Source organism: Xanthomonas sp. NCPPB 3583, from assembly GCF_041475715.2.
Classification (GTDB): Bacteria; Pseudomonadota; Gammaproteobacteria; order Xanthomonadales; family Xanthomonadaceae; genus Xanthomonas; species Xanthomonas euvesicatoria.
On sequence record NZ_CM191263.1, the window covers coordinates 2049226 to 2164568 of the forward strand.

Below are 115343 nucleotides of genomic sequence, written 5' to 3' on the forward strand. Positions count from 1 at the left end.
GAAGATGCCGCCGGCCAAAAACGGCAGGCGCCAGGCGTACTCGGCGATTTCCTCCGGAGAAAACGCACGATTCAGTGCGCCGGCACTCAGCGAACCAAGCAGCACGCCGGCAGCCAGGCCAGCGGTCAAGGTGCCGCAGGCCAGCCCTGTGCGCCGCGCGGGGACGTGTTCTGCCACGAACACCCACGCACTGGGCACTTCGCCACCGATGGCTGCGCCCTGCAGCAGGCGCATCGTCAACAGCAGCAGCGGCGCGGCCAGGCCGATCTGCGCGTAGGTCGGCAGCACGCCGATGGCCAGTGTGGGCAGCGCCATCAATCCGATGCTCAGCGCGAACATGCGCTTGCGACCAAGCAGATCGCCAAAATGCGCCATCACAATGCCGCCCAACGGCCGGATCAGGTAGCCGGCCGCAAAGATGCCGAATGTCTGCAGTTGCCGCGTCCACTCCGGAATACCGGGCGGAAAGAACAGCTCGCCCAGCACCTTCGCGAAAAAAATGAAGATGATGAAATCGTAGAACTCCAGCGCGCCGCCCAGCGCGGACAAGCCCAGGGTTTTGTAATCGCTGCGGGTGAGCTGCGTCGGTGGGGCATGGGTGGTCATGCAGTCGCATCCTGTCGCGGGTGGCGCGCATTGCCATTGAAGCCTGCTGATGCGCCGAGCAGGCAATGCTAGCTGCCGGGCGGGGCCGTCGCTACGCCGTTTCGCCAATCAATTGCCGATGGCACCCATCAGGCCTGGCGCAAACACGCCTGCGGGCTTCGGTTACCGCGCGCGTTCGGGCGTTCGCTGCGCATCAGCCGGATACGCTCACCAGCGCCGCTGCCTCGGCGTGCAGTGCGGTGGTGTCGAACAACGGCAACTGCGCATCGGTGCTGTCCACCAGCAGCGAAATCTCGGTGCAGCCCAGGATGATCGCTTGCGCACCGTGCTGGCCGAGCTCCCCCATGACCTTGCAGAAGTATTCGCGCGATTCGGGCTTGATCACGCCCTGGCAGAGTTCGTCGTAGATCACGCGATGCAGTTGTGCGCGTGCCTCCGCCGGCGGCACCAGCACGTCCAGGCCGCGTGCCTGCAGGCGCTGGCGATAGAACGGCTGCTCCATGGTGAAGCGCGTGCCCAGCAATCCGACCCGGCTGATGCCCGCTGCGACCAGCGCGTCGGCGGTGGCATCGGCGATATGCAGCAGCGGCAGTGGCGTCGCGGCGGTAATCGCGTCGGCAACGCAGTGCATGGTGTTGGTGCACAGCACGATGAAGTCGGCGCCTGCTGCCTGCAACGCACGCGCGGCTGCTGCCATCGCCTGGCCAGCGCCATCCCAATCGCCGGTGTGCTGCAGTCGCTCGATCTCGTGGAAATTGACGCTATACAGCAGCAGCTTCGCCGAATGCAGGCCGCCGCATGCATGGCGGACGCGCTGATTGATGATGCGGTAGTAGGGCAGCGTGGATTCCCAGCTCATTCCACCGATCAAACCGATTGTCTTGCTTGGAACCGGCATGCGAACTCCATGACACGACAGCGGATGAGGTTGCCAGAGCTACGCCACGCAGCGTGCGCTGCGCATGGGACTGGAGTGTATGTCGGCGTCCGGACCAGATGTATTCGCGATTATGCCCAGGCAGGTCGGGATGCCGGTTCACTCGCCAGGCTTGGCGCCTTCCACTGGTGCATGCGTAGCGGCGCGACGCGCCAGCACCGTTTCGCGATGGGCGATATAGACGTTGGCGCCGATGATGATGACCGCACCGACCACGGTATGGCGTTCGATCGCCTCGCCGAACAGCCACCAACCCAGCAACGCCACCAAAGGCAGTTGCATGAAACTGATCGGCTGCAACGCAGAGACTTCGCCCAGCTTGAGTGCGCGCGTCCAGAACAACTGTCCGGCGGTGCCGAAGATGCCGGTGGCCACCAGCCATACCCAGCCGATGCCCTGCGGCCAGTTCCATTGGAACAGCGCCGGAATCAGCGACATCGGCACCCAGAACACGTAGGTGTAGAAGACCACCGTGTCGGAGTCGTCGCTGCGCGAGAGCTGTTTGATCTGGATCGCGACGATGGCGCTGATGACCGCAGCCAACAGCGCAATCAGCAAGCCGGGCGTGAACGTGGACGAGCCTGGTCGCAGGATCACCAGGACGCCGATAAAACCCGCCGCCACCGCCAGCCAGCGCCGCAGCCGGACCTGCTCATGCAGCCACACCACGGCCAACACGGTGACGAATAAGGGCGTGGAGTAGGAGAGCGAGATGGCCTGCGACAGGGGCAGATGGCCGATCGCCCAAAACCCGCACAGCATCGAGGCCAGGCCGATCAAGGTGCGGGCGAAATACTGCGGCAATTGTCGCGTGCGCGGCAGCGGCTTGCCCGGCCGCACGATCAACGGCAACAACGCCAGCAACCCGAACGCATTGCGGAAAAATGCGATCTCGGTCGTCGCAATCGTGCTCGAGGCCAGGCGGATGGTGATTGCCATCAACCCGAAGGCGAAGGTACTGGTGAGCATCCACAGCGCGGCTCGCCGCGATACCTGTGCTGGGGTCACCAATGCGCCCCGATGATGCGCGGTTCCGGTTCCAGGATCACCGAATAGCGCTCGCGCACCGACTCGGCAATGCGCCGCGCGAAATCCAGCAACTGCGCGCCCGTGGCGGTGCCGTAATTGACCAGCACCAGCGCATGCTCGGGCGACACGCCGGCATCGCCCTCGCGCCTGCCCTTCCAGCCGCATTGCTCGATCAGCCAGGCGGCCGACAATTTGCCCTGGCCGGCATGCTCGCCCGGATACACCGGCATGTCGGCAAAGCTGGCCTGCAAGGCGGCAATCTGTTCGCTCGGCAGCAATGGGTTCTTGAAGAAGCTGCCCGCATTGCCCAGCACATCCGGGTCCGGCAACTTGCGGCGCCGGATGTTGATCACCGCCTGCGCCACATCGGCCGCGCCCGCCAGTTCGGCGCCCATGCGCGCCAGTTCCTCGCGAATGCCGGCGTAGTCCAGTCGCAGTTCGTGCAGCAGCGGTAGATTGAATTCCACCGCCACGATCAGATAACGCTCGGGCTGCTGCTTGAACACGCTGTCGCGGTAGCCGAACGCGCAATCGGCCGCATCCAGCCGCACGAACTGCTGGCTATGCCGGTCGAAGGCTTCCACCACGTGGATGAAGTCGCCCACCTGCGCGCCGTACGCGCCGATGTTCTGGATCGGGCAGGCGCCCACGGTGCCCGGAATCAGTGCCAGATTTTCCAGCCCCGACAAGCCCTGCTGCAGCGAGTACAGCACCAGCGCATGCCAGTTCACGCCGGCGCCGGCCCGCACGATGGCGTGGTCGGCACGGTGCGCGATGATGGACGTCTGGCGGTTGTCGAAGCACAGCACGCAGCCGGGCGGATCGCCGGCCAGCAAGACATTGCTGCCGCTGCCCAGCACCAGCAACGGTTGTCCGGCGATCTCGGGCGCGGCCAATGCCTGCGGCAATGCCTCGGGCGCGTGGACGTTGAGCAACCAGCGCGCGGTGGCCTCCACATGGAAGGTGTTGAGCGCGCGCAGCGGCGCCTGTTCACTCAGCTGCCAGCCTGTGTGCACTGCATCGCTCATAACGGCGACACCGCACCGCCGCTGGGTGCTTCGCGACGGCGTCGGATGGCGTTGACGCATTCGCCGATGAGCTGCGGGCCGCGGTACACCAACCCGCTGTAGCACTGCACCAGGCTCGCACCGGCTGCCATCTTGGCCACCGCATCGGCGCCGGAGTTGATGCCGCCCACGCCAATCAACGGAATCGATTCGGGCAGGCGCGCGCGCAGGCGCCGCAGCACCAACGTGGATTGCCCCAGCAGCGGCGCGCCGGACAGACCGCCGGCTTCGGCAGCCAGCGGGTGATTGGCCACCAGTGTGCGTGTCACCGTGGTGTTGGTTGCGATCACGCCATCCACTGCCAGGTCGGCCAGCACGCGTGCGGCGGCATCGATGTCGCGGTCGTTGAGGTCCGGCGCCACCTTGACCAGCATCGGCACCCGTTTGCCGTGTTGCGCGCTTAGCGCTTCCTGGGTTTCGCGCAAGTCGGAAATCAGGCGGCGCAGCGATTGTTCTTCCTGCAACTCGCGCAAGCCTGCAGTATTGGGCGAGGAGATGTTGACCGTGATGTAGTCGGCCAGCGGATACACGCGCTCCATGCAGTAACGGTAGTCACTGGTGGCCTCCTCGTTGGGCGTGTCCTTGTTCTTGCCGATGTTGATGCCGAGCAGGCCTCCCGTGCGGCGTGCGCGCTGCACGTTGGCCACCAGCGCATCCACGCCCAGATTGTTGAAGCCCATGCGGTTGATCACCGCCTGGTATTCCGGCAATCGGAACATGCGTGGCTTCGGGTTGCCCTCCTGCGCGCGCGGCGTCACCGTGCCGATCTCGACAAAGCCGAAGCCCAGCGCAAACAACGCATCGATGTGCTCGCCGTTCTTGTCCAGCCCGGCACCCAGCCCGACCGGGTTGGGGAACATCAGGCCGAAGGCCGGAGTGGGCAGCGGCACCGGGCGCCTGGCCAGCAATGCCGTGGTGCCGGTGCGGTAGGCGGTGTCGATGGAGCGCAACGCCAGCGCGTGGGCGCGCTCGGCATCCAGGGAAAACAGGAAGGGGCGGGCAAGCGAATACATGCGGGTCAGTTCAATCTCCCGGCGAACACGCGGGTTTGGTATTGGAAGTCGATCAGCCCATCGTGGGCATACGCATCGAACAACGTGCGGAGTGCGGCGAGCATCGGGGCATGCCGTGGGTCGTGCGCAAGCGGGGCGTACGAGGACGACAGCAGGCGGCCGCGCAAGCTCTCGAAGTCCAGCCGCTGCACATTCGGAAAGCGCGCCATCGCGCAGAAGCCATCGCCGAACCACGCTTGCATGGTGGCATCGTCCTGATACCGCTCGGCCACTGCGGAATAGTCGGTGCCGTAATCCAGCAGCAACTGCTCGTAGCCGCGCAGGAACGCGGTGCTGTCCAGTTCGCGCGAATTCCAGTACACCACCGCCAGCCCGCCGGGCTGCAGGGTGCGCGCCCATTCGGCGTGCACGGCCTGCATGTCGAACCAGTGGAAGGCCTGCGCCGCAGACACCAGGCCCACGCTGGCATCGGCCAGCCCGGTGGCTTCGGCGGTGCCGTCGATCGCCTGAAACTTGGGAAATTCCGCCAACCACTGCAGCGCCGCGTCACGCATGGCCTGGTTGGGCTCCACCGCCGTCACCGCATGCCCGGCTTCCAGAAACAGGCGGCTGGAAATGCCGGTGCCGGCGCCGATGTCGGCCACTGCCGTTGCGGGCGTCACGCCCAGTTCGTCATGCAGCCAACGCAGCAGCTGCGGCGGGTAACTGGGCCGGTAGCGCACATAGGCGGCCACGCGGTCGTTGAAGCGCTGGGCGGAGGAGGGCGTGGCCATGCTCAACTGTTGGCGGCCGCAAGCCAGGCCATGCCGCCAAAGAACAGCAGGAAAAACGCGATTCCCACCACCCAGAGCGCCACCGCCAGCCAGCCCATGATGAGGCCGCCGATGGCCAGGCCGTCGCCGTCCAGACCCTGGGGATTGCGGCGGATTTCCGCGCGGGCCAGATGCCCGGTAATGATGGCGCAGATGCTGCCCAGGAACGGGATCAGCGTCCAGCCGAGAATGCCCGCAACCAGGCTGACGATCGCCATGGCGCTGGTCTGTCGAACGACAACGTTCATCATGAACTCCTTGAAAGGCGGGCAGCCGAAGGCTGGCGTCGCATGATTATCCCAGAGCCGCCGGGCAAAAGGCGTGCCGTTTGCGGCCAAACGTCGTTGCGGGGCTGGTTTTGCGGGCGGGAGCGGCTGAAATGGCTGCTCGTGCGGGTAGGGCGTGGTCATGCCCGTCGAGACGCGTCCTGCCGGACGCTGGCTGTCGGTGGTGCCGAACGGGCGCCATGTGGCCCGGCGGGTTCAAGCCGGGCCGGTGCCACGGGGCGCCTGCGTTGTATCGCCGGCGGACGCTGCGCCCCGTGCAGAGGTGGCGTACGTTGCACAGAGCCGGATCGGCGAACGTCGCCTGCCGCCGCCGGCGCTTCCTGGCTGCCACTGCCGCTGCGATGGCGAGAACCACCGGATTGTGTGCGTCGGCTACGCAGCGCGGGCCGCTGCAACAGGCTCGTTGCGACCATGCGGCGCGCCGAGCATATGCCCGGCGCGCCATGCAATCTCGATCAAAGATCGAACTTGATGCCCTGCGCCAGGGGCAGCGAATCGGAGTAGTTGATGGTGTTGGTCTGACGACGCATATACACCTTCCACGCATCCGAGCCAGACTCGCGCCCGCCGCCGGTTTCCTTCTCGCCGCCGAACGCGCCACCGATCTCCGCACCCGAGGTGCCGATGTTGACGTTGGCGATACCGCAGTCGCTGCCTGCCGCCGACAGGAACTTCTCGGCGGCCTTGAGGTTCTGGGTGAAGATCGACGACGACAGGCCCTGCGGCACGCCGTTCTGCAGCTCGATCGCCTCATCCAGCGTGCTGTACTTCATCACGTACAGGATCGGCGCGAAGGTCTCGTGCTGCACCACTGCGTCGCTGTTCTGCAGCCCCGTGACAATGGCCGGCAGCACGAAGTTGCCCGGGCGATCGATCGCCGTGCCGCCCACTTCGACGGTGCCGCCGGCCGCCTTGGCCTTGGCGATCGAGTCCAGGAACTGCGCAACGGCGCCCTGGCTGTTGAGCGGGCCCATCAGGTTTGCCGGGTCGGTGGGGTCGCCGATCTTGCTGTCGAGCTGCTTGTACGCCTTGACCAGCGTCGCCAGCACGGTGTCATAGATGGAAGTGTGCACGATCAGGCGGCGCGTGGTGGTGCAGCGCTGCCCGGCAGTGCCGACGGCACCGAATACGATGCCCGGGATGGCCAGCTTCAGATCGGCGGTTTCGTCCAGGATGATGGCGTTGTTGCCGCCCAATTCCAGCAGGCAGCGGCCCAGGCGACGGGCGACTTTCTCTGCCACCACGCGGCCAATCTGGGTCGAACCGGTGAAGCTGATCAGCGGCACGCGGGTGTCTTCGACCAGCTTTTCCGACAGCGCCGTGCCGGCATCGTTGATCAGGAAGAAGATGTCCGGGAAGCCGGCGTCCTTCAGTGCCGCGTTGCAGATCTTCATCGTCGCGATCGCGGTCAGCGGCGTCTTGTTGGACGGCTTCCAGATGCAGATATCGCCGCAAATCGCCGCCAAAAACGCATTCCAGGCCCACACCGCCACCGGGAAGTTGAACGCGCTGATGATGCCCACCAGCCCCAGCGGCTGGTACTGCTCGTACATGCGGTGGCCGGGGCGCTCCGAATGCATGGTGTAGCCGTAGAGCATGCGGCTCTGGCCCACGGCAAAGTCAGCGATGTCGATCATCTCCTGCACTTCGCCGTCGCCTTCTGGCTTGCTCTTGCCCATTTCCAGCGCCACCAGCGAACCGAGCGCATCCTTGTGCGCACGCAACGCCTCGCCGCACAGGCGCACGGCCTCACCGCGACGCGGCGCCGGCGTGGTACGCCACACCTTGAAGGCTGCCTGCGCGCGCTGGACGATCAGCTCGTAGTCTTCCGGCGTGGTGGCCTGCACCTCGGCGATCACCGCATTGGTGGTTGGATTGAGCGGCTGCAGCACCCCGGCGCCGGCGGCCTGCGACCAGGTCGCCTCGCCAAGATAGGTGCCGGAATTGGACGCAGCGAGGTCGAGCGCCTTGAGCAGGTCAGCGGACATGGGATCTCCTGGAAACAGTGGCGGTCACGGTGGCCGAGCCATCCGCAACACGGTAGCCGGCGATTTTAGCAGGCTCCGCCGGCCACCTACCGGCTTGGCAATCGCAACGATCGTGCGACAATGCCGCCCTTGGCCCCGTAGCTCAGCTGGATAGAGCGTCCCCCTCCTAAGGGGAAGGTCGCCCGTTCGAATCGGGCCGGGGTCACCAGCAATCGATGGCTGATGCGCAAGATGGCAGCACATTCGTAGGAGCGGTCGGCTGGCATCGAGCAAGTCAACTCTCGCCTCGCCCAGACGGGCCACGGTATCCGGCAAGGTGCTGCTCTGGTCGAGGGCGCGCCGCTGCCGCGCTTGCTCGCTCGAAGTTGATAAGGCCATGCCGCCATGCACGAATGGCAATACCGAGCCCGACGTCGCAGCCGTTGGACATGATCGAACGGTCCAGTGCCGCAGCCTGATTTACCGCGCGGGCATTAACGCATGGGGCAGTCAATACCACCCAAGATAGAGCGTCGTCACGCCCCAGGTATCGACGAGCCCGTGCGCCAGGATGAGCGCCAACAGATTGCGGTTTGAGCGCAGATACGCATAGCCGAATGCTGCGCCGACGATACCCGTCAGCGCGATTCCCGAGATGCCTTGGCTCGCATGCATGGCGCCAAACACGACACCTCCGACAATGGCTGCGGTGAGGCGACCTAGACTGCTGCGCTTGAACAAGGCTTCCAGTTGATGCATCAAAAATGCCCGAAACACCAACTCCTCACCGATGGCTGCGCTGATCCATGCAGAGCCGATTAGCTGCAGTGCAGCCGGTGCGTTATGACGAAGCGCGCCATAGGCGCTGTAGTCGGTCTTCGTGCCTGTCAGGTAGTCGATGAGCGGCTGAAAGATTGGCGTGATGAGAGCGGTGACCAGCAGCACCAGGATAGCTGTCCACCCAATTGTTGGACCAAACCGTTGCCAGCTCAGGCCGCAGGCCCAACGGCTGCGGGTCTCTTGCCAAACAAGTGCGGCCCCCATCAGGCCAACTGCTGGCATGCGCCAAGGAAAGGGCAGCCAAGGGAAGTAGGCGAGCGCCATCACCACGAAGATCATCGCCAGCCTAGCGAGTGGATGGCTTAGAACGGACGGGGCATTGCGATTAGCAAGAGCAGACCGCTTTGATTGAGACATGTCGACCGGATACGCCACGGGCGTTTGATAGTAGCGAGCTGTCGATCGGCAAGACCGTGCCAAACGACACGATGACTTTTCAGCATTTGTCTCAGCGCGGACTTGGTATATGCAGGATCGATGCGCAACTCCGATTTTTTTCAGTGATCTCGCCAGCTCTCAAATCGCTTGCCACAATTCCGCTTTATTGCCGTCCGAGTCGATGACCCAGGCAAACAGGCCGAATTCTGACTTCACAATCTTCTCTGACACGCGGCAGCCCGCAGCTTTGAGCTTGGCAATCAGCGACTCCAGGTCGTTGACCCGGTAATTCACGATGAACGGGGCGGTGGTGTTCTCGAATTGGGCGCTTGTTTCGTCCTGAACAGCCCAGGCCAATGCGTTTTCAGCGCCTTCCACACCCGCGCTGGTGTCGAACACTGTGCCTCCCCACGTTTGCACCTCGATCCCCAGCTGCGCCGCGTACCACCGTTGCAATCCAGGCGCGTCCTTGGATTTGATGATGATTCCGCCGATCCCTGTCACTCCGTGCATGTCTGATCCCTTGCCAGCCTTCGTCAGTGGATTGAATGGCAGGCAACGCTGCCAACCCTGATGGAAAATGCATTGCCCACGGGATCAAGATATAGCATCGTCACTGCCGCCACTTGTCGGATCTTGCGCACATGCCGATCAGCGAAACGGTGCCCCTTACCGTGGTCCAGAGCGTGAACCGTGCGCTGGACTACATCGAGGTCAACCTTGCCGGGCAGCTGTCGCTGTCTCTGATCGCAGGTGCGGCTTGTGTTTCGCCGTTCCATTTTCAGCGCATGTTTCGCGCCGTGATGGGCGAAACCCCGCATGCATTCGTGCTGCGCCGACGGCTGGAAAATGCGCTGGGCGATATTTCCCAAGGCAATCGTCAACCTTTGACAGACATCGCGTTGGGTCGGGGATTTTCGTCGTTATCGGATTTTTCCAGGAACTTCCGAAGACACTTTGGATGCTCTCCAAGAAAACTGGATCTGGAGACGTGCCTGGCCGGCCGTCGGCGTGCGCTGGACGACACCTTGGCAGGTGTATCGGGCCTCGGTGGTAGTGCTGCAGACGATGCACAGGAATTTTCGGTCACGCTGCGCGATCTCCCGGAGCGCACGGTCCAGTACCTTCGCGTGCACCGCCCCTTTGAGGAAGGCTCCGTCCAAGCAGCAGCCATGCGCTTGGTGGCATGGGCACGAGACGCCGGCGTCGAGCATCATCAGTGGTTGGGCTACCTCTGGGATCAACCTCGTCTGGCATCTGCAGGGGATTGCCGGTACGACGTCGCGGTGGAGGTCACGCATGGGCGTCATTGCGGTGAGATCGGCGTTTTCCGATTTCCACCCATGAAGGTGGCCGAGGTCGTGATACGGGGAGGACTGGCGCTGGAAATGCGCGCGTTTGGTTGGTTACGCGATACATGGCTGCCTGCCAGCGGATATCTGCCGAAAGACCTGCCAGCGTTCGAGGCATGGTTGGGTCTTCCTTACGCGCACGGTGCCGAGCATTTCGAATTGGCATGTCAAATTCCCATCCGTGTCCCAACTGCGCCGGGCGGATGGGATCAATGACAACGGACTGGGACACCCAGCTCTAGTGAGTCAGATTCAGAAGTGAATTCTTGAAGTTCACAGCGGTCCCAGCGGCCGCATCCTCACCACTTTTCAAGCCCGGCCAGCGGTTTTTGCCGCCGCTTGATCTGCAGCAAGCGGCGCGACGCCCAGCTCGCTGGGCATGAGGCTGTGCATTGTGCTGGCCCCTTGGTCGCGCGGGTTGGCAAGCAAGACTTGTTCGTAGATGGCTGGGGCGTCCGTGTAGATCTGCTGGCCGCGTCGTTGCTCGGTCTAGGCGAATGGGGTAAGCGGTGTGAAGGCACGATTCAGTGCAGGCCCAACTTCAGCGCGATGCGCCTGGGCCACGCATGCGGCGAACGAAGCGAACTAAAGTAGGCCGGCTGATCCCTCAGATCCAATGCGGCATTGCCCACTTCATCAAAATTCAACCAAGTGGCGACGCGCGTAGTCCTTCATATGCCTCACAGGACATCCGAGAGCGCATCCAATTGGCGGCACGATAGAAGACGTTGAGGCCAAAAGTGCTGGCTTTTTACGACATAACTCGGAGCCTTCACAATCAATGGATCCGTTTTTTTAGTGATTTTCATCACAAAACACTGACGCTCGGGTTTTTCTTACAGGGTTTCCCCGACACTACGCATTGACCGTTTTTTAACATTCCGTCACAGTCGCACCGCACTCAGCGTGCTCAAGGGTGGCGCCGCCGTTTTGGTGGCCAGGCACGCTGATGCGGGTGACGGCGTGCAGTAGCGCGACCGCCGCACAGGGGGCATGACAGATGTGGATGCGATCGGCGCCCTTGGCGCTGGCGGTTTGCCTGTGGGCGGTCGCCGGGCTGGCGGCTGCACAACAGTCGGCACCGACAACGCTGGATCGGCAGGAGCAATTGCGCCAGGCCGAGGAGATTCAGCGTCGCCAGGAACAGGAGCGCCAAGCGCCCTTTGCCGGCCCGCGCGAGGACGCCGACCGCGTGGACGCGCGCAGCACCGTGCTGCCCAAGGAAGACCTGTGTTTTTCGGTCACCCGCTTGCGCCTGTCGGGCGCAGGCGCTGATGCAACGCGCTTTGCGTGGTTATGGAAGTCTCTGCGCCGTTACCAAGGTCGCTGCATCGGGCGTGCCGGCATCGACATCATCCGGCGCCGCGCCTTGGATCAGTTGGTCGCACGCGGATTGGTCACCACGCGCATCGGCGTTCCGGAACAGGATCTGTCGCGTGGCGAACTCCGTTTGGAACTGCTGCCCGGCCGCTTGCGCGAGGTGCGCGTGGTGTCCGACACCGAAGGCGCGCACTGGAAAACGGCATTGCCGCTCCGCAGGGGGGACTTGCTGGATCTGCGTGCCATCGAGCAGGCGGTGGAGCAGTTCAAGCGTCTGCCGTCGCAGGACGCAAAGATCGATATCGCGCCGGGCGAAGCACCAGGCGAATCGGATCTGGTGATCACCCTGCAGCATGGGCGACGCTGGCGCGGTGTGGCTAACGCCGACGATTCCGGTGTGGAGGCTACCGGCCGTGTGCAAGGTGGGTTGGACGTTTCGCTGGATAACCCACTGGGGCTCAACGATCTGCTCAGCATTGGCTACAGCCATGACCTGGCCACGCGCGACGAAGAACGCGGCACACGCGGCAACAGCCTGAGTTACAACCTGCCTTGGGGATGGTGGACGTTCGCGCTGTCGGCATCGTCGTACCGCTATCACCAGCGCGTAGACGGTTTTTTACAGACCTTCCAGTCCAGTGGCGAGTCCAGCAATGCGCAGCTGGATATTCAGCGCGTGCTGCATCGCGACGGCACCAGCAAGACTTCGGCCGGTGTGGTGATTGGCCGGCGGCGTGCGCGCAGCTATCTGGATGGCGTGGAGATCGGCATCCAGCGCCGTGATACCAGCAGCGCGGAGTTCTACTTCACGCATCGGCGCTATCTGGGCGCGATGCAGCTGGACATGCGTCTGGCGCATCGGCGCGGCACCCCGTGGTTCAACAGCCAGTGGACCGGCTACGACCCGCAGATCGGCTTCCCGACGTTTCGCTATGCCGTGACCACGCTGGACGTGAGCACGGCGCTGCCGTTCAAGCTGGGCCCCGTGCCGATGGCGTGGGAAAGCAGCCTGCGTGCACAGACCGCCGGCGAACTGCTACTAGGTTCCGAGTTCGTCACCATTGGTGGCCGTTACAGCGTGCGTGGTTTCGACGGTGAAGCGACGCTTGGCGCCGAAAAAGGCGCGTACTGGCGCAATACCTTGAGTTTCCCAGTGCAGCAGATTGGGTTGACCCCGTATCTGGGCCTAGACGCCGGCCGCATCGATGGCACCAGCGCCAGCGGGCTGCGCGGTCGCAGTTTGGTGGGCGGCGCGGTGGGCCTGCGTGGCGGTTGGTTCGGTGCCAGCGTCGATGCGTTTGCCGGTTGGGCGATCCACCGCCCCGACGGATTTGCAAGTGCGCAGCCGGCCTATGGCGTGCGTGTGATCTACCAGTTCTGACATGGATCGCGTCGCCAGCTGGCTACGCGTTTGTTGATTGATGACGCCAACAGGCGGCGAGAGAGAAACGATGGATAACGAAGCGATGCGCGTGCGTGGTTACCTGGCCGAGCAGGGCAAGCGGGCGCTTGCACTGTTGCTGTGCTGCACGATCACCTGGACATCGTTTCCGGCATGGGCGCAGGTTGCGCCAACCGCCAACCCTGGAGGGCAAACGCCAGGCCAGCAGGTCGCTGCCAATGGCGTGCCGGTGGTGGACATCGTCGCGCCCAATGCGCGCGGCATTTCGCACAACCGCTACAGCAACTTCAATGTCGGCCCGAATGGGTTGATCCTCAACAACAGTGCGCAGATCTCCAAGACCGAGCTGGGCGGTTACGTTGCCGGCAACAACAACCTGCAGCGTAGCGGTGCCGCCTCGCTGATCCTCAACGAAGTCACCTCGGCCAGCAGCCGACTGCAGGGCTATACCGAAATCGCCGGTGCGAAAGCGCAGTTGGTGATCGCCAACCCCAACGGCATTTCCTGCGATGGCTGCGGCTTTCTCAATACCTCGCGCGTCACCCTGACCACCGGCACACCGAACCTGGGTAGCGATGGTGCGTTGAACGGTTTCAGCATCACCGGCGGTGCGCTGAGCATCGGTCGCAACGGTCTGGACGCATTCAATGTGGATCGCCTGGATCTGTTGTCGCGTCAGCTCAGTGTAGACGGCTCGATCTGGACCAAGGAGCTGGTCGCCGCCGCTGGTGCCGGACGGGTGAGCTACGACGGCATGCTGCTGGACGTCCTGCCAGGTGCCGACGGCGGCCTTCCTGCGATCGGTATCGATGTGGCGCAATTGGGCGGCATGTATGCCGAACGCATTCGCCTGATCGCCACCGAAGCCGGCGTCGGCGTGGTGAGCCGCGGCACATTGGCTGCGCAAAGTGGCGATCTGCAGATCGACAGCGCAGGGCAAGTGAGCCTGGGAGGCACCACCGTCGCGCGGGATGCTGTGAATGTGCGTGCCACCGGCGCGCTCGATCAGCGTGGAGTGCTTGGCTCGCAACAAGGCAACGTGTCCCTGCGTGCTGCAAGCATGACGCTTGCAGGCGACCTGGTGGCCGCCGGTGCACTGGATGCGCAAGCCGGTGGTGGGGTGACCCATGTTGGCCGCAGTAGCGCGGGGTCGATCCGTCTGTTCGGCTCGGAATTGAATGCCGATGGCAGCCTGCACGCCGCCGGCGCCCTGGATCTGGGCGCCGATGGGCTCTTGCGCAGTGGTGGCGTGGCCTATGGCGGCGCGAGCGCGAATCTGCGCGCAGCGCAGATCGCGTTGTCCGGTACCTTTCAGAGCGGCGCGACGATTGCACTGAACGCCAATACCGTCGACGCACTAGGAACGCTGGATGCGGCAAGTGCGCTGCAGATCAACGGCAATGGCAACGTGCGTGTGGCTGGATTGGCGCAAGCCGGGCAGGGGGCTGATGTGCGCGCGGGTGGGCGCCTGGAACTGCAGGGAAAGCTGATCGCAGCCGATGCGCTTGCGTTGAACGCAGCGTCGATCGACATCGCACAGCGCGCTGCGGTGTCTGCAGGCAACGATCTGGACCTGCGTAGCGCCGGTGCAGTCAACAACGCAGGCAGTGCGTATGCCGGCCGCGATCTGCGGCTACAGGCTGCCAACCTCACCACTGCGGGTAGCCTGTCTGCGACACGCGATGCGCAAGTGGTAGCTACCGGCCAGCTGCTCAACAGCGGCACCGTTGTCGCAGGCGACGCATTGACTGTGGACGCTGCGCAACTGGCAAGCAGCGGCGATATCGGCAGCCAGCGTGGCGATGCCACGCTGCGCAGTCGCGGCAATCTGCGCCTGAGCGGCAATACCGTCGCAGGCGGCGCATTAGCAATGGATGCCGCAAGCGGCGCCCAGGTGTCTGGTACCGTGAACGCGGCCAGCGTCGACTTACGTAGCGGCGGTGATGCCAGCTTCTCCGGCACGCTGCAAAGCACGCGTGGCGCGCTGACGGTTGCCGTGGCAGGTGAGCTTGCAAGCGATGCCGTCGTACGTTCGGCAGTCGCGCTCGATCTGCAGGCCGATGGCGCGCTGCATCAGCGCGGCCAACTGCACAGCGATGGCGCGTTGCAACTGCGTGGCGGCAGTGTCGCCCACGACGGCGTCATCGATGCTGGCGGCGACCTGCGCATCGCCAGCGCTGGGGCGTTGGCATTGGACGGCACCGTGCAGAGCGCAGGCAGTACTACCTTGCAAGCGGTCGGCGCGCTGGATAACAGCGCAAAGGTGATCGCTGCTGGTCCACTGGAGGTGGATGCGGCCAGCCTGCGCAACGCGCAAGGCGCGGCATTCTCGTCTGGCGCCGATGCGCAGCTGCGTACTGGCGGCGTGCTTGAGAATGCCGGCAGCCTGTACGCTGCCAACGCATTGCAAATCAATGCCGATTCCTTCACCCAGGGTGGAAGCGTCAGCTCCGGCAACACGCTTTCCGCAACGGTTGTCGACACGTTCGACAATACCGGCAATGTGGTGGCCCGCAATGCGCTGCAGATCGATGCTAGTCACTTGCGCAGCAGTGGCCAGCTGGGCAGCGAAGCTGCAGGCGTCGTATTGGGCAGCCAGGGCGATATCGCATTGCAAGGTGTGGTGGCTGCCGCAACCAACTTGCAGGCCACCGCCGCGGGCGATCTTCAGCAAGCCGGCTCGCTGAAGGCGCAATCGCTGGCGTTGCGTGCCGGTCACGACCTCACCGCGAGCGGCACGCTGCAATCTGCCTCGACTTTTGACCTACAGGCGCAACGAGCATTGACCTTCGCTGCGCAAGGCCAGGCTGGTGGCGACATCGGCATGCGCGCTGCCACGCTGACGACAAGCCAGGATGCGGTGTTGCAGGGCGCCGGTGCGATTGCATTGGATAGTGGCACGATTTATAGCCGCGGCAAGCTCGATGCAGGCAGCGGTCTGCGTGTGCGTAGCCTGGGCGACCTGACGCTGGCGGGCGTTGCGCAGGGCAGCGGCGATGTTGAGCTGACGGCTACCGGGGCGCTGACCAATGCAGCGCAGGTCTTCGCCGGGCGCACCTTGACCGCGCAGGCACATAGCCTGGAGAACACCGCTGCCGGCGTATTGGCGGGCGATGGGGATGTGGCACTCACCGCGGCAGCACAGTTGAACAACGCCGGCCGCGTGCAGGCAGCCGGCGACCTGCAGATGACGGCGGCAAGTCTCGATCAGAGTGGCAGTGCATCTGCCGGCAGGATCTTGCACGGCACAGTCGCCGGCACGCTGGATAACCGCGGCAACCTGATCGCCAGGGACGCGCTGCAGATCGATGCAGGCACGTTGCGCAGCAGCGGCCAATTGGGCAGCGAGCTGGCCAGTGTTGCGTTAAGCAGCCAGGGCGCGATGCAGCTGGACGGTGTGGTCGCCGCCGCGACTGCCTTGCAGGCATCGGCTGGCGGCGACCTGCAGCAAGCTGGCTCGCTCAAGGCGCAGTCGATTGCCTTGCAGGCCGGGCAAGACCTCACTGCCAATGGCAGCCTGCAGTCTGCATCCACGCTGGATCTGCAGGCACGACGCACGCTTGCATTGAACGGCCAGGCATCCAGTGCTGCCAATGCCACGCTCAATGGTGCAAGCATCACGACCAGCGCTGCGGCGATGCTGCAGGGCGGTGCGTCGATCAGCTTGGCAGGCGACAGCATCGATAGCCGTGGCGCGCTCGATGCAGCGAATGATCTGACTCTACGCAGTGGCGGCGACTTGATGCTGGGCGGCGTAGCGCAGGCCGGCCGCGACATTGCGCTGACCGCAGCAGGTAACTTGAACAACGGTGCCCAAGTGATCGCCGCGCGCGATCTGAGCGTGCAGGCTGCCAGTGCCATGAATGCGTCAGACGCAACCCTGGGCGCCAAGCGCGATCTTCGTGTCGATGTTGCCGGGGTATTGGATAATCATGGCAGCCTGCATGGAGAGCAAGGCCTTTCGCTCAATAGCGGGTCGCTGCTGCAGCGCGGTCGTGTCTATAGCGGCGACGCGCTGTCGATCGCCACTACCGGCGCATTCGAGAATGCAGGCCAGTTGGTCTCCGGCAAGGATCTGAGCATCACCGCGGGCAGCATTGTCAGTAATGGCCAGCTGGGCTCGGTGACCGGCGCGCTGACACTGGCCAGCCAGAACGACATCGCGTTGCAGGGCGTGGCATCTGCCGCGACCACGTTGCAAGCCGCTGCAGGGGGCGACCTTTCACAGGCAGGGACGCTCAGCGCACAGATCGTCGCGCTGCAGGCCGGCCGTGATCTCGTTGCCGGTGGCACCCTGCAATCGGCTTCCACGCTGGCCTTGCAGGCACAGCGCACGCTAAGCTTGAGCGGCCAGGCGCAGGCTGGCGCCGACGCCAGCTTGCGTGGCAACAGCATCGCGACCGCTCGCGATGCGGTGCTAAAAAGTGCTGGCGCCATCGCCCTGGACGGTGCGGCAATCGATAGCCGAGGCACGCTGGATGCTGGCACTGACCTTGCGGTACGCAGCGCCGGTGATCTTTCCCTGGCGGGTGTTGCGCAAGCCAATCGCGATGTCGTGCTAAGCGCCAGCGGTGCCTTCGGCAACGCCAGCCAGGTCTTCGCAGGCCGCGACCTTTCGCTACAGGCAGGTTCGATCAACAATGCAGCAGCTGGTGCACTTGCCGCAGCGGGGGCCATCACGCTGGCGACAGGTGCACTGCAGAATGCAGGCAGCCTGCAGAGCGGCGACGATTTGCGTATCACCGCAGCCAGCATGGACCAGAGCGGCACTGCCGTCGCCGGCAAGGCCTTGACCGCCACGGTCACCGGCACATTGGATAACCGCGGCAGTCTCATCGCCAAGGATGCAGTGCTGGTGGAAGCGGACACGTTGCGTAGCAGCGGCCAGCTCGGCAGTGAAGCGGCGGACGTGACGTTGACCAGCCAGGGCGATATGACCTTGCAGGGCGTGGTCGCTGCAGCCAGCACGCTGCGAGCCACCGCTGGCGGCGATCTGCAACAGGCCGGTTCGCTCAATGCGCGGTCCGTCGCGCTGCAGGCCGGGCGCGATCTCGCTGCTGCAGGCACGCTGCAATCGGCATCGCAGCTGGATCTGCAGGCGCAACGCGGACTCACGTTGAACGGCCAGGCGGTATCCGCAGCGAACGCAACCCTGCGTGGCGCGCGGATCGCGACCGGGCAAGCGGCAGTGCTGCAAAGCGGCGCCGCGATCAGCCTTGACGGCGCAGCGATCGACAGCCGTGGTGCACTCGCTGCCGCTACCGACATCAATCTACGCAGCACCGGCGATCTGGCGGTTGCCGGTGTGGTGCAGTCAGACCGCAACGTGGTGCTGAGCGCAACCGGTGCGTTGACCAACGCCGCGCAGGTCGCGGCCGGTGGTGGCCTGACTGCGACTGCTGCCAGTGCCAGTAACACCGCGACGGGCGTGCTGCTTGCGCAAGGCGATGCCACGCTGTCCATTGCTGGCCTGCTCGACAACGCCGGTGCCGTGCGCGCCGGCGACCAACTTTCGCTTGGTGTCGGATCGCTACGCCAGACCGGTCAGGCCTATGGCCTGCAGCGGCTTGGCGTTACCGCCAACGGTGCAGTGGATAACCGCGGCGATCTGATCGGCGGCAATGGTTTGCGTGTGGAAGCAGGGCAGCTGAGCAGCAGTGGCCAGTTAGGTAGCGAGCGTGGCGATGTGGCATTGATCAGTCGTGGCAACCTGCAGCTCGATGGCCGCTTGGCCTCAGCAGGGGCGCTCACGGCACAGGCCGATGGTGCGCTGACGCAAAGCGGCAATCTGAGCGCGGCCAGCACACTCGACCTGCGCTCCAAAGGCGACCTGACGGTTGCCGGGCAGGTCGCGGGCCAACAACTCACGCTGGTCAGTGATGCGCTCGTACGCCAGCAGGGCACTGTCAGCGGGACGACCGTCGCTGTGCAAGGTGCGCGCATCGACAACGCCGGGCAAACCACCGCAGCGGGCAATCTAAGCCTTCGCGCAGGCGAGATCGGCATCACCGGTGCGGTGGGTGCCGGCATTAACGCAGACGGCAGCCTGGGTAGCGGAAGCACGCTCAGCCTGGTTGCCGATCGTCAGCTCGCTGCCTCCGGCACACTGCTGGCAGGCGGTAATCTCACCGCGCAGGGCAGTCAGCTGCAGTTGGCTGGCACCACCACGCGTGCCACCGGCAATGTGGCACTCACCACCGGCGGTAGCCTCGATCATCGTGGCGGCAATCTGCTCGCGGGCGGAACGCTCACCGTGCAGGCCGCCGGCGCTATCGACAATGGCCGCCTCAACACTGTCGGCGGGCAACTTCAGGCTAACCAGCTGAATATGGACGGCGGCAGCCTCAGCAATGTCGGCGGTGGTCTGGTGCAGAGCGGCGCGGGTGCGACGCGCGTGGTGATTGGGGGTGCCATCGACAACACCACCGGCACGCTGGCCAGTAACGGTCAGGATCTGACCATCACCGCTGCCAGCATTGAAAATGCGCAGGGCCGTATCGAGCATGCCGGCGCAGGCACGCTGTCGGTGACCAGCCGCGGTGCACTCGGCAACGGCGGCGGACGCATCCTGACGCAGGGCCAGTTGACACTCGGCGCCAGCGGCGCCCTGAACAACCAGAATGGCGCCATCGCTGCAGCAGGCGACGCAGGCGTGAGCGCAGCCAGTCTCAATAATCTGGCCGGCTCGGTGTCGGCCCGGGCATTGAACGTGCAAACCAGCGGCACGGTCGATAACCGTAACGGTCTGCTTCAGGCCAGCGGCGGTGCATTGACCTTGCGTGCCGACAGCCTCAGCAATGCTGGCGGTACCGTGCAGGCGATTGCCAATGCGGGCGTGGGCGGGGGGCTACGCGTTGAATTGAACCGCGGTCTGGACAATGGCAATGGCACGATCGGTGCCAGTACCGATGCCGTGATCACTGCAGAAAACATCAGTAGTGCCGGCGGCAATCTGCAGGCCGGCCGCGACCTCGGCATCACTGCACGGGGCCAGTTGGACAATCATCAAGCCGGCAAGCTCAGCGCCGGCCGTGATCTGAATGTGGCGGTCACCGGTGCCTTGCTCAACAGCGGTGGCCAGCTCGATGCGGGCAACACCTTGACTGCATCCGCTGGACGGATCGACAACACCCAAGGCAGCATCGTCAACAATGGCGGTGGCCTGACCCGCATCACCACCGGCGGCGCATTGACCAACACCAGCGGCAATCTGGGTGGGCGCGGCAGTGTGGTGATCGATGCGGCCAGCATCGCCAACACGAGCGGCCAGTTGGTGGCAGGCGGCGACCTGATCGCCAATACCAATGCCTTGAACAACCAGGGCGGCAGCGTTTATGCCGGCGCCAACTTCCTGTTGCAGCGCGCAGGTGCCACGCTCGATAACCAGAACGGCAAGATCAAGGCCGAGCAATCGGTTCGCCTGAATCTGCAAAACCTGAGCAATGCCGGTGGCCAGATTGGCGCAGGCAGCGTCACCGGCGGTGCCGGCGATGTGGTCATCGACACGGTCGGTTTCGACGGTGGCGGCAGTATTCTCGCGCAAAACCTACTGGATCTGACCCTGCGCAGCGATTACACGCACCGCGCCGGCGCCGACCTGGTCAGCAACGGCAATTTCAACCTGCGTGTGGGTGGCAACCTGGTCAACGAGTCCACGCTCAAGGCGGCGCGCACACTCGATATCATCGCCAGCAGCATCACCAACCGCGGCGGCGCCAACATCGTCTCCAACGATACCCGCCTCAACGGCGGCAACGTCATCGACAACGCCGGCAGCATTTCCGGCAACGGGGCGTTGTCGCTTGTTGCCAACAGCGTCTACAACACCGGCAGCATCGTCGGCGGCAATGTCTCGGTGAATACCGGTACGTTGGTCAATGGCGCAGATTTTGGCGGTGCGACGGACAACGCTGCCTACGGTTCGGCATTGCTCGGCTCCACCGGCAATATGAACCTGATCGTGCGCGATCAGTTGCTCAATCGCGATGCGCGCATTTTCAGCCTGGGCAATATCGCCATCGGTGGTGCGCAGGATGGTGGTGGCACCTTGGTTTCGCGGACCGGGGTGGTGAATAACCTCTCGGGCAGTATTGAGGCCGATGGCAGTATTTTGATTGCGGCCCAGCAGCTCAATAATCGGCGTCGCGTGATTAACACCACCAGCGTCTCTACCGATCCCGGCAACGACGGCGTGTATTCGGGTGGTGAACTCATCCAAGGCAAAGCGATTAGGAACCTCCAGGGAGCCCGGGCACCTTATCCTTACAAGGGGCTTGCGCCGGGAATTTATCGCAACTATCGGGTCATTCAACAGGAGCAATTGTCTTCGGCAAGCGCTGAGGGACGCATCGCGGCGGGCGGGAACATCCTGTTGTCGGGAAGCGTCACGAATAATGCCTCGACAATCGCTGCAGCAGGCCTGTTCGCTGCCAACCAGCGAGGTCTTGGCGGACTCTCGGATGGGATGCTCTTGGGAAGCGAGCAGCTGCTCAACCAAGCGCTGGCCTTGAATCAAACGGTTCGCCAAAGCGATGTGGAACATATCGTCACCGCGATCACCAATGACTGTATGCAGCCTGTTGGGCAGAAGGTCGTTTGTTATTACGAAGAAGAAGACCAGAGGCTGAGCTCCTCAACGACCAATAGCAGCTATATCGCCCTAGGCGCCAGCATGACCGGCAACCAAGGCGTCAGCATCAATGGCGCCAATATCAGCAACGGCGCTGTCGGAAGCGATGGTCGCGTTATCAGTGGCGCTGCACTGCGTGGTGTAGGCGCACAAGGTGGCTTGAATGGTCGCACCGCGCAAAGCGCCGGTGGAGTGGGCGGCCAGGCAGTGGGCGGCCGTGCCAACGGCGGCGCGAGCAGTATCCAAGTTGCCACCGGCACCAGCGGCAGCGCAGGCACGCACGTCGGCGCCAACACGCAGGACGCCACGCTGGCCACATCGGGCGGCATCGTCAAGATGTCGGTCGCACCCGTGATGTCCAACGACAGTGGCCTGGTGCGCGGCAGCGTCGATCAGGCGACTGTGCAGACCACCGCCGCCGGTACCGGTGTCACGACGGGCGCGAACGCAACCCGTACGCGCGTCGACCCCGCCACCATTCCAGTCGCCAACATCGTTGGCGGCGGTCAGACCTCGCTGACGCAGATCGATCTGCCCATCGGCGGCCTGTATCGCCTGTCCAACGGCGCGGCCACCGACCGCACCGCGATGGGCCGCGCAGCAATCGGCTTGGGCGGCATCAACGCCTGGCGCAGCAACGGCCCGGGCCGTCGCTACCTGATCGAGACCGACCCGCGCTTCGTCAATTACGACAACTTCATCAGCAGCGATTTCCTGCTGGACAAGCTGGGCGTGGACCCGGAGTGGACCCAGACCCGCCTGGGCGACGGCTTCTATGAGCAGCGGCTGGTGCTGGACCAGATCACCCAGCTCACCGGTCGTCGCTATCTGGGCAATTACGCCGATGGCGTGGCGCAATACCGCGCCTTGCTGGAATCCGGCGTGGCCGCTGCAGGCCAGCTGCAATTGAGCATGGGTGTGGGCTTGACGGCCGCGCAGGCCGCTGCACTCACGCAGGACATCGTGTGGATGGTGGAGCAGGAGTACCAGGGCCAGACCGTGCTGGTGCCGGTGGTGTACCTGGCTTCGAACTCGCTGCAGCTACGTGGCAGCGGCGCATTGATTGCCGGCGGCAACGTCGAGCTCAATGCCACCAACACCATGAGCAACCAGGGCGTCATTGCTGGCGCCGACGTCAGCGTCACCGCCGGCAACCTGCTCAACCAGGGCCGCATCAGCGGCACTGGCGGCTTGTCGCTGGAAGCGCGTAACGACCTGCTCAATCAAGGCCAAATCGAGGGCCGCGATGTCGCGCTGGTGGCCGGCAACAACTTGGTCAGCGAAGCAACCAAGGCCATCAACGGCGTCGGCATCCTGTCGGGCATCACGGCCAGCAACACGCTGCAACTGATGGCCGGCAACGACATGACATTGACCGGCACCCGCGTGCAGGCCGGTGGCAGCGCCGCGGTGATCGCCGGCAACACCCTCAGCCTGACGCCAAGCGCCTTGCGTGACGACAACGGCCTGCTGCGTGGCGGCGACGCCGTGTCACTCGTCACGGGTAAAGACTTGATCGTGTCCGCGGGCAACGACCTGCAACTGCACGGCGTGACAATCGCCGCTGGCGGCAGCGCGGCACTTCAGGCAGGCAACAACCTGTCGCTGACGCCGACCGCCAGTCTGGATGGCAAGGTTGCCACCCGCACCAACATCAGCACCGGCGACAGCCTGCAACTCACCGCGGGCAACGACCTGACCATCCGGCAGGCCGAGGTGAAGGCAGGCGGCGATCTGATCGCCGCAGCGGGCAACAACCTCAACGTCGAGTCCGTGCTCAACGAGACCGAGACCAACAGCTACAACGCGCGCAACGGCAAAACCCGCGTCACCACCACCACAGCCACGCAAACCATCGACCAGCAGGCGCTCACTGCCGGCGGCAACCTGATCCTCAGCGCCGGCAATGACGTCAATCTGGTCGCTGCCAAGCTTGATGCAGGCAAGGGCTTGGGCATCAGCGCCGGCAACGACATCAACGCCAGCACGCTGACCACGGTGGACACCAGCGATGTCCTGGAAACGCGCAAGCGCTTCAAGCAAACCACCGCGACCCGCGACGAAACCGTCCACGGCACCGAATTCAGCGCCGGCGGCAACCTCGCCATGCAGGCGGGCAACGACATCACCCTCACCGCCGCATCGGCTGCCACTAAGGAAGGCGGCATCACCCTGGCCGCCGGCAACGACGTCAACCTGCTCGCCGCCAGCGAGCAGCACGATGCCGTGCAGGACATGACCAAGAAGAAGAAGGGCACGTTCAGTAGCAAGACGACGACAACGCATGACGAGTGGCACGACAACGTCGCGGTCACCACCACGCTCAGTGGCGACACGGTGCAGATCGCGGCGAGTAATGACTTGCTGTCGCAGGGTGCGCAAGTCGCCAGCACCGGCGATGTGGTGTTGGCCGCCGGCAACAACCTCACGCTGGACACGGTGCAGAACACGCACAGCGAGGAGCACGAAAAGACCGTCAAGAAGTCCGGCCTGTATGGCGGTGGTGGATTTAGCGTCGCATTGGGCGTCACCAAGAAGACCGATGGTCTGGACGTCACCGAGGTCAGCAATACCGGCAGCCTGGTCGGCAGTACGGATGGATCAGTGACGATGACCGCCGGCAACAAGGTCGCCATCACCGGTAGCGATGTGCTGAGTGCCACCAGCACCACGATCGTCGGTAAGGAAGTCACGATTGCCGCGGCGGAAAACACCGTGGACACGGTGCAGACGTCCAAGCAGCAGAGTGCAGGCATTACCTTGGGGTTGACTGGTGGGGCTGTAGATGCCGCGCAGGCGATCTACGGCGCTGTCAAGCGTGGCTCGGAGGTCGAAGACGATCGCCTGAAGGCGCTCTACGCCGCCAAGGCAGGTTACGCGGTCAGCGACACAGTGGGCTTGGTCGGCAATGGCCTGAAGGGCTACGACGGCCAGGCGGTTGCCGGCAACATGACCAAGACCGGCGCCGCCGCTGCGGATGGCGCACAAGGTGCAGCCAATGCGGCGGGCGTGAGCTTGCGCCTTGGCATCGGCGCCAGCAGCTCGTCGAGCAAGACGACCACGCACGAGGAAACCACCGGCGGTAGCCGCATCCTCAGCAACGGCGATATCACCATCGCCGCGACCGGGGGCGACCTCAACGTCATCGGCAGCAAGATTGCTGGTGAAAACGTGGCCCTGGCCGCTGCAAACAATCTCAACCTGCTGAGCAACAAGGAAACCAATACCACCAAATCGGAGAACAAGAACGCTGGCGGCGAGATCGGTGTCAGCGTCGGTGCGACGACTGGCTACTATCTGACAGTGTCTGCAGGCAAGGGCAGCGCCAAGGGCAATAGCGATTTGCGCGCGGAAAGCGTGATCACGGCCAACGACAGCTTGACCCTGGTCAGCGGCAACGACACCACCATCCAGGGCGCACAAGCCGTTGGTAACAAGGTGCTGGCCAATGTTGGCGGCGACCTGCTGATCAAGAGCGAGCAGGACACCAACGAGTACAAGAGCAAGCAGCAGCAGGCCAGCCTGACCCTGGCGACCGGCTCGGGCAGCGGCGGCAGCTACAGCCAGCAGAAGGTCAACAGCAGCTATACCAGCGTGACCGAGCAGAGCGGCATCCAGGCTGGCAATGGTGGCTTCGACATCACGGTGGGCGGGAACACGGCCTTGGTTGGCGGTGTCATCGCGAGTGCAGCCGATGCCAGCCTCAATCGGCTGTCCACCGGCAGCCTGACGGTCGAGGATTTGCAGAACAAGGCCGAGTACAAGACCAGCGGCGTCTCGGTGGCTGGCGGCACGGGCAGCAGCATGGCCAGCATGGCCATCGGTACCGGGCTGAGCATGCTGGGCAACGCCAGCGACAGCTCGAGCAGCACGACCAAGAGCGACATCGCGGCCGGCACGATCCAGATCCGCAATGGCGACGAGTCCGCGCTGGCAGGATTGGATCGCAATGCAACCGAGTTGCAACAGTCCGGGCTGAAGGAGATCTTCGATCAGAAGAAGATCGAAGATCAGAAAGAGCTGATGGGGCTGGCTGGGGAGATTGGATTCCGTGCAGCGGGTGATATCGCCAGCAGTATGCAAGAGCGTGCGGCATTGGACCTTGCCTCAGCAAGAGCCACCGGGGACAAAGCTGCGGAAGCAGATGCATTAGCTCGTAAAAATAGCTGGAGTGACGGAGGAGTAAACAAAGTTTTGTTGCATGGCCTGACAGGTGCAGCCGTCGCTGCACTTGGAGGAGAGAGTACACTTAGTGGTGCCATCTCGGCTGCAGGCTCTGAGAGAGCCAAACAGGTCATGGCTGATTATTTGGTCAGTCAATATATTGACCCCGATAGCGAGACGTTTAATAGCCTGATGGAGGCCGGTAGTGCAGCCATAGGCGGTGTTTTAGGTGGTGCATCAGGCGCAGCCATCGCAGTTGCGGGTGATCGGTTTAATCGTCAGCTGCACCCATCTGAGGTGAAGTTTTTAAAGAGTGATGAGGTTGTCCAGGAATACATTGAATACATGGCAAAAAATGGCCTCGTCCTCACGGAAGATGACGCGCGTGTCAGGTTAAACACATATGCCGCTTCAAAAGAAGATGAGAACTGGGCTGCATTGAATGGCACGGATACCCTTACTGAAAGTTTCCTTTCTAGTGAGTCGCAAGGTCGCTATTACACGGATTCGATGGGGAATCGCCACGCCTTCTTTCAAAGTACTGACCAGGAGTGGAAGGATCCAACGGTCAATCTGAATGCGCTTTATGGATCAAGATTTGATTCGTCGATAAAGAACTATATCGATGATATTCGTAGTCCTAACCATGCACCCACTCAAGCAAATAAGGAACTGCTATTCCGAGGGACGACCCTTGGGTACGACGCTGCTGATAAGCAAGCGAGCTTTGGGGGTGACCTCATTTCCATTGGGAAAGGGATGCTTCTGGGGATAGGCTCTATTGCCTTCAGCGGATATAGCGATCAGATCGGACCCTATGATGAGCTTGCGCTGAAGAACAACTATCAACTCCTGTTGAAAGATCAGGGACGTTGGGCGGAAGCCGGCTATGTAGAAGGCATTGATTGGGCGACGACTCAACGCCAGATGTGGGCAGGCATCGTCGTTGGAGAAGCGGGAGGCTTGGTTGGGAGCCAATTCACAAATATCATCCGCAATTCAATAAAGAATGCAGGTTTAGAAAGTAAGGCGCTATCGACGAGGGCGTCGGCTGCCTCTGCAGATGCTGATAGTGAGGCTGGACTGGGGCAAGCAAGGGGAGGAGCGTTGCTGGGTGAGCCTGAGGTGCCACCACCCAATGCGCCACCAGATCATGTACGTTCAGTCAATCGTCAGAATGAGGCAGCTCGAGGGCTTGCTGAAGCTGGCTATAATATTGAGCAGCTTCCAAACATTAAGAAAAATCAGGCCAATCCTGATCTAATGATAAATGGAGAGCTTGCAGATGTTTATTCTCCTAGGACTAACAGTCCTATATCTGTCATAAAAACTTTGGCAAATAAGGTTGAAGATCAGGCAAGTATTATCGTTGTAAATCTTGCCGACTCCCCTTTGACTCTCGATCAAGTAGGGAATGCATTAAAAGCAAATCCCGTGAAAGGGTTGAATAAAATTTATATTATGAAAGATAGGAAGTTCAAAATATTGGAGTTTCGAAATGACTATAACCATGATTCTTGAAATTGAAAATGGCATTAGTTTGGATGATATAATTATGCTCCTGAATAAACTGGAAAATAGCTATCAGTGCAAAGAAGGGGCTATATTTGGAAATTTCAATAAATCAAATTCTCGATTTGTTTTTCGCTGTAATGATAAACCTGAGCCTTTAGTTGCTGAGGGGGTCAATTTTCAGTGGCTAGTGGGAATCACTGGCAGCTTCCATTCAAGGGCAGATTCGCTAGGCAAGAGTCGCGAAGATGTTGAAAATTTTCTTAAATTGCTTGACGCCACCAGTCTGTATAATTTTGTACTTTCTTTCCAATACGAAGATGTTTATGTCATCCGCAATGGAGCACATATGCAAATTTTAAAGGAATGGTGACCTGTTTTTACATTCCAAACATCAGAAGACATCAGGGACGGAGGTAATTAAACGGCGGCCTTGGTCGACAGCAGGACCTGCAGCAAGGCGCAGCATCAGCGGCAGCGCGCTCGACGGCATCCGCGCCCAAGTTGGCTTGAATGGTCGCACCGCGCAAAGCGCCGGTGGAGTGGGCGGCCAGGCAGTGGGCGGCCGTGCCAACGGCGGCGCGAGCAGTATCCAAGTTGCCACCGGCACCAGCGGCAGCGCAGGCACGCACGTCGGCGCCAACACGCAGGACGCCACGCTGGCCACATCGGGCGGCATCGTCAAGATGTCGGTCGCACCCGTGATGTCCAACGACAGTGGCCTGGTGCGCGGCAGCGTCGATCAGGCGACTGTGCAGACCACCGCCGCCGGTACCGGTGTCACGACGGGCGCGAACGCAACCCGTACGCGCGTCGACCCCGCCACCATTCCAGTCGCCAACATCGTTGGCGGCGGTCAGACCTCGCTGACGCAGATCGATCTGCCCATCGGCGGCCTGTATCGCCTGTCCAACGGCGCGGCCACCGACCGCACCGCGATGGGCCGCGCAGCAATCGGCTTGGGCGGCATCAACGCCTGGCGCAGCAACGGCCCGGGCCGTCGCTACCTGATCGAGACCGACCCGCGCTTCGTCAATTACGACAACTTCATCAGCAGCGATTTCCTGCTGGACAAGCTGGGCGTGGACCCGGAGTGGACCCAGACCCGCCTGGGCGACGGCTTCTATGAGCAGCGGCTGGTGCTGGACCAGATCACCCAGCTCACCGGTCGTCGCTATCTGGGCAATTACGCCGATGGCGTGGCGCAATACCGCGCCTTGCTGGAATCCGGCGTGGCCGCTGCAGGCCAGCTGCAATTGAGCATGGGTGTGGGCTTGACGGCCGCGCAGGCCGCTGCACTCACGCAGGACATCGTGTGGATGGTGGAGCAGGAGTACCAGGGCCAGACCGTGCTGGTGCCGGTGGTGTACCTGGCTTCGAACTCGCTGCAGCTACGTGGCAGCGGCGCATTGATTGCCGGCGGCAACGTCGAGCTCAATGCCACCAACACCATGAGCAACCAGGGCGTCATTGCTGGCGCCGACGTCAGCGTCACCGCCGGCAACCTGCTCAACCAGGGCCGCATCAGCGGCACTGGCGGCTTGTCGCTGGAAGCGCGTAACGACCTGCTCAATCAAGGCCAAATCGAGGGCCGCGATGTCGCGCTGGTGGCCGGCAACAACTTGGTCAGCGAAGCAACCAAGGCCATCAACGGCGTCGGCATCCTGTCGGGCATCACGGCCAGCAACACGCTGCAACTGATGGCCGGCAACGACATGACATTGACCGGCACCCGCGTGCAGGCCGGTGGCAGCGCCGCGGTGATCGCCGGCAACACCCTCAGCCTGACGCCAAGCGCCTTGCGTGACGACAACGGCCTGCTGCGTGGCGGCGACGCCGTGTCACTCGTCACGGGTAAAGACTTGATCGTGTCCGCGGGCAACGACCTGCAACTGCACGGCGTGACAATCGCCGCTGGCGGCAGCGCGGCACTTCAGGCAGGCAACAACCTGTCGCTGACGCCGACCGCCAGTCTGGATGGCAAGGTTGCCACCCGCACCAACATCAGCACCGGCGACAGCCTGCAACTCACCGCGGGCAACGACCTGACCATCCGGCAGGCCGAGGTGAAGGCAGGCGGCGATCTGATCGCCGCAGCGGGCAACAACCTCAACGTCGAGTCCGTGCTCAACGAGACCGAGACCAACAGCTACAACGCGCGCAACGGCAAAACCCGCGTCACCACCACCACAGCCACGCAAACCATCGACCAGCAGGCGCTCACTGCCGGCGGCAACCTGATCCTCAGCGCCGGCAATGACGTCAATCTGGTCGCTGCCAAGCTTGATGCAGGCAAGGGCTTGGGCATCAGCGCCGGCAACGACATCAACGCCAGCACGCTGACCACGGTGGACACCAGCGATGTCCTGGAAACGCGCAAGCGCTTCAAGCAAACCACCGCGACCCGCGACGAAACCGTCCACGGCACCGAATTCAGCGCCGGCGGCAACCTCGCCATGCAGGCGGGCAACGACATCACCCTCACCGCCGCATCGGCTGCCACTAAGGAAGGCGGCATCACCCTGGCCGCCGGCAACGACGTCAACCTGCTCGCCGCCAGCGAGCAGCACGATGCCGTGCAGGACATGACCAAGAAGAAGAAGGGCACGTTCAGTAGCAAGACGACGACAACGCATGACGAGTGGCACGACAACGTCGCGGTCACCACCACGCTCAGTGGCGACACGGTGCAGATCGCGGCGAGTAATGACTTGCTGTCGCAGGGTGCGCAAGTCGCCAGCACCGGCGATGTGGTGTTGGCCGCCGGCAACAACCTCACGCTGGACACGGTGCAGAACACGCACAGCGAGGAGCACGAAAAGACCGTCAAGAAGTCCGGCCTGTATGGCGGTGGTGGATTTAGCGTCGCATTGGGCGTCACCAAGAAGACCGATGGTCTGGACGTCACCGAGGTCAGCAATACCGGCAGCCTGGTCGGCAGTACGGATGGATCAGTGACGATGACCGCCGGCAACAAGGTCGCCATCACCGGTAGCGATGTGCTGAGTGCCACCAGCACCACGATCGTCGGTAAGGAAGTCACGATTGCCGCGGCGGAAAACACCGTGGACACGGTGCAGACGTCCAAGCAGCAGAGTGCAGGCATTACCTTGGGGTTGACTGGTGGGGCTGTAGATGCCGCGCAGGCGATCTACGGCGCTGTCAAGCGTGGCTCGGAGGTCGAAGACGATCGCCTGAAGGCGCTCTACGCCGCCAAGGCAGGTTACGCGGTCAGCGACACAGTGGGCTTGGTCGGCAATGGCCTGAAGGGCTACGACGGCCAGGCGGTTGCCGGCAACATGACCAAGACCGGCGCCGCCGCTGCGGATGGCGCACAAGGTGCAGCCAATGCGGCGGGCGTGAGCTTGCGCCTTGGCATCGGCGCCAGCAGCTCGTCGAGCAAGACGACCACGCACGAGGAAACCACCGGCGGTAGCCGCATCCTCAGCAACGGCGATATCACCATCGCCGCGACCGGGGGCGACCTCAACGTCATCGGCAGCAAGATTGCTGGTGAAAACGTGGCCCTGGCCGCTGCAAACAATCTCAACCTGCTGAGCAACAAGGAAACCAATACCACCAAATCGGAGAACAAGAACGCTGGCGGCGAGATCGGTGTCAGCGTCGGTGCGACGACTGGCTACTATCTGACAGTGTCTGCAGGCAAGGGCAGCGCCAAGGGCAATAGCGATTTGCGCGCGGAAAGCGTGATCACGGCCAACGACAGCTTGACCCTGGTCAGCGGCAACGACACCACCATCCAGGGCGCACAAGCCGTTGGTAACAAGGTGCTGGCCAATGTTGGCGGCGACCTGCTGATCAAGAGCGAGCAGGACACCAACGAGTACAAGAGCAAGCAGCAGCAGGCCAGCCTGACCCTGGCGACCGGCTCGGGCAGCGGCGGCAGCTACAGCCAGCAGAAGGTCAACAGCAGCTATACCAGCGTGACCGAGCAGAGCGGCATCCAGGCTGGCAATGGTGGCTTCGACATCACGGTGGGCGGGAACACGGCCTTGGTTGGCGGTGTCATCGCGAGTGCAGCCGATGCCAGCCTCAATCGGCTGTCCACCGGCAGCCTGACGGTCGAGGATTTGCAGAACAAGGCCGAGTACAAGACCAGCGGCGTCTCGGTGGCTGGCGGCACGGGCAGCAGCATGGCCAGCATGGCCATCGGTACCGGGCTGAGCATGCTGGGCAACGCCAGCGACAGCTCGAGCAGCACGACCAAGAGCGACATCGCTGCCGGCTCGATCCAGATCCGCAATGGCGACGCATCCGCGCTTGCAGGATTGGATCGTAGTGCGACCGAGTTGCAGCAGTCCGGGCTGAAGGAGATCTTCGATCAGAAGAAGATCGAAGATCAGAAGGAGCTGATGGGGCTGGCTGGGGAGATTGGGTTTCGGGTAGCGGGTGATATCGCCAGCAGCATGCAAGAGCGTGCGGCATTGGACCTTGCTTCGGCAAGAGCCACCGGGGACAAAGCTGCGGAAGCAGATGCATTAGCTCGTAAAAATAGCTGGAGTGACGGAGGAGTAAACAAAGTTTTGTTGCATGGCCTGACAGGTGCAGCCGTCGCTGCACTGGGAGGAGAGAGCGCACTTGGCGGTGCCATCTCGGCTGCAGGCTCTGAGAGAGCCAAACAGGTCATGGCTGATTATTTGGTCAGTCAATATATTGACCCCGATAGCGAGACGTTTAATAGCCTGATGGAGGCCGGTAGTGCAGCCATAGGCGGTGTTTTAGGTGGTGCATCAGGCGCAGGCATCGCAGTTGCGGGTGATCGGTTCAATCGTCAGCTGCACCCGTCTGAAGTGAATTTTTTAAAGAGCGATGAGGTCGTCCAGGAATACATTGAATACATGGCAAGAAATGGTCTCGTCCTCACGGAAGATGACGCGCACGTCAGATTAAATACATATGCCGCTTCAAAAGAAGACGAGAACTGGGCTGCATTGAATGGCACGGATACCCTTACTGAAAGTTTCCTTTCTAGTGAGTCGCAAGGTCGCTATTACACGGATTCGATGGGGAATCGCCACGCCTTCTTTCAAAGTACTGACCAGGAGTGGAAGGATCCAACGGTCAATCTGAATGCGCTTTATGGATCAAGATTTGATTCGTCGATAAAGAGCTATATCGATGATATTCGTAGTCCTAACCATGCACCCACTCAAGCAAATAAGGAACTGCTATTCCGAGGGACGACCCTTGGGTACGACGCTGCTGATAAGCAAGCGAGCTTTGGGGGTGACCTCATTTCCATTGGGAAAGGGATGCTTCTGGGGATAGGCTCTATTGCCTTTAGCGGATATAGCGATCAGATCGGACCCTATGATGAGCTTGCGCTGAAGAACAACTATCAACTCCTGTTGAAAGATCAGGGACGTTGGGCGGAAGCCGGCTATGTAGAAGGCATTGATTGGGCGACGACTCAACGCCAGATGTGGGCAGGCATCGTCGTTGGGGAAGCGGGTGGCTTGGTCGGTAGCCAGTTCACAAGTATCATCCGGAATTCCATAAAGAATGCGGATCTAGAAAGTAAGGCGCTATCGACGAGGGTGTCAGCTGCTTCTGCAGATGCTGATAGTGAAGCAGGGGCGCCGCCCGCGGTGCGTTCTAATGGTGAAGCAAATATTGCGAATGGTGCAAAGCTACGCTCTGACCTCGCGAATAAAGAGCTTAGCTCGATTGCTGATCAAGATATTCGGTTGAAGGAGGCGATGATTGGAAGTGGGACCAGTAACCCGAATTTTGGTATCGGAACCGCAAATGCCCAGGAAGCAAATCGGTTAGGTATGACTTGGGTTGGCGATGGTGCGAGGCCCTTGTCCGACGGATCGGGATGGATTAGTGCTGATGGTACGAGAGTTTATAGGCCGCCCGCAGCTAAGCCTAAATCAAAAGAAGCTGTGACAGGGATTCAAGCAAATTTTGAACGATATGAAATAGATTCATACGGAAAAAAGAGTAGGATATCCAATGGGCATCTGGATATATATAAGGAATAAATAAATTATGAAGGCTAGATTGTTTGGGCTCCATTCAGACAACTGGGATCTTAAAAATGAGCAACCTGATGACCCAGGGTGCTTTAGTGAGGAGCTGAGGGCAGTAATTGGTCCAGAAGATTTTGAGGGTGGGGATAATTTCTTTATTGAGGTGTGCACGCCCTGCTGGATAAAGAAGAGGCATTATGGACCTACGTGGGGGAGATTTATGCTGATTGTTGAGAATTACGACTATGATGAAATACGTGAATTTATCTCCGAATATGTAGGAAGTTTTGAGGGCGCGGAATGGAATGAAATTGCAATAAAATTGTCTCGCGTAATGTCATGGGAATTCGAGGATTACGTTCATTCTGAAAAAAATAATAATTCGTGAGATTCCTTCAAGTCCCGAGTTTTATGGGGGGCGCTTAGCGTAAGCTCCCCCGATCCGCAGACACCGCATAAGTAGATCTTTCTGGCTTGGTTCCCAAGTCAGGAGGTTCCATGCGCACATCGAAGTTCACCGCGACACAGATCATCGCCACGCTGAAGCAGGCCGACGCAGGCGGCCCAGTCAAAGACATCTGTCGCCAAGCCGGCATCAGCACGACGGCCTATTACCAGTGGAAGAGCAAGTACAGCGGCTTGGAGGCGTCCGAGCTGCGGCGGGTCAAGGAGCTCGAGTCCGAGAACGCCAAGCTCAAACGGATGTACGCCGAGTTGCCGCTCGACAACGCGGCCATGAAGGACCTGATCGCAAAAAATTCTAGGGCCGGCGCGTAAACGCGAGGCGGTGCGGTTCCTTATCGAGGTCCACGCGCGGCCGTTGCGCCGGTCCTGTGCATGCGTCGGGCTGTCGCGTGCCGCCTGGTACGCACCGCCGCTGGACTGGACGGTGCGCGATGCCGAGCTGATTGCCGAGATCGCGCGTTACGTCGAAGCGCACCCCAGTCGTGGCTTCTGGAAGCGCAGCGACTACCTTCGCAAGCAGCAACCAGGCTGGAATCCCAAACGCATCTATCGCGTTTACAAGGCCATGAAGCTCAACCTGCGCCGCCCTGCAAAGCGTCGCCTTCCCAAGCGTGAGCGGGTGCCGCTCTACGTGCCGAGGCTGCCAGACACGGTCTGGTCGGTCGACTTCATGAGCGATGCGCTGGCATGCGGACGACGCTTTCGCACATTCAACGTGGTGGATGACTTCAATCGCGAGGCGCTACACATCGAGGTTGACACCTCGATCAACTCGCAACGGCTTGTGCGTGTCTTCGACCAGATCAAACGCGATCATGGCTTGCCGCAGGTGGTGCGCTCGGACAACGGCCCCGAGTTCCTGGGCGAAGCGTTCAGCGGCTGGCTCAAGACCAATGGCGTCGCACTGCAGTACATCCAGCCGGGAAAGCCAAATCAGAATGCCTTCATCGAGCGCTTCAATCGTACGTTCCGCGAGGAAGTGCTCGACCTGAATCTCTTCGCCTGCCTCGACGAGGTGCGCGAAGCCGCCCACTGGTGGATGATCGACTATAACGAAGCAAGATCCCATGATTCCCTTGGCGGAATGACCCCGGTCGAGTACCGCAACAAGTACGCCGAAAGCTCTACTTTTGAAGTGCCTGCTTGACGGGGGAGCTTACGGATCGATATACCAAAGTCGGCATCTGGCACTACTTACAGCCCAGAAATTAAATTTATAATTAATAAACCGTGAAGGAGGATTGATGAAAATAAGAAAACTAGACGAAATGGTAAAGGACTCTTTTGGACTATCGCTCTCGGCACTTTTTAGTTCCGTGGGAGGTAACTATCCTGAGCTTAATTTTTACCAGCACAAAGAGATATTCTTCGCGGCAGTAGAAAAGCTTCTTGAGGAAGGGAGAATACTTTTCGTTGCCCCGGGGGGCGATTGCTATGTTTCCCCGGATAATCCAAATCCTAATTTTTCAATCGAAAACGCTGAGGCCCATTGGAATGATAGCCCGGGAAAAATAGTAAGTTATCTTAGGGAGAGATGGCCGAAAGAGGCTGTAAATGAAAATGATGCCGATTTGAACATGTACTTCTATGAAATCCCATCTGTCATTTGGGTTGATGAATCCGGAAACTACTTCGCCTCGTAATAAAGCTTTTTGTATGGATTCAGTTGCCACCTCACAATCTCAGGGACAGGGGCAAGGGACGGGGGCATCAGGGACGGAGGTGATTAAGCGGCGGCCCTGACCGCCTGCATGACCTGTGGCCTGCTCGTAAACCTGGTCCAGGCATTATTAGACCAGGGCCGCATCAGCGGCACTGGCGCTGTGTCGCTGGAAGCGCGTAACGACCTGCTCAATCAAGGCCGGATCCAGGGTCGCGATGTCGCGTTGGTGGCCGGCAACAACCTGGTCAGCGAAGCATCCACGGCCATCAACGGCGTCGGCATCTTGTCGGGCATCACGGCCAGCAACACCCTGCAACTGATGGCCGGCAACGACATGACGTTGACCGGCACGCGCGTGCAGGCCGACGGTAGCGCGGCACTGCAGGCCGGCAACAACCTGTCGCTGATGCCGACCACCGGCCTGGACGGCAAGGTTGCCACCCGCACCAACATCAGCACCGGCGACAGCCTGCAACTCACCGCGGGCAACGACCTGACCATCCGCCAGGCCGAGGTGAAGGCAGGCGGCGATCTGATCGCCGCAGCGGGCAACAACCTCAACGTCGAGTCCGTGCTCAACGAGACCGAGACCAACAGCTATAACAGCCGCAACGGCAAGACCCGCGTTACCACCACCACGACCACGCAGAGCATCGATCAGCAGGCGCTCACCGCTGGCGGCAAACTGATCCTCAGCGCCGGCAACGACGTCAATCTGGTCGCCGCCAAGCTCGATGCAGGCAAGGGTCTGGGCATCAGCGCCGGCAACGGCATCAACGCCAGCACGCTGACCACGGTGGACACCAGCGATGTCCTGGAAACGCGCAAGCGCTTCAAGCAAACCACCAGCACGAGCGACGAAACCGTCCACAGCACCGAGTTCAGTGCCGGCGGCAACCTCGCTATGCAGGCGGGCAACGACTTAGCAGTCTTCAACAAGGCGCAAAGTATGGGGCAAGATGCCTGGGCCAGATGCAGGCTAATCGTAGCGTTCGTCTTACAGGGTGGTAAGGAAATTCCACTGCCCTGGCAGTGTTAAGGTTGTTGGCGTCGACGGAAATTGGCAATGAACACAGATTGGTTTAAAGAGAACTTCTTATCTTTTATGAAAGGTTGCGAATTTATCTACAGTGAATTCAAGAATGGTGATTTCGGAGATCTTCAGAGAGTGGAGGTTGAAAGTTTTAACAAAATGGGGGCAGTTGAATTTTGGTCCTCAGGCTGGGTAGGAATTGATCTTGTCGATTGCGTTTCTGGAACCCAAGAAATCAGTGTGCTGCTTTCTCCGGAACAGCGAGATCTCGTTGATGGTGAGTTAAGAAGATTTTCCGACCTGATGGCGCGACGCTGACCAACGCTGATGCGAGGCTACAGCAGTCATGACCCAAGATCGTTTCAAAAAATCGCAATGGTTCGGCCTTCTCGGCTGGTTGGTGCTTTGCTATGCCGCAGCCGCGCTGGGCGCAACTGCATCGATCCAGGCCGCCAGCTTTTATGCGCAGCTGCAGCGGCCGGCATGGGCGCCGCCGGGGTGGTTGTTCGGGCCGGTGTGGATGGCGCTGTACGGGATGATGGCGCTGTCGGCGTGGTTGGTGTGGCTCCGTGGGCGATGGGCTGGCGCGCGTGTGGCGCTGACACTTTTCCTGGTGCAGCTGGCGCTCAACGGGCTGTGGAGTTGGTTGTTCTTTGCATTGCACTTGGGAGCGTGGGCGTTTGCGGACATCGTGGCGCTGTGGCTGGTGCTGGCGGCGACCATCGGTGTGTTTGGGAAGAGGCAAGCTTCGGCGGCGTGGTTGTTGGTGCCATATCTGGCGTGGGTGAGCTTTGCGGCGGCGCTCAATTTTTCGGTCTGGCAACTCAACCCTCGGGTGCTTGGCTGATCTGCGCTGCTGACCTTGGTTCGCACCGATTCGGGGTTGCGATAGCGACGATCTGTTGCTTGATGCGAAGTTGTCTGTTGCTTGATGCGACGTGCTGCCTGCAGCGATGTGATGCATCGAGTGCTGGCCATCCAGTCAGCCTATCGCGTCGGCCGAGCACACGACTCGAGCAATGAAGGTTAGAAAGCTGCGCAGCATGGCTCTGCAAGGCCGATCCAAAAGTTTCCATAGCAATCAATTGCTTGCACGCACAGTGCTTAAATCCCTGAGCAAAAAGGATTTCTGTTCCGTGCGCCCAACGCATGCGCCTGCCCATTCACGCAATGCTTGACAGGCCTCGGCCCGGTGATGTCTTTTGCATGCATGGGTAACGCCTCCGCCACCGCTTCGCTTCTCTGCCAGCCGCTACTGCGGGCAGGTGCGGGCGTGGCCGGCATTACCACCATCATTACCACCGCCACCATTCGCCCGGTGCGGTCCGTCGTCTTCGCGTAACTTCCGAAAACAACGGCCCCGCACCCGGATCAGGATGCGGGGGCTTCCCTCTCTCATCCGATGCGGACGGGGCCTCCCCCCAACGAGGTCTGTCGATGTCATCGCCCGCTGTTTCGTTCGAACCCGCTGCTGTTCTTGCGTCCTCTGCGCGCACTGTCGTGCACAAATTTGGCGGCACCTCGGTGGCCGATGCCGAGCGCTATCGGCATGTGGCGCAGCTGCTGCTTGCACGCGACGAGACGGTGCAGGTCACCGTGGTCTCGGCAATGAAGGGCGTCACCGATGCCTTGATCGAACTGGCCGAACTGGCGGCGAAAAATCGCCCCGAATGGCGCGAGCGGTGGCACGAAACACGCGCACGCCATCGCGGTGCGGCAGTGGCGTTGCTCGGCGAGCATTCCGGGCCAACGGTGGAGTGGCTGGACGAGCGCTTCGAACATCTGTCGCAGATCCTCAGCGCGCTTGCGGTCATCGGCGAATTGCCGCGCGAAGTGCTCGACCGCGTGCAGGGCCTGGGCGAGGTGTATTCGGCGCAGCTGCTGGGCGATCACTTCCGCGCGATCGGCGAGGACTGCGCGGTGCTGGACGCGCGCGACGTGCTGGTGGTCAATCGCGGCGAACTGGGTGTGGATGTGGACTGGGAGGCGAGTGCGCAACGTCTGGCAACCTGGCGGCAGGCGCATCCGCAAACGCGCGTGGTGGTCACCGGATTCGTGGCGCGCGACCGCGCCGACCGCATCACCACGCTGGGCCGCAACGGCAGCGATTATTCGGGTGCCATCTTTGCCGCGTTGTTCGATGCCGACGAACTGCATATCTGGACCGACGTGGACGGCGTGCTGTCGGCCGACCCGCGCGTCGTGCCTGAAGCGGTGCAACTGGAAACGCTGAGCTACGACGAGGCCTGCGAGCTGGCGTACTTCGGCGCGAAGGTAGTGCATCCGCAAACGATGTCGCCGGCGATCGAACGCGGCCTGCCGATCATCATCCGCAACACCTTCCAGCCCGAGCATCCCGGCACGCGCATCACTGCCAGCAGTGCGGTGAGCGGGCCGATCAAGGGGCTGACGTTGAGCCCGGATCTGGCGGTGCTGAATCTGGAAGGCACCGGTCTGATCGGGGTGCCGGGCACGGCCGAACGCGTGTTTGCAGCGCTGCGCACGGCGCAGGTGTCGGTGGTGATGATCTCGCAAGGTTCCTCGGAACATTCGATCTGCTGCGTGGTCAAGCAGCACGAGTCCGAGCGTGCACGCAACGCATTGCTGCAGGCGTTCGCGCATGAACTCACGGTCGGCCAGGTGCAGCGCGTGCAGCTGACCACCGGCATCAGCGTGCTGGCAGCGGTGGGCGATGGTATGGCCGGCCAGCCGGGCGTGGCGGCACGGCTGTTCGAATCGTTGGGGCGCGCGCAAGTCAATATCCTGGCGATTGCGCAGGGCTCGTCCGAACGCAACATCTCGGTGGCCATCGATGCGGCGCACGCCACCAAGGCCTTGCGCGCGGCGCATGCAGGTTTCTGGTTGTCGCCGCAGACGTTCTCTGTGGGCGTGATCGGGCCGGGCAATGTGGGCGCAGCGCTGTTGGATCAATTGCGCACTGCGCAGCCACAGTTGCTGGGCAAGGCCAATCTGGATCTGCGCCTGCGTGCGGTGGTCTCACGCGGTCGCATGCTGCTGGACGAACGCGGCCTGGTCGGCGACTGGCGCGATGCGTTTGCATCGGCCGCCACGCCCACCGATCTGGAACGCTTCACCACGCATCTGCTGTCTGCGCATCTGCCGCATGCGGTGATCATCGATTGCAGCGGCAGCGCCGAAGTGGCCGACCGTTATGCGGGCTGGCTGGCCGCCGGCATCCATGTGGTCACGCCGAACAAGCAGGCCGGTTCCGGCCCGCTGGCGCGTTATGAGGCGATCCGCGCAGCGGCCGATGCCAGTGGGGCGCGCTTCCGTTATGAAGCCACCGTGGGCGCCGGGTTGCCGGTGATCACCACGCTGCGCGACCTGGTCGATACCGGCGATGCAGTCACCTCCATCGAAGGCATCTTCTCCGGCACATTGGCGTGGTTGTTCAATAAATACGACGGCAGCGTGCCGTTTGCCGAACTGGTGACGCAGGCGCGTGGCATGGGCTACACCGAACCGGATCCGCGCGACGATCTGTCCGGCGTGGACGTGGCGCGCAAGTTGGTGATCCTGGCGCGCGAAGCAGGGCGCTCCATCAGCCTGGAAGACGTGCAGGTTGAAAGCCTGGTGCCGGAAGGGCTGCGTCAGGCCAGCGTGGACGATTTCATGGCGCGGCTCTCCGAAGTGGATGCGGTGTTCGCGCAGCGCCTGCGCGATGCGCGTGCGCGCGGCAACGTGCTGCGCTATGTGGCGCAGCTGCCGCCTGACCGCGCGCCCAGCGTGGGCCTGGTGGAATTGCCCGCCGATCACGCCTTCGCCAATCTGCGCCTCACCGACAATGTGGTGCAGTTCACCACGCGTCGCTACTGCGAGAATCCGCTGGTGGTGCAAGGCCCGGGCGCGGGGCCGGAAGTGACCGCGGCAGGCGTGTTCGCCGATCTGCTGCGCGTGGCGGCAGGCGAGGGCGCGCGGCTATGACGCAGACTGTTGTCAGCCATGCCGGCGTGAGCCAGGCAGCGGTGGCGCAGGCGCATCGCTGCGATCGCGCATCTTTGGACAAACACGGCCTGCACGAAGCGCGCGCCTTCGCACCAGCATCGGTTGCCAATGTCGCGGTGGGATTCGATCTGCTCGGCTATCCGATCGATGGCATCGGCGACACCGTGACCGTGCGCCGTATCGAAGCGCCGGTGGTGCGCATAGCTGCGATTCGCGGCACGACGGTGGCGCTGCCCCTGGATGCCGAGCGCAACACTGCAGGCGCTGCACTCATTTCGCTACGTGCCGCCTTGCAGCTGCCTTATGGGTTCGAAGTCGAGATCGACAAAGGCATCGCGCTGAGCTCGGGCATGGGCGGGTCTGCCGCGTCATGCGTCGCGGCCCTGGTTGCGGCAAACGCGCTACTGGCCTCGCCATTGGATCACCACCAGCTCTACCAATACGCGCTCGATGGCGAAGCGGTAGCCAGCGGCAGCCGCCACGGCGACAATCTGGGGCCGCTGTTTGTAGGTGGTTTGGTGTTGTGCACGCTGGAACGCCTGGTGCCAATCGCGGTGCCACCCGCTTGGCATAGCCTGCTGGTGCATCCGGATGCAGTGCTGGAAACGCGGCGCGCGCGCGAAGCCTTGGCGGGCAATTATCAATTGCGCGAGTTCGTCGCGCAGAGCACCAATCTGGCGTTGGTGTTGGCCGGTTGCCATGCCGGCGATCCAGACCTGGTACGCGCAGGCCTGCGTGATGTCCTGATCGAACCGCGTCGCGCCCCATTGATCGCCGGCTTCGCAGACGCCAAACAGGCAGCGCTGGACCACAACGCCCTCGGCGCCAGCATTTCCGGCGCCGGGCCAAGTGTGTTTGCCTGGTTTGAATCGCGTGCCGCTGCAGAGGCTGCGGCAACCGCAGTGCAGGCCGGGTTTGCGGCTGCAGGGTTCGATAGCCAGGCCTGGGTCTCGCCGATCGCAAGTCCTGCGGCGCGGTTGCTCGGGTGAATCGGGACGCATGCACTGAAAACGCGCCGCAGGCAGCAGGCAGCAGGTCTGGCCTGCAGCTCGCCAGGCGCTGTTTAGTCGACGACGACTTCGCTGATCTGCATCACCGGGGTCAGGTCGGTGTAGTTGGCGATGTCGCCCAGGATCTCCGCCGCATGCGGCCCGAAGCTGGCATTGAAGGCTTCCTGCGACGCGCAAAAGATGTGGCACATCCCGATGAACGCCGGCGGGCTGCCGGCCTCGCCGCCGCTGATGCCTTTGTCCACCGTATATTTCAAACAGGCCGGCCCCATGCGCGCGCTCACCAGCGGCATGTGCTGGTCGCGGTAGTAGGCGTGATCGAAGCGGGCGCCTTCGCGGTACGGATACATCACACTGACCTTGATCATCTGCCGACTCCACGGAAGGGTGCGCGCAGCATAGCCCCGCGCCATCGACCGTGCGCACCCCTTCGGCCAGATGCCGGCGCAACCCGACGCCCGGCTCCGTCACACGCGGCACCGCTTGTCATGGGTACCGCCCAGCCTTCGCTTTATCTGGAGTCATGCTGATGTTTATCTCCACCCGTGGCGGTGCCCCCGCCGCAAGCCTGAGCCAGGCCATCGCCGCCGGGCTGGCGCCCGATGGCGGCCTCTACGTGCCGCAGACCCTGCCGCCTGCGCGTACGCTGGTTGCGGGCGCCGGCCTGGCCGACACCGCCACTGTGCTATTGCAGCCATTTTTCGAGGGCGACGCACTGGCCGCCGAACTGCCTGCCATCTGTGCTGAAGCCTTCGATTTCCCGGCGCCGTTGGTGGCGCTGGGTACGCCGGGCGATTACGCACTGGAGCTGTTTCATGGCCCCACCGCCGCGTTCAAGGATTTCGGTGCGCGCTTTCTGGCCGCCTGCCTGACCCGCCTGCGTCGTGCCGAAGACCGTCCGCTCACCATCCTGGTCGCCACCTCCGGCGATACCGGTGCCGCCGTGGCCGCCGCCTTCCATCGCCAGCCCGGCCTGCGTGTGGTGGTGCTGTATCCGGACGGCCGCGTGTCGCCGCGGCAGGCGCATCAATTGGGGTGTTTCGGCGACAACATCCAGGCCCTGCGCGTGGCCGGCTCGTTCGACGACTGCCAGGCAATGGTCAAGCAGGCCTTGAACGATGCCGCATTGCAGGCGCAGGTGCCGCTGAGTTCGGCCAACAGCATCAGTCTGGGCCGGTTGCTGCCGCAGATGAGTTACTACGCACATGCCGCGCTGGAACACCATGCAGCCTCGGGCAGCGCGCTCAACCTGGTCGTGCCTACCGGTAACCTGGGCAACGCGCTGGCGGCGATCATCGCGCGCGCGCTAGGGGTGCCATTGGGCCGCATCGCGCTGGCGTCCAACGCCAATCACGTGTTGCCGGACTATTTCGCGGGAGATGCCTACGCACCGCAGCCCAGCGTGGCCACGCTGGCCAATGCGATGGACGTGGGCGCGCCGAGCAATTTCGAGCGGCTGCGTTGGCTCTACAACGGCGACGATGCCGCCTTGCGCGAGGAATTCCGGGCCTTGTCGGTGGACGATGCGGCGATTCGCAACACCGTGCAGCAGCGCTTCGCCCGCTACGGCGAGGTGCATTGCCCGCATACCGCCACCGCGGTGCATGTGCTCGAACAACTGCGTGCCGAAGGCGCGGAGGGCGGCACTGGCGACTGGGCGGTAGCGGCCACCGCGCATCCGGCCAAGTTCGAGGGGGTGGTGGAGCCATTGATCGGCCGCGCGGTGGAGGTTCCGCCGGCGCTGGCCGCGCTGCTGCAGCGCCCGGCGCATGCCGAAGCACTGGCGCCGGAGTACGCAGCCCTTCGGCAGCGCTTGCTTGCCGATGCCGCCTGACCCAACGCGTTCAGCCACCGGGGTTGGAAAGTGGCCCGCATGCGGCTATTTCTAGCCGGGTGCGGCCCCGTCGTGGCGCCGCGTCCGCTGTGGGTTGTTGCATGTCTTATCGAATGATCGCCGTTGCCGGCTTCTTGTGCGGATGGGCAGCGGCTGGTGCGGTCAGTGCGGCCGATGCATTGGCTGGATCACCGGTCGCGCCACTGGGCGCCCCGCGTGTGGGTCTGGTCGAGGCGCTGGCGCGCCAGGCGCCGTCGCTGGACCGTCAGGTGCTGGCTCTGGCCACCGAGGCGCTGCAATGCGCCCGCCAGCGCCAGCAGGTGGGTGCCGAACGGGTGCTCAGCGTCATCGACTACAGCCGCCCCTCGACCGAGCGCCGGCTCTGGGTGTTCGATCTGGACAAGCAGCGCCTGTTGTTTCGTGAATGGGTCGCGCACGGACGCAATACCGGCGAGAACCTGGCGGCGAAGTTCTCCAATGACGATGGCAGCTTCCAGTCCAGCCTGGGCGCGTTCACCGCGCAGGAGTCGTACACCGGGCACAACGGTTACTCGTTGCGGCTCAAGGGTCTGGAGCCGGGTTTCAACGACCACGCACGCGATCGCGCCATCGTGATCCACGGCGCGCCCTATGTCAGCGAAGCCGTCATCCGCAGCCAGGGCCGGCTCGGCCGCAGCCTGGGCTGCCCGGCCGTGCGGCCAGCGGTGGTCAAGCAGTTGATCGATACCTTGCGCGACGGTGCGTTCGTGTTCGCCTACTACCCAGACCGCGCCTGGCTGCGCCATTCGCAGTTGCTGAGCAGCGGCTGTGGCGGTGCGGCAGCGCGTGCAGTGGCCGGGCGCTGAGTGATCGCGCGTCACCGACCCGGCCGACTGCGTCGACAGGCACGCACCGACGCATCAATGAAATCCATCAATCAGCCGCCAACCCTTACACCGTATCGCCGGCCAGGCGGCGCAGTGCGGCGTAATCCAGGATCTGCACCAGCTGCAGTTGCGGTAGCGCGATCAACTGCTGCTGCCGCAGCTTGGTGAAGGTGCGGCTCACCGTTTCCACGGTCAGCCCCAGATGGTCGGCAATATCGCCGCGGCTCATCGGCAGCGCCACGGTGTCGCCGCTGGCGCCGGGCTGGGTGGAGCGAGCGGCCAGCCGCAGCAGGAAATGCGCCAGCCGTTCGCTCGGTTGCAGGCGTGCCAGCAGCAGGCCGGTGTCCTGCGCTGCAGCCAGCTCCATGCTGGCACGTTGCAGCAGCTTGCGTTCCAGCTGCGGGTAGCGCTCGCGTAGCTGGCGCATTTGCGCCATCGGCGTGCGGCACACCCGGCTGTCGACGATGGCTTCGATATCGTGGCGGTGCTGCGCGGTTTCGGTGAGCCCGACGTAGTCGCCGGGCAGCACGAAGCCGGTGATCTGGCGGCGCCCGTCGGCCAGCGTGCGCACCATGCGCAACGCACCGGAGGTCACGGTATAGACGTTGTGCCGGGTCTCGCCCGCACGCACCAGGGTGCTGCCGGGCGCGTAGGCCGCCGCGTGGGTGACCTGGTCCAGCGCGTCCATCTCCTGCGCCGACAGCGCCGCACAAATGGCCCGGCCGCGCACGGCGCAAAGGGCGCAATCTGAGTTGGGCGTGCCACTGGCGGATGCCGTGCTGGGCGCCGGGCAGGTCGCGCTGGGGTCGGAAAGCTGCCGGTACATGGGCCATGCACTGCTGGGACGCATTGAATGATACGCCATGCGGTCAGCGCGGCCGCCCAGCCGGTAGAATTGTGCGTTCGCCACATTGTCCTGCAGGAGTTTCGCTCGTGATCAAGCCCCGTACGCCGCCCGGCATCATGGAATTGCTGCCGCGCGAGCAGATCGCGTTCCAGCGCATGCTGGACGTCATCCGCCGCAACTACGAGCGGTTCGGGTTCCTGCCGGTCGAGACCCCGGTGTTCGAGCTGTCGGATGTGCTGCTGACCAAATCCGGCGGCGAAACCGAGCGCCAGGTGTATTTCGTGCAGTCCACCGGCGCGCTGGCCAATGCTGCTGCGGCAGCCGATGCGGGCGCCGAGAACGGTGGCCTGCCCGAGCTCGCGCTGCGCTTCGACCTGACCGTGCCGCTGGCGCGCTACGTCGCCGAGCATGAGCACGAGCTGAGCTTCCCGTTCCGGCGCTACCAGATGCAGCGCGTGTATCGCGGCGAACGTGCGCAACGCGGGCGCTTCCGTGAGTTCTACCAGTGCGATATCGACGTCATTGGCAAGGATGCGCTGAGCATCCGCTACGACGCCGAAGTGCTGGCGGTGATCCATGCGGTGTTCGCCGAGCTGGGCATCGGCGATTTCAAGGTGCAGTTGAATAACCGCAAGCTGCTGCGCGGCTTCTTCGAAAGCCTGGGCGTGGCTGAGGGCGAGTTGCAGCTTGCCGTGCTGCGCGAAGTCGACAAGATCGACAAGCGTGGCGCCGATTACGTGCGCGACACGCTGGTGGGCGAGGGCTTCGGCATCGCCGCCGAGCAGGTGGCCAAGATCCTCGCCTTCGTGGCGGTGCGCTCTGACGGGCATGCCGATGCGCTGACGCAGTTGCAGGCGCTGGAAGCCTCGGTCGGGGCCAGCGCGACGCTGGGCGAGGGCATCGCCGAGTTGCGCGAAGTACTGGAGCTGGTCAAGGCGCTAGGCGTGCCGGAGAGCGCGTACTGCCTGAATTTCTCCATCGCGCGCGGGCTGGACTATTACACCGGCACCGTCTACGAAACCACGCTGATCGACCACCCGCAGATCGGCTCAATCTGTTCGGGCGGCCGTTACGAGAGCCTGGCCAGCCACTACACCAAGTCCAAGCTGCCGGGCGTGGGCATTTCGATCGGCCTGACCCGCCTGTTCTGGCAGCTGCGCGAGGCCGGCCTGATCCAGGGCATCGCCGAAAGCAGCGTGCAGGCGATGGTGGCGCTGATGGACGAGACCCGCCTGGACGACGCGCTGGATATCGCGCGCCGGCTGCGCATCGGTGGCATCAACACCGAGGTGCAGATGGAGCCGAAGAAGGTCGGCAAGCAGTTCCAGTATGCGGCTCGCGCCGGCATCCGCTTCGTGGTGCTGGCCGGCGACGACGAACTGGCACGCGGCGTGGTGGCGGTGAAAGACCTGGTGCGAGAGCAGCAGTTCGACGTCGCCCGCGACGAGCTGGCCAGCACCTTGCAGGTGGAACTGGAACAGGCCAGGGCAATGCTGGTGGCTGGCGGCGTCCAGGGCGACTGATATCGTCAGTTTGAAGACGTCACAGGCTTGGTGACCATTTCGCCGGCGACCCACGTGCCGTAGCGCAGAACGAGCCCACTGACATCAGATGTCAGTGGGCGTTTTCGTAACAGGCAGGTGGGCGAGCAGTTTCTCCATGAATGCTTCGATGCGGTCGACTTGTCCCGAGGCAGGGCTTGCGTTAATGTACTAACACGCTATTACATTAACGCAATGAAACAACGACCTGCCCCCCGCGAGAACAACGACATTGCGGCATCTCTGACGATGCTGGCCGACGCGCTGGCATGCCTGCGCGCGCCCGAGGCGGTCGAAGCGTTTCTGCGTGACCTCTGCACGCCTGCCGAGCTGGAAGCCATGGCCGACCGCTGGCGGGTGGTGCCGCTGCTGGTCAAGGGCGTGCCGTATCGCGAAATCCATGAGCTGACCCAGGTCAGCGTCACCACCATCGGGCGCGTTGCGCGCACCCTGGACCACGGTGCCGGCGGCTATGCCGCGGCCTTGCGCGAGCAGTCTTCGCGCCCTGACGCCTCCCACTGAGAGAACGAGATGAGTGCTTCCACGGCAGCGCCGGCACGTGACCGGCTGCGTATCGCCATCCAGAAGAGCGGCCGCCTGGCCGAGCCGGCGCGCAGCCTGCTGGCTGCCTGCGGGCTGAGCTGGCGGCAGAGCCGCGACAAGCTGTTCTGCTACGGCGAATCGTTGCCGGTGGACCTGCTGCTGGTGCGCGACGACGACATCCCCGGCCTGATCGCCGATGGCGTCTGCGATCTGGGCATCGTCGGCCAGAACGAACTGGAAGAGCAGGCCGCCGAGCGTCGCCGCAACGGCTTGCCGGCCGCCTATCACGCGGTGCGTGGGGTTGGCTTCGGCCAGTGCCGCCTGATGCTCGCCGTGCCGGAAGAATGGGACTGGCACGGCGTGGCGCAACTGGCGGGCAAGCGTATCGCCACCAGCTACCCGGCGATCCTGGCCGATTGGCTGGAGCGGCAGGGCATCGACGCGACGGTGGTGGAGTTGTCCGGTTCGGTGGAAATCGCACCGCGCCTGGGCACTGCCGATCTGATCTGCGATCTGGTCTCCAGCGGCGCCACCCTGGCCGCCAACCAGCTCAAGCCGGTCGAGCTGGTGATGGAAAGCGAAGCGGTGCTGGCCGGCGCAGTGCGCGAGCCGGCCGATGCGCGCGCCGGCCTGCTGGCAATGCTGCTGCGGCGCATGGACGGCGTACTCAAATTGCGCGACAGCAAGCTGCTGATGTTCCGCGCCGAGCAGACCAATGTCGATGCGCTGCGCCGCCTGCTGCCTGACGCCGACCCGCTGGTGCAGTTGCCCGACGATGGCAACGGCGCGCTGCGCTTGCAGACCATGTGCCATGGCGCGGTGACCTGGCAGCGCCTGGAAGAACTCGAACGCGCAGGTGCGCAAGGCTTGATGGTGTTGACGGTGGAGCGCTCGCTGGCATGAAGATTCTCGATTGGTCCCAACTCGACGGTGCCGCGCGAACCGATGCACTGACTCGCCCGGTACAGACCGTGGCCACGCAGACGCGCGACGCAGTGGCTGCATTGATTGCCGATGTGCGTGCACGCGGCGATGCCGCCTTGCGCGAGATCACCGCGCGTTTCGATGGCGTATCGCTGGAGAGCTTCGCCGTGAGCGAAGCCGACTTCGCTGCCGCCGAAGCGGCCGTGGCGCCGGAGCTGCGCCAGGCCATGCAAGATGCGGTCGCACGCATCGACGCCTTCCACCGCGCCGGCATGAGCGAGGGCTATGCGGTGGAAACCGCGCCCGGCGTGGTGTGCGAAAAGATCGTGCGGCCGATCGGACGTGTGGGTCTGTACGTGCCGGCAGGCAGCGCGCCGTTGCCATCGACCGCCTTGATGCTGGGTGTGCCGGCGCGTCTGGCCGGATGCCGCGAGGTGGTGTTGTGCACGCCGCCGCGCAAGGACGGCAGCGTGGACCCGGCGGTGCTGGTGGCCGCGCAACTCACCGGCGTGCGCCGCGTGTTCAAGCTCGGTGGCGCGCAGGCGATCGCGGCGATGGCGTATGGCACCGAGTCGGTACCCAGTTGCGACAAGCTGTTCGGCCCGGGCAATAGCTATGTCACCGAAGCCAAGCAGCAGGTGGCCCAGTCCGGGGCGGCGGCGATCGACATGCCGGCCGGCCCCTCGGAGGTCTTGGTGATCGCCGATGCGGGCGCGCAGCCGGCCTTCGTGGCTGCTGATCTGTTGTCGCAGGCCGAACACGGGCCCGATTCGCAGGTGCTGTTGCTGTCCGACAGCGACGGGTTGATCGATGCGGTGCAAGTACAGCTGGAAGTTCAGCTTGCGCAACTGTCGCGTGCCGACATCGCGCGCCAGGCGCTGGCGCAATCGCGGATGATCAAGGTGCAGGCGCTGGATGAGGCGTTTGCGATCAGTAATCGCTATGCGCCGGAGCACCTGATTCTTGCGCTGCGCGAACCGCGCGCGTGGCTGGCGCAAGTCGAAGCGGCCGGTTCGGTGTTTCTTGGCGATTACACGCCCGAAGCGCTTGGCGACTACTGCAGCGGCACCAATCATGTGCTGCCGACCAGCGGTGCGGCGCGCGCCTACAGCGGCGTGAGTGTGGCCAGCTTCCAGAATATGGTCAGCGTGCAGGCAGCCAGCAAGGCCGGCATCGACGGCATCGGTCAATGCGCATTGATCCTCGCCCGCGCCGAGGGGCTGGATGCGCATGCCAACGCGGTGGCGCTGCGCATGGGAGTGGCGGCATGAGCGCGTCGTCGATTCTGGATCTGGTACGCGAAGATCTGCGTGCATTTGCGGGCTATTCGTCGGCGCGCACCAGTGCGTTGCAGGGCGATGTGTGGCTCAACGCCAACGAGTCCGCGTGGGCGAATCCCGCCGATGCCGACGCCAGCACGCGGCGCTATCCCGACCCGCAACCCCAGGGCCTGCGCAGCGCGCTTGCGGCGCTGTACGGTTGCGCGCCGGAGCAGCTGTTGATCGGCCGCGGCAGCGACGAGGCGATCGATCTGCTGGTACGCGGCCTGTGCGTGCCAGGGCGCGATGCAGTGCTGGTGACGCCGCCGGTATTCGGCATGTACGCGGTGTGCGCGCGGTTGCAGAACGCACCGTTGGTGGACGTGCCGCTGGTCGATGGGCCAGATGGTTTCCGTGCAGATATCCCTGCAATAGTGGCGAGGGCATTGGCCTCGAACGCCAAGCTGGTGTTTCTGTGTTCGCCATCCAATCCCGCTGGTTCGGCCATTGCGCTAGACCAGATCGAACAAGCGCTGCAGGCCTTGCAAGGCAAGGCGCTGGTGGTGGTGGACGAGGCCTATGGCGAATTTTCCGATGTGCCTTCGGCGGTCGGTCTGCTCGGGCGTTACGACAATCTCGCGGTGTTGCGTACGCTTTCCAAGGCGCATGCGCTGGCGGCGGCGCGTATCGGCACACTGATCGCCAATGCCGAGTTGATTGCCCTGCTGCGCCGCTGCCAAGCGCCGTACCCGGTGCCCACACCATGTGCAGCCATGGCCGAGCAGGCCTTGTCTGCGCCGGCGCTGGAGGTGACCCGCCGGCGTATCGCCGAGGTGCGCAGTGAGCGCGAGCGCGTGCACGAGGCGCTCGCGCAGCTGGCCGGTGTGCGGCAGGTCTATCCCTCGCAAGGCAACTTCCTGTTGGTGCGTTTCGATGATGCCGAGGCGGCGTTCCAGGCGTTGCTCGATGCCGGTGTGGTGGTGCGCGATCAACGCGCAGTGCCGCGCCTGGCCGACGCGCTGCGCATCACGCTGGGCACGCACGAACAGAACCAACGCGTGCTGAGCGCGCTGCAACGCACGCAGGAGGCCGCCGCATGACCCCGATTCTTTTTGTCGACCGCGACGGCACGCTGATCACCGAGCCGGCCGACTACCAGATCGACGCGTACGAGAAACTGCGCTTTGTCGATCACGTGATTCCGGCGATGCTCAAGCTGCGCGATGCCGGCTATCAGTTCGTCATTGTCAGCAACCAGGATGGGCTGGGCAGCGAGAGCTACCCACGCGCGTCCTTCGACGGCCCGAACAACCTGATGCTGCAGATCTTCGCCAGCCAGGGCATCGAATTCCGCGACGTGCTGATCGATTGCAGCTGGCCTGCCGACAATGCGCCCACGCGCAAGCCCGGTATCGGCCTGATGGTGCCGTATCTGCAGGACCGCAGCATCGATTGGGCACGCTCGGCGATGGTGGGCGACCGCATCACCGACATCCAGTTCGCGCACAACCTCAACATTCGCGGGTTTCAGCTGCGCACCGACGAGTTCGGCGGCGAGTGGGACTGGCCCGGCATCGCCCATGAACTGGCCGACGCACCGCGTCGCGCGACGGTTCAGCGCAACACCAAGGAAACCAGGATTCGCGTCGAACTGGATCTGGATCGCGTGGCCGAACCGAAGACCGCCACCGGTCTGCCGTTCTTCGACCACATGCTGGAACAAATCGGCAAGCACGGCGGTTTTGCGCTGGAGATCCGCGCCGAAGGCGATCTGCATATCGATGAGCACCACACCATCGAAGACACCGGCCTTGCGCTGGGTCAGGCGCTACGTGAAGCGCTGGGCGACAAGCGTGGCATCGGCCGCTATGGCTTCGATCAGGAAAGCAGCCCCTGGCGCGTCGCCGGCGACAAGGCGCAGCATGGCTTCACGTTGCCGATGGACGAAACCATCGCAAGCGCGGCGCTGGATTTCAGCGGCCGGCCGTATTTCGTTTTCGACGGCGAGTTCAAGCGCGAGCGCGTCGGCGACATGCCGACCGAGCTGGTGCCGCATTTTTTCCGCTCGATCTGCGATGCGTCCGGCTTGAATCTGCATCTGACCGTACGCGGTGAGAACGATCACCACAAGGTGGAAGCCTGCTTCAAGGCCCTGGCGCGTGCATTACGCCAGGCGATCCGCCGCGAAGGCACCGCGTTGCCGACCACCAAGGGTGCGCTATGACCGATGTTGCGTTGATCGATGCCGGTGGCGCCAACCTGGGCTCGGTACGCTATGCATTGGAGCGCTTGGGCGTGGACGCACGCGTGGTGCGCGATGCGGCAGGTCTGCACGGCGCACAGCGCGTGATCCTGCCCGGCGTCGGTGCTGCGCCAGAAGCGATGTCGCGTCTGCGCACGCAGGGCTTGGTCGAGCCGTTGCGCGCGCTGCAGGTGCCGTTGATCGGTATCTGCCTGGGGATGCAACTGCTGTTCGAACATTCCGAAGAAGGCGATGTCGAGTGCCTGGGCCTGCTGCCGGGCATCGTACGGCATATGACGCCGGCACTCGGTATCCGTGTGCCGCACATGGGCTGGAACCAGCTGGTGCCGATGCGCGAATCCGCGTTGCTGGCCGGTCTGCCCGAGCGCGCCAGTGCGTATTTCGTGCATGGTTACGCTGCGCCGGTGACCGCCGACACCGTGGCCGCCTGCGATCACGGCGGGTTGTTCACCGCCGTCGTGCAGAACGGGCTGCGCTGTGGCGCGCAATTTCACCCTGAGCGTTCGGCCGACACCGGTGCACGCATCCTGCGCAATTTTCTTGAGATGAGCTTCCCATGAGTTTCACCGTTTACCCGGCGCTGGATATCCGCAACGGCCGCGTGGTGCGCCTGCTGCAAGGCGATTACGCGCGCGAGACGCAGTACGGCGACGACGTGCTGCCGCGTGCGCAGGCGTTCGCCGATGCCGGTGCGCAGTGGATGCATCTGGTCGATCTGGATGCGGCCAAGGCGGGCGGCTACACCTTGGCCGGCACGCTCGGCGAGATCGCGCATGCCACCGGCTTGCGCGTGCAGACCGGCGGCGGTGTGCGCTCGCGCGAGGATGTGGCGCGCATCCTCGATGCCGGCGCCGCACGCGTGGTGATCGGCTCGTTGGCAGTGCGCAATAGCCAGATGGTGGTTGGCTGGCTGCAGGAATTCGGTGCCGACCGCCTGACCATTGCACTGGACACGCGCCAGGATGCCAATGGCATCTGGCAGTTGCCGGTGCACGGCTGGACCGAAACTGCAGACGCTACGCTGGATCAATTGGCCGTGCGCTACGCGCAGGCCGGGCTGCAGCATCTACTGTGCACCGACATCGCGCGCGACGGCATGCTGTCCGGTCCCAACATGGCGCTGTATGCGCATCTGCGCGCGCTGACGCCGCAGTTGCAGGTGCAGGTCTCCGGTGGCGCGCGCAATCTTGCCGATGTCGCCGCGGCCAAGGCCGCAGGCTGCGCCGGCATCGTGCTCGGCAAGGCGCTGCTCGAAGGGCATCTGGATCTCGAAGAGGCACTGGCATGCTGAGCCGTCGCATCATTCCGTGCCTGGACGTGCGCGATGGCCGCGTGGTCAAGGGCGTCAAGTTCCGCGACCACATCGACATGGGCGACATTGTCGAGCTGGCCTTGCGCTACCGTGCGCAGGGCGCCGACGAACTGGTGTTCTACGACATCGGTGCCAGCCCGGAAGGGCGTTCGGTCGACTACACCTGGGTCGAGCGAGTGGCACGGCTGATCGATATTCCGTTCTGCGTGGCCGGAGGTATCGGCGATGTGGAAACGGCCCGAGCGGTATTGCATGCCGGCGCCGACAAGATTTCCATCAACTCGCCCGCGTTAGGCCGCCCGCAATTGATTTCCGAACTGGCCGATGCCTTTGGCGTGCAATGTGTCGTGGTCGGCATCGATTCGATTCGTGAGGAAGATGGTCAATGGCGCGTGCGCCGCTACACCGGCGACCCGAGCAAGACCCAGGCGTTGCCGATGCGTACGCTGGACTGGGTGGCCGAAGCGCAGCGGCTCGGCGCGGGCGAGATCGTGCTCAATTGCATGGATAACGACGGCGTGCGCCGCGGATACGATATCGCCCAACTGCGCCAGGTGCGTGCGTTGTGCCGGGTGCCTCTGATCGCTTCCGGCGGTGCAGGCGAGATGCAGCACTTTGCCGACGTCTTCGACCAGGCCGATGTGGATGGCGCACTGGCCGCCAGCGTGTTTCACAGCGGCGCGATTCCGATCCCGGAACTCAAGCGATTCTTGCGCGCGCAACAGATCGAGGTACGCGATGGGCAGTGACGAAGTGGCGACGGGCGACGCGCTCGCAAGCCTGGATTGGAGCAAGGGCGATGGCCTGTTGCCGGTAATCGTGCAGGACGCCGACACCCTGCGCGTGCTGATGCTGGGCTACATGAATGCCGAAGCGTTGGCCGTCACCCGGCAGCGCGGTGACGTCACGTTCTTCAGCCGCAGCAAGCAGCGCTTGTGGACCAAGGGCGAAAGTTCGGGAAACGTGTTGCGCGTGGTGTCGATCCAGACCGACTGCGACGCCGACACATTGCTGGTGCAGGCGCGCCCGCATGGCCCGACCTGTCACCTGGGCCGCACCAGCTGTTTCCCGTCTGCGCCCGGGCAGTTCCTGGGTAGCCTGGATGCCCTGGTGGCCGAGCGCGAGCGCGAGCGGCCGCACGGTAGCTACACCACCAAGCTGTTCGAACAAGGCATCCGCCGCATCGCGCAGAAGGTGGGCGAGGAGGGCGTGGAAACCGCGCTGGCCGGCGTGGTGCAGGACGATGACGCGTTGCTCGGCGAATCGGCCGATCTGCTCTACCACCTGATCGTGCTGCTGCGCGCACGTGGGCTGGGCCTTGGCGATGCAGTGGCGTTGCTGGAGTCGCGGCATCAATAACGTAGCCGCGTAGCAGCGCACCCGGGCGCGATTGGCGTCCTTGGTAACGCCCCGACGCGCCCCGGTGCGCTCCTACGGATATGCGGTCATGCCTTCCAACCCGCGTACTCGCGCTGTGCGCCTCGCGATGGCATGTACAATTTCCGCGGATCTTCGCGCGGGAAAACGCATGCATCGTCGTTTCGCTTTGTTGGCACTGGGCTTGCTCGCGGGAAGCGCATACGCGCGCGACACCGCGGTCGATGGCATCGTCTACGAAGAACGCGACGGGCGCGCCGGCCGCAGCGCCGATGAGCCGGGGGTGGCCGATGTGGCGGTTTCCAATGGCGAGCAGATCGTGCGTACCGATGCGCGGGGCCGCTACCGCCTGCCGGTACGCGACGGGCAGACGGTATTCGTGATCAAGCCCGGCGACCGCCGCTTTTTGCCCGCCGCCGATGGCCTGCCTGCATTCTGGCGCCACTACGCACCGCGTGGCTCGGCCAAGCATCAATACGGCGGTGTCGCCGCGACCGGCCGCAACACGCACAACTGGGATTTCGCGCTGACGCCACGCGCAGACACCGCGGCCGATGGCTTCCAGATGCTGGTGTTTGCCGACAGCCAGACCGCCAGCCTTGCCGACGTTGGCTACTACCAGCGCGACATCGTGGAACCGATCATCGGCAAGACCACCGCCAGGCTGGGCACCACACTGGGGGACATCGTCAGCGACGATCTGAGCTTGTATCCGGCCTTGAACAAGGTCACCACGCAGCTGGGCGTGCCGTGGTTCCATGTGCCGGGCAACCACGATCTCAACCTGGACGCGCACGACGATGCGCAGTCGCTCGACAGCTGGCACGCAGTCTACGGCCCGGACACCTATGCGGTGGAAGAAGCCAATGCCAGCTTCGTGTTCCTGGACGATGTGATCTATACGCCCGGCGGCAGGCAGGCCTACATCGGTGGCCTGCGCGACGATCAATTCGCGTTCCTGCAGAATTACCTGGCGCAGCTGCCACGCGACCGACTATTGGTGCTGGGCATGCATATCCACCTGTTCGATGCAGTGCCGGGGCAGGAAACCTTCCGGCATGCCGATCGCCGCCGCCTGTTCGCATTGCTGAAAGAGTTTCCGCATGTGTTGGTGCTCAGTGGTCATAGCCACACCCAGCGCCAGGTGGATCACGGTGCCGACGAGGGCTGGCAGGGTGCACGACCGCTGCACGAATACAACGTGGGTGCGGCCTGCGGTGCGTTCTGGTCGGGTGCCAAGGATGCCGACGGCATTCCCGATGCGACGATGAGCGATGGCACTCCCAATGGCTATGCGGTGCTGCAGGTTGCGCCCAGCGGCAGCTACACGCTGGCTTATCACGCTGCGCGCGCGGCCGACGATGCGCAATTGCTGCTGCACGCGCCCAAGGTACTGCGCAAGGGCGCGTATGCGGCGTGGGGCGTCTACGCCAATGTTTTCATGGGCCAGGACGACACCGTGGTCGAGATGCGCATCGATAACGGCCCATGGCAGCCGATGAAGCGGGTAGAGCGTGGCGATCCGCGTGTGCTGGCAGAGAATGTGCGTGATGATGCGGCCGACGCGTTGCGCGGTTACGACCGCTCGCCGGAGGCCACGCCGTCTACGCATCTCTGGCGCGGTGCATTGCCGACCACCCTGGCGGTGGGCGAACACACCGTCCAGGTGCGCGCAAACCTACCCACCGGGCAGTACAACGCCAGCACCGTGTACCGCCTGCAAACTGCTGAGCCCTGAGGCGGTTAACGATGTCGGTCGTCCAACGCCGCCCTTCTCGCACCGGGAGAGGGGGCCCCAAAGGGATGGCTGAGTGTGCACACAGTGCCTGACATCGCCCAATACTGGGGTTGGGGTATCTCGCGCCAAGAAAATCTAGATCGCACCAAGCGATTGCGCGTGACGTTGTGTAGCGGCTCTTGAGCAACGATACGGAACCATGTCGTCGTGATCCCGGCACGGGCAAAAGCGCGGCTGCGATAGCGCGACGTTGAAGCATGTGTCAGCTGCGCCGCAGTCTCCTGATCGCCACAAACACAAACGCCTCCACAAGGGAGGCGTTTTGGGATCCGGGCTGGCAGGCGTTGGCGCGCTGGCGAAGATCGGTGCTGGCTGACGGTGGCTGGCTGGCTGGCCGGGCGAGTGTAGCGAGGCCCGGTTGGTGCTGACGAAATGAGAATTAGTCTCAGCACCCGCTCTGGGTTATCGATTGGATGCTGCAGGTGCAGCTGGGAGCGTGCTTGAGGGCTTTGCGGTTGCCGGGGTATTCGAACGCGGCACGTCGCTCACCGGCGCAGCGTCCGCTGAGTCGGTTGAATCCACGCCCTGGTCCGACGCGGCATCCATCTCCACCGGCGGATACGGATACGCCACCGCCGGCCCCAGATGCACGCCCGCACGCCAACGCGCCAGCACCGGCGCGATGCGCTTGCCCAGCGATTGCTGCGGCAACGAGGGGAGCTCGCCTTCCTGCTTCTCGCGTGCGGTGAGGGCGGCCTTGGCAATGTCGAATGCGGCCAAAGGGTCGTCGCTCTGGTTCATCGCATCGATCAACCATGCCTGCCCGAAATAGGTGGCGTTGGAGGTATTGCCGCAGCCGAACGAGGGCCGGTCGGCACGTGCAGCGGTGAGGATCAGCGTTTGCGGCGAACGCAGTGCGGGAATGAAACCTCCCGAATAGCAGGCCGACAGCACGATGATGCGATTGTCGATGCCGGCATCGTCCAGCGCCTGGCGCAGATCCTGCGGGCTGATGAAATCCTCTTCCTTGTCGTCGACCTGCACGTACAGGCTGTGGTCTTCGGTACCGTGGGTGGTGACGAACAGCAACAGCGCGTCTTCCTTGCGATCCATGCGCTTGCCGATCGCGGCCAGCGTGTCGTAGAGATTGTCGTAGGTTGCCAGCGGAGCGTATGGATGCTCGCCCAGATTGTCCGGGTTGTTGACCAGCGTGACCACGCGCCCGCGCGCATCGAAGCGTTGCTCGAACAGCTGTTTGAGGTAGAGCGTCTCGTTGCGGAAGACATCGTCGCTGGCATCGCCGGCAAAACCGACCACGTACAGATCGGTGACGCCGGGGCGCTGCGGTTGCAACGCTTTCAATGCGTGCGCCAGAGCGGCCTGATCGACCGGATCGCCTGCATCGTGGCTCTCGGCAGGCTGGGCCTGCAGCGCAGCACCAGCGTCCGGATGGCAGCCGGCCATCAACGCCACCACGACGATCAGCGTGGAAAGTCGTCGCCATACTGCATGTGGTGCGAAAGGGGAAGGCAGCGACATGGCGCGCGCAGAAGTCCAGGAAAGACGGGTGGGGTGGCCGAGCGCGGTGCCCGCAGTGCAGGCCATTATCCCGTCAGATAGCTGCATGCGGCGCGTCGCAGCCGGAGCATATCAGCGGCCTGCGCGGCGCCAACCACCGATTGCGCTCAAACGGCAACGAGCGCAATCGGCTTGCAGATCGTGCTTACAGCACCAACTGGCTAAAACTCTCCACGCGCTGGTGACTGCCGACATCGTCGGCCGAACGCGGCGTGGGATAGTCCTCCCGGCGGTCCAGTAGCGCGGTGCGCATGCCGGCACGCTTGGCGGCATCGAGCTCTTCGATCACATCCGACAGGAACAGGATCTCCGGTCCCGGCACGCCAATGCGCTCGGCGATGCGGCGATAGCTGGCGCTTTCGCGCTTGGGGCCGACTTCGGTGTCGAACCAGTCGGTGATCAGTCCGCTCAGGTCGCCCGCGTCGCTGTGCGCGAAGAACAGTTTCTGCGCCGGCACCGAGCCGGACGAATACACATACAGCGGAATGCCCGCTGCGTGCCAGGCTTTCAACTGGATCGCCGCATCGGCGTAGATATGTGCAGTGAAGTCGGCCGTCTTGTAGCCGTCGCCCCAGATCAGGCCCTGCAAGGCCTTGAGCGCGGTGTGCTTGCGGTCCTCGTCGATCCAGGTCTGCAGCGTGGTGATCAACACCTCGTCCGGCACGTCCTCGCCGATTTCATCGGCCACCTGGTTGAGCCAATGGCGCACCTGCGGATGATTGCCGTGTTCGCGCACGTAGGCCGGCATGGCGCGGCGCGCATACGGGAACAAGACGTCCTTGACGAACGAAATGCTGCTGGTCGTACCTTCGATATCGGTGAGGATCGCTTGCGGTCGTGTCATCGTCAGCTGGCCTTGTGAGGTTTCTCGGGGGCGTAGCGGGGGAATTGTTTGGCGATTTCGGTGCCGGTGAAATGTCCGACCCAGCCGTCCGGCTCGGTGAAGAAGCGGATCGCCACAAAGTGCGGCTCCGGCCCCATGTCGAACCAGTGCAGGGTGCCGTCAGGCACGGCAATCAGGTCGTCCTTGACGCATTCGATCTCATAAACCTTGGCATCGACGTGCAGCGTGAACAGGCCTGAGCCGGCGACGAAGAACCGTACCTCGTCTTCCTTGTGGAAGTGCTCGTCCAGAAACTTGGCGCGCATTTCTTCGCGCTTGGGGTTGTCCGGCGCGATGCTGACCACGTCCACGGTCTTGAAGCCGCGCTCGGCGCTGATGCGATCGATATCGGCACGGTAGGCGTCCATCACCTGCTCGGGCGTGGCGCCCGGTTCGACCGGCGCGCTGGCATGCCAGCGTTCGAAGGTCACGCCAATCTTCTGCAACTGAGCGGCGATCGCATCGCCGTCGCGGCTATCGAACTCGGGAGTGGCGGGATTGGTGTCGGCAAAGATACGCAGTCGGCTCATGGCGGTCTGGCTCACGAATGGGGGACGGACAATACTCAGCGCGTGCCGCGCAGTTTCAGCAGTTCGAGTTCGCAATGCAGCAGGAATTCGAACGCTTCCAGGTGACGACGTGCCTCGGCCATGTTGCGGCCCCAGGCATACAGGCCGTGTCCTTCGATGAGATACCCCCACATGCCCTGTTTGTCCAGCAAGGCATCGACCTGCGCGGCCAGCACCTGCATGTCCTGGGTATTGGCGAACACCGGCACTTCCACTGCGGTTTCGTGGGTGGTGTTGCCATCGAAGGCCTTGAGCAATTCGTAGCCTTCGAGCCGAATCACACCGCTGCCTGCATACAGGCGGGAGGCAATCGTCTGCACCGGCGAGTGCGTATGCAGCACGCAACCGATCTCCGGGAACCGGCGATACAGCTGGGTGTGCAGCAGGGTTTCGGCAGACGGGCGCAACGGGCGGCCGACGGCCAGGCCATCGAAGTCCACCACCATGATGTCTTCTTCGACCAGGCGACCCTTGTCGCGGCCGGAGACGGTGATGGCCGCGTGCTGTTCGTCCAGACGGTGGGAGAAATTGCTGCTGGTCGCAGGCGTCCAGCCGGCATGGGCCAGCTCGCGAATATTGGCGATCAGCAGGTGCGCCAGCTCGTGCAGACGCGTGGTGCTGTAGGGCAGAGGGGCAGTGGTCGCATTCATGGACCTATTCTACTGCGCCCCCGGTGCATGGGCAGGTGCAGCGCAGCAGGCATCGTCCTGCCGCGCCAGACGCCCGATCATGCGCGGGCTCAGCGGCCGTCGCGCAGACGGCTGTGGCGATACCCGTAGCCGAAGTAGATCACCAGCCCAACCAGCGTCCACAGGCCCATCAGCATCCAGTTGTGCAGCGTCATCGCCGACAGCAGCGCAAGGCAGCTCAACACGCCGGCGCTGCAGATCAGCCAGGCGGCCGGCATGCGGAACGGACGCGGCAGTTCCGGGTGCGTGCGACGCAGGATCAGCACGCCGGCGCAGACCGCCGCGAAAGCGATCAGCGTGCCCATCGACGTCAATTCGCCCAGCACATCCAGCGGGAACACCGCTGCCAGCAGCGCGATGCCGACACCAGTGATGACGGTATTGACATGCGGGGTGCGGTACTTGGGGTGGATACGGGTGAAGATCGAGGGCAGCAGGCCATCGCGCGCAATGATCATGAAGATGCGCGGCTGCCCGATGATCATCACCAGCACCACCGATGACAGCCCGATCAACGCGCCCACTTCCACGACCACGCGCAACCAGGCCAGCTGCGGATGCGCCGCCACCGCGGTCACCACCGGCTCGTCGGTGCCGAGCAGGGTGTACGGCACCAAGCCGGTCATGACCGCCGCCATCGCGATGTAGAGCACGGTGCAGATCACCAGCGACAGGATCATGCCGATCGGCAGGTCGCGTTGCGGGCGATGCGATTCCTGCGCCGCCACCGACACCGCTTCGAAGCCGATATAGGCGAAGAACACCATCGCTGCGCCGCGCAGCACGCCTTCCATGCCGTACTTGCCCGGGCCTTCGTTGGCCGGGATGAACGGCTGCCAGTTGGAGGTGTCCACGTATTTCCAGCCCACCGCGATCACCAGCAGGATCAAGCCCGTCTTGAGGATCACCATGGCCATGTTCATTGCCGACGACTTGCGGATGCCGACATAGCACAGCCAGGTCAGCAGCAGCACGATCCCGGCCGCCGGCAGGTTGGCGATCGCCCCGGTGGGTTGCAATTTGCCATCCAGCGGCGCGCTGACGAATGCGGCCGGCAGGTGGATGTCGAAATGCTCGAGCAGGCTCAAGAAGTAGCCGGTCCAGCTGACCGCCACTGCCGAGGCGGACACGCCGTATTCCAGCACCAGCATCCAGCCGATGAACCACGCGGCCAGCTCGCCGAAGGTGGCGTAGGTGTAGGTGTAGGCGCTGCCGGAGACCGGCACCATCGCAGCGAATTCGGCGTAGGCCATCGCACAGAACGCACAGCACACCGCTGCGAGCACGAACGAGAGCATGATCGCCGGGCCGGCATGGTCGGCCGCCGCCTGGCCGGTGATGACGAAGATGCCGCCGCCGATCACCGCGCCGATTCCCAGGGCGGTCAGCCCCCAGGGGCCAAGCGCGCGTTGCAGGCCCAGCCCGTCGGCCGCCTCATGGCTGGCGTGCGGGTGTTTGGTGGCCCAAAGTTGTTTGAACATGAAGCGGTTCCGGCTTGGCGCTACGCGCGGTCATTGAACAAGAAGACCGGCGTCGCGCGCCGGTCTTGAGAGAAGCTTAGGCCCGTTTCGCGAGGCGACTGTGGTGGATGCCGTAGCCGAAGTAGATCGCCAGGCCAATCACGGTCCAGCCCACGAACACCTTCCAGTGTTCCTGGAAGGCCTGGAAGAACAGGAACAGACAGGCCAACGCGCCCAGGGGGCAGATCACCATCGCCAGCGGCACCCGGAACGGGCGCGGCAGGTCGGGCTTGGTGAAGCGCAGCACCAGCACGCCGGCGCAGACCGTGGCGAAGGCGAGCAGGGTACCCATCGAGACGAGTTCGCCCAGCACGTTCAACGGGATCACCCCGGCCAGCAGCGCGGCGACCACGCCCACGAACAGCGTGCCGACGTAAGGCGTGCGGAATTTCGGGTGCACCTTGCCGAACAGCTTGGGCATCAGCCCATCCTTGGCCATGGTGTAGAAGATGCGCGGCTGCGCCATCAGCATCACCAGCACCACCGACGACAAGCCGGCAATGGCACCGATTTCCACCGCGGTCTTGAGCCAGGTCAGTTGCGGGTGGGCTTCCAGCGCGGTGGCCACCGGCTTGGCGGTGCCGAGCTGGGTATAGGGCAGCAGGCCGGTCAGCACCGCGCAGACGATGATGTAGATGACGGTGCAGATGGCCAACGACACCAGGATGCCGATCGGCATGTTCTTCTGCGGATCCTTGGTTTCGCCGGCCGAGGTGGAAACCGCGTCGAAGCCGATGTAGGAGAAGAACACGATGGACGCGGCGCGAAATACCCCGTCCCAGCCGAACTGGCCAGGGCCGGTGTTTTCCGGGATGAAGGGGTGCCAGTTCGCCGGGTCGATATAGGAAATGCCAAAGCCCACGAACAGGCAGATCACCACGACCTTGATCGCCACCACGATTGCGTTGGCGAACGCCGACTGGGTGACGCCGACGTAGCACAGGATGCTCACCGCCGCGACGATCAGCACGGCCGGCAGGTTGACCAGATTCCCGGAGCTGACAAAGCCGTGGCCGTTCCAGGCCAGCGGCGCACCCGCCAACTCTGCGGGGAACGGCAACCCCAGGGTGCCGGTGATGAAGCTGATCAGGTAGGCAGACCAGCCGACGGCAACGCTGGACCCGGCGAACAGGTATTCCAGCACCAGACACCAGCCGATGAACCAGGCGATGCCTTCGCCGAGCGTGGCGTATGAATACGAATAGGCGCTGCCGGAGACCGGCATCATCGCGGCGAATTCGGCGTAGCACAGGCCGGCGAAGGCGCAGGCGATACCGGCGAACACGAACGACAGCATCACCGCCGGGCCGGCGTGATTGGCCGCGGCCTGGCCGGTCAGCACGAAGATGCCGGCGCCGATCACCGCGCCGATACCGAGCATGATCAGGTGCTTGGCTGTGAGGGTCCGCTGCAGCGTCGCTTCGCCTTGCAGGCTGCCTTCGACCGGTTCGCCTGCATCGACGTGGCCAGCGGGCTCGATCGGTTTGACCCTCAACAGAGACTTCAGCATTCGGTACATCCCTAAGTGGCAAAGCTTGAAGGCGCGGGCGCCCGGACGAATTGGTGCGCCGCATCCCGGTGGGACAGGCAAGCGGCCTACCTTGCCAAAGCTACACGCTCACGACAAGCGCGTACGCAGCATGAATGGCGATAATGGCCGCCTGGCCCGCACCGGGCGACCGAGAACGACAGATGGTGGTTGCAACCCTGCAGCAGCAATTGGCGGCGTACCGCCTGCGTTGGCCGGAGGAGGCCGCGCTGGCCGAGCAGTTCGTGCAATTGCTGGACGATGCCACCGATCCGTTCGTGCGCGAGCGTGTCGAAGGTCATTTCACTGGCTCGGCGTGGGTGGTTAGCGCCGACGGCACACGCACCTTGCTGACCCATCACCGCAAGCTGCAGCGTTGGCTGCAGCTGGGCGGGCACGCCGATGGCGACCGCGATCTGGCGCAGGTGGCATTACGTGAAGCGGAGGAGGAATCCGGACTCGTCGGCTTGCGGCTGGCCGACGGAGAGTTGTTCGACCTGGACCGTCACTGGATTCCGGCGCGCGGCGACGTGGCCGGGCATTGGCACTTCGATGCGCGCTACGTGGTGCTGGCCGGTGCGGACGAGGCGTTCAAGGTCAGCGAAGAATCGCTGGCGCTGGCCTGGCGCCCGATCGCCGAGCTGCTTGCCGAGCCCGAGCTCGATCCATCGCTGCGGCGGATGGCGGAAAAGTGGCTGGAGAGCCGGGAGTGGTGATTCGGGATTCGGGATTGGCAGAAGCGGTGGGCCGGCGCCGATCCATTTAGCGGGCCATGTCTGCTTCCCACAGCGTGGTTGGACCGATGAACCCACCGGTTGCGGCGAACCGCTGTTACCAATCCCGAATCCCGATTCCCAAATCCCGCTCAATACAGGACCCGCGTCCGCAAGGTGCCGGTGATCTGTCCCAGCTCGTCCTTCAGCACGCCGGCAAGCTCCTCGCTGGCGCTGACATCGATGACCACATAGCCCACCTTGGGGTCGGTGCGCAGGAACTGGCCGTCGATGTTGACGTTATGGCGCGAGAACAATTCGTTGATCTGCGACAGCACGCCCGGCACGTTGCGATGGATATGCAGCAACCGTAGGCTTTCGGCGTGCTCGGGCAGGGTGACCTCCGGGAAGTTCACCGCCGACAAGGTGCTGCCGTTGTCGCTATAGCGCACCAGCTTGGCGGCGACCTCGATCCCGATGTTGTCCTGCGCCTCCAGCGTGCTGCCGCCCACGTGCGGGGTCAGGATCACATTGTCGTGCGCAGTGAGCGGCGATTCGAACGCGTCGCCATTGCCCTTGGGCTCGATCGGAAAGACATCCACCGCCGCGCCGCCGATCTGGCCGGAGGTGAGCGCCGCATCCAGCGCGTCGATGTCGATGACGGTGCCGCGCGAGGCGTTGATCAGGTGCGCGCCAGGCTTCATGCGGGCGATTTCGGCTGCGCCGATCATGTCCTTGGTCGACGGGGTTTCCGGCACGTGCAAGGTGACCACGTCCGAGCGCGCCAGCAGCTCGTCCAGGTCGATGGCCGCGCGTGCGTTGCCCAACGACAGCTTGGTTTCGATATCGTGGAAGATCACCTGCATGCCCAACGCTTCGGCCAGCACGCCGACCTGGGTGCCGATATGCCCGTAGCCGACGATGCCCAGCACCTTGCCGCGCGTTTCGTGGCTGCCGGCGGCCGACTTGGACCAGCCGCCGCGATGGCATTGCGCGTTCTTCTGCGGAATGCCACGCAGCAACAGGATCGCTTCGGCGATGACCAGTTCGGCCACGCTGCGGGTATTGGAGTAGGGCGCGTTGAACACCGGGATGCCGGCCAGCTCGGCCGCGTCCAGGTCCACCTGGTTGGTACCGATGCAGAAGCAGCCGACTGCGATCAGGCGCTTGGCATGCGCCAGCACCTCGGCGCTCAGCTGCGTGCGCGAGCGGATACCGACGATATGCGCGTCGGCGATGCGGGCGATCAACTCGTCTTCCGGCAGCGATTTGGCGTGCAGTTCGATCTGCGAGTAGCCGGCGGCGCGGAACACGTCCACGGCGGTCGGGCTGATGCCTTCCAGCAACAGCACGCGGATGTCCTGCTTGGGAAACGAGGTTTTCTTCGGCGACATGGGGGAACGCAATGCAGCAATCGGGCCGGCAACTATGCCAGATGGGGTGCGCGATTGGGTGGCCGCGATGCGCTGTTCGCACCGGCGAAGCCCTTGCGGCGCAACGGTTTCAGCTGAATCCAACGCTGCGTCGGCCGTGAGTGCGCCGGCTGGACGAGGCAGGCCGGCGCTGGCACGCTGTGCGGTTCCTACCGCAGCGCCGCGTGCCATGACCGATCCCCACATCCTTTCGTTGCAACAGGCCGTGCCTACGTTGCGTGTGAAGACCGACCCGGCCGACCTGGAGCATTACGGGCGCGACTGGACACGCCGCTGGACGCCGAACCCACTCGCGATCGCCTTGCCGGGCTCGGTGGAGGAAGTGCAGGCGGTCGTGCGTTGGGCAAATGCGCAAGGCGTGGCGGTGGTGCCGTCGGGCGGGCGCACGGGCTTGTCCGGCGGCGCAGTGGCGGCCAACGGCGAATTGGTGTTGAGCCTGGAGCGTTTGAACAAACCGCTGGATTTCAACGCAGTGGATCGCACGCTCACCGTGCAGGCCGGCATGCCGCTGGAAGCGGTGCACAACGCCGCGCGCGAGCATGGGCTGGTGTACCCCGTAGATTTTGCGGCGCGCGGTTCGTGTTCGATCGGCGGCAATATCGCCACCAATGCCGGCGGCATCCGGGTGATCCGCTACGGCAATACGCGCGAATGGGTGGCCGGGTTGAAGGTGGTCACCGGTGGCGGCGAGTTGCTGGAACTCAACAACGCGCTGGTCAAAAATTCCAGCGGCTACGACTTCCGCCATCTGATGATCGGCTCCGAAGGCACGCTCGGCATCGTGGTCGAAGCCACGCTGCGGCTGACCGACCCGCCGCCGCCCAGCAACGTGATGTTGCTTGCGTTGCCCTCGTTCGAAGTGCTGATGCAGGTGTTTGCCGCGTTTCGCGCGCAGTTGCGCCTGGAGGCGTTCGAATTTTTCACCGATCGCGCGCTGGAACATGTGCTTGCGCATGGCGCGCAGGCGCCGTTTGCGCAGGTTTACCCGTACTACGTGGTCACCGAATTCGCCGCAGGCGATGAGGCGCAGGAGGCGGCTGCGATGGCGGCCTTCGAGACCTGCATGGAGCAGGGCTGGGTCAGCGACGGCGTGATCAGCCAGAGCGATGCGCAGGCGGCGCAACTGTGGCGCCTGCGCGAAGGCATCACCGAAGCGCTGGCGCGCTACACGCCGTACAAGAACGACGTGTCGGTGCGCATCTCGGCGATGCCGGCGTTCCTGGCCGAAACCCAGGCGTTGCTGCACGATGCGTATCCGCATTTCGATGTGGTGTGGTTCGGCCATATCGGCGATGGCAACCTGCACATCAACGTGCTCAAGCCCGATGGCACCAGCCAGGTCGATTTCGTTGCGGCCTGCGATCAGGTCACCAAGTTGCTGGCGCAGGCCCTGCAGCGTTTCGACGGCAGCATTTCCGCCGAACACGGCATCGGCCTGGTCAAGAAGGCCTATCTGTGGAGCACGCGCTCTGCCGAGGAAATCGCCCTCATGCGCGGCATCAAACATGTGCTCGATCCTCATCTTTTGCTGAATCCCGGCAAGCTGTTCGAGATGCATGACGCACCTGCCAACACGCCCGCCGGTTAGTCTTCCCGCACCTTCACACGGAATCGATCAGCCCATGATGCGCTCCCTCGTGTTCTGCGCTTTGACGCTGCTGCCGCTGGCAGCGTTCGCATCCAGCCTGGCCGGGACGTCGGCAGGTGCCTCGTCGGCTGGCTCGTCCAATTCGTCCGGCAGCAGCTCCGGCGACGACAAGGTGGTGGCCGACGCCCGCGAAGATGCGGCCGGTTTTGTTGCCAGCGATGGCGTCATCCGTGGTGCGCGTCTGGAAGCGGCGTTGCTGCAGTTGCGTAGCCGTAGCGACGCTGCGCGGCTGGCCAGCGACCTGGAGCTGGCGCAGTCCATTCTGGCCCGGTGAGTCTGCGCCGGCGGTGCGGCTGGCTGCTGCTGGCCGCCTTGGTCGCACCGCAGGCGCAGGCCGAATTGTTGGTCGAGGTGGTTCGCTCGGACTTGCCTGCGGCGGAGATCGAAGCAAGCAACGCGCTGGTGCAGTTGGTCGCACGGCGATTGCCGCAGGGCTGGACGCAGCGGATGGCCGCCCCGATCCAGCTGCAATGGCGCACCGATCTGCCGGCGCAGGTACACGGCCGTGCAATCGGCAATCGCATCCTGCTCGATCGCGCGCTGCTGCAGGCGTGGAGCGCGCAATCCGACGACGCACGTTCCGATCAAAACGCAGCTGCCACGCGCGCGGCGATGGCAGCGCTCATACACGAACTTGCGCATGTGTTCGATCGCGGCGCACGCAGCGCGTGGTCGCGCGATCGGCGCCTGCGCGACCTTGCCGGCTGGCAGGTGCGGCCGTGGCGGGTGGGGCGCAGCGAAAATCGGTTCAGCGACCGCAGCCCGGACGAATACGAACGCCGCAGCCCGGCCGAGTTCGTTGCGGTCAATTTCGAGCATTACGTGCTGGACGCCGACTACGCCTGCCGGCGCCCTGCGCTGGCGGCCTGGTTTGCGCAACGCATCGGTCCGCCGCAGGGTGTTACGCCCTGCGAGACCGCGCTGCCGTACCTGCAGGCCGACAACGACGCCGGTGCGATGTCGTTGCTGACGCTGGATCCGGCTCGCGTGTACGCGGTGGACTATCTGCTTGCCGAGGGTAACGAGCAGCCGATGAGCCGCTGGGGCCATAGCATGTTGCGCCTGGTGATCTGCGCACCCGGCCGTGCGCCGGGCCCCGCATGCCGGTTGGATCTGCAATACCACCGCGTGCTGTCGTTCCGCGCGTTCGTGGGCGATGTGCAGATTTCCAGCTGGCGCGGGCTCACGGGTTCGTACCCGTCGCGGCTGTTCGTGCTGCCGTTGAACCAGGTCGTGGACGAATACACCAAGGTGGAATTGCGCGCCCTGTCGTCGGTGCCGCTGGCCCTGACGCCCGACGAGGTCGCGGCCCTGCTCGAGCGCGCCGCGCAGGTGCATTGGAGTTACGACGGGCGCTATTACTTCATCGGCAACAACTGCGCGGTGGAAACCTACAAGTTGCTGCATGACGGGGTGCCGCGTCTGGCTGCAGCGAACTTGTCCTCGATCACGCCGCGCGGTCTGCGGCAACGATTGCAGCGTGCCGGCATCGCCGATCTGCAGGTGCTGGACGACCCTGCACAAGCCATCCGCCAGGGCTATTACTTCGAATCGGCGGCAGCGCATTACCAGGCCATGTTCGACGTCCTTCGGCATGGCATCGCAGTGCCGCAAACAACCGTCGCGCAGTGGCTGGAGGCCGCGCCCGAGGTGCGGGCGCAATGGTTCGATCGCGGCGGTCTGCGCGAAACTGCAGCGGCATTGTTGCTGGAGCAGGCGGCCCTGCGTCGAGAGGAATTGCTGGCGCGCGATGCGCTCAAGCGCCTGTTGCAACCGGGCGTGGCCGCGCGCGAGGCGGTGCAGGGACAGCTGCAAGCGCTGTTCGCGCGCCAGGCGCAACTCAGTCATCCGGCGGTGCTGTTGGGCAGCGCGGGGTATGGCTTGCCACAAGCGGACGAGCAGCAACAGCTGAGCGCGCGCGTGGCGCAGGAAAGCGCGGTGTTGGTCGATGGCTGGAAACAGCTGCAGCTGGCTGGACGCCAGCAATTGCCAGCCAACGTGCGCAATGGACTGCAGCAGGGCGAAGCGAATGTGGAGCGTTTGCGCGCGCGCCTGCGCGTGCTTGCGCGCGGTGATGCCGCCGCCGACAAAGCGCACTCGGAGGTGCGCATCCCTATGCAGGTGCAATAGCAGGCGTGCCGGCCCCTCTCCCGCTGGGAGAGGGTTGGGGTGAGGGCAGGGGCAGCCCGGATTCTCCGAATTGCCTCGCCCTCATCGAGCGGGCGGCGCGCCACCCTCTCTTGGCGAGAACGGAACGGCTGCAGTCTTCAGCCGTGAGTTGTGGCGACGCTGCCACTAGCAGGAGTAATCCACCTCACTGGCACGCAGCTGTCAGATCAGCCGATGCATCTCAGCCGGCCGGTTGCAGATCCGCTTGCTTGGAATACTGGCGCAGCCATTGGCTGACATGCGCATCCTTGCGGTACTGCCGCATCAACTTGGCCAGGCGTTCCGGTGCCGGCGTGCAGAACTGTGCCACGGCCACTTCGATTTCGTGCCGGCGGTCGGCGTCATACGGCTCTTCGCCGGCGAAGTGCTCGCAGGTGTCGTAGTCGTCGACCAGTTTGCGCACATCCTCCGGCATGCCGCACAGGCCTGCCGGATGCTGCAGCCATTCGTCTTCCACCTTGGGATCGGTGCAGGCCACCGGCGCAGGCGTTGCGGTCTGCGTCGGTGTTTGTTGCACGCTGCAGGCCGCCAGCACACCCACGGCCACGACAACAGCAACGCGACGCATCAGTCGGCGCGACCGGCAAATTCGCCCGTGGTGGTGTTGACCAGCACGCGTTCGCCATTGGTGATGTACTCGGGCACCATGATTTCCATGCCGGTGTTGAGCTTGGCCGGCTTGGGCCGCTTGGTGGCGGTGCCGCCCTTCAATTCCGGCGGAGTCTCCACCACTTCCAGCGTCACCGTCTGCGGCAGTTGTACGGCCACCGGCTGGTCGTCGATCACTTGCACGTAGATGCCGGTCAGACCATCGGTGATGTAGCCGGCGTCGGTGCCGATCACGTCCGCATCCAGCGTGTACGGGGTGAAGTCTTCGTCGTCCATGAACACGAACGCTTCGCCATCCTTGTACGAGAACGTGGACTGCCGGCGCAGCAGCTCCACTTCCGGCAGGTTGTCGTCGGCATCGAAGCTGGCGTCGGTTTTCACCCCGCCCGGCACGCTGTACATGATGAAACGAAAGCGCACATTGCCGCCGCGGCCCTGCGGCGAGCTGCGTTCGATGTCGCGGATCTGGTAAATGCCGCCGTTGTATTCGACGACGTTGCCTTTCTTGATGTCGTTGGCTTTCATGGGAATCGGGAGTAGGGAATGGGAAATCGAAAAAGCCGGGGCCGGGGTGCTGAGAGCAGGGCGCCGTTACGATTCCCCATTCCCGATTCCCCAATCCCCGCTACTTGGGTACCAACCGCACGCCGCCGTCCAGGCGAATCACTTCGCCGTTGAGGTAGCGGTTGCGCAGGATGAAGGCGACGGTGTCGGCGTATTCGTCGGGCTGGCCCAGACGCGAGGGGAACGGGACGGAGGCGGCCAGCGATTGCTGCACGGCCTCGGGCATGCCGTCGACCATCGGGGTCCAGAACACGCCCGGCGCGATCGTCATCACGCGGATACCGAAGCGCGCCAGTTCGCGTGCCATCGGCAAGGTCATGCCGACCACGCCGCCTTTGCTTGCCGCATACGCTGCCTGGCCGATCTGGCCCTCGAATGCCGCCACCGAGGCGGTATTGACGATCACGCCGCGCTCGCCGTCATCGCCGGCGGTGTTGTGTTGCATGACATCGGCAGCGGCCTTGGCCACGTTGAAGCTGCCGACCAGATTCACCAGCACGGTGTTGCGGAAGGTGGCCAACGGCATCGGCGCTTCCTTGCCCAGCACGCGACCGGCGCCCAGGATGCCGGCGCAATTCACCACCAGGTTGAGCCCGCCCAGCGCCTGTGCAGCCTGCGCCACATTGGCGGCCACCTGCGCTTCGTCGGTGACATCGGTGGCGAAGTAATGCGCGTTGCCGGCACCGAGCAGCGCCAGCGCCGACTCGGCCCTGTCGGCGTTGACATCGAACAACGCGACCTTGCCGCCGTCGACCACCAGACGCTGTGCGACCGCCAGGCCGAGGCCGGAAACGCCGCCGGTGACGATGGCAAGAACAGAAGAGGGCTGCATGCGGTGGTTCCCTAAAATAGCGTTGGTGGCCGGTGTTGGCGGCAAACGAACGATCGGCGGAGCGGTCGGCAATTCTAGCCCAAGCCCCTGCGTGATCGCGGTGGTCGGTGATGCACGATTGCGCGGGCAGGAAAACCTCAGCCGGCGGCAGCCAACGCCTTGCCGACCTTGCTGCCGGTGTCGCGACCGAGCAGCTGCGCCAGCCAGCGGCCGGTGCGGGCCAGGGCAGGCAGGTCGATGCCGGTGGGCATGCCCAGCCCCTGCAAAAGGTACACCACGTCTTCGCTGGCGACGTTGCCGCTGGCGCCCCTGGCATACGGGCAGCCGCCCGCACCGGACACGGCCGCATCGATCACGCGTACGCCTTGCTCCAGGCATGCGGCGATATTGGCCAGCGCCTGCCCATAGGTATCGTGGAAATGCACCGCCAACGCCTGCATCGGCACCGCCTGCGCCACCGCGGCCAGCATCTGACGCGCCTTGACCGGCGTGCCTACGCCAATGGTGTCGCCCAGCGAGATTTCATAGCAGCCGAGTGCGTGCAGACGTTGCGCCACATCGACCACATCGGCCACCGGCACTTCGCCCTGGTACGGGCAGCCCAGCACGGTGGAGACGTAGCCGCGCACGCGCACACCATCGAGCGCGGCCTGCTGCAGGATCGGCCGAAAGCGTTCGATCGATTCGTCGATGCCGGCGTTGGTATTGGTGCGATTGAACGCCTCCGACGCCGCGGTGAAGACCGCCACTTCCTGCGCCCCGGCCGCGCGTGCGCGTTCGTAGCCCTGCAGGTTGGGCACCAGCACCGGATATGCGATGCCCGGCACCTGCACGATGCCGGCAAACACCTCGGCGGCGTCGGCCAGCTGCGGTACCCAGCGCGGGCTGACGAAGCTGGTTGCTTCAATCGTGCGCAGCCCGGTGGCCGAGAGTTGATCGATCAACGCGATCTTGTCGGCAGTGGCGATCGGCTGCGCTTCGTTTTGCAGGCCATCGCGTGGGCCAACTTCGACAATGCGGACGAAGTCGCTCATGCGCTCACATCGCAGCGCGCATGACGTCGTGCAGGCATCGCCGCAACTGCGTGCGTGGTGGCGGCCGAATGCGTGGACAAGGAAACCAGGGACATCGGAAAGAGACTCATGCGGGGAGGTGGCAGACCGCTTCGCAATTGTGGCCATCGGGATCGAGCACGAAGGCGCTGTAATAGTGTGGGTGGTAATGCGGGCGCAGCCCGGGCGCGCCGTGATCGCGGCCACCGGCGGCCAGCGCAGCACGATGAAACGCATCCACGCTGTGGCGGTCGCTCGCCGTCAGCGCGACATGGGTGGTGCCCGGCGCCTGCGCGTGGGAGCCCAGCCAGAGAAACGGGCGCTCGGTGCCGAAGCCGGCATGCGCGCGGCCGCCGGTTTGCGCGGCCGTCAGTTCCACCAGCAGCGTGATGCCCAGGGGCGCCAGCGCGGCCCGGTAGAACGCGGTGCTGGTTTGCAGGTCGCTGCAGGCCAGGCCGATATGGTCGATCGCGCTCACGCCATGCTCTCCGGCATCCACGCGGCGCTGCGCTTGTCCAGAAACGCACCCAGGCCTTCCTGGCCTTCGGGCGACACGCGCAGACGGGCAATCAAGGCCGCATTGGCGGCATCGATGGCATCGCGGTCGGCAGTTGGCAGCACCGAGCGCACCAGCGCCTTGGCGCTGCTGGTGGCCAGCGGCGCCGCTGCCAGCAACAGGCGAACCTGGCGTTCCACTGCGATATCCAGCTGGTCGGCGGCCACCACCTGGTGCAGCAGACCCAGCAACTGCGCGGTGCCGGCATCGAAGATCTCGGCGGTTGCGAACCAGCGCCGCGCCTGGCGCGCGCCGATCGCTGCAACCACATAGGGCGAAATGACCGCCGGCAGCAGGCCGAGCTTGCTTTCGGTCAGGCCGAAGCGCGCCTCGGTACAACCGATGGCGATATCGCAACACGCCACCAGGCCGACACCGCCGCCGAAAGCAGCGCCGTTGACGCGCGCGATGGTGGGCTTGGGCAGTTCATCCAGGGTGCGCATCAGCTGCGCCAGCGCCAGTGCGTCGGCGGCGTTCTCGGCTTCGCTGGCGCTGGCCATGCCGCGCATCCAGTTCAGGTCTGCGCCGGCCGAAAAGGCCGCGCCATCACCGGTCAGCACGACGACGCGGACCTGCGACGCCCGGCCCGCCTCGCGTAATGCATCGGTCAACGCCGCGATCAGCGTCGCATCGAAGGCGTTATGTACTGCGGGCCGATGCAATCGCAAGGTGCGGACCGCTCCGTGGTCTTCGACGATCAAGCCGGTGTCCTGCATTGCGTACGTCCATGAATGGGATGCGAACCATGATAGCGGGCCGGGTTGCCGGAGCCATGACGCGGTGCGTCGATGCTAGAATTGAGAACCATTCCTAACAATCAGGCCGTCTTTGTGACGCTGTCCGACATGCCTTTGCATCGCGCCGCCATCGTGGACTCCGTGGAGGATCGTCTCCCCAACGACACGATCGCCCGGCGCTTGCGGGAGTTGGGGTTTGTCGCAGGCGAGGAAGTCACGGTGCTGGCCACCGGGCCGGTCGGCCGCGAACCGTTGTTGGTGCAGGTGGGCTATACGCGTTTTGCCCTGCGGCGCAGCGAGGCTGCGCGCGTGCAGGTGCGCCATGCGGGAGGATCGGCATGAGCGCGGCCACCGTTCCGCTGCGTCTGGCGCTGGTTGGCAACCCCAACAGCGGCAAGACCGCACTGTTCAACCAGCTGACCGGCAGCCGGCAGAAAGTGGCCAATTACACCGGCGTCACCGTCGAGCGTAAGGAAGGCCACTTCCGCGCACCGTCCGGGCGCGACTTTGCGGTGCTGGATCTGCCCGGCGCCTACAGCCTGCAACCGGCGAGCCTGGACGAGGCGATCACCCGCGACCTGTGCCGTGGCTTTTATCCGGGCGAGCCGGCGCCGGACGTGCTGGTCTATGTGATGGATGCGACCAATCTGCGCCTGCATCTGCGCTTTGCGTTGGAACTGCGCGAGCTCGGCCGGCCGATGATCGTGGCGCTGAACATGATGGATGCCGCACAGCGACGCGGCATTGTCATCGACCTGCCGGCGCTGGAGCAGGCGCTCGGCGTGCCGGTGGTCGAAACGGTAGCGGTGCGGCGCGGTGGTGCCAAGGTGCTGGTCGAGCGGCTCGACGCGCAGGCGGCACGCCTGGCGGCGCCCGCCGCCAATCCGCCGGCCGACGGTAATTATCACGCGCTGGTGCGGCAGATCCTGAGTGCAGCGGTGACCATGCCCACCCGCACCTCGCGCGTGGACGATGCGCTGGACCGCTGGCTGCTGCATCCGATCTGGGGCCTGGTCACGCTGGCGGTGGTGATGTTCCTGATCTTCCAGGCGGTCTATGCCTGGGCTGCGCCGGTCATGGACCTGATCGACGGCGGCACCGCCGCCTTGGGCGAATGGGTCGGCGCGACGTTGCCGGAAGGTCCGCTCAACAGCTTGCTCAAGGATGGCGTCATCGCCGGGCTGGGCGGGGTGATCGTGTTCCTGCCGCAGATCCTGATCCTGTTCGCCTTCATCCTGGCCTTGGAAGAATCCGGCTACCTGCCGCGTGCGGCGTTTCTGCTCGATCGCATGATGTCGGTGGCCGGTTTGTCGGGGCGCTCGTTCATTCCGCTGTTGTCGAGTTTTGCCTGTGCGGTGCCGGGCATCATGTCCACACGCAGCATCCAGGACCCGCGCGACCGGCTCGCCACCATCATGGTCGCGCCGCTGATGACGTGTTCGGCGCGGTTGCCGGTGTATGCGTTGTTGATTGGCGCCTTCATTCCGCAGAAGACCGTGTGGGGCATCTTCAACCAGCAGGGACTGGTGCTGTTCGGGCTGTATGCTGCGGCCATCGTCAGTGCGCTGCTGGTCTCGTGGACGATGAAGAAATGGCGGCGCGACAAGAGCGAGCACCCGTTGATGCTGGAGCTGCCGTCCTACCGCGTGCCGCAGGTACGCGACTTGGCGCTGGGGCTGTGGGAGCGCGCCTGGATCTTCCTCAAGCGCGTGGGCGGCATCATCCTGGCGCTGACCATCCTGCTGTGGTTCCTGCTGTCGTTTCCCGAGGCGCCGGCCAATGCCACCTTGCCGGCAATCGACTACAGCTTCGCCGGTCGTATCGGCCACGCAATGGCAGTGTTCTTCGCACCGCTGGGCTTCAACTGGCAGATCTGCATCGCATTGATTCCCGGCCTGGCCGCACGCGAAGTGGCGGTGGCCTCGCTGGCCACGGTGTACGCGTTGTCTGCTGCCGACGACGACGCGGCAGCGCAGGCGTTGTCGCCGTTGATCAGCGACGGGTGGTCGCTGGCCACCGCGCTGTCGCTGCTGGTCTGGTACATCTACGCACCGATGTGCATCTCCACGCTGGCCACGATCAAGCGCGAAACCAACTCGTGGAAGCAGATGACCATCAGCGCGGTGTACCTGTTCGCGCTGGCCTACCTGGCGTCGCTGGTGACCTACCAGCTGGCCGTGCTGCTGGGGGCCGGCTGAGATGACGCTTTCGTTTACGCTGCAATACCTGGTGATCGCCATCGCAGTGCTGGTCAGCCTGTGGGTGGTGATGAAGAAACAGTTTCCCGGTGTGCTGCGTCGCCTGCGTGGCGCGCTCGCGCTTGGGCTGCTGCGCAGCGGGCGGCCGGCATGGGTGCAGGCACTGGGGCGTCGCGTAGCACCGCCTGCCGCCCAAAACGTCTCCGCCTGCGGTGGTTGCGACAGCTGCGGCCCGACACCGCCCCGCAGCCATTGACCCCCGTCGTCTGGTCTACACTTGCGCGGCCGCAGGACGCGGCCAGACAAGGGGGCGGTGATGCGTTTGCTGGTGTTGTTGGCGGTGCTGGCCGCCGTTGCGGGTCTCTATAACTATGGCGGCAACGCGCTCGACGAGAAGCAGGTGCGCGATTTCTATGCCGCGCACGACAAGGCGATGTTGAGCCAGGACGGCGAGGCGCTCTGCGCAATGACCGCGCCGGAATTCGAAATGGTGGTGCTGTACCGCATGGATTCCCATCAGCAGCGGCAGACCGCCAACCGCGAGAAATATTGCAAATCCAACGGCGAATGGGCGCAGGTGCTGCGGCAGATGAGTCACGTGGCCGATCCGGAAGAGCTGATCGACTACAAACAGTCCATCACCAAGATCGATATCGCCGCAGACGAACATTCGGCGATGGTCGAAACGCGTGCCACGCTCGGTCTGCCGGGCGTGCGCATGACCTTTCGCACACGCGACAAGGTGATCCGCAAGCGCTGGAAGACGCTCATCGCCCACAGCGAAGGCACCGCCTGGGTCGGCCCGGCGTATCAATAAGCGCAGCTGACCAAGTGACTGCGCTTGCCCCAGCGGCGCGGTCGTCGCTGGATGCGGCCTGTGCGATGCAGACAGGGCAGTTGCAATGCGCGCTCCACGGTTGGCTGGCGATTGCCGGCGACGTGCTGCCGGTCTCCCGGCTCCGTGCCGGGTCAGGCGAGCGGCCAGCGCTCCGTCGCTGCACTGCACAGCGCCGCAACCACTGGCGTTCGCTATGCTTGCGCCATGACGACTTCCTTCCAGATCTCCCGACGTGCGCAGGCGCTGACCAGTTCGGCGATTCGCGAAATCCTCAAGGTGACCGAACGGCCGGAGGTCATTTCCTTCGCTGGCGGCCTGCCGTCGCCGGCCACCTTTCCGGTGGAGCGCATGCGCGCTGCCAGCGACCAGGTGCTGCGCGACGCCCCGCAGGCAGCCTTGCAATACGGCCCAACCGAAGGTTATGCGCCGCTGCGCGAATGGGTGGCCGCGCGGCTGAGTCGCGATGGCGCCAGCATCCGGCCCAGCCAAGTGCTGATCACCACCGGCTCGCAACAAGGCCTGGACCTGCTCGGCAAGGTCTTCATCGACGAAGGCAGCAAGGTGTTGGTGGAAACGCCGAGCTACCTGGGCGCGCTGCAGGCGTTTTCGTTGTTCCAGCCCGCCTTCGTTGGCATGCCCTCGGACGAGGACGGTGTGGTGGTGGATGCGCTGGATCCGGCGCTGCTGGCCGATGCGCGCTTTCTGTACTGCCTGCCGAATTTTCAGAATCCCACCGGCCGGCGCTTGCCGCTGGCGCGTCGCCAGGCCTTGGTGGCGCGTGCTGCCGAGACAGGCGTGCCGATTGTCGAAGACGACCCGTACGGCGAGCTGTACTACAGCGGGCAGCCGTTGCCGAGTCTGTTGTCGATGAACCCCGAAGGCGTCATCTACATGGGCTCCTTTTCCAAGGTGCTCGCGCCCGGCCTGCGGCTGGGCTACGTGGTGGCGCCCGAAGCGGTGTTGGGCAAGCTGATCCAGGCCAAGCAGGCGGCCGATCTGCATACCCCATCGTTTACCCAGCGCGTGGTGTACCAGACACTGCAGGACGATTTTCTCCAGACCCATATTCCGCAGATCCGTGCGCTGTACGCGCGCCAGTGCAGCCTGATGCTTGAGGCACTGGACCGGCACTTCCCGTCGCAGGTGCAATGGAATCGCCCGGAAGGCGGCATGTTCTTGTGGGTGACCTTGCCGCCGGGGTTGGATGGGACCGCGTTGCTGGCGCGGGCCATCGCACGCAATGTCGCGTTCGTACCCGGCGCGCCGTTCTTCGCCACCTTGCCGCAGACCAATACGCTGCGTCTGTCGTTCGTCACCGTGCCCGGCGAGAAGATCGATGCCGGCATCCAGGTGCTGGGCGAGTTGCTGCGCGAGGCGCTGGCCGAATTGCCAGGGCTGGGTGCGTGACGATGGCGACCGCAGAGCAGGGTGCGCAGATCGCGATCAGGATCGACCACGTCGCCATCGGCAGCGCGCGCGACTTCACTCGACCTGGCAGCCGCAGTGCGATCGACAAACGTCCGCTGCAGGGAGCGGTGCAGGTCGGCCTCGAAGGCCTGGAGGGCGACGAGCAGGGCGACCGGCGCGTGCATGGCGGGCCGGACAAGGCCATCCATCATTACCCGCGCGATCACTACGCCGCCTGGCGCGACGAACTTGGTCCGCACGTGCTGCTGGAGGCGGCAGGTGCCTTCGGCGAAAACCTCAGCAGTGTGGGCGTGACCGAAGCCGATGTCTGTCTTGGCGATCGCTTCACCTTGGGCACGGCGGTGGTGGAGGTGTCGCAGTTGCGACAGCCGTGCTGGAAGCTGTCGGACCGTTTTGGTGTGCGCGAGCTGGCGCGCCGTGTACAGGAGACCGGCCGAACCGGCTGGTATTACCGCGTGCTGCAGCCGGGCAGCGTCGCGGCCGGCGACCTGCTGACCCTGCAGGCGCGGCCGCATCCGGATTGGCCGCTGTCGCGTCTTCAGCAGGTGCTGTACGCCCGTCAGGTCGATGTTGCAGCTGTCACCGCGGTATTGCAGCTGCCGCTCGTGCCGTCCTGGCGCACGCTTTTCGAACGCCGCCTGCAGCGTAGCGAAGTGGAAAGCTGGAGCAAGCGGCTGGAAGGTGTCGGCGATTAGAGCGCGTTATGCACGTTGGGATGGGGTGCGTCGGCCGCCAGCGGCACGGAGCAAATGCGGAGCGGCGCCGGCTTGGCTGGCGCCAACGCAAGCCGCGCGGCGCGCGCTCCGTGCCGCTGGCGGCCAACCCTCCGGGAAGCGCCCTGTGACGCGCCGATGCCGCGTTGCGCGCCTTGCCCAGGAGGCCAGCCTTGGTAAGGCGCACGCCTTCTTAACGCGCCACAGGACGCTTCGCGCTCACCGTAAGGCGCATAAAACGCTCTAAGCGCGGCTGACAAAGCTGCTGCGCAGTGCCAGGCGGATGTGGTCGCTGCGTCCTTGGCTAGTAGAGCACCGTTATGCGCTTGCGCCGCGCATTCCAGGCCTGGGTGACGATGGCGCGCTACGTTGCGATAGCCACGCGTAGAGCGGCCGACATCACCGCCTACATGGTTGGGTGCATGCCGGGTGCGGAGTGGGCAAAGTCCGGTTGCATTCCCGCGGTTCTCTACTTCTCAGCACCCATCCAGGAGCCGTTCGCCAGGCCTCGTCGCCCACCCCGAAGGCGACCGGTCGCCTCACCACGCAATGCCGCATCGTGCGCAATGCGGCGCCGCGGTGACGACTCGCTAATCGCAAATCCCCAATCCCGGCTATCGTGTACCACCCACATCGCCAAGCCAGCCGCCGCCATGACAACCTCTGCTGTGAAAGTTCTGATCCACGGGGCCTCCGGGCGGATGGGCAAGGCGTTGCTGCGATTGGCTGCCGAAGACCAGAGCTTGCAGGTGGTTGGCGCCGTGGTGGGCCGCTCGCCCTCCCAGCGCGTGGTCGATGGGGTGCCGTTCTTCGCTGCCAGCGAACTCGGCGGCGCGCCTGCGTTCGATGTGGCCATCGATTTCAGTCTGCCGCAGGGCTTCGCACCGATCCTGGCGTTGTGCGCACAGCGCGGCAAGCCGTTGGTGTCCGGTACTACCGGGCTCGACGAGGCGCAGCGTGCGGCCTTGCGCGATGCCGCCCAGCAGATCGCGCTGGTGTGGGCCTCCAACTTCAGTCTCGGCGTTGCGGTGCTGACAGAGCTGGTGGAGCGCGCGGCCGGCACCTTGCCGGGTTGGGACTGCGACATCCTCGAAGCGCATCACGTGCACAAGCAGGACGCGCCCTCCGGCACCGCGTTGACGCTGGGCGAAGCGGCGACCGGCAGCGGCGCCCAGCCGCGCTATGTCAGCTTGCGTGCCGGCGACATCGTCGGCGAACACACCGTGCAGTTCACCGGGCTGGGCGAGCGGGTCGAGCTGGTACATCGCGCAACCAACCGCGACATCTTCGCGCGCGGTGCCTTGCATGCGGCCAAGCGGCTGATCGGCAAGCCGGCAGGCAGCTACCGCGTGCGCGATCTGGTGCTGTAAGCACGCCTGCAGCCATGCATGAACGGTAGCCGCACGCCGCGGCCTATTCATGCCTCGGCATTGCTGCCGCGACTGCATCCGGTGCTCTTCAGACTGGCATGGCGGGGCAGTTGCCTTTACAATTCTCGCTTGCCCGAACCAGCGTCGGACCGGTCCCCAGCACCGCGTCCGCGCTTTGCTGCAACCGGAATTTGGCCGGGAGCGCATCGGAGTCCCAGGCAGCCAGAGCGAGACCCCCACGTGACCCAACCCGCAATCCTTGTCCTCGAAGACGGCACCGTGTTCGAGGGCGAATCCGTAGGCGCCAACGGGCTTTCCGTCGGTGAAGTGGTGTTCAACACCGCCATGACCGGCTACCAGGAAGTCCTGACCGATCCCTCCTACGCCCGCCAGATGGTCACGCTGACCTATCCGCATATCGGCAACACGGGCTTCACCGATCAGGACGACGAAGCCCGCAAGATCTGGGCCGCCGGCCTGATCGTGCGCGATGTGCCGCGCCGCCCCAGCAACTGGCGCAGCCAGGTGGCCTTGCCGGAATGGCTGCAGGCCCGCGGTGTAGTCGCCATCTCCGGCATCGACACCCGCAAGCTCACCCGCCTGCTGCGGCAAAAGGGCGCCCAGAACGGTGCGCTGATGGCGGGCGAGATCGACGTCAAAAAAGCACTGGAAGCCGCGCGCAAGTTCCCCGGCCTGAAAGGCATGGATCTGGCCAAGGTGGTCTCGACCGAGAAGACCTACCTGTGGACCGAGGGCCAGCTGGATCTGGATGCCAACGCCTTCGTCAGCGTGCCGGCCAAATACAAGGTCGTGGCCTACGACTACGGCGTGAAGCTCAACATCCTGCGCATGCTGGCCGAGCGCGGCTGCGACGTCACGGTGGTGCCGGCGCGCACGCCGGTGGCAGAGGTACTGGCGCTGCAACCCGATGGCGTGTTCCTGTCCAATGGCCCGGGCGACCCGGAGCCGTGCGACTACGCGATCGATGCGATCAAGGAATTGATCGCGCAGAAGGTGCCGACCTTCGGCATCTGCCTGGGCCATCAGTTGCTGGCGCTGGCCGCCGGCGCCAAGACGCTGAAGATGACCACCGGCCATCACGGCGCCAACCACCCGGTGCAGGATCTGGACGGCGGCCGGGTGATGATCACCTCGCAGAACCACGGTTTTGCGGTGGATGAAAGCACCTTGCCGGCCAATGTGCGGGTGACCCATCGGTCGTTGTTCGATGGCACCAACCAGGGCATCGCGCTCACCGACGCACCGGCTTTCTCGTTCCAGGGCCATCCGGAAGCCTCGCCGGGACCGCGCGATGTGGGGCCGTTGTTCGATCGGTTCGTGGATCTGATGGCGGCACGCGCCTGATGAAAACGGGGCTGGCCTCGCTGCCGCGCACACGCCATTGGCGGGTGTTTGCGTTGGCGATGCTGGCGCTGTCCGCGTATCCGGCCTTCGTGTTGGTTGCGGTGTATTCGCAGTGGCTGGGTTCAGGCCTCCCCGGCGGGCGCAACGGCCCGGCCGATGCCTACCGACACAGTCTTGCGAGCGCCATCGTCGCCTACAGCTTGTCCCCGCGTTGCGTGGATTGGGTGACTGCCGTGATGGAACGCGGTGGCGTTGGCACGCCGAGCCGCGCGATGGATGCGCATAACAACGGGATTGGCGCGCGCATCGGCGCCGCCGCTCCCAGCTGGGCCGCGATGCAGCGAGAGGTTCGCGCCGCGGTCGACCATGGCGCGATCAATGCCCGATCGCCCGACCAAATTACCTGGCTCGCCGCTACGGCGTGGCAGGACCGACTTTACTGAGGACCCCCATGCCAAAGCGCACCGACCTAAAAACCATCCTGATCATCGGCGCCGGCCCGATCGTCATCGGCCAGGCCTGCGAGTTCGATTACTCCGGCGCGCAGGCGTGCAAGGCGCTGCGCGACGAGGGTTACCGCGTGGTGCTGGTCAACAGCAATCCGGCCACCATCATGACCGACCCGAACATGGCAGACGCCGTGTATATCGAGCCGATCAACTGGCAGACGGTCGAAAAGATCATCGCCAAGGAAAAGCCCGATGCCCTGCTGCCGACCATGGGCGGGCAGACCGCGCTGAACTGCGCGCTGGACCTGGCCGACCACGGTGTGCTGGAGAAGTACAACGTCGAGCTGATCGGTGCCAAGCGCGAAGCGATCCGCATGGCCGAAGACCGCGAGCTGTTCCGCGTGGCGATGGGCGAGATCGGGCTGGATTGCCCGACGGCGGCGGTTGCCCACACGCTGGAAGAAGCGCTGGAGATCCAGACCCGCGTCGGTTACCCGACCATCATCCGCCCCAGCTTCACCCTGGGCGGTAGCGGCGGCGGCATCGCCTACAACCGCGAAGAGCTGATCGAGATCGTTGGCCGCGGCCTGGAACTGTCGCCGACCACCGAAGTGCTGGTGGAAGAATCGGTGCTGGGTTGGAAAGAATTCGAGATGGAAGTGGTGCGCGACACCGCCGACAACTGCATCATCGTGTGCGCCATCGAAAACCTCGACCCGATGGGCGTGCACACCGGCGACTCGATCACCGTGGCGCCGGCGCAGACGCTCACCGACAAGGAATACCAGCGCCTGCGCGATGCCTCGATCGCGGTGCTGCGCAAGATCGGCGTGGATACCGGCGGCTCGAACGTGCAGTTCGGCATCAGCCCGACCACCGGCCGCGTGGTCGTCATCGAAATGAACCCGCGCGTATCGCGTTCCTCGGCGCTGGCCTCCAAGGCCACTGGCTTCCCGATCGCCAAGGTCGCCGCCAAGCTGGCCGTGGGCTACACGCTGGACGAATTGAAGAACGAGATCACCGGCGGTCTGACCCCGGCCTCGTTCGAGCCGTCGATCGACTACGTGGTCACCAAGATTCCGCGCTTTGCTTTCGAAAAATTCCCGCAGGCCGATGCGCGCCTGACCACGCAGATGAAGTCGGTGGGCGAGGTGATGGCGATGGGCCGCACCTTCCAGGAATCGCTGCAGAAAGCGCTGCGTGGCCTGGAAACAGGCAAGATCGGCCTGGATCCGACCGGCCTGGACCTGAGCAGCGAAGACGACATCGCCACGCTCAAGCGCGAGCTCAAGGCACCGGGCCCGGAGCGTTTGTTCTACGTGGCCGATGCCTTCCGTGCCGGCATGACGGTGGCCGATGTGTATGCGCTGTCGTTCATCGACCCCTGGTTCCTGGACCAGATCGAAGAAATCATCAGCCACGAACAGCAGCTGGCCGACGACGGCATGGCGGCGCTGGACGCACCGCGCCTGCGCATGCTCAAGCGTGCCGGGTTCTCCGATGCGCGCATGGCGCAGCTGATCGGCAGCAACGAAGAATCGGTGCGCACGTTGCGCCGCGCGCTGAAGGTGCGCCCGGTCTACAAGCGCGTGGACTCATGCGCTGCCGAATTCGCCACCAGTACGGCCTATCTGTACTCGACCTACGAGGACGAATGCGAGGCGCTGCCGACCGATCGCGACAAGATCATGATCCTGGGCGGTGGCCCCAACCGCATCGGCCAGGGCATCGAGTTCGATTACTGCTGCGTGCACGCGGCACTGGCGCTGCGCGATGATGGTTTCGAAACCATCATGGTCAACTGCAATCCGGAAACCGTCTCCACCGATTACGACACCTCCGACCGCCTGTACTTCGAGCCGCTGACGCTGGAAGACGTGCTGGAAATCGTCGAGCTGGAAAAACCCAAGGGCGTGATCGTGCAGTACGGCGGCCAGACTCCGCTGAAGCTGGCGCGTGCGCTGGAAGCCAACGGCGTGCCGGTGATCGGTACTTCGCCGGACTCGATCGACCTGGCCGAAGACCGCGAGCGTTTCCAGCAGTTGGTCGACAAGCTCGGCCTGAAGCAGCCGCCAAACCGCATCGCCCGCAATGCCGAAGAAGCCTTGGTGCTGGCACGCGAAATCGGCTACCCGCTGGTGGTGCGCCCGAGTTACGTGCTGGGCGGCCGTGCAATGGAAATCGTCTATGGCGAGTCCGACCTGGCGCGCTACGTGCGCGATGCGGTCAAGGTCTCCAACGATTCGCCGGTGCTGCTGGACCGCTTCCTGGACAACGCGGTGGAAGTGGACGTGGACATCATTGCCGACAAGGACGGCAACGTGCTGATCGGCGGGGTGATGGAACACATCGAAGAAGCCGGCGTGCACTCGGGCGATTCGTCGTGCTCGCTGCCGCCATATTCGCTCTCGCCGCAGACCCAGGCCGAGCTGCGTCGCCAGGTGGTGATGCTGGCCGAAGGCTTGAACGTGGTCGGCCTGATGAACACCCAGTTCGCGGTGCAGGTCAACGAAGCGGGCGACGACATCGTGTACCTGCTGGAAGTGAACCCGCGTGCCTCGCGCACGGTGCCGTTCGTGTCCAAGGCGATCGGCATGCCGCTGGCCAAGATCGCTGCACGTTGCATGGCCGGCAAGACGCTGGCCGAGCAGGGCGCCACCAAGGAAATCGTGCCGGACTATTACTCGGTGAAGGAAGCGATCTTCCCGTTCGCCAAGTTCCAGGGTGTGGACCCGATCCTCGGGCCGGAGATGCGCTCCACCGGCGAGGTGATGGGCGTGGGCCGCAGCTTCAGCGCCGCGTTCGCACGCGCGCAGGAAGCCGGTGGCATCAAGGCGCCGCCGGTCGGCAAGGCCTTCGTCTCGGTGCGCGACCCGGACAAGCAGCGCGTGCTGCCGGTGGCGCAGGCGCTGGTGGAGCGTGGCTTCACGCTGGTGGCCACGCGCGGTACCGGTGCGTGGCTGCAGCAGAACGGGCTGAGCTGCGAAATCGTCAACAAGGTGGCCGAAGGCCGCCCGCACATCGTCGATTCGATCAAGAACGGCGAGATCGTCTACATCGTCAACACCACCGAAGGTCGCGCCGCCATTTCGGATTCGTTCTCGATCCGCCGCGAAGCGCTGCAGCATCGCGTGACCTATTCGACCACTGTCGCCGGCGCCAAGGCGCTGGTGCAATCGCTGGAATTCCGCGGCACCGGCCCTGTGTGGTCGCTGCAGGAACTGCACAAGGAGCTGGAAGCATGAGAGCACCCATGACATCGAAGGGCGCGCAGCGCCTGCGCGAAGAGCTGGAGCATTTGAAGTCGGTCAAGCGCCCCGAGGTGATCAATGCGATCGCCGAAGCGCGTGCGCACGGCGACCTGAAGGAAAATGCCGAATACCACGCCGCGCGCGAGCAGCAGAGCTTCATCGAAGGCCGCATCAAGCAGCTAGAAAGCGAGCTTTCGCATGCCGAAATCATCGATATCACCAAGTTGTCGGCCGGCACCAAAATCGTGTTTGGCGCCACGGTGACGCTGGCCGATACCGAAACCGACGAAGAGAAGCGCTACCAGATCGTTGGTGATCTGGAGGCGGACATCAAGATGGGCCTGATCGCGATCTCCTCGCCGCTGGCGCGCGCGCTGATCGGCAAGCTGGAAGGCGATTCGGTGACCATCGATGCGCCGGCCGGCCAGCGCGAGTACGAAGTCGTCAGCGTCGCCTACCTGGACTGACCGGCATCACTGCGCGATGACCACCGCCACGCTGCTGCTGCCGGAAAAACGCCGTCTGCCCGGAACCCTGGGCGACACGGCAGTGGCGCGTGCGCTTGCGCGCGCCGACGGACACAGCGCCGATGCCGGCGAAGTGGCGCAATTGCAGCGCCATTTCAGCCTGACCCCGGCGCACTGGCCAGTGGCGGCGTTGACGCGCCAGCTGGATGCCGGCGATGCCGCCGGCGCCACCTGGGTGCGCGCGGATCCGGCCTATGTGGTGCCGGACATGCAGGGTGCGCGGCTGATGGGCTACGGCGAGGCGCTCGGCCCCACCGCCGACGATCTGGCGGTGCTCTTGCCCATCCTCAAGCCGATGTTCGGCGATGCTGGCTTTCTGCTGGATGCGCCCACGCCCTCGCGTTGGTATCTGCGCCTGTCGCCGGATGCGAAGTTGCCGGACTTCGCACCGCCGGATGTCGCCATTGGCGACGACTTGTTCGAGCACCTGCCGGCCGGCGACAGCGGGCGCCGCTGGCGGGCCCTGCTGACCGAAGCGCAGGTGCTGCTGCATCAACATCCCTGGAATGAAGGTCGCGTCGCCAGCGGCAAGCCGGCCATCAATTCGCTGTGGTTCTGGGGTGGCGGCGTCCTGCCGCACGCGGTGAGTTCGCCGCATCGCCAGGTGCGCAGTCGCGAATCGCTGCTGCGCGCGCTGGCGCTGGCGGCAGGTGCCGATGCGCAGGGCGAACAACGCGTCGATGCGCTGGTGGATCTGCGTCATCTGCGTTCGCTGCAGCAGTTCAGCGACGATGCGGTGGCGCCGCTGCTGGCGGCGATGGCGCGCGGCGAACTGGATCGGCTGGTGCTGGACTTCCAGGACGGCGAAAGCGTAGCGCTCACGCATGCGCAGCGCTGGCGTTTCTGGCGCAAGCCGCGGGTGCAGCTGGCGCAATGACGTCGCCTCCGCGGATCGTCCGGCGCCCCTCCGGGCAGGCCGGCAGCTGGCCCGATACCATGTTGCCGCTGCTGCGTCGCATCTATGCAGCGCGTGGCGTCACCGATGCGCAAGGCGCGCAGCCGCGACTGGGCCAGTTGTTGTCGCCGGAATTGCTGCACAACAGCGGCGTGGCCGCCGAGCTACTGGCCGATGCGATCGCGCAGCAACGGCGCATTCTGGTGGTGGGCGATTTCGACTGCGATGGCGCCACCGCCTGCGCCGTCGGTGTGCGCGGCCTGCGCATGCTCGGTGCGCTGGATGTGCACCACGCCGTGCCCAATCGCATGGTGCACGGCTATGGCCTGTCGCCTGCGTTGGTCGACGAACTGGCGGCGTTGCAGCCGGATGTGCTGGTCACCGTCGATCACGGCATCGCCTGTCACGCCGGCGTGGCCGCAGCCAAGGCGCGCGGCTGGACGGTGCTGGTCACCGACCACCACCTGCCGGGCGAGATGCTGCCGCCGGCCGATGCGATCGTCGACCCGAACCTGGCCGAAGACACCTTCCCCAGCAAGACCCTGGCCGGGGTCGGGGTGATCTTCTATGTGTTGCTCGCATTGCGCAGCGTGTTGCGCAAACGCGGCGCCTTCGCCGGGCGCCCCGAGCCGGATTTGTCGGTGCTGCTGGATCTGGTCGCAGTCGGTACCGTTGCCGATCTGGTACCGCTGGACACCAATAACCGTGCGCTGGTGTCGGCCGGATTGCGTCGCCTGCGTGAGGGCAAGGGCTGCATCGGGTTGCGGGCCTTGATCGATGCCAGCGGCCGCGATGTGGCGCGGCTGAGCGCCAGCGATATCGGGTTTGCGCTCGGGCCGCGCCTCAATGCCGCCGGTCGGCTCGAGGACATGGCGCTGGGCATCGAACTGTTGCTCAGTGAAGACTGGAGCCAGGCCCGCGAGATCGCCGGCACGCTGGAAGAGATCAACGCCGAGCGCCGCGCGGTGCAGCAGTTGATGACCGACGATGCCGAGCACGCCGTCACCAAGGTGGTGCTGGATGGCGATGGTGCATTGCCGATCGCCGCATGCCTGTTCGATGCCGAATGGCACCCGGGCGTGATCGGTCTGGTGGCCTCCAAACTCAAGGACCGCCTGCACCGCCCGGTGATCGCCCTGGCACCGGCCGAGCCGGGCAGCAGCCAGTTGCGTGGCTCGGCGCGTTCGATTCCCGGCCTGCATATCCGCGATGTGCTGGCGGCGGTGGACGCGCGGCATCCCGGGCTGATCCAGAAGTTCGGTGGCCATGCGATGGCGGCCGGGTTGAGTATCGACCATGCGGTATTGGCCACGTTCGAGCAGGCCTTCCTGGCGCAGGTGACGGCGATGGTGGATGCCTCGCTGCTGCATGCCCAATTGCACAGCGACGGCGAACTGGCCGCGCACGAACTCGATCACCTGCATGCCGAAGCGCTGCGCGTGGCCGGTCCGTGGGGGCAGGGCTTTCCAGAACCGCTGTTCGATGGTCAGTTCGAGGTGCTGCAGCACCGCGTACTCAAGGACCGCCACCTCAAGTTGACCCTGCGGTGCCCCGGACGCGCCGAGCCGCTCAATGCCATCCACTTCAACGGCTGGCGCGGCAGCGACCCCGCGCGCTTGGTGCGGCTGGCGTATCGGTTGGTCGCCGACGACTACCGCGGCGGCACGGCGGTGCAGTTGATCGTGGAGCATTGCGAGCCGGTGACCGTCACTGGCTGATCTGCGATCTGATCGCCGCCCAGGTTTGTGACAGTCGCTTGGCGTCGTCTCGAACGTGCGATTGGCGAGATTGTTACGACGCGACTGCCGTAACACCGAGCCGGCGCGGCGCAGCCTGCGTGCGCCCACGCAAGCCGAACAACGGCCGCAACCAACGCACCCGCCGGATCACGTACTCATGCAGCGCCAGACAGCCGGTCACCGTGGCGGCGATCACCAGCGCCGGTTCCAGCCAGGCGTTCAACTGCAACGGCATCAACCAGTACAGCGCCACGATGATCAGGCTCTGATGCAGGATGTACCAGGGAAACACCGCTTCGGTGCAATAAGGCAGCCAGCGGAACGGCCGGTTCAAACGCTGCTTGGCCCAGCCCAGCAGGGTCAGCAGCGCCAGCCAGGTATAGGCCGCGCGTGCGGCGTGTTCCAGGCCTTCCCATGGCAGCGCGGCCAATGCCGGCGGCAGCTGCGCGGGCTGCACGTGCATGCCCAGATAACGAATGCCCAACTCTGTGGTAATGGCCAGCACCGCAGTGACCAGGGTGAGCCAGCGCAGTTGCACGGCCAGCTGCCAGAAGCGTTCGCTGCGTGCCAACAGATAGCCCAAGAGGAACAGTGGGAACGATTCGGCATGCACGAACCAGTCGCCCACCAACGCATGGGTCGGCGGATGGCGCGGCATCACCCACATCACGCAGAACGCTTCCCACAGGATCGGCAACACCAGCAGGGCGGGCACCACCACTGCGGCGGGAAGCGGCGGTAAGGCCGGCAGCCGCACCAGCCTGGCCAGCGACACCAGCGCCATCAGGGCCACCGTGTAGGGCAGCAGGTAGGCCAGGTACCACAGGTGATTCCAGCTGATGCCGTGTTCCCAGCCATCGAAGCTGCCGGCCGGCCATGGGCGCACCTGCCAGTAGCGCAGCAGGAAGCTGCCGAAGCCGGTGGCGACCTTGCCGTTGCTCACGCCCTGGCAGTAGGCCTGCACCGCCACCACCACGAACATGCCGAACAGCAAGGGCGGCAGCAACCGCCCGCAACGACGCAACGCGAAGCGCCACGGCGCGGCTTGCGGCTGCGACAACCCGATCGCAATGCCGGAGATCATGAACAACAACGGCATGCGCCACCGGTTGAGCACGATCATCGGCCACTGCAGCCACTCGGCCGTGTGCACGCTCTTGAGGTGGAACCCCCAGTCGGACACATAGGCCATGCCCACGTGGTAGAGGATCAGCAGGGCGAAGGCGAAAACGCGCAAGGCGTCGATATCGTGGCGGCGCTCGGTCATGGTCGGTAGCTGGTGAAGAAGTGGATGCATCCTGCCCGCGGCCCCGCTCCAGCAGTGGTGTCAGGGGTGGAAAGCCCGGCCCGCAGTGACCAGTCGTGCCCACCCGGGGACGAATCGGGATGGCAGGGATGGCGGTTTCGCCTTGCCGCGCAGGCCTCTATGATCGGCAGCTGCCAACAGCGGACGTGTGCAATGCAATCGACCGGGACGCGCCCGCCAATCCTCCACGACAGCGCCAGCCGCGCTGCCACACGCTGGGCGGTGGTGATCTGGTCGCTGGTGTTCTATCTGAGCGCGCTGGGCAACGTCTGGACCGCCTGGCTTGCCGCGCGCCGCGATGGCCAGCCCATCGTGGTGTGGCAGGTGCTGAGCTGGGAGCTGAGCAGCGCCACCGCAGCGCTGCTGCTGTTGCCGGCGGTGGTGTGGCTGTGCGCACGCTGGCCGTTGCATGCCGATGTCTGGGTGCGACGCCTGCCGGCGTATGTGATGGCTGCATTGGGCTGGTGGCTGCTGCATGTCGCCGGCATGGTGGTGCTGCGCATGCTGGTCTATGCCCTGGCCGGCGCACACTACGATTTCGGCGGCTGGCTGCAGTGGGTCTACGAGCTGTCCAAGGACCTGCGCACCTTTGCGCTGCTGGTGGCGGTGCAGCACACACTGGCCTGGTACGCACGGCGGCGTCAGGGCGAGGCGCACCTGCTCGCCGCACCTGACGAAGGCCCGCCAGTGGAGCCGCTGGATCGCCCGGAGCGTTTTCTGGTGCGCAAGCTGGGACGCGATTTCCTGGTCGCGACCGCCGATATCGAGTGGATCCAGGCCTCGGGCAACTACGTCAACCTGCATGTGCGCGGTCACGATTACCCGTTGCGCAGCACCATGGCGGCAATCGAGGCGAAGCTGGACCCGGCCGTGTTCGTGCGCATCCACCGCAGCTATCTGGTCAATCTGGGGCAGGTGCAGGCGATCGAGCCGTCCGATTCCGGCGACGCGCGCGTCCATCTGCGCGATGCCAGCGTGCTGCCGTGCAGTCGCAGTCACCTGGCAGGTCTGCGGACCCATGCCGGGCAGGGCGCTGCTGCTCCGAGACCTGACGCACTGGTGGTCTAACCCCTGCTGCGCGCCCGGGGTGACCAGCGTCTGGTCCCAACTTCGTCCCTGGCCCAGGCGCCGCCAGGTCGCAGCTGCTGCGACACCGACGCGCGACGGTGGCCATCGACGGAACCTGCGTTCGCGCGTGGCAGCCAGGCGCCTGGGGTGTGGCGGGTGTTGCAGCGCGCGCGGCCACGGTTCCACCGCGTTCCGCCGTCGCCGCCCGCTTGCTAAACTATCCCGCTTGTTTGCCGGAAGTCCGTCATGATCGAAACCAATCCGATCCGCCAGCGCATCACCGATCTCAACGATCGCGTGCTCTCGCTCAGGGGGTATCTTTGACTACGACGCCAAGAAAGAGCGTCTAGAGGAAGTCAGCCGGGAGCTCGAAAGCCCGGATGTGTGGAACGACGCCGAACGCGCGCAGGCCCTGGGCCGCGAGCGGTCGATGCTGGAAAAGACCGTGATCGGCATTGCCGATGTGCTGTCGGGCCTGGCCGATGCAGGCGACCTGCTGGAGCTGGCCGAGAGCGAACAGGACGAAGACACTGCGTTGGCGGTGATCGCCGATCTGGACAACTACCAGGCGCATGTCGAAAAGCTGGAATTCCAGCGCATGTTCTCCGGCCAGATGGACAGCGCCAACGCGTTCGTCGACATCCAGGCTGGCGCCGGCGGCACCGAGGCGCAGGACTGGGCCGAAATCCTGCTGCGCATGTATCTGCGCTGGGCCGAATCGCGCGGCTGGAAAACCGAGCTGATGGAAGTCTCCGGTGGCGAAGTGGCGGGCATCAAGTCGGCCACCGTGCGCATCGAGGGCGAATACGCCTATGGCTGGTTGAAGACCGAGATCGGCGTGCACCGGCTGGTGCGCAAGTCGCCGTTCGACTCGGACAACCGCCGGCACACCAGCTTCACCTCGGTGTTCGTGTCGCCGGAAGTGGACGACAACATCGAGATCGACATCAACCCGGCCGACCTGCGTACCGACGTGTATCGCTCCTCCGGTGCCGGTGGTCAGCACGTCAACAAGACCGAATCGGCGGTGCGTATCACGCACATCCCGACCAATACCGTGGTCGCTTGCCAGACCGGTCGCAGCCAGCACCAGAATCGCGACAACGCGATGAAGATGCTGGCCGCCAAGTTGTACGAACTGGAAGTGCAGAAGCGCAACGCCGAGAAGGACGCCTTGGAAGCGACCAAGTCCGACATCGGCTGGGGCAGCCAGATCCGCAATTACGTGCTCGACCAGAGCCGCATCAAGGACCTGCGCACCGGCATCGAACGCAGCGATACGCAGAAGGTGCTCGACGGCGACCTGGACGAATTCGTCGAGGCCAGCCTGAAGGCCGGTCTGGCAGCAGGGTCCAAACGCCTGGACGCCTGACCGCCGCGCCAGGTCGCCGTTGCGACGGCATCCTGGCGCATCGCTGCAGTGCCTGTGACGCAGCGTTGCCAATGCGATGCGGCTTTCGGGTAACCCGGTGACCGCGTGCCTTCGTCACGTCATCGTTGTAAATAAGCGTGCCGGCACCGCCGGTTCCTCATTCCCCCGGGCACCCGCCCGACCCAAGCAGACCGATCCCCGCCATGACCGAGCAGACCCCCGCGCCGCAGATCCCCGCCGACGAGAACAGCCTCATCGCCGAGCGTCGCGCGAAACTGGGCGCGTTGCGCGGGCAGGGCATCGCCTACCCGAACGACTTCGTGCGCGAACACTTCGCCGGCGACCTGCAGGCAGAATTCGCCGACGCCGACACCTGGACCCCTGAAGCGCTGGAAGCCAGCGGGCGCACGGTCAGGATGGCTGGCCGCCTGATGGCCAAGCGGGTGATGGGCAAGGCCAGCTTTGCGCAGATCCAGGACGAATCCGGGCGTGTGCAGCTGTTCCTGCAGGGCAATGTGCTCGGCGATGCCTATACCGCGTTCAAGGGCTGGGATGTGGGCGACATCGTGGCGGTGGAGGGTGGGCTCACCCGCACCAAGACCGGCGAACTGTCGGTCAAGGCCGGCGCGCTGCGCCTGCTGACCAAGTCGCTGCGCCCGTTGCCGGACAAGTGGCATGGCCTGTCGGACGTGGAGCAGCGTTACCGCCAGCGGTATGTCGACCTGATCGTGACGCCCGAAGCGCGCGAGGTCTTCATCAAGCGCTCCAAGATCATCCGCGCCATGCGCGCCTGGCTGGACGCGCGCCGCTTCCTGGAAGTGGAAACGCCGATGATGCATTACATCCCCGGCGGCGCCACGGCCAAGCCGTTCACCACCCACCACAATGCGCTGGACCTGGATCTGTACCTGCGCGTTGCCCCCGAGCTGTATCTCAAGCGTCTGGTGGTCGGTGGGCTGGAGCGTGTCTACGAGATCAACCGCAACTTCCGCAACGAAGGCGTGTCGACCCGGCACAACCCCGAGTTCACCATGCTCGAGCTCTACGAGGCCTATGCCACGTACCACCAGATCATGGACCTGACCGAGCAGGTGATCCGAGACACCGCACAGACGGTGCTGGGGACCACCCAGGTGAGCTGGGATGGCGCCGATATCGATCTGGCGCCGGCTTTCCGGCGCTGGCGCATGGATGAGGCCGTTCGCCACCACAATCCGGAGATCAGCGCCGCCGACTGCACCGACCGGGAGGCGCTGCTGCGCCATTGCGAGCGGCTGAAGATCCGGGTCAAGCCGTCCTACGGCTGGGGCAAGCTGCTGCTGGAGATCTTCGAAGCCACCGTCGAGCACACCCTGGTGCAGCCGACCTTCATCACCGACCACCCGGTCGAAGTGTCGCCGCTGGCGCGTTCCAGCGACACCGAGCCGGGGTACACCGACCGCTTCGAGCTGTTCATCAACGGCAAGGAGCTGGCTAACGGCTTCTCCGAGCTCAATGACCCCGAAGACCAGGCCGCACGTTTCCAGGCGCAGGTGCAGGCCAAGGACGGTGGCGACGACGAAGCGATGCATTTCGATGCCGATTACATCCGTGCGTTGGAGTACGGCATGGCGCCGACCGGCGGCCTGGGCATCGGGATCGACCGTCTGGTGATGCTGCTGACCGGCAGCACCTCGATCCGCGATGTCCTGCTGTTCCCGTATATGCGTCCGGAAGCCTGATTTTTTTGTGCCGGCGGTGTGCCGACGGCACAGATACTGCATATGCTAGGGCGGAGCCTCGAACAGCGTATCGTTCGGGGGAGTCGGCACAGGGGCCGGCGTCATCGCTTTTCCGTTCTCGAGATAGAGGAGCAACGGCTATGCAGGATGTTTTAGGGGGTCCGGGCGGCGCATTGTCGACGGATACATGGGGAAGCTGGGCGGAAAAGGCGGATCTGGGATTGAACATCGTCATTGTCGATGACCAGATGTCCGCGCGAACGATGCTGCGCCATGTCATCGAGGACATTGCGCCGGAGCTCAAGGTCTACGACTTCGGCGATCCGCTCGACGCCCTGGCCTGGTGCGAAGCCGGGCGCGTGGACTTGTTGCTGCTGGACTACCGCATGCCGGGCATGGACGGTCTGGAATTCGCGCGTCGGCTGCGCCGGCTGCCCAGCCATCGTGATATTCCGATCATCCTGATCACCATCGTGGGCGATGAGCCGATTCGTCAGGCGGCGCTGGAAGCGGGCGTGATCGACTTCCTGGTCAAGCCGATCCGTCCGCGCGAGTTGCGGGCGCGCTGCTCCAACCTGCTGCAGCTGCGCCAGCAGAGCGAAAGCGTCAAGCAACGCGCGTTGTCGCTGGAGCAGCGCCTGCTGGCAAGCATGAACGAGGTCGAAGAGCGCGAGCGCGAAACCCTGTCGCGGCTTGCGCGCGCGATCGAGTATCGCGATTCGGGCACCAGCGCGTTCCTGGAGCGCATGTCGCACGTGGCCGGCCTGATCGCCGAGCAACTGGGGCTGTCGGAAGAGGAGGTGCGCATCATCGAGATGGCCGCACCGCTGCACGACATGGGCAAGATCGCCATTCCCGATTCGGTGCTGCTCAAGCCCGGCAAGCTTACCGATGACGAAATGAGCGTGATGCGGCGCCATCCGCGCATCGGCTACGAGCTGCTCAGCGGCAGCCAGAACCGTTTCATCCAGGTCGGCGCGTTGATTGCGCTGCGTCACCACGAACGTTATGACGGCACCGGTTATCCGGATGGCCTGGTCGGTGAGGCGATTCCGCTGGAAGCGCGCATCGTCGCAGTGGCGGATGTGTTCGACGCCTTGCTGTCGCCGCGCCCGTACAAGGAGGCCTGGACCATGGACGCCGCGCTGGCCTATCTGTATGCCCAACGTGGCCGCCTGTTCGACCCGCGCTGCGTGGATGCCTTGTTGCGCGGCCGCGCGCAGTTGGAGCAGATCTGTGGCGAGTTCTCCACCGCATCGGCGCGACCCGGGGTGTGAGGTGAGGGCGGCGCTTGCCCAGCTGCGTCGGCGACTCGCACGGCGCCCCGACAGCGAGCACGGTCAGGCGTTGGTGCGCATCGTGATGCTCTGGCTGATCCTGGCCTACACGCTGGTCTGCGCCCCGCATTGGCAACTGAGCGATGACCATCTGCAGCGATTGCTGTGCCTGGTCGCGATCGGGCACGGTGGGGCATTGCTGCTATTTGCGTGGATCGTTGCGAAGCCGCGGCCCTCGCACCTGCGCCGGACGCTCGGCATGCTGGCGGACTATGGCCTGCTCAGTCTGGCGATGACCTGGTTCGCCGCTCCGATGGCCTGCCTGTACGTGGTGGTGATGTGGGTCACGATCGGCAATGGCTTGCGCTTTGGCAGGCATGCACTGCACACGGCGGTGGCCATGGCCGTGCTCAGTTTTGGCGCGACGCTTGCCAATAGCCCATATTGGCAACAGCGGATCGAGCTCGGGATCGCCCTGTTGGCGGCGCTGGTGGTCATTCCTCTGTCGTTGTTGCGGCTGATGCAGGACAGTGCCGATGCCGCTGCGCGTATCGCCGCGTATGCCCATGGCGCCGATGCTGCAGGACCGCGCGGCCCACTTTCATCCCCATCGAAGCGACCGCAGGTCTGAGGCGTCTATGAAGTCTCCATTGCCATGGTTGAAGCGGCGTCTTTCGGGGCGGGCGGATTCGGAACACGCGCAGAACCTGATCCGCATCATCATCACCACGCTGTTCATTTCTTACCTGGGGTGGCGCTACCACCACACCCATGGCGATACGCTGATGGCCACCTGGTTGATCCTGGTCGGCGAGCTGGTGGTGTCGCTGGGGCTGATGGTGGCGATCCTGCTGCGGCCGCACGTGTCGCACACGCGTCGCCTGATCGGCATGGTGCTCGACTACACCTGCACCGGCGCAATCATGGCAATCCAGGGCGAACCGGCTTCGCCGCTGTATGCGGTCTGCATGTGGGTGACCATCGGCAATGGCTTGCGCTACGGCAGTCCCTATCTGCGTGCCGCCACGGCGATGGCCAGCCTGAGTTTTCTCAGCGCGATCCTGATTTCGCCTTACTGGAAGGCCAATCCCTATCTGAGCTGGGGGTTGTTGCTGGGCTTGATCGCCGTGCCGCTGTACTTCGACTCGTTGTTGCGTGCGATGACGCGCGCGGTACGCGAGGCGCGGCATGCCAACCAGGCCAAGAGCCGTTTCCTGGCCAATATGAGTCACGAATTCCGCACCCCGTTGAATGGGTTGTCGGGTATGACCGAAGTGCTGGCCACCACGCGTCTGGATGCAGAGCAGAAAGAATGCCTGAATACCATCCAGGCCTCGGCGCGCAGCCTGCTGTCGCTGGTGGAAGAAGTGCTCGATATTTCTGCGATCGAGGCGGGCAAGATCCGCATCGATCGCCGCGATTTCTCGCTGCGCGAGATGATCGGCTCGGTCAACATGATTCTGCAGCCGCAGGCCAAGACACGCGGACTGGATTACGCTACCGAGGTGGCCACCGACGTACCGGACCTGCTCAAGGGCGACACCGGCCATCTGCGCCAGGTGTTGCTCAACCTGTTGGGTAATGCGGTCAAGTTCACCGAGCACGGGCATGTGCTGCTGCGGGTCGCGCGGGTTTCCGGCAATGGTGCCGACACGATGCGGCTGCGTTTCGATGTCGAAGACAGCGGCATCGGCGTGCCGATGGACATGCGTCCGCGCCTGTTCGAGGCGTTCGAGCAGGCGGACGTGGGTTTGTCGCGCCGCTATGAAGGCACCGGCCTGGGGACCACGATCGCCAAGGGCCTGGTCGAGGCCATGGGCGGCGCGATTGGCTTTGCGCCCAATCCATCCGGCGGCAGCGTGTTCTGGTTCGAGCTACCGCTGGAGATCGGCGTATTGGAGACGGCGGCGCCGGCTCGCTCGCCAGTCGGGGCGCTGCTGGAGACTCCCGACGAGCTGGAAGCCTCCAACGTCATCGCCTTTTCCAACCCGTTTCTGCGTCACCGCGCGCGCGTGCGCAGCATGCGCATGCTGGTGGCCGACGACCATGAAGCCAATCGCATGGTGTTGCAGCGATTGCTGGAGAAGGCAGGGCATAAGGTGGCGTGCGTCAACGGCGCCGAGCAGGTGCTGGACGCGATGGCCGAGGAGGATTTCGATGCGGTGATTGTGGATCTGCATATGCCGGGCATGAGCGGCCTGGACATGCTCAAGCAGTTGCGCGTGATGCAGGCCAGCGGCATGCGCTACACCCCGGTGGTGGTGCTCAGTGCCGACGTCACGCCAGAAGCGATCCGCGCCTGCGAACAAGCTGGCGCACGCGCGTTCCTGGCCAAGCCCGTGGTGGCTGCCAAGCTGCTCGATACGCTGGCCGAACTCGCCGTCAGCACCCGTGCGCTGGCGACGCCGGCGACGGTGGTGCAGGCATCGACCAGTTTCGAAGGCGTGCTCGATGCCAGCGTGCTGGACGAACTGGCGGCGTTGGGCATGGGCGAAGAATTCGAACGTCAGTTCGTCCGGCAGTGTCTGGATGATGCGCACAACTGCGTGGGCGCGATCGAGCGCGATGGCACGCGCTCGGATTGGGAACAATTGCGCGAAAGCGCCCACGCATTGCGCGGCGTTGCCAGCAATCTGGGGCTGGCCCAACTGGCCGGCAGTGGCGGTGAGCTGATGCGCATGGCCGATTGGCAGCTGCAGGCCGAATGGCGACAGCGGCTGTCGGCGTTGCGCGACCAATTGCAGACCGGAAAGGATGCACTCGCCGCGCGCGTACAAAGCGCCAACGACGACGAGCGCTCCCCCCGGAGTAGTGAATAGCCCGCCAACGCATCAGCCGGCGTCAAGCCCTGAGCGGCGCGATTGCGCGCGAACCAGACGGTCCATGGTGCGCAATGACTTTTCGCCCAACTGCATTGCCGTATCGACCCAGATTTCGGTGATGCGCATCATTTCCTGCAGCGGCACCGCCGTGGTCATTTCGCGCACTTGCTGCATTGCCGCCCAGGCATGCGGCGTGCGCTTGCTTTCGCGGATCACTTGTTCGACCGCCGCCACGCCCCGACCGCGCGGCACGACGCGATCGACCAGGCCCATGCCGAGCAACTCCTCGGCGGAATACAGATTGCCTTCGAGCATGATTTTTTGCGCCAGTTGCGCACTGACACGCTGGCACATGAAAGAGTAGGCGCCCATCCCCGGGAACAGGTCGAACAGCACTTCGGGCAATCCCATCATCACCCCTTCCTCGGCGACGATGGTGTGGCAGCTCAACGCCGCTTCGAATCCGCCGCCGAGGGCATTGCCCTGCACCAGGGCGATGCTGTGCGCGCGTGCGCCCAGGCCGACATGGAACGCGTGCACACCGCGTACACAGCGTTGGGCGTAATCAAGCAGTCGAGCACGGTCGCCTTCGCGAATGAGTTGACAGAACAGCGCCAGATCGCCGCCCAGGTTGAACACATCGCTGTCCGATGCCAGCACCACGTGCGGAGCCAGCACGCCGGCGTTGTTCAGGCGTTGACCAAGGTTGGTCTGATAGCCGGTAATGTCGTCGACCAGGCGCGTCGAAAAGCAGGCACGCCCCGGGTTTGTGGCCAGGTCGGCATGCATATGGATCCAGTACACGTCACGCTGCGGTTCTTCGATGATGCGTAGGGTCGAGCCGATGTTGGTGCGAATGAAGGGTTGAACTGCAGACATGGTGGTTCTCCGTGATGACCGTCCGGCCGGCCGCCTTTCGGACGGAGATGAGGTTGAACGCGTGAGCGTGCGCCGACATCGGATTCTATGCGTGCAAAAGCGAACGCCCGCAAGGCCTTGCGGCAATGCGGGCGTCAAAGAAGGCTGAACGCCTTCGGGCTGCGGTATAAGCGGTATTACGTCTTCGGCGCGTCCCGTAATTCGCGGCGCAGGATCTTGCCGACGTTGGTCTTGGGCAACTCCTTGCGGAATTCGATCACCCGCGGCTGCTTGTAGCCGGTGAGGTTAGCGCGGCAATGCGCCTTCACATCATCGGCCGTCAGGGCCGGGTCCTTCTTCACGATGACCGCCTTGACGATCTCGCCGGACTTGTCATCCGGCACGCCCACGGCGGCCACTTCCAGCACGCCGGGCATTTCGGCGATCACGTCCTCGATCTCGTTGGGGTACACGTTGAAGCCGGACACCAGGATCATGTCCTTCTTGCGATCGACGATGTAGACGAAGCCCTGTGCGTCCATGCGCGCGATGTCGCCGGTATGCAGCCAGCCTTGGGCATCCATGACCTTGGCGGTTTCATCGGGTTTCTTCCAGTAGCCCTTCATGACCTGCGGGCCCCTGATGCACAGCTCGCCGATCTCGCCCACGGGCAGTTCCGCGCCGGCGTCGTCCTTGATGCAGGCATCGGTGGACGGAATCGGCAGGCCGATCGAACCGTTGTAGTCCTTCAGGTCCATCGGGTTGATGCACGCGGCCGGCGAGGTTTCAGTCAGGCCGTAGGCTTCGACCAGGGTCAGGCCGGTGACTTTCTTCCAACGCTCGGCGACCGAACGCTGGACGGCCATGCCGCCGCCAAGGGTCATCTTGAGCGAGGAGAAATCCACCTGATCGAATCCGGGCGTATTGAGCAGCCCGTTGAACAGCGTGTTGACGCCGGTGAACGCGGTGAAGCGGGTCTTTTTCAGCTCCTCGACGAAGCCTGGCATGTCGCGCGGGTTGCTGATCAGGTGGTTGCAGCCGCCGATCTTCATGAAGACCAGGCCGTTCGCGGTCAATGCGAAGATGTGGTACAGCGGCAGCGCGGTGATCACCACTTCGTGGCCTTCTTCCAGCTTGCCGGTACCCGCCAGCCACTGGTGCGCCTGCTGCATGTTGGCGACCAGATTGCGGTGGGTCAGCATTGCGCCCTTGGCCACGCCGGTGGTGCCGCCGGTGTACTGCAGGAAAGCGATGTCGTCGGGTTCGATCTGCAGCGTCGGCACGCGGTGCTTGCGGCCCAGCGCCAGCGCCTCGCGGAAGCGAATCGCGCCGTTGATGCGGTAATCGGGCACCAGCTTCTTGACGTACTTGACCACGAAGTTGAGCAGTGCCGCCTTCGGGAAGCCCAGCATGTCGCCCAGGCCGGTGGTGATGACTTGCCTGACCGGCGTGTCGGCGATGACCTGCTGCACGGTGGTGCCGAAGTTGTCGATGACCACCAGCACGCTGGCACCGGAGTCGATCAACTGATGCTTGAGTTCGCGCGGGGTGTACAGCGGATTGACGTTGACCACGGTCAGGCCGGCACGCAGCACGCCGAAGGTCGCGATGGGGTATTGCAGGCAGTTGGGCATCATCAAGGCGACGCGGTCGCCTTTCTTCAACTGCAGCTCGCCAAGCAGGTAGGCGGCGAATTGCTCGACCAGCTGATCCGCCTCGCGGTAGGTGATGGTCTTGCCGAAGCTATGGTACGCAGGCCGGTCGGCGAAGCGTTTCACGGAGGTGGCAAACACCTCGGCCACCGTGCGGAACTGCTCAAGATCGATTTCGGCGGCAACGCCGGCCGGATAACTTTGCAACCAAGGACGTGCCTGATTCATCTGCCCCCCTCCAGGGTGTTCTCGACGCGCCGCAGTGTGTTCCACGGCGTTACAACAGCTGGCAGCATACCGTCATGGATGGAAAAGGCGAAGCGTGATGCAGAGCAGCATTCAAGTGTCGTGGCGCCTGGCGTGGATGGGGTTTTGCATGCTGGTCTTGCTCGGGTGCACGCGTGCTGCGCCGGAACAACGTCTGCGCGCCACGCTGGAGCAGATGCATCAGGCGATCGAGGCGCGCGAGATCGGCGATGCGATGGCGCCGGTGGCCGAGGATTTTGTTGGCGAACATGGGCTGGACGCCGCCGGGTTACGGCGCTTGATGCAAGTGCAGATGCTGGGCAATCAACAGCTCGGCGTGACCATGGGGCCGGTCGATGTGGCACTGCGCGGTGATACCGCCACGGTGCGCTTCACCGCGCTGTTGACCGGCGGCAACGGGCGCTGGGTGCCCGATCAGGTGCAGACCTATCAGGTCACCACCGGTTGGCGATTGCAGGGCAGCGACTGGCAGCTGTACCACGCGCAATGGGTGCCGGCGGCGCGTTGACCGCGCCGATGCAGTGGAGCGCGGCTGCCGCTTGGTGCGGCCGGACGCATGGCGCCAGGGCATGGATGGGGGGCGTGAGGCATCTGGCCGAAGCGCGCATCGCCCGGTGACGCCGTTGCGTTGCGACAAGGTGGAAGGTGGCCCTCCGGCTGGCTGCCGTTGGCTGGGCAATGCAGCCTGTTGCCGCCTTCTTCTGCGCCAAATATCTCGGTGGTGAGATCGATGTCCGTGTGCCGGCGATGGTATCGGTCACCACCAACGGCGGGGGAGGGAATTCAGTTCGACGTCGGGATGCACGCGTCCTTTGCTCACCACCGCGTGATCGCCGTTTTTTTTGAGAGGCCGGAAACGCCACTCCCGCCGAGCGGCGGGAGTGCGTTGCATCGTTGCAGCGCAATGCGCGCTGTGGTCAGGCTGCCTTGCGTGCCGCCAGCTGCCGCAGCACATACTGCAGCAAGCCGCCGTGCTTGAAGTACTCCACTTCCTTGGGTGTCAGCAGCAGCACCTTGACCTGGAACTGCTTGACGCTGCCGTCGGACTTTTTCGCATTGACGGTGGCACGACGGCTGGCGCCATCCTGCAAGCCGGTGATGTCCAGCACTTCCGAGCCATCCAGGCCGAGCGTCTGTGCATTTTCGTTTTCCAGGAACTGCAAGGGCAGCACGCCCATGCCCACCAGATTGGAGCGGTGGATACGCTCGAAGCTTTCGGCGATCACGGCCTTGACTCCGAGCAGGTTGGTGCCCTTGGCGGCCCAGTCGCGCGAGGAGCCGGTGCCGTATTCCTTGCCGGCCAGCACCACCAGCGGCACGCCGTCGGCCTTGTACTTCATTGCGGCATCGTAGATGGCCAACTTTTCCGGCTGGCCGCCGCCGGCTGGGTAATACAGCGTGTTGCCGCCTTCTTCGCCGCCGAACATCAGGTTCTTGATGCGGATGTTGGCGAAGGTGCCGCGTACCATCACATCGTCGTTGCCGCGGCGGCTGCCGTAGCTGTTGAAGTCGGCCGGCTGCACGCCGCGTTCCTGCAGGAAGCGGCCTGCCGGCGAATCCTTCTTGATGTTGCCGGCCGGCGAAATGTGGTCGGTGGTGATCGAATCGCCGAACAGGCCCATGATGCGTGCGCCGTGCACGTCGTCCACGTTGCCCACCTGCATGGTCATGCCGTCGAAGTAGGGTGGGTTCTTGATGTAGGTCGAGGCTTCGTCCCACGCGTAAAGCGCGCCATCGGGCGAGGCGATGGTGTTCCAGCGCGTGTCGCCCTTGAACACGTCGGCATAGTTCTGCTTGAACATCTCCGGGCCGACGGTGGCGGCGATGGTGTCGCCGATTTCCTTGTTGCTCGGCCAGATGTCGCGCAGATACACCGGCTGCCCATCGCTGCCGGTGCCCAGCGGCTCGGTGGTGAGGTCGATGTCGGTGGTGCCGGCGATGGCATAGGCCACCACCAGCGGCGGCGAGGCCAGATAATTCATCTTGACCTCGGGGTGTACGCGGCCTTCGAAGTTGCGGTTGCCCGACAGCACCGAGGTCACCACCAGATCGTCCTTGGCAATGGCCGCAGACACGTCTTCCGGCAGCGGGCCGGAGTTGCCGATGCAGGTGGTGCAGCCGTAGCCGACCACGTAGAAGCCGAGCTTTTCCAGGTCGGTGAGCACGCCGGCCTTTTCAAGATAGTCAGTGACCACGCGCGAACCCGGCCCGAGCGAGGTCTTGACCCACGGCTGCGCCTTCAGGCCCTTGGCCGCCGCGTTACGCGCGAGCAGGCCGGCGCCCAGCATCACCGCCGGGTTGGAGGTGTTGGTGCAGGAGGTGATCGCGGCGATGACCACCGAGCCATCGCGCAGCTGCCAACCCGCACCGCTGGCGCCGGCGCTTTCTGCCTGCGACGCCTTCGCACCGACGGCGGTGCCGCCGCCACCTTCGTTCTTGAGGCGGTCTTCCTGCTTGAGATCGGCCAGCTTCTTGCTGCGCGCGTCGGCGAACGGCTTGAGGCTTTCGCGGTAGTTGGACTGCATGTCTTCCAGCAGCACCCGGTCCTGCGGACGCTTGGGGCCGGCCAGCGACGGCTTGACCTGGCCCATGTCCAGTTCCAGCGTGGCGCTGTACCGGGCGGGCGGGGTAGTGGCGTCGTGCCACAGGCCCTGCGCCTTGGCATAGGCCTCGACCAATGCAATCTGCTCCTCGCTGCGGCCGGACAGGCGCAGGTAGGTCAGCGACTCCTCATCGACCGGGAAAATGCCGCAGGTGGCGCCATATTCGGGCGCCATGTTGCCGATGGTGGCGCGGTCGGCCAGCGGCAGGTGCTGCAGGCCGTCACCATAGAACTCGACGAACTTGCCCACCACCCCGAGCTTGCGCAGCATCTGGGTGACCGTCAGCACCAGGTCGGTGGCAGTGGCGCCCTCGGGCAACTTGCCGGTGAGCTTGAAGCCCACGACCTGCGGGATCAGCATCGACGACGGCTGCCCCAGCATGGCCGCTTCCGCCTCGATGCCGCCCACGCCCCAGCCCAGCACGCCGATGCCGTTGATCATGGTGGTGTGGCTGTCGGTACCGAACACGGTGTCGGGGTAGGCGACCAGCGTGCCGTCCTTCTCGGCGCTCATCACCACGCGCGCCAGGTTTTCCAGGTTCACCTGGTGCACGATGCCGGTGTTGGGCGGCACCACCTTGAAGTTCTCGAACGCCTTCTGGCCCCAGCGCAGGAAGCCGTAGCGTTCCTGGTTGCGCTGGAATTCGATCTTGCCGTTGAGGTCGAGCGCGTCCGGCTTGCCGAATACATCGACCTGCACGGAGTGGTCGATGACCAGTTCGGAGGGAATCTGCGGGTTGATCTGGTCGGCATTGCCGCCGAGCTTGACCACCGCATCGCGCATGGCGGCCAGATCCACCACGCAGGGCACGCCGGTGAAGTCCTGCAGTACCACGCGCGCCGGCATGAAGGCGATTTCGATATCGGGCTCGGCGGTGGGGTCCCACTTGGCAACCGCTTCGATGTGGTCCTTGCCGACGGTCACGCCGCCGTCTTCATGACGTAGCAGGTTCTCCAGCAGGATCTTCATCGAATAGGGCAGGTGGCCGATATCGAAGCGTTCGCCCAGCTTCGGCAGGCTGTAGTACGCGTAGCGCTTGCCGTGGACCTCAAGTGAGGTGCGAGTGGAAAAGGAATCGCTCATGCATCACTCCTATGGCATCGAAGGCTTTAGGTAGGTGCCCATTCTGAGCGATTCAGTGTGTACGTACGGTGTGTCCAGACCGATCTGCCAACTTGAGTAGGGCGGTGCAAGTACGTATCATGCGTGCATACTTTCTGGAGCATGCTCATGGAAGCCACCGTTGCCGAACGCGGACAGATCACGCTGCCGAAGCCCGTGCGCGATGCACTGGGCCTGACCAAGGGCACCACGTTGAAGATCGAGCTCGACGGCGGGCGCATCATCCTGCGCAAGGACGTCAGCGAGGCGCTGCGCAAGGTGCGCGGCAAGTTCAAGCTGGTCGACGGCCTGACCAGCACCGATGCGGCCATGCGCGTGATCCGTGGCCGCGCCCCCGGGGACCCGTTCGACCCATGATCGCCCTGGATTCCTCGGTCCTGCTGGACATCCTGATCGGCGACCCGGTCTATGGCGAAGTGTCGGAGGTCTGCATCGGCGACGCGCTGGCGCGCGACGAAGTGGTGGTCTGCGACGCGGTGGTGGCCGAGGTGCTGGCCATGCTCGACACCCAGGTCGACCTGATGGAAACCCTGGCCTCGATCGGCGTGCGCTACGAGGCCACCCAGGAAGCGGCGGCAGTGCGCGCCGGCCATATGAACAAGCGCTTTCGCGCGCGCGGCGGCAAGCGCGAGCGGGTGGTGGCCGACTTCCTGATCGGCGCCCACGCCATGCTCCAGTGCGACGGGTTGATCACCCGCGACGAGGGCTTCTTCCGCGATTACTTCAAGGGTTTGAAGATCATCGTTCCCAAACCCGCACTCTGATCCACGTTCGCGCTTTACCACCTTCACCGCTGCTTTTTTGGAGAACCCGCATGTTGGAAGCCTATCGCCACCACGTTGCAGAGCGCGCCGCGCTCGGTATCCCGCCGCTGCCGCTGACCGCGCAGCAGACCGCCGAGGTCATCGAGCTGTTGAAGGCTCCGCCGGCTGGCGAGGAAGAATTCCTGGTCGAGCTGCTCAGCCAGCGCGTGCCGGCCGGCGTCGACGACGCTGCCAAGGTCAAGGCCTCGTACCTGGCCGCGGTTGCCTTCGGCACCGAGACCACCGCGCTGATCAGCCCCACCCGCGCCACCGAGCTGCTCGGCACCATGCTGGGCGGCTACAACATCCAGCCGCTGATCGACCTGCTGGACAACGCCGAGCTGGGCGCCACTGCCGCCGAAGCGCTCAAGCACACCTTGCTGGTGTTCGATGCGTTCCACGACGTGCAGGAAAAGGCGCAAGCCGGTAACGCGCACGCCAAGGCCGTGCTGCAGAGCTGGGCCGATGCCGAGTGGTTCACCAGCAAGCCGGAAGTGCCGCAGAGCCTGACCGTGACCGTGTTCAAGGTGCCGGGCGAAACCAATACCGACGACCTGTCGCCGGCGCCGGATGCGACCACCCGTCCGGACATCCCGCTGCATGCGCTGGCCATGTTGAAGAACAAGCGCGACGGCGCGGCGTTCGAGCCGGAAGAAGACGGCAAGCGCGGCCCGATCCAGGCCATTGCCGACCTCAAGGCCAAGGGCCATCTGGTGGCCTACGTGGGCGACGTGGTCGGTACCGGTTCCTCGCGCAAGTCGGCGACCAACTCGGTGCTGTGGTGGACCGGCGAGGACATTCCGTACATCCCCAACAAGCGCTTCGGCGGCGTGTGCCTGGGCAGCAAGATCGCCCCGATCTTCTACAACACCATGGAAGACGCCGGCGCCTTGCCGATCGAGCTGGACGTCTCGCAGATGGAGCACGGCGATGTGGTCGAGCTGCGTCCGTACGACGGCAAGGCGCTGAAGGACGGGCAGGTGATCGCCGAGTTCGCAATGAAGTCGGACGTGCTGTTCGACGAAGTGCGCGCCGGCGGCCGCATTCCGCTGATCGTCGGCCGTGGCCTCACCGCCAAGGCGCGCGAATTCCTGGGCCTGCCGGCGTCGGACCTGTTCCGCCTGCCGATGGACCCGCCGGACACCGGCAAGGGCTTCTCGCTGGCGCAGAAGATGGTCGGCCGCGCCTGCGGGCTGCCGGAAGGCCAGGGCATGCGCCCGGGCACCTATTGCGAGCCGAAGATGACCTCGGTGGGTTCGCAGGACACCACCGGCCCGATGACCCGCGACGAGCTGAAGGACCTGGCCTGCCTGGGCTTCTCGGCCGACCTGGTGATGCAGTCGTTCTGCCACACCGCCGCCTATCCGAAGCCGGTGGACGTCAAGACCCACCACACCTTGCCCGAGTTCATCTCCACCCGCGGCGGCGTCTCGCTGCGTCCGGGCGACGGCGTGATCCACAGCTGGCTCAATCGCATGCTGCTGCCCGACACCGTGGGCACCGGCGGCGACTCGCACACCCGCTTCCCGATCGGCATTTCGTTCCCGGCCGGCTCCGGCCTGGTGGCCTTCGCCGCCGCCACCGGGGTGATGCCGCTGGACATGCCCGAGAGCGTGCTGGTGCGCTTCAAGGGGCAGATGCAGCCGGGCGTGACCTTGCGTGACCTGGTCAACGCGATCCCGCTGTACGCGATCAAGCAGGGCCTGCTGACCGTGGCCAAGCAGGGCAAGAAGAACATCTTCTCCGGCCGCATCCTGGAAATCGAAGGCTTGCCGAACCTGAAGGTGGAGCAGGCGTTCGAACTCTCCGACGCCTCGGCCGAGCGTTCGGCGGCCGGTTGCACCGTGCACCTGGATAAGGCGCCGATCATCGAGTACCTGACCAGCAACATCACCCTGCTGCGCTGGATGATTGCCGAGGGCTATGCCGATGCGCGCACCCTGGGCCGCCGCATCAAGAAGATGGAAGACTGGCTGGCTGACCCGCAGCTGCTGCAGCCCGATGCCGACGCCGAATACGCGGCGGTCATCGAGATCGACCTGGCCGATATCCATGAGCCGATCGTGGCCTGCCCGAACGACCCGGACGACGTGAAGACGCTGTCGGAAGTGGCCGGCGCGGCCATCGACGAAGTATTCATCGGCTCGTGCATGACCAACATCGGTCACTTCCGTGCCGCGGCCAAGCTGCTGGAAGGCAAGCGCGACATCCCGACCCGCCTGTGGGTGGCACCGCCGACCAAGATGGACGCCTCCGAGCTGACCAAGGAAGGCCATTACGGCACCTTCGGCGCGGCCGGTGCGCGCATGGAAATGCCGGGCTGCTCGCTGTGCATGGGTAACCAGGCGCAGGCACGCGAGGGCGCCACGGTGTTCTCGACCTCCACGCGTAATTTCCCGAACCGGTTGGGCCGCAACACCAACGTGTACCTGGGCTCGGCGGAACTGGCGGCAATCTGCTCGCGCCTGGGCCGCATTCCGACCAAGGACGAGTACATGGCGGATGTCGGCGTGATCAAGACCAGTGGCGATCAGATCTACCGCTACATGAACTTCGATCAGATCCAGGAATATCAGGACGTGGCAGAAACCGTCGCCGCCTGATTCTTCCGGCAGGTTTGCTGTCCCGAAATGCCCGGCACTGCCGGGCATTTCGCTTTTCGGGCAATGGTTTCGTGTAGTCGTCACGATGCCCGGCGTTAAAGCAAATACCAGCTGACTGGATTGTGGCATTGCAACAAAAATCTGAAGTGCGCAGGTCTAGAGTCCCGCCGCTCTACCACTGCCCGTTGATGCCCATGCCCACTTGCACAATCTCCGGTCAAACCCTGCATTACACGCAACACGGCCGCGGTTTCCCGGTCTTGCTCGGCCACAGCTATCTCTGGGACGCTGCGATGTGGGAGCCGCAGATCCAGGCGCTGTCGCAGCATTACCAGGTCATCGTTCCCGAGCTATGGGGACACGGGCAGTCAGGTCCGTTGCCGCACGGCACGCAGCAGATCGGCGATCTTGCCGGGCACATGCTGGCCCTGCTGGACGCACTGAAGTTGCCGCAGTGCGCGGTGGTCGGCCTGTCGGTGGGCGGCATGTGGGCCGCCGAGCTTGCCCTGATGGCGCCGGAGCGCGTGCGCAGCCTGGTGTTGATGGATACTTTCCTGGGCGCCGAGCCAGCCGCCACGCGTGCGCGCTATTTCGGCCTGCTTGATGCCATCGAGACGGCCGGGCAGGTGACGCCTGCGCTGATCGAGGCGATCGTGCCGATCTTCTTCCGCCCTGGTATCGATCTGAGCTCGGCATTGCCGGCCGCCTTCGCGCAGCGTCTGGCGGCGATGTCGGCCGAGCAGTTGCGCGCATCCATCGTGCCGCTGGGCCGGCTGATCTTCGGCCGAGCCGACCGACTGGATGCCCTGTCCGCGCTGGATCCGGCCAATACCTTCCTGCTCGGTGGCGCCGAGGACATTCCGCGCCCGCCCGAAGAGGTGTGGATGATGGCCGAGGCAATCTGTTGCGATTACGAGCTGATCCCGGACGCAGGCCATATCGCCTCGCTGGAAAACCCGGCCTTCGTCAACGCGCAGTTGCTGGGATGGCTGAAGCGGACGGTGGGTGAGACCGAGGTGGAGCTGATGCGAGTGGGATGAGGGTAAGGACCTCGCCCGACGTGGGATAAGGCGACTGGTTCCTTCTCGCCGCCTCACTTTCTTACGGACAGGAGGCGGGCTTGAAGCGCTCTCTCCTTGGAGATGGCTGAAGCGCCGCCGTTGTCAGGATGATGTTTCCCTTTTCCGGTTGGGACACTGTCCTTCTTTATGGAGGAGAAGGTGCCCGCGGGGCGGATGCGGGTACGGCGTCGGCGCGATACGTGCTTGGCCGTACCCGCACCCGAACCCCCTCCCGCGGGGAGAGGGGCTTAAAGCCCGCTTTCGTAGGGAAGGGCTTGCAGCGCCGCTCTTCTGCAGGAGGAGCCTCATGACTTGCCACGCCATGGCCCGCCTTTCCTGGCTGGAAGGAAGTTCGAAGCGGTGATCGTTCGGCGGTTGCGTTATGACGGTTGCGCGCCCAGCCAGGCTTCCAGTGCCTGGGCCGGTAGCGGCCGCGAGAACAGATAGCCCTGAAGCACCTCGCAACCCAGGTCGGCGAGGAACAGGCGCTGCGCTTCGTTTTCCACACCTTCGGCGACCACGTGCTTGCGCAGGTGCTCGCCGATGCGCAGCACCGAGGTGGTGAGCGCGCGCGCATCTTCGCTGTGTTCGATATCGCGGACGAAGCTCATGTCCAGTTTGAGTTCGTCGATCGGCAGGCGATGCAAGTGGCTCAGGCTGGAATAGCCAGTGCCGAAATCGTCCAGCGACAGCGAGATGCCGGCTTCGCGAATGGCGTGCAGGTTTTCCAGCACGCCCGGTTGCCCGGACAGCATCACGCTTTCGGTCAGTTCCAGGGTCAGATCGGACGGCTGCACGCCCAGTTCGGCGATCAGCTGCAGCAGGTCGGGAAGCATGCGCGGGCTTTCGAAGCCGCTTGCCGACAGATTTACCGACACGCGCGCCACCGGCACGCCACGCTGGCGCCAGTCCGCGACCTGTTCGCAGGCACGTCGCAGTACCCAGGCGTTGAGCTGCGGCATCATGCCTTGCTCTTCAGCCACCGGCAGAAACCGCGCCGGCGATACCGCGCCCAGTTGCGGATGATTCCAGCGCAGCAGCGCTTCCACACCATACAGGGCATGCGGCGCGGCGCTGTGCATCTGCGGCTGGTAGTGCAGCTGCAATTGATCGCGGCCAATGGCCTGGCGCAGCTCGGCCTCCAAGGCCACGCGTTCCTGCGCCATGCGGTTCATGTCGGAACTGAAAAAGCGAAAGCGCCCACCGCCTTCCTTCTTGGCGCGATTCATCGCCAAGTCGGCATGGCGCAGCAGGATGTTGATGTCGTGGCCATCCTCGGGAAACATCGCCACGCCGATACTGGCCGAGGGATGCACGGTCATATGGCCAACCGGCAGCGGGCTGGCGATGCTGACCAACAAACGCTCGGCGGCGGCACTGGCCTGCTCTGCGCTGCATTGCGGCAGCGCGAGCGCGAACTCGTCGCCGGATAGCCGCGCCAGCATCGCCGTGGCGGTGATCTGGTCGTTGACGCGCAAGGCAATATCGCGCAGCAGGCCATCGCCTGCGGCGTGCCCCTGGCTATCGTTGATGAGCTTGAAGCGATCGATGTTGATGAACATCAACGCGGCCGGTTCGCCGGCGTATTCGGCCTGGGTCAGTGCCTGCTCGGCACGCGCGCTGAACATGATGCGGTTGGGAAGGCCCGTGAGCGTGTCGTAGAACGCCAGTTGATGCACGCGCTGGCGGATCTGCTCGCGTTCTAGCGCCAATGTGCACAGCTGCTGGCACAAATCGGTGAGCCGCATATGCCAGGCATCGGCACGTTGCGGCTTGCGGTAATACAGCGCGAAGGTGCCGAGCACGCGCGCGCTGTTGGAGCGGATCGGCGTGCTCCAGCAGGCGCGCAGGCCCCAAGGCAAGAGCGTGTCGCGATATGCCTCGAACAATGGGTCGGTGGCGATGTCTTCCACCATCACGGCGCGACCGCGCCAGGCCGCGGTGCCGCAGGCGCCAGTGCCCGGGCCGATCTTCAAGCCGTTGACTGCGTCGGCGTATTCGGGCGGCAGGCTGGGCGCAGCCAGCGAATGCAGGCGACCTTGATTGTCCGCACTCATCACCGTGGCCAGCACATCCGGTGCGATGCGTTCGACCTCGGTGCAAATCAGCGTCATCACCTCGATCAACGGGCGTTCCTGCACCAGGGCCTCCAGCACGCGGTGCTGCAACACCTCGTGCATCTTGGTGTCGGTGATGTCGGTCAGTACCGCCACGTAATGCGAGGGAGCGTGGTTGGCGTCGTAGATCGGGTTGAAGTTCAGCGAGATCCACAGCGGCGTGCCGTCCTTGCGATAGACCAGCAGGTCGGCACGGGTGTGCTGCAAGGCATCGGCGCGATCGCGAACGCGAGCGACCTCGCTTTGGTCGCTTTGCGCACGGGTCAGGACATCGGAGGGACGCAGACCGACCAGCTCGGCTTCGGTGTAGCCGAACATGCGCTGGAAGCCGTCGTTGGCGTACAGCAGGCGCGATTGCAGGTCGCAGATGAGAATGGCGCTGCTGCTGCCATCCAGGGCTTCGGCGAGCAGACGCGCGCGGCGTTGGTCGGGTTGTTCGCCAGCCTTGGCCATGCCGGCGGTGACCGGGCCGGGCCTGATCTGGCCCGTGCCTGGGGCGTTGGCATGGATCGGCTCAGCCGTCAGCGGCGTGCGGTCCATCGCTGCATCCACGCCAGCGCCCACCGCGCTTCCCGGTGCCGGAGGAAGCGTTGGGTTGGTCGGGTGCGAGGGATGCGCGGCCATGCCGGATCAGCGCGCCTGCGCCGACAATGCGAGCAAGCGCTCGGCCACGCGGTCCAGCGGCACCACTTCCTGCGCGGCGCCAAGTTTGTACGCGGCACCGGGCATGCCCCAGACCACGCTGCTGGCTTCGTCCTGCACCAGCGTCGGCGCGCCGGCCTGCAGCATTTCCAGCAGGCCGCGTGCGCCGTCGTCGCCCATGCCGGTGAGGATGGCGCCCACCGCATTCGGGCCGGCATTGGCGGCAACAGAACGAAACAGCACGTCCACTGCCGGCTTGTGGCGATTGACCGGCGGGCCATCGTCGATGCGGCAGCGCCAGCGCGCACCGTCGCGAATGATGCGCAGATGCTGGCCGCCCGGCGGCAGATACGCATGGCCAGGCAGGATGGCCTCGCCATCGGTGGCTTCGCGTACCGACATGGCCGAGTGGCGGTTGAGGCGCTCGGCGAATGCGGTGCTGAAGCTGGCAGGCAGATGCTGGGTCATCACCACCGCGGGCGCATCGGCGGGCATGTGTTCGAGCACCACGCGCAGCGCTTCGGTACCACCGGCGGAGGCGCCGATGGCGATCAAGCGGTCGGTCGTGCGAAAGCGCAGCGCGCTGCCGGCCACCGGTGCCGATTGCATATCCAGCGTGACTTTGGGCGCGCTCGGACGATTGAGTGCGCTGACCTTGGCTTTGGCGGCCATCTTGACCTTGCTGACGATCTCTTCGGCGTAGCCTTCCAGCCCGCGTGCGACGTCGATCTTGGGCTTGGACACGAAGTCCACGGCGCCCAGCGACAGGGCCTGCAAGGTGGTGTCGGCACCGCGCTCGGTCAGCGATGAAATCATCACCACCGGGGTAGGGCGCAGGCGCATCAGGTTTTCCAGAAACACCAGGCCGTCCATGCGCGGCATTTCCACATCCAGCGTGATGACGTCCGGATTGAGGCGCTTGATCTTTTCGCGCGCCAGCAACGGGTCGGCGGCCGAGCCGACCACTTCGATGCCGGCGTCGCGCGATAAAATCTCGGTGAGCATCTGACGCACGACCGCCGAATCGTCGACGATCAATACACGCACAGGGGTTTCCAGCGTCATTCGAACAACTCCACTCCACCGGTAACCGGTGCTTTGGACAGACGGGCGCGCACGGCCGATTCGGTGGCGGCGACTTCGGCTTCGTGTGCGTGCGGCAAGCGCTGCACGACGACGCGGCCAGTGGTCGCGAAGAACCACACCTTGCGCGGATGGATGCCACACAGATCTTCAGCGATGATGGGAATATGTTCGGCCTGCAGGTACTGGCGCACGAACTCGGCGTTGCGGGTGCCGACCGGGTTGCTGGTAAAGCCCTTCAGCACGTTGGCGCCACCGAAGACCTTGGCTTCGATGCGTTTGCGGTGCGCGCCGCGCTTGAGCATGTCGTTGATCAGCAACTCCATGGCATAGCTGCCGTAGCGCGTGGGTGCGCCGTCGCCGACCTGGCCTTCGGGCAAGAGAAAGTGGTTCATGCCGCCGATCTTGAGCACCGGGTCGCGCAGGCAGGCTGCAACGCACGATCCCAAGGTGGTCGTCAACGCGGTGTCGTCGTCCACCACCAGGTATTGGGTGGGCAGCAGTTTGGCGGCAATGGTCTGGAACCGCGAATCGCGGTAGCGCATGACGTCGTCGACTTGCACGGCGGTACTCATGCTCAGGCTCCTGCGCGCGGTGCGCGCCGATACAGCGTGCGCCCGCACGGCTGGATCAGATCGGCCGCGTGCAGGTAGTTCTCCGAGTGCCCGGTGTAGAGCAGACCGTCCTCGCCCATGTGACTGACCAGGCGCGACAGGATGCCGCGCTGGGTGGGCTTGTCGAAGTAGATCATCACGTTGCGGCAGAACAGTGCTGCATACGGACCGCCGACGTCGTAACGCGGTGCCAGCAGATTCAACTGGCGGTATTCGATGAGCTGGCGCAGCGCCGGAATGACCCGGCATTTGCCTTCATTGGGGCCGCTGCCGCGCTGGAAGTACTTGCGCTTGATCGCTGCATCCAGCGAGGCGACACGGTCGATGGCATAGACGCCGCGCGAGGCGGTTTCCAGTACCTGCGTGTCGACGTCGGTGGCGACGATGCTCACCGGCGGGGTCAGCGTGCCGAAGGCTTCGCAGGCGGTGATGGCGATGGAGTAGGGCTCCTCGCCGGTGGAGGCGGCGCACGACCAGATCTTCAACGGCGCCTGCGAGGCGCGCTTTTGCAGTTCTTCGCGCAGCTTGTCGAAATGGTGCGGCTCGCGGAAGAACGAGGTCAGGTTGGTGGTCAGCGCATTGGTGAATGCCTGCCACTCTTCTTCATCGTTGCCGGCTTCGAGCTGGTCGAGGTAGTCGCGGAACGAGCGCAGGCCGAGCACGCGCAGGCGACGCGACAGGCGGCCATACACCATGTCGCGCTTGGCCGGCGCCAGTGCGATGCCGACACGCTGGTAGATCAGGTCGCAGACACGCTTGAAGTCGCGGTCGCCGAAATCAAATTCGCGTGTGTCTGAAGCGGAAGTCGTTGTCGTCATATCCATACGCGTCGTGAGCTATAACTGGATATCGGCCACGGAGCCGCGCAACTGAAGCGCCAATGCGTGGATTGGGCGCGGTTGGGTTCGCTAGCTCGTCCGATGGGGACGGCGGCTGGCGATGGGCGCTCAGAGGCAAAGATGCCCCATCGGTGTGCTGCCGCAGCGGACGCGGGGATCAACGCAGGTGCCTGGCCCAAATGCACAACGCCCCGGCAGTGCCGGGGCGTTGTGGTAATAGCGGTGAATCAGAACTCTTGCCAGTTACCGTCGGCCAGTGCGGCCTGGGATTTGGCTGGCCGCGACGCGCTTGCTGCTGCGCGTGCCACCGGCTTGGCGGCGCTCTTCACTGCAACCGGGCGCGAGGCGATCGGCCGGACGCGTGTGCTTTGTGGCGCCTGCGTAGCCGAGTCGTCCAGCTTGAACACCGACACCGCTTCGGCCAGATGACCTGCCTGCTCTTCCATCGAGCGGGCGGCGGCAGTGGCTTCTTCCACCAGCGCAGCGTTTTGCTGGGTGGTTTCGTCCATCTGGGTGATGGTCTGGTTAACCTGCTCGATGCCGGACGACTGCTCCTGCGAAGCGGCAGAGATCTCGCCCATGATGTCGGTCACGCGCTGCACGCTGGCCACGATGTCGGCCATGGTGGCGCCAGCCTTGCGCACCAGTGCCGAGCCTTCGGCCACCTTGTGCACGGAGTCGTCGATCAGGCCCTTGATCTCCTTGGCCGCACCGGCCGAACGCTGTGCCAGCGTGCGCACCTCGGAGGCGACCACGGCAAAACCGCGACCCTGTTCGCCGGCACGCGCTGCTTCCACCGCTGCATTCAACGCCAGGATATTGGTCTGGAACGCGATGCCGTCGATGACGCTGATGATGTCGGCGATCTTCTTGGACGAGGCTTCGATGCCGGACATGGTGGTGACAACTTGCGACACCACTTCACCGCCTTGCGAAGCCACGCCGGTGGCGCCGATGGCAAGCTGGTTGGCCTGACGGGCGCTTTCGGCGTTCTGCTTGACGGTGGAGGTGAGCTCCTCCATGGAGGCGGCGGTTTCTTCCAGATTGGCGGCCTGCTGCTCGGTACGGTGCGACAGGTCACTGTTGCCCGAAGCGATTTCGCCAGCGGCCGAATTGATCGCAGTGGACGACATCTTGATGCGCCCGACGATGTCGGCCAGCTGCTCGGCGGTGGCATTGGCATCGTCACGCATCTGTGCGAACACGCCGCTGAACTCACCATGCATACGCACGGTCAGGTCGCCACGCGACAGCGCGGACAGCAGGGTCGAAATCTGTTCCAGGCTGCCGGCATTGGCATCCAGCAAGCCGTTGAGCTGCTGCGCCAGCTGCAGGAAGAAACCGTGCTTGCCGTCGGTTTCCACACGCCCGCTCATGTCGCCACTGGCGGCAGCGCGCACGATGCGGGCCACTTCTTCTTCCACCTGCACTTCGATGGTGCGGTCGCGCCATTCGCAGACTTCGCCGCTGGTCTCGCCCTGTTCGTTCTTGATGGAGGTGACGGTCTGCGCCAGCACCACTTCGCCGAAACGCTCTTCGAAGCTGGTGACGCCATCGCGTTCCAGTGCGGCAATGGCCTTGCGCACGGTCGCATCCGACAAACCCAGGTAGCTGATGTGCTGGCCGATCACCTTGCTTGCGTCGAATTCGGGCGATGCCAGGCGGATGCTGCTTTCGTACTGCGCCACGATCTTCTTGAAGGCGTCGT

At 64.3% G+C, this 115343-nt stretch carries 85 protein-coding genes, 1 tRNA gene and 4 pseudogenes (2 of these 90 only partly in view); 55 read left to right on the forward strand and 35 right to left on the reverse strand.

Features of this window, described 5'->3' with window-relative positions:
• From ACCQ07_RS09175 to amaB, 8 genes are all read right to left on the reverse strand, one after another.
• Positions 1-606: the 5' end (the start) of an MFS transporter gene (locus ACCQ07_RS09175; protein ID WP_372363998.1), read on the reverse strand. Its footprint begins 678 nt before the window's first position; the window shows 606 of its 1284 coding nt (coding positions 1-606); it begins with the start codon at positions 604-606; the stop codon falls past the left edge of the window.
• A 193-nt stretch (positions 607-799) separates the two neighbouring features.
• Positions 800-1504, reverse strand: coding sequence for an aspartate/glutamate racemase family protein (locus ACCQ07_RS09180; RefSeq protein ID WP_014090025.1), 705 nt, complete (start codon positions 1502-1504; stop codon positions 800-802).
• A 138-nt stretch (positions 1505-1642) separates the two neighbouring features.
• Entirely contained in the window at positions 1643-2554 is a 912-nt protein-coding gene (locus tag ACCQ07_RS09185) for a DMT family transporter (RefSeq protein WP_033478411.1), read from the reverse strand.
• Complete coding sequence (murB, locus tag ACCQ07_RS09190; RefSeq protein ID WP_008571243.1) at positions 2548-3600, reverse strand: UDP-N-acetylmuramate dehydrogenase; 1053 nt, start codon at positions 3598-3600, stop codon at positions 2548-2550. The genes ACCQ07_RS09185 and murB overlap by 7 nt, the downstream gene beginning before the upstream one ends.
• Positions 3597-4652 carry a quinone-dependent dihydroorotate dehydrogenase gene (locus tag ACCQ07_RS09195; RefSeq protein ID WP_005923429.1) on the reverse strand — a complete coding sequence of 352 codons (1056 nt, stop codon included), beginning with the start codon at positions 4650-4652 and terminating at the stop codon, positions 3597-3599. Before ACCQ07_RS09195 ends, murB begins: the two co-directional genes overlap by 4 nt.
• Positions 4653-4657: 5 nt before the next feature.
• The gene (locus ACCQ07_RS09200; protein WP_338334449.1) at positions 4658-5425 is read right to left on the reverse strand and encodes a class I SAM-dependent methyltransferase; all 768 of its coding nucleotides are present in this window, start codon (positions 5423-5425) and stop codon (positions 4658-4660) included.
• Between the two features lie 2 nt (positions 5426-5427).
• The gene (locus tag ACCQ07_RS09205; protein WP_011347158.1) at positions 5428-5712 is read right to left on the reverse strand and encodes a DUF4190 domain-containing protein; all 285 of its coding nucleotides are present in this window, start codon (positions 5710-5712) and stop codon (positions 5428-5430) included.
• 494 nt (positions 5713-6206) lie between these two features.
• On the reverse strand, positions 6207-7739 hold the full coding sequence (amaB, locus tag ACCQ07_RS09210) for an L-piperidine-6-carboxylate dehydrogenase (RefSeq protein WP_008571240.1): 1533 nt from the start codon (positions 7737-7739) through the stop codon (positions 6207-6209).
• 131 nt (positions 7740-7870) lie between these two features.
• Between amaB and ACCQ07_RS09215 the strand changes: the two genes are divergently transcribed.
• Positions 7871-7947 (forward strand) — tRNA-Arg (locus tag ACCQ07_RS09215).
• 281 nt (positions 7948-8228) lie between these two features.
• On the opposite strand, the gene ACCQ07_RS09220 is transcribed toward ACCQ07_RS09215, so the two are convergent.
• Positions 8229-8780: a CPBP family intramembrane glutamic endopeptidase gene (locus ACCQ07_RS09220; protein WP_218489441.1), complete on the reverse strand. Its 552-nt coding sequence runs from the start codon at positions 8778-8780 to the stop codon at positions 8229-8231.
• Positions 8781-9074: 294 nt separating this feature from the next.
• Positions 9075-9715 (reverse strand): annotated as a pseudogene (locus tag ACCQ07_RS09225) (VOC family protein).
• Between ACCQ07_RS09225 and ACCQ07_RS09230 the strand changes: the two are divergent.
• From ACCQ07_RS09230 to ACCQ07_RS09290, 13 genes and pseudogenes are all read left to right on the forward strand, one after another.
• Positions 9623-10504, forward strand: a complete 882-nt coding sequence (locus tag ACCQ07_RS09230; RefSeq protein WP_231503127.1) for an AraC family transcriptional regulator — start codon at positions 9623-9625, stop codon at positions 10502-10504. The pseudogene ACCQ07_RS09225 and the gene ACCQ07_RS09230 overlap by 93 nt on opposite strands.
• 784 nt (positions 10505-11288) lie before the next feature.
• Positions 11289-12989 carry a ShlB/FhaC/HecB family hemolysin secretion/activation protein gene (locus tag ACCQ07_RS09235; protein ID WP_372363999.1) on the forward strand — a complete coding sequence of 567 codons (1701 nt, stop codon included), beginning with the start codon at positions 11289-11291 and terminating at the stop codon, positions 12987-12989.
• A gap of 70 nt (positions 12990-13059) precedes the next feature.
• Positions 13060-27324: a two-partner secretion domain-containing protein gene (locus ACCQ07_RS09240; protein WP_372364000.1), complete on the forward strand. Its 14265-nt coding sequence runs from the start codon at positions 13060-13062 to the stop codon at positions 27322-27324.
• Complete coding sequence (locus tag ACCQ07_RS09245; protein WP_136732554.1) at positions 27302-27688, forward strand: hypothetical protein; 387 nt, start codon at positions 27302-27304, stop codon at positions 27686-27688. Before ACCQ07_RS09240 ends, ACCQ07_RS09245 begins: the two co-directional genes overlap by 23 nt.
• A 709-nt stretch (positions 27689-28397) precedes the next feature.
• Positions 28398-32147, forward strand: a pseudogene (locus ACCQ07_RS09250) (hemagglutinin repeat-containing protein); the annotation flags it as partial.
• A 1183-nt stretch (positions 32148-33330) separates the two neighbouring features.
• A complete protein-coding gene (locus ACCQ07_RS09255) occupies positions 33331-33699 on the forward strand; it encodes an Imm8 family immunity protein (protein ID WP_372364001.1) in 369 nt (122 codons plus the stop codon).
• 110 nt (positions 33700-33809) lie between these two features.
• Positions 33810-34923 (forward strand): IS3 family transposase gene (locus ACCQ07_RS09260; RefSeq protein WP_372364002.1). Its coding sequence is split into 2 segments (ribosomal slippage): positions 33810-34063 and positions 34062-34923, totalling 1116 coding nucleotides; the frame shifts between segments, so codons are not numbered across the junction.
• Positions 34924-35020: 97 nt separating this feature from the next.
• Positions 35021-35419 carry a hypothetical protein gene (locus ACCQ07_RS09265; RefSeq protein WP_372364003.1) on the forward strand — a complete coding sequence of 133 codons (399 nt, stop codon included), beginning with the start codon at positions 35021-35023 and terminating at the stop codon, positions 35417-35419.
• A gap of 144 nt (positions 35420-35563) precedes the next feature.
• Positions 35564-36370 (forward strand): annotated as a pseudogene (locus ACCQ07_RS09270) (hemagglutinin repeat-containing protein); the annotation flags it as partial.
• 135 nt (positions 36371-36505) lie between these two features.
• On the forward strand, positions 36506-36790 hold the full coding sequence (locus ACCQ07_RS09275; RefSeq protein ID WP_223866278.1) for a hypothetical protein: 285 nt from the start codon (positions 36506-36508) through the stop codon (positions 36788-36790).
• Positions 36791-36818: 28 nt separating this feature from the next.
• Positions 36819-37319: a TspO/MBR family protein gene (locus tag ACCQ07_RS09280; RefSeq protein WP_209260800.1), complete on the forward strand. Its 501-nt coding sequence runs from the start codon at positions 36819-36821 to the stop codon at positions 37317-37319.
• A 590-nt stretch (positions 37320-37909) separates the two neighbouring features.
• The gene (gene thrA, locus ACCQ07_RS09285; protein WP_372364004.1) at positions 37910-40417 is read left to right on the forward strand and encodes a bifunctional aspartate kinase/homoserine dehydrogenase I; all 2508 of its coding nucleotides are present in this window, start codon (positions 37910-37912) and stop codon (positions 40415-40417) included.
• Positions 40414-41427: a homoserine kinase gene (locus ACCQ07_RS09290; protein ID WP_011347177.1), complete on the forward strand. Its 1014-nt coding sequence runs from the start codon at positions 40414-40416 to the stop codon at positions 41425-41427. The genes thrA and ACCQ07_RS09290 overlap by 4 nt, the downstream gene beginning before the upstream one ends.
• A 74-nt stretch (positions 41428-41501) precedes the next feature.
• On the opposite strand, the gene ACCQ07_RS09295 is transcribed toward ACCQ07_RS09290, so the two are convergent.
• Positions 41502-41816 carry an EthD family reductase gene (locus ACCQ07_RS09295; protein WP_008571555.1) on the reverse strand — a complete coding sequence of 105 codons (315 nt, stop codon included), beginning with the start codon at positions 41814-41816 and terminating at the stop codon, positions 41502-41504.
• A gap of 155 nt (positions 41817-41971) precedes the next feature.
• Here ACCQ07_RS09295 and thrC point away from each other — a divergent pair, with 155 nt between their 5' ends.
• Positions 41972-43282, forward strand: coding sequence for a threonine synthase (gene thrC / locus ACCQ07_RS09300; RefSeq protein ID WP_372364005.1), 1311 nt, complete (start codon positions 41972-41974; stop codon positions 43280-43282).
• 101 nt (positions 43283-43383) lie between these two features.
• Complete coding sequence (locus tag ACCQ07_RS09305) at positions 43384-44127, forward strand: murein L,D-transpeptidase catalytic domain family protein (RefSeq protein ID WP_372364006.1); 744 nt, start codon at positions 43384-43386, stop codon at positions 44125-44127.
• 85 nt (positions 44128-44212) lie between these two features.
• On the opposite strand, the gene ACCQ07_RS09310 is transcribed toward ACCQ07_RS09305, so the two are convergent.
• Positions 44213-44878, reverse strand: coding sequence for a Crp/Fnr family transcriptional regulator (locus ACCQ07_RS09310; RefSeq protein ID WP_008571434.1), 666 nt, complete (start codon positions 44876-44878; stop codon positions 44213-44215).
• 203 nt (positions 44879-45081) lie between these two features.
• Between ACCQ07_RS09310 and hisS the strand changes: the two genes are divergently transcribed.
• The 11 genes from hisS to ACCQ07_RS09365 all read left to right on the forward strand — a co-directional run bounded on the left by hisS (position 45082) and on the right by ACCQ07_RS09365 (position 55952).
• Positions 45082-46518 (forward strand): histidine--tRNA ligase, encoded by a 1437-nt coding sequence (gene hisS, locus ACCQ07_RS09315; RefSeq protein ID WP_071117283.1) that lies wholly within the window; start codon positions 45082-45084, stop codon positions 46516-46518.
• 213 nt (positions 46519-46731) lie between these two features.
• Positions 46732-47058 (forward strand): YerC/YecD family TrpR-related protein, encoded by a 327-nt coding sequence (locus tag ACCQ07_RS09320; protein WP_372364007.1) that lies wholly within the window; start codon positions 46732-46734, stop codon positions 47056-47058.
• Positions 47059-47067: 9 nt separating this feature from the next.
• The gene (gene hisG, locus ACCQ07_RS09325) at positions 47068-47982 is read left to right on the forward strand and encodes an ATP phosphoribosyltransferase (RefSeq protein WP_014090044.1); all 915 of its coding nucleotides are present in this window, start codon (positions 47068-47070) and stop codon (positions 47980-47982) included.
• Complete coding sequence (hisD, locus tag ACCQ07_RS09330) at positions 47979-49274, forward strand: histidinol dehydrogenase (protein WP_011347185.1); 1296 nt, start codon at positions 47979-47981, stop codon at positions 49272-49274. The genes hisG and hisD overlap by 4 nt, the downstream gene beginning before the upstream one ends.
• Positions 49271-50362: a histidinol-phosphate transaminase gene (gene hisC / locus ACCQ07_RS09335; RefSeq protein ID WP_071117285.1), complete on the forward strand. Its 1092-nt coding sequence runs from the start codon at positions 49271-49273 to the stop codon at positions 50360-50362. Before hisD ends, hisC begins: the two co-directional genes overlap by 4 nt.
• Positions 50359-51486 carry a bifunctional histidinol-phosphatase/imidazoleglycerol-phosphate dehydratase HisB gene (gene hisB / locus ACCQ07_RS09340; RefSeq protein WP_372165734.1) on the forward strand — a complete coding sequence of 376 codons (1128 nt, stop codon included), beginning with the start codon at positions 50359-50361 and terminating at the stop codon, positions 51484-51486. Before hisC ends, hisB begins: the two co-directional genes overlap by 4 nt.
• Positions 51483-52085: an imidazole glycerol phosphate synthase subunit HisH gene (gene hisH / locus ACCQ07_RS09345; RefSeq protein ID WP_011347188.1), complete on the forward strand. Its 603-nt coding sequence runs from the start codon at positions 51483-51485 to the stop codon at positions 52083-52085. Before hisB ends, hisH begins: the two co-directional genes overlap by 4 nt.
• Positions 52082-52816, forward strand: coding sequence for a 1-(5-phosphoribosyl)-5-[(5-phosphoribosylamino)methylideneamino]imidazole-4-carboxamide isomerase (hisA, locus tag ACCQ07_RS09350; RefSeq protein WP_071117286.1), 735 nt, complete (start codon positions 52082-52084; stop codon positions 52814-52816). The genes hisH and hisA overlap by 4 nt, the downstream gene beginning before the upstream one ends.
• Positions 52810-53586: an imidazole glycerol phosphate synthase subunit HisF gene (gene hisF / locus ACCQ07_RS09355; RefSeq protein ID WP_008571446.1), complete on the forward strand. Its 777-nt coding sequence runs from the start codon at positions 52810-52812 to the stop codon at positions 53584-53586. Before hisA ends, hisF begins: the two co-directional genes overlap by 7 nt.
• Entirely contained in the window at positions 53576-54196 is a 621-nt protein-coding gene (gene hisIE, locus ACCQ07_RS09360; RefSeq protein ID WP_008571447.1) for a bifunctional phosphoribosyl-AMP cyclohydrolase/phosphoribosyl-ATP diphosphatase HisIE, read from the forward strand. The genes hisF and hisIE overlap by 11 nt, the downstream gene beginning before the upstream one ends.
• 169 nt (positions 54197-54365) lie before the next feature.
• Entirely contained in the window at positions 54366-55952 is a 1587-nt protein-coding gene (locus tag ACCQ07_RS09365) for a calcineurin-like phosphoesterase C-terminal domain-containing protein (RefSeq protein WP_057680760.1), read from the forward strand.
• Between the two features lie 462 nt (positions 55953-56414).
• Here the strand turns inward: ACCQ07_RS09365 and ACCQ07_RS09370 are convergent, their stop codons facing one another.
• The 6 genes from ACCQ07_RS09370 to ACCQ07_RS09395 all read right to left on the reverse strand — a co-directional run bounded on the left by ACCQ07_RS09370 (position 56415) and on the right by ACCQ07_RS09395 (position 62701).
• Positions 56415-57491: a C13 family peptidase gene (locus tag ACCQ07_RS09370; RefSeq protein WP_218532372.1), complete on the reverse strand. Its 1077-nt coding sequence runs from the start codon at positions 57489-57491 to the stop codon at positions 56415-56417.
• A gap of 184 nt (positions 57492-57675) precedes the next feature.
• Entirely contained in the window at positions 57676-58374 is a 699-nt protein-coding gene (gene mtnC, locus ACCQ07_RS09375; protein WP_008571450.1) for an acireductone synthase, read from the reverse strand.
• A 2-nt stretch (positions 58375-58376) separates the two neighbouring features.
• Positions 58377-58943 (reverse strand): 1,2-dihydroxy-3-keto-5-methylthiopentene dioxygenase, encoded by a 567-nt coding sequence (locus tag ACCQ07_RS09380; RefSeq protein ID WP_008571451.1) that lies wholly within the window; start codon positions 58941-58943, stop codon positions 58377-58379.
• 35 nt (positions 58944-58978) lie between these two features.
• On the reverse strand, positions 58979-59632 hold the full coding sequence (locus ACCQ07_RS09385; protein WP_008571454.1) for a methylthioribulose 1-phosphate dehydratase: 654 nt from the start codon (positions 59630-59632) through the stop codon (positions 58979-58981).
• Between the two features lie 89 nt (positions 59633-59721).
• Positions 59722-61152: an amino acid permease gene (locus ACCQ07_RS09390; RefSeq protein WP_008571455.1), complete on the reverse strand. Its 1431-nt coding sequence runs from the start codon at positions 61150-61152 to the stop codon at positions 59722-59724.
• Between the two features lie 76 nt (positions 61153-61228).
• Positions 61229-62701, reverse strand: a complete 1473-nt coding sequence (locus ACCQ07_RS09395; RefSeq protein ID WP_372165735.1) for an amino acid permease — start codon at positions 62699-62701, stop codon at positions 61229-61231.
• A gap of 143 nt (positions 62702-62844) precedes the next feature.
• Here ACCQ07_RS09395 and ACCQ07_RS09400 point away from each other — a divergent pair, with 143 nt between their 5' ends.
• Positions 62845-63435, forward strand: coding sequence for an NUDIX hydrolase (locus ACCQ07_RS09400; protein ID WP_277572066.1), 591 nt, complete (start codon positions 62845-62847; stop codon positions 63433-63435).
• Between the two features lie 149 nt (positions 63436-63584).
• Here ACCQ07_RS09400 and serA read toward each other — a convergent pair whose 3' ends face one another.
• Positions 63585-64826, reverse strand: coding sequence for a phosphoglycerate dehydrogenase (serA, locus tag ACCQ07_RS09405; RefSeq protein ID WP_014090052.1), 1242 nt, complete (start codon positions 64824-64826; stop codon positions 63585-63587).
• Positions 64827-65034: 208 nt separating this feature from the next.
• Here serA and ACCQ07_RS09410 point away from each other — a divergent pair, with 208 nt between their 5' ends.
• Genes ACCQ07_RS09410 through ACCQ07_RS09420 form a run of 3 tightly spaced genes read left to right on the forward strand, consistent with a single transcriptional unit; the run spans position 65035 to position 68643 of the window.
• Positions 65035-66453 carry a D-2-hydroxyglutarate dehydrogenase gene (locus ACCQ07_RS09410; RefSeq protein WP_372364008.1) on the forward strand — a complete coding sequence of 473 codons (1419 nt, stop codon included), beginning with the start codon at positions 65035-65037 and terminating at the stop codon, positions 66451-66453.
• Between the two features lie 34 nt (positions 66454-66487).
• Positions 66488-66787 (forward strand): DUF2388 domain-containing protein, encoded by a 300-nt coding sequence (locus tag ACCQ07_RS09415; protein WP_008571460.1) that lies wholly within the window; start codon positions 66488-66490, stop codon positions 66785-66787.
• Positions 66784-68643, forward strand: a complete 1860-nt coding sequence (locus tag ACCQ07_RS09420) for a DUF7844 domain-containing protein (protein ID WP_372165737.1) — start codon at positions 66784-66786, stop codon at positions 68641-68643. The genes ACCQ07_RS09415 and ACCQ07_RS09420 overlap by 4 nt, the downstream gene beginning before the upstream one ends.
• A 220-nt stretch (positions 68644-68863) precedes the next feature.
• Here ACCQ07_RS09420 and ACCQ07_RS09425 read toward each other — a convergent pair whose 3' ends face one another.
• The 6 genes from ACCQ07_RS09425 to ACCQ07_RS09450 all read right to left on the reverse strand — a co-directional run bounded on the left by ACCQ07_RS09425 (position 68864) and on the right by ACCQ07_RS09450 (position 73011).
• On the reverse strand, positions 68864-69250 hold the full coding sequence (locus tag ACCQ07_RS09425) for a hypothetical protein (RefSeq protein ID WP_014090056.1): 387 nt from the start codon (positions 69248-69250) through the stop codon (positions 68864-68866).
• A complete protein-coding gene (gene yeiP, locus ACCQ07_RS09430; protein WP_008571463.1) occupies positions 69250-69816 on the reverse strand; it encodes an elongation factor P-like protein YeiP in 567 nt (188 codons plus the stop codon). Before yeiP ends, ACCQ07_RS09425 begins: the two co-directional genes overlap by 1 nt.
• Positions 69817-69916: 100 nt before the next feature.
• A complete protein-coding gene (locus tag ACCQ07_RS09435) occupies positions 69917-70687 on the reverse strand; it encodes an SDR family NAD(P)-dependent oxidoreductase (RefSeq protein WP_218561188.1) in 771 nt (256 codons plus the stop codon).
• A 137-nt stretch (positions 70688-70824) separates the two neighbouring features.
• Positions 70825-71721: a hydroxymethylglutaryl-CoA lyase gene (locus ACCQ07_RS09440; protein ID WP_029819283.1), complete on the reverse strand. Its 897-nt coding sequence runs from the start codon at positions 71719-71721 to the stop codon at positions 70825-70827.
• A gap of 106 nt (positions 71722-71827) precedes the next feature.
• Positions 71828-72217, reverse strand: a complete 390-nt coding sequence (locus tag ACCQ07_RS09445; RefSeq protein ID WP_008571467.1) for a VOC family protein — start codon at positions 72215-72217, stop codon at positions 71828-71830.
• Positions 72214-73011 (reverse strand): enoyl-CoA hydratase-related protein, encoded by a 798-nt coding sequence (locus ACCQ07_RS09450; protein ID WP_372165738.1) that lies wholly within the window; start codon positions 73009-73011, stop codon positions 72214-72216. The genes ACCQ07_RS09445 and ACCQ07_RS09450 overlap by 4 nt, the downstream gene beginning before the upstream one ends.
• A 114-nt stretch (positions 73012-73125) precedes the next feature.
• Here ACCQ07_RS09450 and ACCQ07_RS09455 point away from each other — a divergent pair, with 114 nt between their 5' ends.
• The 13 genes from ACCQ07_RS09455 (at position 73126) to recJ (ending at position 87784) form a co-directional block, all read left to right on the forward strand.
• On the forward strand, positions 73126-73374 hold the full coding sequence (locus ACCQ07_RS09455; protein WP_003486267.1) for a FeoA family protein: 249 nt from the start codon (positions 73126-73128) through the stop codon (positions 73372-73374).
• Positions 73371-75230 carry a ferrous iron transporter B gene (gene feoB / locus ACCQ07_RS09460; protein ID WP_014090059.1) on the forward strand — a complete coding sequence of 620 codons (1860 nt, stop codon included), beginning with the start codon at positions 73371-73373 and terminating at the stop codon, positions 75228-75230. Before ACCQ07_RS09455 ends, feoB begins: the two co-directional genes overlap by 4 nt.
• A gap of 1 nt (position 75231) precedes the next feature.
• A complete protein-coding gene (locus tag ACCQ07_RS09465; protein ID WP_057680751.1) occupies positions 75232-75486 on the forward strand; it encodes a DUF6587 family protein in 255 nt (84 codons plus the stop codon).
• Positions 75487-75546: 60 nt separating this feature from the next.
• Positions 75547-76047 carry a hypothetical protein gene (locus ACCQ07_RS09470; RefSeq protein WP_008571472.1) on the forward strand — a complete coding sequence of 167 codons (501 nt, stop codon included), beginning with the start codon at positions 75547-75549 and terminating at the stop codon, positions 76045-76047.
• 225 nt (positions 76048-76272) lie between these two features.
• Positions 76273-77475 carry an aminotransferase-like domain-containing protein gene (locus tag ACCQ07_RS09475; RefSeq protein ID WP_029819289.1) on the forward strand — a complete coding sequence of 401 codons (1203 nt, stop codon included), beginning with the start codon at positions 76273-76275 and terminating at the stop codon, positions 77473-77475.
• A complete protein-coding gene (locus ACCQ07_RS09480; protein WP_372165739.1) occupies positions 77472-78191 on the forward strand; it encodes an MOSC domain-containing protein in 720 nt (239 codons plus the stop codon). The genes ACCQ07_RS09475 and ACCQ07_RS09480 overlap by 4 nt, the downstream gene beginning before the upstream one ends.
• 671 nt (positions 78192-78862) lie before the next feature.
• Positions 78863-79579 (forward strand): 4-hydroxy-tetrahydrodipicolinate reductase, encoded by a 717-nt coding sequence (dapB, locus tag ACCQ07_RS09485; RefSeq protein ID WP_014090062.1) that lies wholly within the window; start codon positions 78863-78865, stop codon positions 79577-79579.
• A gap of 240 nt (positions 79580-79819) precedes the next feature.
• On the forward strand, positions 79820-80944 hold the full coding sequence (carA, locus tag ACCQ07_RS09490) for a glutamine-hydrolyzing carbamoyl-phosphate synthase small subunit (RefSeq protein WP_218557476.1): 1125 nt from the start codon (positions 79820-79822) through the stop codon (positions 80942-80944).
• Positions 80944-81387: a hypothetical protein gene (locus tag ACCQ07_RS09495; RefSeq protein ID WP_078537339.1), complete on the forward strand. Its 444-nt coding sequence runs from the start codon at positions 80944-80946 to the stop codon at positions 81385-81387. The genes carA and ACCQ07_RS09495 overlap by 1 nt, the downstream gene beginning before the upstream one ends.
• An 8-nt stretch (positions 81388-81395) precedes the next feature.
• Complete coding sequence (carB, locus tag ACCQ07_RS09500; protein WP_014090065.1) at positions 81396-84638, forward strand: carbamoyl-phosphate synthase large subunit; 3243 nt, start codon at positions 81396-81398, stop codon at positions 84636-84638.
• Between the two features lie 8 nt (positions 84639-84646).
• Complete coding sequence (greA, locus tag ACCQ07_RS09505) at positions 84647-85111, forward strand: transcription elongation factor GreA (RefSeq protein WP_003486289.1); 465 nt, start codon at positions 84647-84649, stop codon at positions 85109-85111.
• Between the two features lie 16 nt (positions 85112-85127).
• Positions 85128-86048 (forward strand): hypothetical protein, encoded by a 921-nt coding sequence (locus ACCQ07_RS09510; protein WP_008571480.1) that lies wholly within the window; start codon positions 85128-85130, stop codon positions 86046-86048.
• Positions 86045-87784, forward strand: coding sequence for a single-stranded-DNA-specific exonuclease RecJ (gene recJ / locus ACCQ07_RS09515; protein WP_218490194.1), 1740 nt, complete (start codon positions 86045-86047; stop codon positions 87782-87784). Before ACCQ07_RS09510 ends, recJ begins: the two co-directional genes overlap by 4 nt.
• 73 nt (positions 87785-87857) lie before the next feature.
• Here the strand turns inward: recJ and ACCQ07_RS09520 are convergent, their stop codons facing one another.
• The gene (locus ACCQ07_RS09520; RefSeq protein ID WP_372364012.1) at positions 87858-89072 is read right to left on the reverse strand and encodes an acyltransferase family protein; all 1215 of its coding nucleotides are present in this window, start codon (positions 89070-89072) and stop codon (positions 87858-87860) included.
• Between the two features lie 159 nt (positions 89073-89231).
• Here ACCQ07_RS09520 and ACCQ07_RS09525 point away from each other — a divergent pair, with 159 nt between their 5' ends.
• From ACCQ07_RS09525 to rpfC, 6 genes are all read left to right on the forward strand, one after another.
• Positions 89232-90179: a LytTR family DNA-binding domain-containing protein gene (locus ACCQ07_RS09525; RefSeq protein WP_033478479.1), complete on the forward strand. Its 948-nt coding sequence runs from the start codon at positions 89232-89234 to the stop codon at positions 90177-90179.
• Between the two features lie 246 nt (positions 90180-90425).
• Positions 90426-91551, forward strand: a protein-coding gene (gene prfB, locus ACCQ07_RS09530) for a peptide chain release factor 2 (protein WP_104613799.1) whose coding sequence is annotated in 2 segments (ribosomal slippage) — positions 90426-90500 and positions 90502-91551 — 1125 coding nt in all. Because the reading frame shifts where the segments join, the coding sequence is not laid out codon by codon here.
• 203 nt (positions 91552-91754) lie between these two features.
• Positions 91755-93272 (forward strand): lysine--tRNA ligase, encoded by a 1518-nt coding sequence (lysS, locus tag ACCQ07_RS09535; protein ID WP_008571485.1) that lies wholly within the window; start codon positions 91755-91757, stop codon positions 93270-93272.
• A 140-nt stretch (positions 93273-93412) separates the two neighbouring features.
• A complete protein-coding gene (gene rpfG / locus ACCQ07_RS09540) occupies positions 93413-94549 on the forward strand; it encodes a cyclic di-GMP phosphodiesterase response regulator RpfG (RefSeq protein WP_007963604.1) in 1137 nt (378 codons plus the stop codon).
• 1 nt (position 94550) lies between these two features.
• Positions 94551-95180 carry a hypothetical protein gene (locus ACCQ07_RS09545; protein ID WP_057680748.1) on the forward strand — a complete coding sequence of 210 codons (630 nt, stop codon included), beginning with the start codon at positions 94551-94553 and terminating at the stop codon, positions 95178-95180.
• 7 nt (positions 95181-95187) lie between these two features.
• A complete protein-coding gene (gene rpfC, locus ACCQ07_RS09550) occupies positions 95188-97368 on the forward strand; it encodes a sensor histidine kinase RpfC (protein ID WP_011347214.1) in 2181 nt (726 codons plus the stop codon).
• 12 nt (positions 97369-97380) lie between these two features.
• Here the strand turns inward: rpfC and rpfF are convergent, their stop codons facing one another.
• Together rpfF and rpfB are read right to left on the reverse strand one after the other, a co-directional pair.
• A complete protein-coding gene (gene rpfF / locus ACCQ07_RS09555; RefSeq protein WP_372364013.1) occupies positions 97381-98250 on the reverse strand; it encodes a diffusible signal factor synthase RpfF in 870 nt (289 codons plus the stop codon).
• 176 nt (positions 98251-98426) lie between these two features.
• Positions 98427-100109, reverse strand: a complete 1683-nt coding sequence (rpfB, locus tag ACCQ07_RS09560; RefSeq protein WP_372364014.1) for a fatty acyl-CoA ligase RpfB — start codon at positions 100107-100109, stop codon at positions 98427-98429.
• Positions 100110-100206: 97 nt separating this feature from the next.
• On the opposite strand from rpfB, the gene ACCQ07_RS09565 reads away from it, so the two are divergent.
• Positions 100207-100656: a hypothetical protein gene (locus ACCQ07_RS09565; protein WP_372364015.1), complete on the forward strand. Its 450-nt coding sequence runs from the start codon at positions 100207-100209 to the stop codon at positions 100654-100656.
• A gap of 37 nt (positions 100657-100693) precedes the next feature.
• On the opposite strand, the pseudogene ACCQ07_RS09570 reads toward ACCQ07_RS09565, so the two are convergent.
• Both ACCQ07_RS09570 and acnA read right to left on the reverse strand, forming a co-directional pair.
• Positions 100694-100931, reverse strand: a pseudogene (locus ACCQ07_RS09570) (hypothetical protein); the annotation flags it as partial.
• Between the two features lie 134 nt (positions 100932-101065).
• On the reverse strand, positions 101066-103834 hold the full coding sequence (gene acnA, locus ACCQ07_RS09575; RefSeq protein WP_008571493.1) for an aconitate hydratase AcnA: 2769 nt from the start codon (positions 103832-103834) through the stop codon (positions 101066-101068).
• Positions 103835-103981: 147 nt separating this feature from the next.
• Between acnA and ACCQ07_RS09580 the strand changes: the two genes are divergently transcribed.
• The 4 genes from ACCQ07_RS09580 (at position 103982) to ACCQ07_RS09595 (ending at position 108319) form a co-directional block, all read left to right on the forward strand.
• A complete protein-coding gene (locus ACCQ07_RS09580; protein WP_372364016.1) occupies positions 103982-104230 on the forward strand; it encodes an AbrB/MazE/SpoVT family DNA-binding domain-containing protein in 249 nt (82 codons plus the stop codon).
• Positions 104227-104637, forward strand: a complete 411-nt coding sequence (locus tag ACCQ07_RS09585; RefSeq protein WP_372364017.1) for a type II toxin-antitoxin system VapC family toxin — start codon at positions 104227-104229, stop codon at positions 104635-104637. Before ACCQ07_RS09580 ends, ACCQ07_RS09585 begins: the two co-directional genes overlap by 4 nt.
• A 50-nt stretch (positions 104638-104687) precedes the next feature.
• Positions 104688-107279: a bifunctional aconitate hydratase 2/2-methylisocitrate dehydratase gene (acnB, locus tag ACCQ07_RS09590; protein ID WP_029819309.1), complete on the forward strand. Its 2592-nt coding sequence runs from the start codon at positions 104688-104690 to the stop codon at positions 107277-107279.
• Between the two features lie 194 nt (positions 107280-107473).
• The gene (locus ACCQ07_RS09595; protein WP_014090072.1) at positions 107474-108319 is read left to right on the forward strand and encodes an alpha/beta fold hydrolase; all 846 of its coding nucleotides are present in this window, start codon (positions 107474-107476) and stop codon (positions 108317-108319) included.
• Between the two features lie 401 nt (positions 108320-108720).
• Here ACCQ07_RS09595 and ACCQ07_RS09600 read toward each other — a convergent pair whose 3' ends face one another.
• From ACCQ07_RS09600 to ACCQ07_RS09620, 5 genes are all read right to left on the reverse strand, one after another.
• Entirely contained in the window at positions 108721-111009 is a 2289-nt protein-coding gene (locus tag ACCQ07_RS09600) for a sensor domain-containing protein (RefSeq protein WP_031422456.1), read from the reverse strand.
• Between the two features lie 78 nt (positions 111010-111087).
• Positions 111088-112164 carry a protein-glutamate methylesterase/protein-glutamine glutaminase gene (locus ACCQ07_RS09605; protein ID WP_003486327.1) on the reverse strand — a complete coding sequence of 359 codons (1077 nt, stop codon included), beginning with the start codon at positions 112162-112164 and terminating at the stop codon, positions 111088-111090.
• Positions 112161-112757 (reverse strand): chemoreceptor glutamine deamidase CheD, encoded by a 597-nt coding sequence (cheD, locus tag ACCQ07_RS09610; RefSeq protein ID WP_003486330.1) that lies wholly within the window; start codon positions 112755-112757, stop codon positions 112161-112163. The genes ACCQ07_RS09605 and cheD overlap by 4 nt, the downstream gene beginning before the upstream one ends.
• Before the next feature lie 2 nt (positions 112758-112759).
• Positions 112760-113620 carry a CheR family methyltransferase gene (locus ACCQ07_RS09615; protein ID WP_008571499.1) on the reverse strand — a complete coding sequence of 287 codons (861 nt, stop codon included), beginning with the start codon at positions 113618-113620 and terminating at the stop codon, positions 112760-112762.
• Positions 113621-113862: 242 nt separating this feature from the next.
• Positions 113863-115343 carry the 3' portion of a methyl-accepting chemotaxis protein gene (locus tag ACCQ07_RS09620; RefSeq protein WP_014090074.1) on the reverse strand. It continues 901 nt past the right edge of the window, so 1481 of the gene's 2382 nt are visible here — the last part of the coding sequence; its start codon lies beyond the right edge, outside the window — the gene reads right to left on this strand; it ends in the stop codon at positions 113863-113865.

Excerpts from the sequence above, each read along its gene's own strand:
- acnA (WP_008571493.1), bottom strand. The coding sequence starts at position 103,834 with ATGAGCGATTCCTTTTCCACTCGCACCTCACTTGAGGTCCACGGCAAG.
- cheD (WP_003486330.1), bottom strand. The coding sequence starts at position 112,757 with ATGAGTACCGCCGTGCAAGTCGACGACGTCATGCGCTACCGCGATTCG.
- thrA (WP_372364004.1), top strand. The coding sequence starts at position 37,910 with ATGTCATCGCCCGCTGTTTCGTTCGAACCCGCTGCTGTTCTTGCGTCC.
- ACCQ07_RS09415 (WP_008571460.1), top strand. The coding sequence starts at position 66,488 with ATGATGCGCTCCCTCGTGTTCTGCGCTTTGACGCTGCTGCCGCTGGCA.
- ACCQ07_RS09235 (WP_372363999.1), top strand. The coding sequence starts at position 11,289 with ATGTGGATGCGATCGGCGCCCTTGGCGCTGGCGGTTTGCCTGTGGGCG.
- ACCQ07_RS09295 (WP_008571555.1), bottom strand. The coding sequence starts at position 41,816 with ATGATCAAGGTCAGTGTGATGTATCCGTACCGCGAAGGCGCCCGCTTC.
- hisB (WP_372165734.1), top strand. The coding sequence starts at position 50,359 with ATGACCCCGATTCTTTTTGTCGACCGCGACGGCACGCTGATCACCGAG.
- ACCQ07_RS09180 (WP_014090025.1), bottom strand. The coding sequence starts at position 1,504 with ATGCCGGTTCCAAGCAAGACAATCGGTTTGATCGGTGGAATGAGCTGG.
- yeiP (WP_008571463.1), bottom strand. The coding sequence starts at position 69,816 with ATGAAAGCCAACGACATCAAGAAAGGCAACGTCGTCGAATACAACGGC.
- ACCQ07_RS09240 (WP_372364000.1), top strand. The coding sequence starts at position 13,060 with ATGGATAACGAAGCGATGCGCGTGCGTGGTTACCTGGCCGAGCAGGGC.
- ACCQ07_RS09395 (WP_372165735.1), bottom strand. The coding sequence starts at position 62,701 with ATGCTGAAGTCTCTGTTGAGGGTCAAACCGATCGAGCCCGCTGGCCAC.
- acnB (WP_029819309.1), top strand. The coding sequence starts at position 104,688 with ATGTTGGAAGCCTATCGCCACCACGTTGCAGAGCGCGCCGCGCTCGGT.
- rpfB (WP_372364014.1), bottom strand. The coding sequence starts at position 100,109 with ATGAATCAGGCACGTCCTTGGTTGCAAAGTTATCCGGCCGGCGTTGCC.
- rpfG (WP_007963604.1), top strand. The coding sequence starts at position 93,413 with ATGCAGGATGTTTTAGGGGGTCCGGGCGGCGCATTGTCGACGGATACA.
- dapB (WP_014090062.1), top strand. The coding sequence starts at position 78,863 with ATGACAACCTCTGCTGTGAAAGTTCTGATCCACGGGGCCTCCGGGCGG.
- ACCQ07_RS09275 (WP_223866278.1), top strand. The coding sequence starts at position 36,506 with ATGAACACAGATTGGTTTAAAGAGAACTTCTTATCTTTTATGAAAGGT.
- ACCQ07_RS09245 (WP_136732554.1), top strand. The coding sequence starts at position 27,302 with ATGACTATAACCATGATTCTTGAAATTGAAAATGGCATTAGTTTGGAT.
- ACCQ07_RS09255 (WP_372364001.1), top strand. The coding sequence starts at position 33,331 with ATGAAGGCTAGATTGTTTGGGCTCCATTCAGACAACTGGGATCTTAAA.
- ACCQ07_RS09495 (WP_078537339.1), top strand. The coding sequence starts at position 80,944 with ATGAAAACGGGGCTGGCCTCGCTGCCGCGCACACGCCATTGGCGGGTG.
- ACCQ07_RS09390 (WP_008571455.1), bottom strand. The coding sequence starts at position 61,152 with ATGTTCAAACAACTTTGGGCCACCAAACACCCGCACGCCAGCCATGAG.
- ACCQ07_RS09450 (WP_372165738.1), bottom strand. The coding sequence starts at position 73,011 with ATGCAGGACACCGGCTTGATCGTCGAAGACCACGGAGCGGTCCGCACC.
- ACCQ07_RS09410 (WP_372364008.1), top strand. The coding sequence starts at position 65,035 with ATGACCGATCCCCACATCCTTTCGTTGCAACAGGCCGTGCCTACGTTG.
- ACCQ07_RS09605 (WP_003486327.1), bottom strand. The coding sequence starts at position 112,164 with ATGACGCTGGAAACCCCTGTGCGTGTATTGATCGTCGACGATTCGGCG.
- murB (WP_008571243.1), bottom strand. The coding sequence starts at position 3,600 with ATGAGCGATGCAGTGCACACAGGCTGGCAGCTGAGTGAACAGGCGCCG.
- ACCQ07_RS09615 (WP_008571499.1), bottom strand. The coding sequence starts at position 113,620 with ATGGATATGACGACAACGACTTCCGCTTCAGACACACGCGAATTTGAT.
- ACCQ07_RS09525 (WP_033478479.1), top strand. The coding sequence starts at position 89,232 with ATGATCGGCAGCTGCCAACAGCGGACGTGTGCAATGCAATCGACCGGG.
- ACCQ07_RS09200 (WP_338334449.1), bottom strand. The coding sequence starts at position 5,425 with ATGGCCACGCCCTCCTCCGCCCAGCGCTTCAACGACCGCGTGGCCGCC.
- ACCQ07_RS09475 (WP_029819289.1), top strand. The coding sequence starts at position 76,273 with ATGACGACTTCCTTCCAGATCTCCCGACGTGCGCAGGCGCTGACCAGT.
- ACCQ07_RS09470 (WP_008571472.1), top strand. The coding sequence starts at position 75,547 with ATGCGTTTGCTGGTGTTGTTGGCGGTGCTGGCCGCCGTTGCGGGTCTC.
- ACCQ07_RS09585 (WP_372364017.1), top strand. The coding sequence starts at position 104,227 with ATGATCGCCCTGGATTCCTCGGTCCTGCTGGACATCCTGATCGGCGAC.
- ACCQ07_RS09195 (WP_005923429.1), bottom strand. The coding sequence starts at position 4,652 with ATGTATTCGCTTGCCCGCCCCTTCCTGTTTTCCCTGGATGCCGAGCGC.
- carB (WP_014090065.1), top strand. The coding sequence starts at position 81,396 with ATGCCAAAGCGCACCGACCTAAAAACCATCCTGATCATCGGCGCCGGC.
- hisA (WP_071117286.1), top strand. The coding sequence starts at position 52,082 with ATGAGTTTCACCGTTTACCCGGCGCTGGATATCCGCAACGGCCGCGTG.
- ACCQ07_RS09385 (WP_008571454.1), bottom strand. The coding sequence starts at position 59,632 with ATGAATGCGACCACTGCCCCTCTGCCCTACAGCACCACGCGTCTGCAC.
- ACCQ07_RS09305 (WP_372364006.1), top strand. The coding sequence starts at position 43,384 with ATGTCTTATCGAATGATCGCCGTTGCCGGCTTCTTGTGCGGATGGGCA.
- ACCQ07_RS09465 (WP_057680751.1), top strand. The coding sequence starts at position 75,232 with ATGACGCTTTCGTTTACGCTGCAATACCTGGTGATCGCCATCGCAGTG.
- amaB (WP_008571240.1), bottom strand. The coding sequence starts at position 7,739 with ATGTCCGCTGACCTGCTCAAGGCGCTCGACCTCGCTGCGTCCAATTCC.
- ACCQ07_RS09370 (WP_218532372.1), bottom strand. The coding sequence starts at position 57,491 with ATGTCGCTGCCTTCCCCTTTCGCACCACATGCAGTATGGCGACGACTT.
- ACCQ07_RS09595 (WP_014090072.1), top strand. The coding sequence starts at position 107,474 with ATGCCCACTTGCACAATCTCCGGTCAAACCCTGCATTACACGCAACAC.
- mtnC (WP_008571450.1), bottom strand. The coding sequence starts at position 58,374 with ATGACACGACCGCAAGCGATCCTCACCGATATCGAAGGTACGACCAGC.
- hisD (WP_011347185.1), top strand. The coding sequence starts at position 47,979 with ATGAAGATTCTCGATTGGTCCCAACTCGACGGTGCCGCGCGAACCGAT.
- ACCQ07_RS09425 (WP_014090056.1), bottom strand. The coding sequence starts at position 69,250 with ATGCGTCGCGTTGCTGTTGTCGTGGCCGTGGGTGTGCTGGCGGCCTGC.
- ACCQ07_RS09365 (WP_057680760.1), top strand. The coding sequence starts at position 54,366 with ATGCATCGTCGTTTCGCTTTGTTGGCACTGGGCTTGCTCGCGGGAAGC.
- hisF (WP_008571446.1), top strand. The coding sequence starts at position 52,810 with ATGCTGAGCCGTCGCATCATTCCGTGCCTGGACGTGCGCGATGGCCGC.
- ACCQ07_RS09510 (WP_008571480.1), top strand. The coding sequence starts at position 85,128 with ATGACCACCGCCACGCTGCTGCTGCCGGAAAAACGCCGTCTGCCCGGA.
- hisIE (WP_008571447.1), top strand. The coding sequence starts at position 53,576 with ATGGGCAGTGACGAAGTGGCGACGGGCGACGCGCTCGCAAGCCTGGAT.
- feoB (WP_014090059.1), top strand. The coding sequence starts at position 73,371 with ATGAGCGCGGCCACCGTTCCGCTGCGTCTGGCGCTGGTTGGCAACCCC.
- rpfC (WP_011347214.1), top strand. The coding sequence starts at position 95,188 with ATGAAGTCTCCATTGCCATGGTTGAAGCGGCGTCTTTCGGGGCGGGCG.
- ACCQ07_RS09290 (WP_011347177.1), top strand. The coding sequence starts at position 40,414 with ATGACGCAGACTGTTGTCAGCCATGCCGGCGTGAGCCAGGCAGCGGTG.
- hisC (WP_071117285.1), top strand. The coding sequence starts at position 49,271 with ATGAGCGCGTCGTCGATTCTGGATCTGGTACGCGAAGATCTGCGTGCA.
- ACCQ07_RS09280 (WP_209260800.1), top strand. The coding sequence starts at position 36,819 with ATGACCCAAGATCGTTTCAAAAAATCGCAATGGTTCGGCCTTCTCGGC.
- recJ (WP_218490194.1), top strand. The coding sequence starts at position 86,045 with ATGACGTCGCCTCCGCGGATCGTCCGGCGCCCCTCCGGGCAGGCCGGC.
- ACCQ07_RS09580 (WP_372364016.1), top strand. The coding sequence starts at position 103,982 with ATGGAAGCCACCGTTGCCGAACGCGGACAGATCACGCTGCCGAAGCCC.
- ACCQ07_RS09435 (WP_218561188.1), bottom strand. The coding sequence starts at position 70,687 with ATGCAGCCCTCTTCTGTTCTTGCCATCGTCACCGGCGGCGTTTCCGGC.
- ACCQ07_RS09520 (WP_372364012.1), bottom strand. The coding sequence starts at position 89,072 with ATGACCGAGCGCCGCCACGATATCGACGCCTTGCGCGTTTTCGCCTTC.
- greA (WP_003486289.1), top strand. The coding sequence starts at position 84,647 with ATGACATCGAAGGGCGCGCAGCGCCTGCGCGAAGAGCTGGAGCATTTG.
- ACCQ07_RS09440 (WP_029819283.1), bottom strand. The coding sequence starts at position 71,721 with ATGAGCGACTTCGTCCGCATTGTCGAAGTTGGCCCACGCGATGGCCTG.
- ACCQ07_RS09220 (WP_218489441.1), bottom strand. The coding sequence starts at position 8,780 with ATGCCAGCAGTTGGCCTGATGGGGGCCGCACTTGTTTGGCAAGAGACC.
- thrC (WP_372364005.1), top strand. The coding sequence starts at position 41,972 with ATGCTGATGTTTATCTCCACCCGTGGCGGTGCCCCCGCCGCAAGCCTG.
- serA (WP_014090052.1), bottom strand. The coding sequence starts at position 64,826 with ATGTCGCCGAAGAAAACCTCGTTTCCCAAGCAGGACATCCGCGTGCTG.
- lysS (WP_008571485.1), top strand. The coding sequence starts at position 91,755 with ATGACCGAGCAGACCCCCGCGCCGCAGATCCCCGCCGACGAGAACAGC.
- hisG (WP_014090044.1), top strand. The coding sequence starts at position 47,068 with ATGAGTGCTTCCACGGCAGCGCCGGCACGTGACCGGCTGCGTATCGCC.
- rpfF (WP_372364013.1), bottom strand. The coding sequence starts at position 98,250 with ATGTCTGCAGTTCAACCCTTCATTCGCACCAACATCGGCTCGACCCTA.
- ACCQ07_RS09400 (WP_277572066.1), top strand. The coding sequence starts at position 62,845 with ATGGCCGCCTGGCCCGCACCGGGCGACCGAGAACGACAGATGGTGGTT.
- hisH (WP_011347188.1), top strand. The coding sequence starts at position 51,483 with ATGACCGATGTTGCGTTGATCGATGCCGGTGGCGCCAACCTGGGCTCG.
- ACCQ07_RS09380 (WP_008571451.1), bottom strand. The coding sequence starts at position 58,943 with ATGAGCCGACTGCGTATCTTTGCCGACACCAATCCCGCCACTCCCGAG.
- ACCQ07_RS09565 (WP_372364015.1), top strand. The coding sequence starts at position 100,207 with ATGCAGAGCAGCATTCAAGTGTCGTGGCGCCTGGCGTGGATGGGGTTT.
- ACCQ07_RS09320 (WP_372364007.1), top strand. The coding sequence starts at position 46,732 with ATGAAACAACGACCTGCCCCCCGCGAGAACAACGACATTGCGGCATCT.
- ACCQ07_RS09205 (WP_011347158.1), bottom strand. The coding sequence starts at position 5,712 with ATGAACGTTGTCGTTCGACAGACCAGCGCCATGGCGATCGTCAGCCTG.
- ACCQ07_RS09265 (WP_372364003.1), top strand. The coding sequence starts at position 35,021 with ATGAAAATAAGAAAACTAGACGAAATGGTAAAGGACTCTTTTGGACTA.